We start from the raw sequence: 113,615 nt of genomic DNA, 5'->3' as shown, positions 1-113,615 counted from the left end.
CCTGTACCGCGCTTTTCATGCACTGCCTGATCTGCGCAACTCGAAGGGCGAGCCGACCGGAGCGATCCGGGGTGTGCTGTCGATGCTACGTCGGCTCGAGTCCGACTACAAGGCGGAATATCGTGCATGCATCTTTGACGCCAAGGGCAAGACCTTTCGCGACGACTGGTATCCCGACTACAAGGCCAACCGCCCGTCGATGCCCGACGACCTGCGTGCCCAGATCGAACCTCTGCACGAGGCGGTGCAGGCCGAGGGCTGGCCGCTGCTGTCGGTCGAAGGGGTCGAGGCCGACGACGTCATCGGCACGCTGACCCGACAGGCGGTCGAGCGTGGCTGGGAGGTGGTGATCTCGACCGGCGACAAGGATCTGACCCAACTCGTGCGGCCGGGGGTGCGGTGGGTCAACACCATGAGCGAGGAGGTGCTCGACAGCGAGGGCGTGACAGCCAAGTTTGGCGTGCCGCCTGAACGCATCGTGGATTACCTTGCGCTGGTCGGCGATACCGTCGATAACGTACCCGGCGTGGAAAAGTGTGGTCCCAAGACGGCGGTGAAGTGGCTGACCGAATACGGCACCCTCGACAATCTGGTGGCCCATGCCGACAAGGTCGGTGGCAAGGTCGGCGAGAACCTGCGTCGTCATCTGGATTTCCTGCCTTTGGGTAAACGCTTGGTCACGGTGGCGACTGACCTTGTCCTGCCGCTGCAACTGGAAGACCTGCCTGCGCGGGACGACGACAAGGCTGCCCTGCGCGCGCTGTATGAGCGCTTCGAGTTTCGCGGCTGGTTGCGCGATCTGGGGGGCGAGGCGGCGGCGGGGGCTTCAGGCCAATTGGATCTCGCTGCGGTTTCCAGCAGAAATTTTGCCGCATCCGAGCCCATTGATCCGCCGGCCGACCCGGATGCGCACCGGGCAGCCTACCAGTCCATCCTGAGCTGGCCAGCCTTTAACGAACTGCTGGCACGGCTGATGCGCGCGGACCTGACCGCTTTCGATACCGAGACCACCAGCCTCGACCCGATGCTCGCCAAGCTCGTGGGCATGTCGTTTTCGACCGCAGAGGGCGAAGGCGTGTATCTGCCGCTGGCCCATCGCGGTGCGGATGCGCCCGAGCAACTCCCGCTGGCCGAGGTGCTGGACAGGCTCAAGCCCTGGCTCGAGTCCGATGTGCACGCCAAGGTCGGGCAGAACCTGAAGTACGACGCCCATGTGCTGCTCAATCACGGGCTTCGTCTTGGCGGTGTCGCCCACGATACCTTGCTGGAGTCCTATGTGCTTGAAAGCGATCGGACTCACGACATGGATAGTCTGGCCAAGCGTCACCTTGGCCTCAGTACCATTCCCTACACCGAGGTCTGCGGCAAAGGTGCCAAGCAGATCGGTTTTGACGAGGTCGCGCTGGATCGTGCCACCGAATACGCCGCAGAAGACGCCGACATCACACTGCGACTGCACCAGCGCTTGTGGCCGCAGGTGCAGGCAAGCCCTGCGCTCGAGGCACTGTATCGCGACATCGAACTGCCCACGCTCGCGGTGCTGCTCGACATGGAGCGTACCGGTGTGCTGATCGACCCCTTCCTGCTCGCCCAGCATGGCGAGGAGCTGGGGCGTCGTCTGGTCGATCTCGAGCGCGAAGCGCATCAACTGGCGGGGCAGCCCTTCAACCTGGGCTCACCCAAGCAACTGGGCGAGATCCTGTTTGGCAAGCTCGGATTGCCCATCGTCAAGAAGACCGCCACGGGGCAGCCCTCGACAGACGAAGACGTGCTCACCCAGTTGGCCGAGGACTACCCCTTGCCCAAGCTGCTGCTGGAGCATCGCAGTCTGGCCAAACTCAAGAGCACTTACGCCGACAAGCTGCCGCGCATGGTCAACCCGCACACGGGGCGGGTACATACCAGCTTCTCGCAGGCCACCGCAGTCACCGGCCGGCTATCCAGTTCCGAACCCAATCTGCAGAACATCCCCATTCGCACGGCCGAGGGACGTCGCATCCGCGCCGCCTTCATCGCGCCGCGCGAACACCTGATCGTCTCCGCCGATTACTCGCAGATCGAACTGCGCATCATGGCCCACCTGTCGGGCGATGCCCGCCTTCTGGAGGCATTTGCCAAGGGCGAGGACGTACACCGCGCCACCGCCGCGGAAGTCTTCGGCGTCACCCCCGGCGAGGTCAGCAGCGAACAGCGCCGCTACGCCAAAGTGATCAACTTTGGCCTGATCTACGGCATGAGCGCCCACGGCCTGGCCAAGAACCTGGGTATCGAGCGTGCCGCCGCCCAAGCCTGGATCGACCGCTATTTTGCCCGCTATCCAGGCGTCGCCGACTATATGGAACGGATCAAGGCCGAGGCCAAGGATCTGGGCTATGTCGAAACCGTGTTCGGCCGTCGTCTGCACCTGCCCGACATCCGCGCCAGCCAGGTCGGCCGCCGCCAGGCCGCCGAGCGCTCGGCAATCAACGCGCCGATGCAGGGAACTGCAGCTGACCTGATCAAGAAGTCGATGATCGTTGTCCACCGCTGGCTGGCCGGGTCGAGCCTGAACTCGCGCCTTGTGCTGCAGGTGCATGACGAACTGGTGCTGGAGGTACCGGAGGCCGAGCTGGAGGTCGTCCGTGGCGAGCTGCCGCGCTTGATGGCTGGCGTGGCGCAGTTGGCGGTGCCGCTGCTGGTGGAGGTGGGCGCTGGGGCGAATTGGGATGAGGCACATTGAGCGGGTGCCCATCTTGATCCAACACCGGTGTGCCAGTGTCCTGTCCTATCTTGAAGTGGGGAGGGGTTCGTGAGTGAACGGGTGCTTGTGACTGGCGCGAGCGGCTTCGTTGGAATGGCAGTGCTGGAGCGTTTATGTCGTGACGGGGGGCTGTCGATTGTCGCTGCTATGCGTGCTCCGTTACGGATGACCTTGCCTGCACGCGTTCAGGTCCTTCAGGTTGGGAACCTCGATGAGACCACGGTCTGGCGCGCGGGACTGGCTGGTGTCACAACAGTCGTCCATTGCGCGGCGCGTACTCATGTTACAAGGGGTGATGACGCGCATTCACTCGCAGAATATCGTCGGGTGAACGTTGATGGCACCCTCGCGCTAGCACGTCAGGCGGTGGGTGCGGGGGTGCGGAGGTTCGTGTTCTTAAGCTCGATCAAGGTAAATGGAGAGTCAACGTGGCCAGGCGAAAGATTCCATGCCGGGGACCAACCGCGGCCGGAGGACGCCTACGGGATCTCGAAACTGGAGGCCGAGCGGGGGCTGTTGGCGCTTTCGGCCAGTACAGGCCTGGAGGTGACCATCATCCGCCCGCCATTGGTCTATGGTCCGGGGGTGAAGGGCAACCTTGCTGTGGTGATGCATTGGATCTCAAAAGGTGTGCCCCTGCCGTTTGGCGCACTGAAACACAACCGGCGATCCTTGGTGGCACTCGACAACCTGGTAGATCTGGTGGTTACGTGCCTGGATCATCCATTGGCGGCCAATCAGGTCTTTCTGGTCAGAGACGGTGAAGACCTGTCCACCACGGAATTGTTCGAGCGAGTCGCGCATGCAATGCAGCATCCCTCCAGGCTCGTTCCTGTGCCATCGCGCGTACTGAGTTTGACGGCGATCATGCTGGGGAGGCGTGAGGTGGCGCGTCGGCTGTGCGGATCGTTGCAAGTTGATATGTCCAAGACTCAAGATATCTTGGGGTGGACTCCTCTGGTCACTGTTGATGAGGGGCTCCGGCAGATGGCCGCTGCTGATCCAAGGCGTCTTCGCCAATGTTGATGGGTCTGCATGGGAGGGGGTAACGGCTCCACAAGAGCACTGGTTTTTCGGGAGTTGGCTTTGATCCGGGTTCTGGATTTTATGTTTGCAGCAATGGGATTGGTTCTTGGTATGCCCGTGTTGCTTGTGCTGGCCATGATCGGCATGTTTGATACCGGGGCGCCCTTGTTCAGGCAGGAGCGCGTGGGGCGCTATCGGAAGCCGTTTATCGTTTTCAAGTTCCGTACGATGCGACCAGGCACGATGTCGGTGCCGACCCACTTGGTCGACGGTTCGGCGGTGACTCCTTTTGGGCGGTTCCTGCGCAGAACTAAGCTTGATGAGCTGCCTCAGCTCTGGAATGTCGTCAAGGGAGAGATGAGCCTTGTCGGTCCTCGCCCGTGTCTGTTCAGCCAGGAAGCGCTGATTGCCGAACGGGCTCGACGCGGTGTGTTCGATGTTCGTCCCGGCATTACCGGGTTGGCGCAGATTCGGGGGGTTGATATGTCCACTCCTGAGTTGTTGGCCGAGGTGGATGCGGACATGGTTAAAAGGCTAGATCTACTAATGTACTTTCGCTATATCTTCCTGACGCTGGCTGGGCGGGGCGCAGGTGATCGCATCCGCAGCTAGGTGTGGCTGGCGCGTGTCCTTTGGGCTGTACAGGTATAATCCGCAGCCTTTCATCGATTGTTCTGGCCCTGGCGGGCTGGTGCTTCCCTGAGGTTTATCTGTGGCATTGACCATCCTCGGCCTTTCCGGCGCACTGACTCATGATCCTTCTGCCGCGTTGTATGTGGACGGCACCCTTGTCGCCGCGGCCGAGGAGGAGCGCTTTGTTCGTGACAAGCACGCGAAGAATCGCATGCCCTACGAGGCGGCAAAGTTCTGTCTGGAGTTTGCCGGGCTGAAGCCTTCTGATGTGCAGGTGGTGGCGATTCCGTTTGCACCGATCAGCCTCTTCGAGAAGGCGCGCTGGCAGTACGCAAAGCGTTATCTCTATGCGCCGGACCGCGCGCTCGACGCCATTCTGATGGGCAACCGGCGTTACTATCGTTACAAGCGCCGCATTGAGTGGTGCCTGGAGCAGTTGGGATTCGACCTGAAGAAGGTCGAGATTGTGCCGGTGGAGCATCACCTGACCCATGCCTCCAGCGCCTATCACCTGTCCGGCTTCAAGGAGAAGACCGCGATCATGGGGATCGACGGCAAGGGCGAGTACGCGACCACCTTCTTTGGCTACGGCGAGCACGGCAAGATTCACAAGATCAAGGAGTTCTACGATCCGGACTCGCTGGGTGGTTTGTACGGGGCGATTACCGAATACCTTGGCTTCGAGATGCTCGACGGCGAGTACAAGGTGATGGGTATGGCGCCCTATGGCGACCCGGACAAATACGATTTTTCGCGTCTGGCCAAGTTCGAGAACGGCGAACTGGTGATCAACACCGAATACGCCAACGTGATCGGCTTTCGACGCTACAAGGATAAGGGCAAGGGCTACTACTTCACGCCCAAGCTGATCGACTGGTTGGGGCCGATGCGGCATGGCGATGTGGCCGACGAGCCGTACATTCATTACGCCGCCAGTATGCAGAAGCTGTTCGAAGATCTGGCGCTGCAGATGATGGACTACTACCTGGGCGACATCCTGCGTGAGACCGGGCGGCTGGCTTTTGCGGGTGGTGGGGCGCTCAACGTCAAGCTCAACCAGAAGATCATTGCCCGACCCGAGGTCAAGGAGCTGTTCGTGCAGCCGGCGTCGGGTGATTCGGGCACCGCAGTTGGCGCTGCGTCGTATGTGTCGATGCAACGCGGCGTGCAGGTCGACAAGATGGAGCATGTCTATCTTGGCCCGTGTTACAGCAACGAGGACGTGATTGCGGCGTGTGCGCGCCACCCGGCCAAACCCGCATGGCAGCAGATCGACGATGTTCCGGCGCGGATCGCCAAGATTCTGGCCGATGGCAATCCGGTGGCGTGGTTTCAGGGGCGGATGGAGTTTGGGCCGCGTGCTCTGGGCGGGCGCTCCATTCTAGGGTGCCCAAGCGCGCCAGGGGTGGCGGACCGCATCAACGAGCAGATCAAGTTTCGCGAGCGCTGGCGGCCATTCTGTCCCAGCATGCTCGATACCGTAGGGCCACAGATGCTGCAGACGGATCATCCGTCGCCCTTCATGACCTTTACTTTCGAGGTTGCGGAGGCGTGGAAGACCCGCGTGTCGGAAGTGGTCCATGAAGACGGTACCGCGCGCGCCCAGGTGCTGCGTCGCGAGTTCAACCCGCGTTACTACGACCTGATGCTTGAGCTTGAAAAGCTGACCGGCAATGGCGTGGTGCTCAACACCTCCTTGAATCGACGCGGTGAGCCGATGATCTGCTCGCCGACCGATGCGTTGAACATGTTCTTTGGATCAGACTTGCAGTACCTGATCATGGAAGACATTCTGGTGGTGAAGCCGGGCATCTGACCCGCGCGTAAGGGGCTACACGCCCCAGACGACGGGGACCTTGTCGCGCTGGGCCTGCTCCAGCATGTCGAGCAAAGGCCAGGCGCGCTGGGCCAGGCCAACCGGGGCGGCCATGCCGGTGCGGCCGGCCTCGACGTCGGCGGCTTCGTCGGCTTCGGTGCGTTGGGCCTGGCGCTGGCGGTCTTCCTCGATGGCGGCCTTCAGGCGGGCAATGGCGTCCGGTAGTTGCTCGGGGGTGACAATGCCCTTGCTGTCGCTGGCATCTTTGCCCATCAGCTTGATGAGGGCCTTGGCGGCGTCGCCAAACATGATGACGTCGGCGCTGGCGTCGGATTTGAAAGTGGTCAGCATGTGGGTTCCGTGATGGGGGCTTACAGGCGGGGGCTTACAGGCCTTTGACTGCGTAGATACCTGGCGCGTTGCGCCAGTAACCCTTGTAGTCCATGCCGCAGCCGAACAGGAAGCGATCGGCGATGTCCAGGCCGGTGAAGTCGGCGCGCATGCCGGGGTAGGCCTTGCGCTCGTGCAGTTTGTGGACCAGCACTGCCGATAATACGGTGCTGGCGCCCTCTGCCTTCAGATGCTCGATGATGGCGTTCAGTGTGTGACCTTCATCGAGGATGTCATCAAGCACCAGTACCGTACGGCCGCGCAAATCCTGCGTGGGGCGCACTCGCCAGTCCAGCAGCGTGCCCTGAATGGCATGGCCGTAACGGGTGGCGTGCAGGTAGGCGACCTCAAGCGGGAAGGGCAGGCGGGGGAGCAGGCGGCCGGCAAAGATCAGGCCCCCGTTCATCACCGTGTAGACCAGCGGGTTGGTGTCGGCCAGACGGGTGGTGATCGCTTCGGCCATGCGGTCCAGGGCGGCTTCGACCGCGTGTTCGTCTGCCAGGCAGTCTGCTTGCTCGCGCGCGAGTTTCAGTTCGTTAAGGTCGAGGGTCATGCGCGTGCTCCTGGGGCATATCGTGCTTCGTGAATGGACGACATTTTAACCGAGTGGGTGATGCAGCCCCGAATCTCGGTACAAGTTCCGGGTAAACTCGCACAAACCCTTGCCGAGGACGTATCCATGCCGATCCATCAGATCAACCACCCGCTTGTCCGCCACAAGATTGGCTTGATGCGCGAGGGCGACATCAGCACCAAGAAGTTTCGTGAGCTCACCGCCGAGCTGGCCCGTTTGCTTGCCTATGAGGCGTGCAAGGACTTTCCGCTTGAGACGGTGACCATCCAGGGGTGGGCAGGTCCGGTGGAGATCGAGCAGATCAAGGGCAAGAAGGTTACCGTGGTGCCCATCCTGCGCGCGGGGCTGGGCATGCTCGATGGCGTGCTGGACATGATTCCCAGCGCCAAGGTCAGTGTGGTGGGCATCGCGCGCGATGAGGAAACCCTGCAGCCGGTGCCCTATTTCGAGAAGTTTGTCGGTCACCTTGGCGAGCGCGTTGCACTGATCATTGACCCGATGCTGGCCACCGGAGGCTCGCTCGCGGCGACGGTGGACATGCTCAAGCGCAATGGCTGCACGCAGGTGATGGCGCTGGTGCTGGTGGCCGCCCCCGAGGGGGTGGCGCTGATGCAGGCGCGGCATCCGGAAGTTGAGATCTACACCGCGAGCATCGACAGCCACCTGAACGAGCAGGGTTACATCATTCCCGGGTTGGGCGATGCCGGCGACAAGATTTTTGGCACCAAGCACAACTGATCTTTCTCAAGCACGTTTCCCCTGTTTCAACCCCGCAATCCAACAAAATGTCCGCAACGGTCACGAGCCGGATGCGGCAGGAGCCTCGTGATGCGTGAAATCCCCATCGAAGCAGCAGACCCCTTGTGGCGCCAGGCCATTTCCGGCGCTCAGATTTTGTTTGTCGCCTTCGGCGCCCTGGTACTGGTGCCGCTGCTGACAGGCTTGAACCCCAGCATGGCTTTGCTGGGGGCGGGTGTCGGTACCTTGTTGTTCCAGCTCATCACGGGTCGCCAGGTACCGATCTTTCTCGGTTCCAGCTTTGCTTTCATCGCGCCGATCATCTTCAGCATGCAGACCTGGGGGCTGTCCGCCACCATGGGGGCATTGGCCTGTGTATCGCTGGTGTATTTCGCGTTTTCGGCCCTGGTGTGGAGGCACGGCGCAGAGATCGTGCACCGCTTCATGCCGCCCGTGGTGATCGGGCCGATCATCATGATCATTGGGCTGTCGCTGGCTGCGGTGGCGGTCAACATGGCGATGGGCAAGACCGGCGACGGTAAGCTCGAGCTGGTGCCTTATGGCACGGCGATGCTGGTGGCAGCGGTGTCCTTCGGGGCGACGGTGATTGCCGCGGTATTTGCACGCGGCTTCCTGAAGCTGGTGCCGATCCTGGTCGGCGTGGCGGTGGGCTATATCCTCTCCGCCTTCCTGGGCTTGGTGGACTTTGGCAAGATTGCGGCGGCGCCATGGATTGCGATGCCTGAGTTCGTGGCGCCGACGTTCGAGTGGGCCGCGATCCTGTTCATGATTCCGGTGGCGCTTGCGCCGGCGATCGAGCATGTGGGCGACGTGGTTGCCATTGGCGGTGTGACCGGCAAGGACTACACCGACAAGCCCGGCCTGCACCGGACGCTGGCAGGCGACGGCGCGGGGGTGTTGTTTGCCGGTCTGATCGGGGGGCCTCCGGTCACCACCTATTCGGAAGTGACCGGTGCGGTGACCTTGACCAAAACCTTTAATCCCGCAGTGATGACCTGGGCGGCCTGCCTCGCGATCCTGATGGCGTTCTTTGGCAAGTTCAATGCGCTGCTGCAGTCGATTCCGGTGCCGGTGATGGGGGGCATCATGATGTTGCTGTTTGGCTCGGTTGCCAGCATCGGCCTGAAGACGCTGATCGCCGATCGCACCAATCTGGACGAGCCGCGCAATCTGGTGATCGTCTCGGCAGTGCTGGTGTTTGGGATTGGCGGGCTGGCCCTGAATCTGGATGGTTTCAGCCTGCAAGGCGTCAGCTTGTGCGGTCTGGCGGCAGTGTTGTTGAACCTGGTGTTGCCGAAGGTCCGGCGAGGGTAATGGGCAGACCTGCCCGTTTTGGGCAGGCTCAGCTTTTGCGCCGGGTTGCGAGTCTGTCGAGTAGCGTCGTCAACACACGCTGCACCAAGGGCGCCGCAATCAATCCAAGCGCCGGTTTGCCACCGCGCAGCTTGCGATAGAGCAGCCAGCCCACCCAGCCACGCTTTGCCAGTCTCAGCACCAGGCGGGGACGACTGGCGACGACGATCAGCGCCAGACTCGATAGCAAGGGGGCGTGCTGGCGCGTCCAGGCCACGCCGTCACGGACCTGATCGATGACATCAAGCGTGCTCTCCAGGCCGTCAAAGCGGCGCATCATGTCGTCGCGCTGGCGCTCCGCCGTGATCTGCAGGCGTTGCTTGCGCAGCGCAAACTCGACCAGCCTGGGATTCATTCTTCTTTACGCAGTGCGGCGCGGTCGCGGGCGAGTTCTGCCAGGCTGGCTGCGAACAGGCGTGAGCCGCGTTTGAGTTCGCGTGCGGTGTTGGTGGCACTGAGCAGTGCGCCACCCAGGCAGGCCGCCGTCGCCAGGCCGAGCACAAGCAGGCGATGTTCTTCCCAGAACAGCACGGTCAGGAACACCAGCAGGAACACCAGCCCGAAAGCCAGCAGCAGGGCGCAGATCAGGGCGTTGATCAGCAGGCTGGTGAGGCGCAGTTTTTCTTCCTGCACCTCGACCGCGAGGAGTTCGAGCCGGGTTTGTGCTGTCTGCAGCCCTGCATCGAGAAAGCCGCGCAGGCTGTCGGCCAGGCGCGGCTTGCGGGTGTCGCTCACGGTTGTGAGCTTAACGGCGCCCGGCCAGCAGGCCGAGCAGGAAGGCGACCCCGGCGGCTACACCGACGGATTGCCAAGGATGAGCGTGGACGTACTCGTCGGTGGCATGTGCCGCTTTCTTGGTGGTCTGCAGTAGCGCAGCCTCGGCGTCGATGATGCGCTCTTTGGCGACGGCCAGACGGTCGGTAAGGCGCCCGCGGACGTCGGCAATCTTGTCGCCTGCTTGGTCCGCGGTGAGCTTGAGCAACTCTTCTGCGTCAGCCACTACCACCTTGAGGTCGGACACCAGTTTGTCTTTGGAAGGATGGGTCGTGTCATTCATGATGAAGCCTCCTGTGAGTGGGTGTGGCAAGGCCAAGCTTTCGTTCAAGGCTAATCCCATTTCCGTGCAATGGCAAATGAATCGCCGGCTCTGGCAATGGCCGCCAAGCGCGGGTTCATCCGCCGATTGACCAGTCGTAGTCGATGATCAGCGGGGCGTGGTCGCTGAAGCGTTCGCCCTTGTATACCGTGGCGGACGTGGCCTTGCCGGCGATGCCGGGGGTCGCGATCTGGTAGTCGATCCGCCAGCCCACATTCTTGGCCCAGGCCTGGCCGCGATTGGACCACCAAGTGTAGCCTTCCTCTCCGGCTTCCGGGTAAAGCCGGCGGTAGACATCTATCCAGCCCTGCTCGTCGAACAGACGAGACAGCCAGGCGCGTTCCTCTGGTAGAAAGCCCGAGTTCTTCTGGTTGCCTTTCCAGTTCTTCAGGTCGATTTCTCGATGGGCGATGTTCCAGTCGCCACAGATGACGACTTCGCGCCCGCTCTGGCGCAAGGCGGCAAGGTGGGGCAGGAAGCGGTCCATGAAGCTGAACTTTGCCTGCTGCCGTTCGTCTGAACTCGAGCCGGACGGCAGGTACAGCGAAATGACCGAGAGATTGCCGAAGTCCAGTTGCAGATAGCGGCCTTCGGCGTCGATGTCGGCAATGCCCAGGCCTTCGATCACACGATCAGGGGTGTGGCGGCTGTACAGTCCGACACCGCTGTACCCTTTCTTTTCGGCATGGTGAAACCAGCCTTGCAGTCCGGCAGGCGCGCGCATTGCATCGCTGAGGTCGGCTGCCTGGGCCTTGAGCTCCTGCAGGCAGACGACGTCGGCGTGTTGGGTCTGCAGCCAGTCAAGAAAGCCCTTGGTGGTGGCGGAGCGAACGCCGTTGAGATTGGCGGAGATGATGCGTAACATGGGCGGGTTTCCAGTCATGTTGCGGTGCAGGAAGAAGATCGTGGATTTTAGCCGGGATTTCATTGCGCTCGCCTGTGAAAAGGGCGTGCTGCGTTTCGGGTCTTTTGTGACCAAGGCCGGGCGCAACTCGCCCTATTTCTTCAATGCGGGGCTGTTTGACGACGGCCGCAGCTTCCGCGCGCTGACCGGGTATTACGCGCGTGCGATCAGCGCGGCGGGGGTCCCGTTCGACATGCTGTTCGGGCCCGCCTACAAAGGCATTCCGCTGGTTGCGGGTACGGCAATCCGCCTGGCCGAAGATGGCCTCAATGTGCCTTTTGCCTTCAACCGCAAGGAAGCCAAGGATCATGGCGAGGGCGGCACCCTGATCGGGGCTCCGCTTGCCGGAAAGGTGCTGATCCTTGATGATGTCATTTCGGCGGGGACTTCGGTACGGGAGTCGGTCGACATCATTCGCGCAGCGGGTGCTCAGCCGGCGGGTGTCGTGATTGCGCTCGACCGCATGGAGCGCGGCAAGGGGGTGCTGTCTGCGGTACAGGAGGTTCAGGAGAGCTTCGACATTCCGGTGATTGCCGTCGCCACGCTGGAAGACCTGATTGCCTACCTCGCCGACAGTCCCGAACTGGCGGCAAACCTGGATGCAGTCAAGGCTTATCGGGAGACTTATGGGATCAGTACGCCTCGTTGATCTGATGGTGGCCGCCGTTCTGGCCCTGCCGCTGCTGGTCGGCGCTCAGGGCGCTGGCCGCACCATCTATTGCTGCGAGGTTGGCGGCCAGCCGGTGTGTGGCGATATTCTGCCCCCGGCCTGTTTTGGCCGCGCCTATCGTGAGATCAGCCCGCAGGGAACGGTGCGTCGGCATGTGCCTGCGCCCCTGACGGCAGAAGAGATCGCGCGCCGCGATGAGGCTTTGCGCTTGCGTCGTGAAGCGGAAGAACTGGCGCTCAAGCAACGTCGTCTTGATCAGGCACTGCTCGATACCTATCCGAGCGCGGCGGAAATCGAGGTGCGGCGCGACCGTGCGGTGACCGAGCTGGATCGCACCATCGCCGACCTGCGCGTCCGCGAGAACAGCCTGGTCGAAATGAAGGCCAAGCTGGCACGTGAAGCCGAGGGCTTCAAGGGGCGACAATTGCCGACCGACCTGGCAGAGAACATGCATAACGTGGACGGCGAGCTCGCAGCCCAGCGATCGGTGATCGTGGCCAAGATTCGTGAGCGTGAGGCGATCCGGCTGCGGTTTGACGAAGACCGTCGGCGCTATCTCGAGTTGACCGAAGGCGGTCGCCCGCAGCGCTGATGTAAGGCTGAATATTTTTCGTGAGGTCAGGATGAGCGTGCACGACACCCGGATGGTTCACGCTGCCTGCCCGCATGATTGTCCCGACACCTGTGCGATGGAGATCACCGTCGAGCAGGGCAGGGCAGTCAAGGTGCGGGGTTCCGATGCGATGCCCTTTACCCACGGTGCCTTGTGTACCAAGGTGTCGCACTATCTCGAGCGAGTCTATTCCGAGAAGCGGCTGCAGTATCCGATGCGGCGCGTGGGTCGCAAGGGCGAAGGACGCTTCGAGCGCATCAGCTGGGACGAGGCGCTCGATATCATCGCGGCGAAGTTTCGCGATATCTCGGCAGAAGATCCGCGCGCCATCCTGCCCTACAGCTATGCCGGTACCATGGGTCTGGTTCAGGGCGAGAGCATGGACCGGCGTTTCTTTCATCGCCTCGGCGCATCCTTGCTGGATCGCACGATCTGCGCTTCGGCCGGCGCCCTGGGTTGGAAGGCGACGGTCGGCGCGTCGATCGGCACCGATCCAGAGGCGGTGGTCGATGCTCGCCTGATCCTGATCTGGGGTGGCAACCCGATTGTGTCCAACCTGCATGGCTGGCGTTATCTGCAGGAGGCCAAGCGGCGGGGGGCAAGGCTGATCTGCATCGACCCGCGCCGTAGCGAGACGGCAAAGAAGTGTCACCAGCATATTGCGCCGCTGCCGGGTACCGACGGAGCGATTGCGTTGGCGATGATGCAGGTGCTGATTGCCGAGGACTTGCTCGACCACGACTACATTGCGCGCTACACCGTGGGCTTCGATGAACTGGTTCAGCGTGTTGCATCCTGTACCCCGGAGTGGGCCGCGGCGCTGACCGGGCTGGATGCGGATGTGATCCGTACGCTGGCGAAGGAGTATGGCAAGGCGCAACCTTCACTGATCCGTCTCAACTACGGCTTGAATCGCTGTGCCGGCGGAGGCATGGCCGTGCGCAACATCGCCTGCCTGCCGGCACTGACGGGGGCGTGGCGTCATGCCGCGGGAGGGGCCTTGCTGTCGACCTCGGGCAATTTCCCCAAGAACGGGCAGGCGCTCGAACGGCCCGACCTGTACCCGAACGCAGAGCACTTTCCGCCGCGCACCATCAACATGTCCACCATTGGGCGGGCCCTGCTCGATGAACAGGCCCCGCCGATCAAGGCGGTGTTCGTCTATAACGCCAACCCGGTGGCCGTGGCGCCGAACACTGCGGAGGTGCGTGCCGGCTTTGCGCGAGAGGATCTGTTCTGTGTGGTGCACGACCTGTTCCAGACCGACACCGCCGATTATGCCGATATCCTGCTGCCCGCAACCAGCCAGCTTGAGCACCGCGATGTGCACAGCACCTATGGGCACGTCTATGTGGTTGATAATCAGCCCGCTATTGCACCGCTGGCCGAGGCGCGATCCAACACCGAGGTATTCCGCCTGCTTGCCGCACGCATGGGGTTTGAAGAACCCGCGTTTGCCGATTCTGACGATGCGCTGGCCGCGGTGGCTTTCCGAGATCAGGATGCACGGATGCTGGGGGTGGGGGCGAAGGTGGCGGCTCAGGGGTGGGCGCGGCTGAACCTGCCGCGTCCCTGGGTGCCATTTGCTGCGGGCGGTTTCCACACGCCGTCGGGGAGGTGCGAGTTCCGCTCCAGCTTGCTGGAGCGTCTGGGGCTGGATCCGCTACCGGCCTGGCATCCGCCGGCTGAGTCCGTGTCCAGCAATCCGGTGCTGGCGGCGAAATACCCGCTTGCGTTCATCAGTCCACCCGCACGCAATTTTCTCAACACCAGTTTCAGCCACCTGCCGCGTTTCGTTGAGCAGGAGGGCTCGCCCAAGCTGGAAATCCATCCACTGGACGCGACATCGAGGGGCATCGTGGATGGCGCACGGGTGCGCATTCATAACGACCGTGGCAGCTTCCATGCGCGTGCCGTGTTGACCGAGGATGTGCGGGCCGGCGTGGTCGTCAGTCCGTCGATCTGGTGGCAGAAGTTGTCGGGGGATGGGGAGAATGCCAATGCGGTCACCTCCTCGGCCCTGACCGACATGGGCGGTGGGCCCATCTTTTACGATTGTCTGGTTGAGGTCTCTTTGGTATGACCATGTATGTGCCGCGTGATGGCGAACTGGATGAGGTCGCGGCGCTGATCCGTAATGCACAGCGGGTGCTGATCATTACGGGGGCGGGCATTTCCGCGGATTCCGGCTTGCCCACCTATCGAGGCATTGGAGGCTTGTATCACGAGCGCCTCACCAAGGAAGGACTGACCATCGAGGAGGCGCTGTCGGGTGACATGATGGCCCGCCACCCGGAGGTCGCGTGGCGCTACATTGCTGAGATCGAGGCCAACTGTCGCGGCGCGCAGCCTAACGCTGCGCATAATGTGATTGCAGATCTGGAGCGTGAGAAGCCCGGCGTGTGGGTGTTGACGCAGAACGTGGACAGCCTGCATCGCATGGCCGGATCGCAGAAGGTCATCGAAATCCACGGCAAGGTACATCACCTGCGCTGCACCGAATGCCATCACCAGCGCAGCGTGCAGGACTTTGCAGGCTTGTCCCTGCCGCCAGCCTGCCCGGTGTGTGGCGGGGTATTGCGGCCCGATGTGGTGTTGTTCGGCGAGTCGCTGCCCCAGAAGGGTCTGGACCGGCTTGCCCATGTGCTGGAGCAAGGTGTCGATCTGGTCATGTCGATCGGGACGACCAGCGCGTTTCCGTACATTGCGGGGCCGGTATGGTGGGCGCAGCAGGCCGGAGTGCCCACGGTGGAGATCAATCCCGGAGAGACCGAGGTGAGTCGCATTGTGGATCACCGTCTGCGCATGGGGGCGGCCAAGGCGATGACGCAAATCTGGGCGCGGCTGCATCCGCAGTAAATATCCACCTTGCCGGGACGGCAGGTGCCTGGCAGTTTCCCGAACGGTGTTCGATGGACGACCTAAGCGCGGTTTCGTCTGCGCTTAGGTCGTGTCCGCCCGGCGATTGGCCCGGCCCGGCGTTACAGCAATACCCGCTCGATACCGCCGCTATTGGCCTTGCCAACGTAATCCGGCAGCCAGTTCTCACCCAGCAGGTGCTTGGCCAGCTCGACCACGATGTAGTCCGGCTCGATGCCGCCTGCGTCATCGGCGTAGCGCGACAAGCCCTGCAGGCAGCTCGGGCAGGAGGTCAGGATCTTGGTCGGTGCGGTCGGTTGCGCCTGCTGCATCTTCGCAACGCCTTTCTCGATCTCTTCCTGTTTGCGGAAGCGGACCTGGGTGGAAATGTCCGGACGCGCGACCGCGAGCGTGCCAGACTCGCCACAGCAGCGATCCGATAGATCGACGCGGGTCCCCATCAGTTCGTTGGCGACCTTGATGCCGGAATGGACCTTCATCGGGGTGTGGCAGGGCTCGTGATACATGTAGTTCACGCCCTGGATGCCTTCGAGCTTGACGCCTTTTTCCATCAGGTACTCGTGGATGTCCAGCAGCCGGCAGCCGGGGAAGATCTTCTCGAACTCGTATTTCTGCAACTGATCCATGCAGGTACCGCAGGACACGATCACCGTCTTGATGTCGAGGTAGTTCAGCGTGTTGGCGACGCGGTGGAACAGTACCCGGTTGTCGGTCGTGATCTTCTGGCCCTTGTCTTCCTCACCGGCAGCAGTCTGCGGGTAGCCACAGCACAGGTAACCCGGCGGCAGTACAGTCTGTGCGCCGACGTGATAAAGCATGGCCTGGGTGGCCAGGCCAACCTGGCTGAACAGACGTTCCGAGCCGCAGCCCGGGAAGTAGAACACCGCCTCGCTATCGGCGTTGACCTTCTGCGGATCGCGGATGACCGGAATGACCTTATCGTCCTCGATGTCGAGCAGCGCACGGCTGGTTTTCTTCGGGAGCTTGCCGGGCATGGGCTTGTTGATGAAATGGATGACCTGAGCCTTGATCGGTGCCTTGCCCAATGTCGCGGGAGGGGCCTTCACCTGAGGCTGCACGAGCCCAAGCTTCTTGCCGATATCATGAGCGAAGCGCTGCGCCTTGTAACCCCACTCGATCATGCCTGTGCGCATGAGCTTGATGGTGGCCGGATCCTTGATGGTCAGGAAGGCCATCGCCGCAGCCTTGCCCGGGTTGAAGGATTTCTTGCCCTGTTTGCGCAGCAGGTTGCGCATCTTGATCGATACATCGCCGAAGTCGATGTCTACCGGGCAGGGCTTCTCGCACTTGTGGCACACCGTGCAGTGGTCGGCTACATCCTCGAACTCGGCCCAGTGGGCGAGCGACACGCCGCGGCGGGTCTGCTCTTCATAGAGCATGGCCTCGACCAGCAGCGAGGTGGAGAGGATCTTGTTGCGCGGGCTGTAGAGCAGGTTGGCGCGCGGCACATGAGTGGAGCATACCGGCTTGCACTTGCCGCAGCGCAGGCAGTCCTTGATGTCGTGCGCGATCTCGCCGATCTCGGTCTGCTCCATGATCAGGGACTCGTGCCCCATCAGGTTGAAGCTTGGCGTGTAGGCGTTATCGAGGTTGCCGCCCTTCATCAGCTTGCCGCGGTTGAATCGGCCTTCCGGGTCAACCTTGGCCTTGTAGGCCCAGAACGCGCCCATCTCTTCGTCAGTGAGATAGTCGAGCTTGGTGATGCCGATGCCGTGTTCGCCGGAGATGACGCCATCCAGGCTGCGTGCCAGGGCCATGATGCGGTCGACTGCGCGGTTGGCAGTCTGCAGCATGTCGTAGTTGTCGGAGTTGACCGGGATATTGGTGTGCACATTGCCATCGCCGGCGTGCATGTGCAGGGCAACGAATACCCGGCCGCGCAGGACCTGCTTGTGCACGGCAACGATCTTGTCCAGCACCGGGCGGAAGATCACGCCATCGAATATCTTTTCCAGGCGGGGTTTGAGCTCGGATTTCCAGGAGACCCGGATGGAGTAGTCCTGCAGGCGGTGGAACAGACGCGGGTTGGCCGCACGGTTGGAGAGCTCGCCGGCAACGATGCCATAGGCGGCAAAACGGGTCTCTGCCTCAGCCAGCGGCATGTCGAGATTTTCCAGTAGCCATTCCCAGCGCAGGCGTACGGCTTCGACATAATTGAGCGCGGCTTCGCGGCGGTCGCCGATCAGCTCTGCGGCGGCCAGATTGGCGTCGCCCTGATCGAGCGGCAGGTCGCCTTGCAGGAACTCGGTCAGCGCAGCGCACAATTCGAGCTTGTTCTGGATGGACAGCTCGATGTTGATGCGTTCGATGCCGTCGCAGTAGTCCCCCATGCGCGGCAGCGGGATCACCACATCTTCATTGACCTTGAACGCATTGGTATGGCGCGAGATCGCCGCGGTGCGGCTGCGTTCCAGCCAGAAGCGCTTGCGCTGCTCGGGTGAGACCGCAATGAACCCCTCGGCGCCACGGGTGTTGGTCATGCGGACGACTTCGGAGGCGGCGTTCATGACCGCGTTCTCGTCGAAACCGACGATGTCGCCGATCAGCACCATCTTTGGCCGGCCATGCCGTTTGGCCTTGGTGGTGTAGCCGACCGCCTTGACGTAACGTTCGTCGAGGTGCTCCAGGCCGGCCAGCAGCACCCCGGCAGTGTTGCCCGCGCCGCCGGGCTTGAAGTAGTCGGTGATCTCGACAATGGCGGGGACCGCCTCGCGGACCTGGCCAAAGAACTCCAGACACACCGTGCGCGTGACCGGAGGCATCTTGTGCAGCACCCAGCGCGCAGCGACGATCAGGCCGTCGGTCCCTTCCTTCTGTACGCCGGGGATGCCGCCGAGGAATTTATCGGTCACGTCCTTGCCCAGACCGTCCTTGCGGCAATGCGCACCCGGCATCGACAGGACCTCCTCGCCGAGCGGGGCGTAGGTCAAGCCATCGAAACGGCGCAGACGGAAGCGTGCGGTGTGTTGCTCGTGAATCTTGCCGAAGTTGTGGTCCAGGCGTTCGACTTCCAGCCAGTTGCCGTCTGGCGTGACCATCTTCCACCACGCGAGGTTGTCGAGCGCGGTACCCCACAGTACAGCTTTCTTGCCGCCTGCGTTCATGGCGATGTTGCCACCGACGCAGGAGGCGCTGGCCGAGGTCGGGTCGACAGCGAACACGCGTCCGGCCAGGCCTGCTGCTTCGGAGACGCGTTCGGTGACCACCCCCGCACCGGTACGGATGGTGGCGTAGGGAGTGGTCATCGGCTTGCCGTCGGCATCGGGCAGGGTCAGTTCTTCGACCGTGCCCATGGCGATCAGCTTTTCGGTGTTGATGACGACAGAATTGGCATCGAGCGGAACCGCGCCACCGGTGTAGCCGGTGCCGCCGCCACGCGGGATGATGGTCATGCCCAGTTCGATACAGGCCCGTACCAGGGGGGCCATCTCTTCTTCGGTGTCTGGGTAGAGCACGACGAAGGGGTATTCCACTCGCCAGTCGGTGGCGTCGGTCACATGGGCGACTCGGGCGTGACCGTCGAAGCAGACGTTGTCTCGGCGAGTATGACGGGCCAGCGCCTTGAGCACGGCCTTGCGCTTTCTGGCGCTGTCGTCAAACCAGCGCTCAAAGTCAGCGACCGCCTCGCGCGCACGGGCAATCAACAGGGCGACACGGTCGTTACCCTGGCGACGCTTTTCGACTTCGTTGACCCGGTGGTTGAGTGCGTTGATCAGCGCTTCGCGGCGCTCGCGGCTGGTCAGCAGGTCGTCTTCCAGGTAAGGATTGCGGCGCACGACCCAGATGTCGCCGAGCACTTCGTACAGCATGCGTGCAGAACGACCGGTGACGCGCTCGCCGCGCAACTCGTCCAGGACGGCCCAGGCCTCCTCGCCGAGCAGACGGATGACGATCTCGCGATCCGAGAACGAAGTGTAGTTGTACGGAATTTCTCGCAGGCGTTGGGTCATTGGAGCACCGGGTTACTGCTGCAGGGGAACAGTCAATTCTAGCGGACCACCGCACTGCATGCATCAAAAATCAAGACCTTATGAACTGTGCGGGCTCTTGCGCTGCATGTATTGAACGCTCGGAACTCGCTTGCCGAGGGGGCGTTCAGGGGCAGGCCGCAGTCATCGCAATCTCGATGCGCAGGCCGGCTCGTGCCAATCCGGCAATCTGCACACAAGCCCGCGCAGGCGCACTGCCGGCAGGAAGCCAGGCATCCCATACCGCGTTCATGCCGTCGTAGTCGGCGAGATCGGTCAGATAAATCGTGGCCATGAGGATGCGCGAGGGGTGGCTGCCCGCGGCGATCAATTGACGCTCCATGCTGCCAAGCAAGTCACGGGTCTGTTCGGTGATGTCGCCATCGGCAGAGGATGGAACCTCGACCAGGTAGATGACGCCATTGTGGACAACCGAGTCTGAGTAGCGGGAAGTGGTGCCGTTGCGCTGGATCGGGGTCATGAGATGCGTGCGTGATTGTGCAGGCGCACAAGTATAACGCTCGCCAGCTTGGCTTGCGCCATTTACTCAAGCGTTGCACGAAAGCGATCCAGTCAATCGGAATGGCGCCGTGGGTTTCGGCTTGCAACAAAATATGACATAGTGTTTAAATGATGACGTTTGCAATATTTGCGGGTTTTCAACCGTCGTCAAAGGGAGCTGAAGGATGAAGCATTGGATTGTGTCCGCGTGTGTGGCAGGCGTGCTGTCGACCGTCGCATCGGGTGAGGTTTGGGCGAACCCTCAGCACGAGCGCATGCGACAGTGCAGTCAGGAGGCCAAGCAGCAGGCGCTGCGTGGTGATGAACGCAAGGCGTTCATGAGCACCTGCCTCAAGGGTAAGCATGCGCCGGCTGACGCTGCGCCAGTCGCAACAGAGGCGAAGCCCGTGGTGGCAAAGCCCCAGGCTACTGCGCCGGCGGAGTCCAAAGCGAGTACGGTAAAGGAAGTTGCTGCTGCCGACACCAACAGTGAGGACAAGGGGCGTCGCAACCGGATGAAGGAATGCAATCAGCAGGCTGGCGAGCAAGCCTTGAAGGGGGCTGAGCGCAAGGCATTCATGAGTGAATGCTTGAAGGGCTAGTCCTGATGCCCGGGTGGCTTGCCATTGACGAGCCACCCGCAATCACGTTGAGCCCTGATGTGTGGATTGTGTGGATTGCCTGCTGCTAGGGGGCCGGCTGCCGTGCCGGGCGGTGATCGGACGTTCAGACGACGTCAAAAAAGATCAGGTCGCGCTCGATTTCCTTGGATGAGAACCCGCAGCCAATACGGCCCGAGCCACTCAGGGGGGTTTCGGACGTCTTGATGCAGCGCTCGTCATCGCCGTTCAGTGACAGGTAGCAACCGTTGGTGCTTTGGTCGATGAGCACGAAGCCCTCGCGGCGGCGCTCGATACGCGCGTGTTGACGCGATGCTCGCGGGTCGATGATGACAACGTCATTACCGAGCTCTCGCCCGATCAGCACGATGGGACGCTGCTCTTCGACGAACATGATGTCCTGCTGGTGCCGCAGCCGCAGCCTTTGCGAAATTCGGGCGTTTGGGGGGAGCGAAGTGACTTGTCCCACGCGATTGCCGATGGCGAAGACGGGCCATTCGAGTTGCGAGTCCTCTGTTTGGGGAAAGGCTTCTGCACCGGCAAAATGACGCGCAGACGGGGTCAGCAGCATGACTGCGGTGTTGCTGGCGAGCGCCTGCCCGGGACGGCTTGCACGTGCCAGCCTGATCGCGTCGGCCACGCCATCGCCGTCACCATTTTCATCGACGAGGCCGTAGTGCAAGCCAATACGGACCTTGAGCTGGGTGCCACTGACCGGCGGCAGGCTCAGCACGCGCTCGAGCATCTCGCAGGCGGCGATCACACCGGAGTCGCACCGCTCGAAGCTGACGACGACTCTGTCAATGGTGCGACCGATGTCGTTGCCGCCGTTGGCTTCGATGCTGCGGTCGATCCGGTTCAGGCAACGCTCAAGGGCGTGAGAGGACTCCGTGGATCCCAGGCGATCGACCAAACGCTCCCAGCCGACGACTTCGGCTACCAGCACACAGAGGTTTCGACGATCGGACATGGCAGCAGAATGGGTAGAAGTGAAGAGTGCTTGTTTGGGTGGAACAGTGCGATGCGCAATGATGATCAAATATCACCGAAGATGCAAGCCCGCCCTCCCGGCATGCTTCGGCATGCCTATGCATCAGGGAATAAAGGGAAAATCTGCTTGGGTACGGCTGGAAGCGACTCTCGGTCGAATGCAATATCACCTTCGTCTAGTTTCGTGCTCTGGTCTACATTGACGAAGTCAAACAGCTTTCGATCGGCGAGATGTGATGGGACGACATTTTGCAAGGCGGTGGCCAGCGACTCGATACGACCGGGAAATTCTCGCGCCCACGACTGCAGCATGGCCTTGATCTGCTTGCGCTGGGCGTTCTCCTGAGAGCCGCACAGGTTGCATGGGATGATGGGGAAGGCCATCGTACGTGCAAAGCGGGTGATATCCGCCTCCGTGCAGTAGGCGAGAGGCCGGATGACCACGTGTTGGCCGTCGTCGCTGACCAGTTTTGGTGGCATGGCCTTGATCTTGCCACCAAAGAACATGTTGAGGAACAGGGTTTCAAGCATGTCGTCGCGGTGATGGCCAAGTGCAATCCGGGTTGCGCCAATTTCGCGGGCGGTGCGGTAGATGATGCCACGGCGCAGGCGGGAACACAGCGAGCACGTCGTCTTGCCTTCGGGGATCTTGTCCTTGACGATCGAATAGGTGTCCTCGGCGACGATTCGATATTCAACGCCGATGGACTCGAAGTACGCCGGCAGTACGTCGTCAGGAAACCCCGGTTGTTTTTGATCCAGGTTCATTGCGACGATGCGGAAATCGACCGGTGCCCGTTCGCGTAGCGCGAGCAGGCAGGACAACAGGGTATAGGAGTCCTTGCCGCCGGAAATGCAGACCATCACCGTGTCGCCGTCACCGATCATGTTGTAGTCACCGATCGCTTCACCGACGTTGCGTTCTAGTTTTTTCTTGAGACGCAGGAAGGTGTTGGAATGGCGATGCTCGGCGCTGTCAGCCGCATGGGTGGCGGATACGGTAGTCACGATGGGGCTCAGGTGAAAAAACGAGCCGGATTATACACTTGCGACTATCTGGCCGGGGTTGGTGGATCGGCGTCTGGCCGCACCCTCAGGATGGTTTGCCGTCGCGCGAGCTAAAGGTGGGCGCTGCGACCGCCGTCAACTGCCAGAATCTGGCCGGTGATGTAGGGTGCGTCGAGCATCAGGAAGCGTACCGTGCGGGCGATGTCATCCGGGCTGCCCTCGCGTTGCAGCAAGGTGTGCCGGATGATCTGCTCTCGCTCCTCGGCGGGAAACTGCCCGTCCTCGGGCCATTCGATCGGGCCGGGGGAGACACCATTGACGCGGACGTGCGGTGCCAGTTCCAGCGCCAATGCACGTGTCAGTCCAGCGAGGCCGGCCTTGGCCGCACAGTAGAGCGGGTAATGGCGCAAGGGGCGTTCGGCGTGGATATCAACGATATTGATGACGCACCCGCGACTCTCCCGCAGGGCGGGGGCCAGTGCCTGGGTCAGGAATAGCGGTCCCTTGAGGTTGGAACCCATCAGATCGGCCCAGGCAAGACGATCGATCGAGCCGACCGGTGTCGGAAAGAAACTTGATGCGTTGTTGACCAGTCCGTCGATGCGCCCCCACTGCGTGAGTGCCGCGGACGCCACCCTCTCAGGAACGCCGTCTTCGCCAAGGTCTCCGCCAATCAGGCAGGCCGAATCGTCGCGCAGGGCGTTCAGTTCAGCGGCCAACGACCGTGCGTCGTCGGCACTGTTTCTGTAGTGCAGGCACAACCGCCCTCCGGCGGCATGCAGTGTCCGGGCGATGGAGGCCCCCACGCGGCGGGCAGCACCGGTGACGAGGATGACGGGTTGAGGTGTCTGCTGGGTCATGGTGGCGTTCATTGTCGCTGACAGCATAGGGTTAAATCCAGCCTGTGGGAGCGTGGCGTTCGGGCGTGGTACGGCAGGTGTCAGGGAGGCGTCTTGTCTATCGGCTACAATGCCGCGGTTTCGATCACGCCCATCCCTCTCGCGCTCATGTCACGACTCCCCCCGCCGTCTGCCGATGCACTGGCGCAAAGCGAGCGCCTGCTCGGTCTGCTGCACTCCGAAATCGCAGCCTCCGGTGGCTGGATTCCGTTTTCGCGCTACATGGAGCTTGCGCTCTATGCGCCAGGCCTGGGGTATTACAGCGGCGGCGCGAGAAAGTTCGGTCCTGGTGGGGATTTCATTACCGCGCCGGAGCTGACGCCGCTGTTCGGTCAGGCCCTTGCGTCCCAGGTTGAGCAGATCATGCGGGCGAGCGCGATGCAAGTGATTGAGGTAGGGGCGGGGACCGGGCTGCTGGCGGCCGATCTGTTGCTCGAACTTGCACACCGGGATGCGTTGCCGGAGCAATACGGCATTCTGGAGCTGTCGGCTGAATTGCGTGAGCGCCAGTTCGACACACTCTCCGGCCGTGTGCCGCAGCTGGCAGGGCGGGTGCATTGGCTGGATACGCTGCCGGATGCCTGCTCCGGCGCTGTGATTGCGAATGAGGTGCTGGACGTGATGCCGGTGCACCTGGTTGTGGTGCGCCAGCACGGCTTGTTCGAGCGTGGTGTGGCGCTGGGCGAAGACGGGCGGCTGTGCTGGGCTGATGTGCCTGCCGCAGGTGCAGTGCGCACAGCTGCCGAGCAGCTCACGCTACCTGTGCCACAGACCGGGGAGTACGTGACCGAGGTCAATCTTGCCGGTCAGGCCTGGGTCGCGTCGTGGGCGGATCGTCTGCAGAAGGGGGCGATGCTGCTGATCGATTATGGCTATCCGCAGGCCGAGTACTATCTGCCGTCACGTTCGAGCGGAACCCTGATGTGCTACTACCGCCATCACGCCCACGCCGACCCCTTTCTGTGGCCGGGTCTGAATGACATCACCGAGTTCGTCGACTTCACTGCAGTGGCCGAAGCCGCGCACGAGGCGGGCCTGGATGTGCTGGGTTACACCAGCCAGGCGCAGTTCCTGTTCAATTGCGGTGTACTCGATTGCCTGGCCAGACGTGGGCCAGAAGGCTCTGCCGATTATGTACGTGCTGCACGTGCTGTGCAGCGCCTGACAACGCCGCAGGAAATGGGCGAGCTGTTCAAGGTGCTCGCGTTGGGGCGGGGTGTGGACATCACGCTGCAGGGGTTTGCCCGCGGCGACCGGCTGCATACCCTGTAAGGGTGGCGCCAGCCCCGCGTGCGGGTACGAGGCGTGCGCTATTCCTGGTAGCGATAAACCGCTTGCAGAAAGGCGTCGATGTCCTCGGGCGGAGGCATGTTGATAGTACGGGGGCGCTGCGTAACTTCCTGCAGTTGCAGCGCGACCTCGGGGTGGGGCAGCCAGCTCGCGTTGAGGACTTCCTCGTCGTAAGCCTGGGGCTCCCGGATTTCTCGACCGCTTTGCATGTCCATGACGATCATCATGATGGCCTCCACAACAGGTGCCGGAAACTCCGGCCTTCCAGGTTCATTAACGGCCGCGTGACTGCGGACTTGAATAAGAAGATTGGGCCGACTGTGCTGCGTTCAACTAGGTTTGACCAAAAAACCCGGGTTCATCATGGCAAATCTACACAGTGTGCGCGAGTGAAAATTGCACGCCATGTCGTATTTTTGCTGCAATGCAGGAAACGTGTGCTCAGAAACCCTGCTCGGTCAGCCATTGGTCGATGCGTGCTGCAACCTGATCCCACCCCCGCTCCAGCATCATGCCGTGTCCCATGTTCGCAAAGATCTCGGCTTTCAAGCCATAGGTCTGTGCGGTCGAGTGAACCTGGTCCGGTGGGATCAGCATGTCGTATTCGGCACCGAGAACAAGCATTGGGGCCTTGTGCATCTTGTCTGTACGCGGCAGGTTGAACAGGGTCATGTCCCAGATCGCGCGGTGGGATTCTGGCTGGCTCAGGCGGTAATAGCGCTCCAGCATGCGCTCATCCAGTGGCTGATGGAACAAGGCGTCGCGCAGGCTCTCGAGCTGCGCTTCGCCACCCCCCATGATCCTGTTCAGGTCGGCAAGCAGGTGGGGCTTCTTGAACATCAGTCCGAAGGCCGCGCTCATCAAGCCCTGAGGGGGAACCGAGGCCATCAGCACCGTTGCAGGTGCCGAGGCACGCTCGAGGTATTTTTGTACCACCATGCCACCCATCGAATGCCCGATCAGGATGGGGGGCTCAGGCAGGTATCCGACCGCTTCGGCGACGTCAGCCACATAGTCGTCGATCGACAGCGAGTCGAGATGCGTGTGCCCGCGGCTGGCGCCGTGCCCTGACAAAGACAGCGCGTAGGCGTGCCAGCCGCGATCGGCGAACCATTGCAGGAAGTGTTCGTCCCAGCACCACGCGCCGGCGTAGGCGCCGTGCACGAACAGCAAGGGACGAGCATGGTGCGCTTGATCAGGCTTGCGGCTGAGCAGCTCCAGGCTATCGAAACCCGGGGCGTTCATCGCGGAATCTCCATGCCGCGTTGCACTGCGGGTCGGTCGGAAATCGCATTGAACCAACGGGCAACGTTGGGGAAGCGGGCCAGGTCCACGCCTTGCCACTCGTGGCGGGCAATCCAGGGGTAGCTTGCAATGTCGGCAATGGAGTAGGCGGATCCGGCGAGCCAGTCGCGTCCGCGCAGACGGGTGTCAAGTACCCCGTAAATGCGCTGCGCCTCCTTCGAATAGCGGTCGATCGCGTAGGGAATCACGTCTGGCGCAAAGCGCAGGAAATGATGCGCCTGCCCCAGCATGGGGCCGACGCCGCCCATCTGGAACATCAACCATTGCAGTGCTTCGTAGCGTTCGCGCGCATCTTGCGGTAGCAACTGGCTGGTCTTCTCCGCAAGATAGATCAGGATGGCGCCCGACTCGGCGAGCGTGACCGGCTTGCCGTCCGGCCCCTGGTCATCGGTGATCACGGGAATCTTGTGATTGGGGTTCAGCGCGAGGAATTCGGGGGCAAACTGGGCGTCGCGGGTGATGTCGATGGGGCGGACGTCGTAGTCGAGGCCAAGTTCTTCGAGGGCAATCGAGATCTTGCGACCGTTCGGTGTGCCCCAAGTGTAAAGCGTGATCATGTCGTGTTCACTCTGTGGGTTGCGGCGCCTGCCCTTGTAAGGGTCTAATCCGCCATTGCGTGCCGGGAGTGGCTGATGTTCAAGTGGGTCGTCGTGATCCTGTTGATCGTGGTGGTGTCCGGTCTGATGCAGGCCAAGGGCAGCAACCCCTTGCGTCTGGGACATTTGCCCGGTGACCTGTGGTTCCGTTTTCGCGGCAGAGCTTATCACTTCCCGTTTACGACCACGGTACTGCTGTCCCTGCTCGCCTGGCTGATCCTGCGCTCGATCTGATTGTCGGGTCAAGGCTGCGCGTCACGTTCGGGCGTATGCGCCGGTTCGCGCAGGCGGCGGACGGCGGCGACCCTTTCGGCATGGATGCGTTCCGGAATGCGGGATTTGTCATTGCAGGCGCGGGCGATCGCGCCGGCGTCGATCTGGCGGAATGCGTTCAGTGCCAGCCGCCAACCGTCGGCAGGCGGCCATTGTGGCGGCCGGTTCCCGCCACGCCCAAGGTAGTCGCAGGCGGCAGCCTGGAGCATCAGCACGAACCGCTCCGGACGCCGCTGGGCATCGCAGCGCTCGAGAATCTTGACGATGGTTTCCGGGCGCAGTATGACGAACTGCCCCAGGGTGCCGTGCTCGCGCGCGACCATTTCGGCCAGATCCCGGCAGTCCGACGGGGCCTTGAGTCGTGCCGATACCTCGCGTGCAAGGCGCTCGCTGCGTGCTTCATGCCCATAGTGGTGAGGGAGGATGTCCTCAGGTGTACAGCCCTTGCCAAGGTCATGCAGCAGGCAGGCCCAGCGTACCGCGAGCGGCTGAGCGCTGGCGGCGGCAGCGTCGATCACCATCAGCACGTGCTCGCCGGTATCGATCTCGGGGTGGTGTTGCTTGGGCTGTGGTATGCCGAACAGCCGGTCGACTTCGGGCAGGATCCGCGGCAGGGCGTTACAGTCGCGTAGCACACGAATCATCCGCGAGGGGGACGACTCCATCAGGCCGCGCGAGAGTTCCTGCCAGACGCGTTCGGGTACGAGGTGATCGATTTCGCCCGCGGCCACCATCTGTTGCATCAAGGCCAGCGTTTCCGGGGCCACGGCAAAGTCGGGAAAGCGCGCGGCAAAGCGCGCGATCCGGAGAATGCGCACCGGGTCCTCGGCGAATGCCGGGCTGACGTGGCGAAAAATGCGTGCAGCGATATCGGCCTGCCCGCCGTAGGGGTCAATCAGCGTGCCATCTGTCGCGCGGGCAATGGCGTTGATGGTGAGGTCCCGTCGCAGCAGATCCTCTTCCAGCGTGACCTCCGGCGAGGCGTGGCAGGTGAAGCCGGTGTAGCCGTGTCCGGACTTGCGCTCGGTGCGGGCGAGGGCATATTCCTCACGGGTCTGCGGGTGCAGGAAGACCGGGAAATCCTTTCCGACCTGAAGAAATCCCTGGGCGAGCATGCTTGCAGGGGTTTCACCCACCACCACCCAATCACGATCGGAAACCGGACGGCCTAGCAGGGCATCGCGGACGGCGCCGCCAACCACGTAGACGTTCATGACGATAATCAGCGTCGCGCGGAACGGCGCAGTGGGTTATACCGACCGCGCGGCATGGTCTCGCCCAGCCAGCGCGGCACCACGGCCTCGAGTGCAGTGGGGGTGAGACCGAGCGGAAGCGGGGCGCCAGTGGCGACGTTGTCCACCCGCATCGAGCGGACATTGTCGGGACTCATCAGCGGTTGAGGGGCGAGGTTCATCAGCCCAGCCTGGAGCAAGGCAAGCCCCTCCGGCAGTGCAATCACCAAGGGATGCTTGCCGACCAGTCCTGCAACATACGTGACGAGTTGTCGTAGCGTATAGACGCTGGGGCCGGCCAGCTCCCAGGTCTGGCCAATGGCGCAGGGCTCGAGCAGGCTGCGCACGGCGACTTCGGCCACATCTTCCACATACACGGGTTGGAAGCGTGCGTTGGCGCCGCCCAGCGGCAAGATCGGAAACAACTGGGCGAGTTCGGCGAACAGGTTCAGGAAGCGGTCCTCGCGCCCAAAGATCACCGACGGGCGCAATAGGGTCCAGGCGAGGGTGCCGGCATTGTTGCGAATGGCTGCTTCGCCGGCCGCCTTCGAGCGCTGATACTCGGAGGGGCCATTGGCATCCGCGCCCAGCGCACTGATATGGATCAACCGGTTCACGCCAGTCAGCTGACAGGCAGCGACGATGCGTGAGGGCAATTCGACATGCGCGCGGGCAAAGTCAGGGCCGTAGGGGGTGCCGCTGCGCGAATGCAGCACACCAACCAGGTTGATGACGGCGTCCGCACCTTGCAGCAGGCGGGCGAGGGTTGCAGGGTCGTGGCAGTCAGCCTCGATCACGTCGACATTGGGTAACAGCAGCAGATCACTGGCACGGCTGCGGCGTCGGGTGGGGATACGCGCATGAATGCCAGCCTTGGCAAGGCGGTTGGCAATGGCGCGTCCGACAAAGCCGGTTCCACCGATCAGGACGACACGTTGCGGATTCATCACAGAGGTGTGCTCCATCCAGTTGAGTTGCTTGGTGGTGATTCGGGCCTGGGCGGAGAGCTTAGCGCGCTTCAGGGCGTGCGGCGATGGTGCCGAGGCGGGACTTCAGCGATTGCGGCTTGCCGTCGAGCATGGCCGCATAAACGACGGTGTTGACCATGACCTTCTTGACATAGTCGCGGGTCTCGTCGAAGGGGATGGTCTCGGCATAGATCGCGCCCTCCAGGGGCTGGCTGTCGCGCCAGCGCTTGGCGCGCCCCGGGCCAGCGTTATAGCCGGCGCTCGCCAGTACCGGGTGGTTGTCGAGATCCTCCAGAATCAGCCGCATGTAGCTGGTGCCGAGGCGGACATTGGTGGTGGGTTCCGACAGGCGGCCTGGCTGATAGTCGCGCATGCCGATCTTGCCGGCCACCCACTTGCCGGTGGCGGGCATGACCTGCATCAGGCCCTGGGCGCCAGCGCTGGAGCGGGCCGGGATCACGAAGCGGCTCTCCTGGCGCATCAGGCCATAGACCCAGCTCAGATCCAGTCCCTGGCTGTGGACATGAGGTTCGATCAGTTCGCGATAGGGTGTCAGGAAGCGCAGGTCGAATGCCCCCCTGGGCGCTGCAAGTTCGGCCGTGTTGATGGCGCGGTCGTAGATATCATGCTTCAGGGCAAGGCGCGCGGCCGCAAGCCGGAAGAGCTCGTCCTGGCCACGCAGAGACCAGTTCCATTCGCGTACGCCCTCGGTTCGCATGTCGAGCCGGAACAGTGTCAGTGCCCGCCTCAGTCCCGGGTCCGTCTCGGCTTGGCGCAATTGTGCAGGGGTCAGGGTTGGCGCATGAGGGGGCGGCGCAAAGGTCTGCCCAAGCTCTTCCGCAGCCAGAATGCCGTAGAAGTGGGGCTCGCCCGCGATGCGCTGGAACAGCGAGGCAGCTTCGTCGGCGCGACCTTGGGTGTTCAGCGCCCGGGCGCGCCAATAGACCCAATCGGGTTGTTCGGCTTCTGCCGCGGGGAGCTGCGAGGTATATGCCAGCACGGCGCTCCAGTTGCCACTACGCAGCGCGGTGCGGATGCGCCAGGCCCGTTGGTCGGTGTTCATCGGGACATCGCCGGCGGCCCGGAACCAGGCGGCCGCCTCAGGCTCCAGCGCGAGTGCCGCCCGATGGGCGAGTGCCGCGAATACATGACCTCGACCAGGGCCGTCGAGCCGGTCCTGAAGCCGGGTCAGGCGGGCGAGCGCGCCGGGTCGGTCATCACGTGCCAGCCTGACCAATGCGGCGATTGCGAGCTCGCGGCCACCGCGAGTGATCGCAAAGTTTGCCGGCAGGCGATCCAGGTATTGTGCGGGGCTGCGCAAGGCTTGATCTAGCTGGGAGGCTGCGGCTGCATCGAGCCAGCTTAGTGTGGTCTGGGCCCGCTCCGGGTTGCGGCCACCGACCTGTTGGCGAAAGCGCCACCAGACCGCTTCCTCATCGACTTGTCCGCGTGCCACCATGCCAGACAGCGTTGTGTCGCAGGCCGCCGGCGCATCGATCAGTTCGTCCCAGCGTTGTCTGATATCTGCAGCAAGGCTGGGGTCGCCAGTCATCAGGCGCGCATTGAGCGCCTGACAGCGCAATTCTGCGTCCGGGCTTTGCAGGTCGGCGTGAAGGGCGAGAAAGGTGTTCCAGTCGCCGTCCTTGGCCAGGCGGCGCAGCCAGTCGGCACGCAGGCGCTCGGCCAGCGCGGAGCCGGCCTCCTGCACCATGAAGTCCGTCAAGGCTTCCGCGGGGGCGGGGTCGGGGCGGGCCAGCTTGTTGAACAACAGCCAGTAACGGACATAGGGGTCGAGCGGGTGGGGGTCGGACTGGCTGGCCAGGCGCTCGAGGGTGACCCTGTCTCCGCTGCGCAATGCGTCGCGGGCAGCGAGTATCCTTGCGTCTCCCGACTGCGCGAGACTGCTGTTTGACGATGCGATGCACAGCATCAGCAGCATGACCCTAAAGACCGTGTACATCCCTTACCATTCCCATTCAGACAGAACCCGCATACTACCGTGACCGAACCCTCTCAGGCCTTATCGTCCTCAGAGCACGCTGCGCGCAGTAAGTTGCGTGCGGCGGCCTTGGCTGCGCGTGAAGCGCTGCCGGATACGGTTCGCGCTGAGCGGACCCGCGCGATGGAAGCGCATCTGACTGCCTTGATGGCGGAGCTTTGTCCCAAGGTGCTGGCGCTTTGCTGGCCGTATCGCAGCGAACCGGACCTGAGAGCGTGGGCTGTGCGTTGGCAAGCTTCGGTGCCGGGTCGATGCCTTGCCTTGCCGGTTGTGACTGCGCGTGATCAGCCACTGATCTTCCGGGCCTGGTCCGCTGACGCCGAAATGGCCCTGGATCGCCACGGTATCCCTCATCCGGCACAAGGCGATGCGATTTTGCCGGATGTTGTACTGATACCACTCAATGCTTTCGATGGTGCCGGTTTTCGGCTGGGTTATGGCGGCGGGTATTTCGATCGGACCCTGGCAGTGCTGCAGACAATTTCCGTCGGCGTGGGGTTCGAGGCGGGGCGTGTCGACAGCGTGATGCCGCAGTCACACGACCGACCCATGGACTGGTTGGTGACCGAGGCAGGGCTTTGGTCTTGCTCAGACGGTTTTCGAGCTTGAGCGATGGATGCTGCAGTGCTTTGAAACAAAAGTTGATTTTGCAGCGGTGCGGCCGAACTTATTCAACCGGAGTGCTGTCTGATTCAACGTGCGTAAATTGATTTGTCACGTTGTCGCGTTCGATGCATCACACCCTCGGGGTCGATACTGGAGAGTCGATATGCCACCCTTGATCTTGCCGCTGGCGATGTTCGCAGCGATGAACCTTGGACTCTCGATGATCATTGCCGTGCTGCGTCACCAACATAACCTTTTGACCGGGCACCGTCTTGGTGATCTGCCGCGGCTTCCGGTCCGGCAGGAGCGTCGGGTCATGAACCTTGGGGTGCAGGCTCGGCGCAAGGCCTTTGACGGACACATGCGGCGTTGGGATATGGACCGGACCATCGATGGCTGAGTCGGGTTGGCGATCATCCGGGCAGTGCGTCCCTTTTCAACGCGTCATTCGCCGGTAGGGGGCGCCTCTCTGCTGACCGTTTCTACACGATTACGCCCGTTGCGCTTGGCCAGGTAAAGGCCGTCGTCAGCGCGGGCGAGGATATGATCCGGGCTGATATCCGACGGGTGGATGATGGTGACGCCGATACTGACGGTGATCGGAATCCGGGCCTCATCGGTAATCGCAGGGCGCGCAGCGATTTCAGTCCTGATCCGGTTGGCGATGTCACGGGCGCCGGCGAGGTCGGTTTCCGGCAGCAAAACGGCGAATTCCTCCCCGCCGATCCTGCCCAAGGTGTCGGCGCTGCGGAGCGAGGTGCCAAGCTGAGTGACGAAGTGCTTCAGCACGGTATCGCCAGCGGCATGACCGAACTCGTCATTGACCCGTTTGAAATGATCCAGATCGAGCATCAGGATTGAGGCTGGGGTCTCATAGCGTCTGACCCGGTCGAGTTCGTGCTGCACGGCTTCCATGAAAGCCCGCCGGTTGTGGCTTCCGGTCAGCGGGTCGGTGGTCGCCAGGCGTTCCAGTTCGCGGGCAGCGGCCTTTTCCAGCGTGATGTCTTCCTTGATGGCGACGAAGTGCGTGATGGTGCCGTTGTCGTCGGCGACTGGCGTGATGGTCAAGGCCTCGTCATAGAAACTGCCGTCTTTGCGCCGGTTGATGACTTCGCCCCGCCACACTGCACCTGCAAGTATCGTCTTCCACATGTCTTCGTAGTACGAAGGGGGCTGCATGCCTGATTTGACCAGGTCCTTGGGCTTGCGACCGATCGCCTCCGCCGCATCAAAGCCGGTCAGGCTGGCGAAGGCTGGGTTGACCCACTCGATGGTCGCTTCCCGATTGGTGATCACAGCCGGAATGGCGCTGGCATTGAGCGCGCTTTCGAGGAGTTTGCGACGCTTTTCCTCCTGTTTGCGCAATTTGCGTTCACGGTTTCCGGCAAAGCGAAACAGCAGGTAGCCCACCAAGGCGGCGGCCATGCCGAGCAGTGCCAGTGGGGCAACGACTGCGGTACGTTCCCTGCCTTCCCGATGCGCTTCGACCAGGGCTTGGGTACGGTCCATTTGCATCGTAATGACCAGCGGAAGGCGCGAATGCATCCGGTAGGCTGTCAATTCGCCCTGGTCGTCGTAGGCGTCAGCGATGGATAAATGTACGGACTGTCCTGTCTGCCAGTGGTTGATCAAGGTGCGCTCGATCATGCGCTGGTGCTCGGTCGGTGGATCGGTGTCGAGCAGTCTGACTCCATCCTGCCGGAACAGGGCAATACGGTCGGTGGGACGACGACGCAGGTCATCGAGCAGGCGTTGAAGGTAGTCGAGATTCAACGTGGCGAGCAGGCTGACTTGCCCCGCCTCACCGATTGACAAACCGCGCACAACCGGAACGAAACCAACGGCAGGCGTCGGTTGCCGGTTGTCGGTGATTGCGACCGAATCCGCCAGATCCCGGCCCGCGTGGGGAGGGCCGATGCGCAGGACTTCACTGATCGTTGAGGGTTGTGGCAGGTAGTGTGCGAAAGCCGGGCGAAGGCCGATGTTGCCGGATGAGGTACTGGCAATGATCTCACCGTTGTCGTTGAGCACCGACAGCGAGCGTAGGTGAGGGGCATTGAGCAGCGCATAGTCCAGCTGCCGGGACCAGTCATCCGGAGAGAAATAGGCGTGGCCACCTTCGAGCAGGGTCCGCAGTTGCAGATCTACGTGGCGGAACAGGTGTCCCAGTTGTTCGTCTGCATGGCGCAAATCGCGTGAGGTCAGGTGTTCCTCGGTCTGCAGTGCTTGACGCTGCAGTTGCTTGCCATAGAAGTCGAGCGCGCCGAAAACAATCAGCAGGCCGACCCCGAGCAGCATGGCGAAACCCAGATCGGCAAAGCGGAGACGACGGTGTTCGGACATGCCAGGGAGACATCCGGAGATCAGCGCAGGACGACGATGGGGCTCAGGCCGTGCCGCCCTGCAGCCTGCGCGAGACGCCCATCCTGCTTGATGCGGGCAACGAAGCGCTCGAGGTAAGCGTGCCAGTTGTCGTCGCCCGGCGCGATGGCCCAGGCGTAGGGGGTGATGTGATAGGTGCCCGTCGGCGAGACAAGTCGTGCCCAGTCGGCCTGATCCAGCATCCGCCGGCTGTAGGGAAAGTCCGTCATGAACACGTCGGCGCGGCCGGACTCGACTTCTTGCTCGCGGGCGTGCGGTGAGGACAGCACTGCAAGCTGGGCGTGCCGCAGCTTGCCACGCATCACGGGCTCATGCAGCGTGCCTTTGGCAACGGCAACCACGATACCTGGTTGATCGATGTCGTCCCAGGACTTGATCTTGCGGTTGCTGCGTGTGGTGATGGCGTAGATGTCACTGGCCAGATGTGGCGACGTGAAGCGCAGGCGGCTGGAGCGCTCTGGTGTGATGCCGATGGCAAACATTGCGATATCGCAACGATTGCCACTGACGTCGTCGATCAAGCGCGCGAAGCTGCTGTCGACGAACTCGACGGTCACCCCGAGATCCGCGCCCAGTGCCTGAGCCAGATCGATATCGATGCCCTTGAGCTCGAGCGTACGCGGGTCGCGTAACGAGATGCCGTAATAGTCGGGCCAGATGCAGACCTTCAGACGGGCTTCACGCTGGATGCGCTCAATCCTGTTTGTCTCCGGACTCTGAGCAAAGGAGGTCAGCGAACAAGCCCAGATCGACAGCGCCAGCAGGCCAAGCCGAACATGCTTGTTCGAACGCCCCGCTTGCCGTCGTACACATCTGCTCATGAACGCCCCATTCCTGGCTGTCGATCCATATGGTCGGAGCCTTGATCCGAGGTCCCGAGTATAGCGCATTAGTAATAGCCGTCCCTTGACAGGGTGCCGCTATCAGGAGAGGAAAAGCCTATAGGCAGGATTGGCCGTTTCGTCCACATACTCGTAACCCACCCGCGCCAGAAAGGCCTCGAAGGCGGGCTTGTCCGCCGCGGGTACCTGCATGCCGACCAGTACGCGACCAAAGTCCGCACCATGGTTGCGGTAGTGGAACAGGCTGATGTTCCAGTCGGTGTGGAGATTGGACAGGAAGTTCATCAAGGCGCCAGGACGTTCCGGAAAGGTGAAGCGATAGACCACCTCGTTCTCGGCCTGTGGCGCACGGCCGCCGACCATGTAGCGGACATGCGTCTTGGCCAGCTCGTCATCGGTCAGATCGACTGCCGGCAGGGTATGGCGTTCCAGCATCTCGACCAGCCGTGTCGCTTCGTTGCGGTTATGCACCGTGACGCCAACAAAGATGTGGGCGCGTTCTGCATCGGCGTAGCGATAGTTGAACTCGGTGATGTTGCGGTTACCGAGCAGGCTGCAGAATTTACGGAATGAACCGGGTTGTTCCGGAATGGTGACGGCGAGCACCGCTTCGCGCTGTTCACCCAATTCTGCACGCTCGGCGACGAAGCGCAAACGATCGAAGTTCATGTTGGCGCCGGAGGCGATGGCGACAAGATGCTTGTCGCGCAGCTTGTGACGGCGTGCGTACTCCTTTGCCCCAGCGACTGCCAGTGCGCCGGCCGGCTCCAGGATGGAGCGGGTGTCTTCGAAGACGTCCTTGATTGCCGCGCAGATGGCATCGTTGTCCACCAGGATCATCTCGTCGACATATTCCTGGCACAGACGGAAGGTTTCGGTGCCGACTTCCTTGACCGCAGCGCCGTCAGCGAAGATGCTGACCTGATCGAGCACGATCCGTTTGCCGGCAGCCAGAGATTGGGTCATCGCGTCGGCACCGACCGCCTCCACGCCGATGATGCGGGTCTCCGGGCGGAGTCGCTTGATATAGGCGGCGACGCCGGCAATCAGACCTCCGCCTCCGACACAGCAGAACACAGCGTGGATGGGTTGCGGATGCGCGCGCAGGATCTCGAGGCCGACGGTGCCCTGGCCCGCAATCACGTCGGGATCGTCAAAGGGATGGACGAAGGTCAGTTTCTCTGTTTTTTCCAGTTCGATGGCATGCGCATAGGCGTCCGAGTAGGACTCCCCCGCGAGTACCACTTCTCCGCCGCGGGCCCTGACCGCATCGATCTTGATCTGCGGGGTGGTGCTAGGCATGACGATGACTGCGCGTACGCCAAGCTTCTGGGCCGACAGGGCGACGCCTTGCGCGTGATTGCCGGCCGATGCGCAGATCACGCCACGCTTGAGTGCCTGGGGCGACAGCTTGACCATCTTGTTATAGGCCCCCCGCAGCTTGAAGCTGAATACCGGCTGCATGTCCTCGCGCTTGAAGTAAATCCGGTTATGAATGCGTGCCGACAGGTTGCTGGCGAAATCGAGCGGGGTCTCGATGGCGACATCGTACACCTGGGCGTTGAGGATGCGTTCCAGGTAATCCGGTTTGGCGGCAGTCATGGCGAAGTGAGGTCCGGTGGGCGGAAAAGGGATCGAGCGTAGCAGTCGATGCGGCAGTGCGGCAAGGGTGGTCGCGCAGTATCGGGAAAGCGGTGGGGCCCGAGTGTGCTTTCGAGCGAGGATAGTGCGATGCTCAAGCGCGGCGTTTGCTGACGGCTCAGCCGTCCTGGGCGTCGTTCTGCATCATGCGGGTCTGACGGTCGATGAACTCCTGGGTGGAGTCGACGCCACGTAACTGCAGGATGGTGGAGCGGACGGCGGCTTCGAGCAGCACCGCAAGGTTGCGACCTGCTGCGACGGGCAGCGTGACCCGCGGGATGCCTACGCCAAGGATATCCTGCTGCTCGCGTTGCATGGGCAGGCGGGTGGGGTCGTCCTGTCCGGGCTGGCGGCGCTCCAGGTGGCAGATGAGGCGTAGACGCATCTTTCGTCTGCAGGCGGTTTCACCGAAGATGGTGCGGATGTTCAGGATGCCAAGACCGCGCACTTCGATGAAATCCTGCAGCAACTCGGGGCACCGACCCTCGAGTACCGTGGGGGCGATACGTGAGAACTCGACGATGTCGTCTGCTACCAGACCATGGCCGCGGGAGATCAACTCGAGCGCCAGTTCGGACTTGCCCGCACCGGAGTTGCCGGTAATGAACACGCCCAGACCCAGTACGTCCATGAACACGCCGTGAAGCGAGGCTTTTTCGGCAAGCTGCCGGGACAGGTAGAGGCGCAACTGGTCGATGACGCCGGCAGCGGGCTGGGGTGTGGAGAACAGTGCGACGTTGTGTGCCTCGCAAACCCCCATGACGATATTGGGTGCTTCACAACCATCAGCAACAATGATGGCGGGCGGTCGCGCGGCCAGGATGCCACTGAGATGGTGGGCAACCTTGTCACGAGACTGACGTCTCGCCCACGCGAGCTCCGCTGCGCCAAGGATCTGCAGGCGTTCGGGGTGAATCAGGTTGAGGTGGCCAATCAGGTCTGCTGGCCAGATGCGTTCTTCCCGGACGGAAATGACAGCGTTCAGGTTGCCGCTGACGTGGGTCAGCTGCAAACGCGTCCGGTTGTCCTCAAACAGCCGCGCGACGCTCGTTTGCCGCATCGTTGCCCCATTGGGTGAACAGGGTGTGCAAGGCTTCGGCGTCCGGGGCGTCGAGCAGTTGCTCGCGGAAGCTGCGGTCGCTGAACATCTGGGCGAGTTCGGACAACAGTTGCAGATGGGTCTCGTTGGCTTGCTCAGGTACCAGCAGTACGAACAGCAGGTTGACCGGGCGTCCATCGGGCGCATCAAACTGCACCGGTGTGGCCAGGCGCATGAAGGCGCCTGCTGCTTCCTTCAGACCCTTGATTCGGCCGTGGGGAATGGCAATGCCCTGACCGAGGCCAGTCGAACCGAGACGTTCGCGTGCGAACAGACTGTCGAATACGGTACTGCGGGCGACACCCTGGTTGTTCTCGAACAGCAGGCCAGCCTGCTCGAACACGCGTTTCTTGCTGCTTGCGTCAAGATCGGCAACGACATTCGAGAGGGGCAGGAGTTGGGCAATGAGGCTCATGCGCTTTGGGGCTCGCGCAGCACCACCGGAGGAGGCGGCACCACGCTCAGGGTCTTTGGGGAGGGGGAGACGGCAGACCGCGTCATGCGAACGCGCGGATTATAGCCGCTCCCTCGCCCAAAAGGCCTAGTGAAATGATCACGCTTCAGGCGTCTGGTGCTTGTGCGAGTCGTGATGGTGGTCGTTGGTCTTCTGCTTGTACTTGAGGACCTGGCGATCGAGCTTGTCGGTCATCGCATCGATAGCCGCATACATGTCAGCGTCGGTGCTCTCGACGTGGATGTCCTTGCCACGGACGTGAACCGTGACTTCGGCTTTCTGGTCAAGTTTTTCGACGGACAGAATCACGTTCACGCTGGTGACATTGTCGAAGTGGCGAATGACGCGGTCGAGCTTACCCGAGACATAGTCGCGGATGGCATCGGTAACTTCGACATGATGGCCGGTGATATTGAGATTCATGGTAACTCCTCTTGTTATCAAATCGTCTTGCGCAGGCTGACCGGCGGGATATTGAGTGACTCGCGGTACTTGGCGATGGTGCGCCGTGCGACCACGATACCCTGCTGGCCCAAAAGATCGGCGATCTTGGCGTCGGACAGGGGTTTCTTTCTGTCTTCGGCGTCCACCAACTGGCGAATCAGCGCGCGAATCGCCGTTGAGGAAGCCGCTCCACCAGTGTCGGTGGCAACGTGACTGCCGAAAAAATACTTGAGTTCGAAAACGCCGCGCGGGGTGGCCATGTATTTCTGTGTGGTCACGCGCGATACGGTGGATTCATGCAGCTCGAGCTGGTCTGCGATCTCCCTGAGGGTGAGTGGCCGCATCGCCACCTCTCCATGATCGAAGAACTGTCGTTGCTGGTCAACGATGGCCTGGGAAACGCGCAGGATGGTGTCGAATCGCTGTTGAACGTTCTTGATCAGCCAACGGGCTTCCTGCAGTTGGCCAGTGAGTCCGCCACCCTGGCCCCGATTCTGTTGCAGCAGGTTGGCGTACAACTGGTTGATGCGCAGGCGGGGCATAGCCTCGGCATTGAGCGAGACCGTCCATTTGTTGCGGATCTTGCGGACGACCACGTCGGGCAGCACATAGCGGGTTTCCTCGCTGGAGTGCTGAGAGCCGGGATGGGGGTCGAGCCGGCAGATCAACGCGTGTGCAGCCCTGAGTGCGTCGTCGTCACAATCAGTGAGCTTCTTGAGCTTCGCGAAGTTCCGCTCGGCCAGCAGCTCCAGGTGTTGTTCAACGATGATCAGTGCCAGATCGCGTTCCGGGGACGGCGACATCGCGCGCAACTGGAGTCCGAGGCATTCCTGTGGTGTGCGAGCGCCTACGCCAGCGGGTTCGAGCTGCTGGACATGTCGCAGTGCGATGGCAAGATCGTCGAGATCGATGTCAAGTTCGGGCGGCAGCAGCTCGAGGAGTTCTTCGAGTTCCTGGTACAGATAACCATCGTCGTCGAGCGCCTCGATGATGAAGCGCACCAGCAGGCGGTCGCGGTCTGACAGTGGCGAGAGCGCGACCTGCAGGTCGAGATGGTCGCGTAGCGACGTACCCGCAGCCTGAAACTCCTGGAAGTCGGTGTCCTCGTCGTCGTCGCTCTTGCTGCTCGCCCCACTGCCGGTACCCGACCAATCCATCCCCTCGTCGATGCTGCCGCTGTCGTTGTCGCGGTCGTTGCGATTGTCGCTATCGTTGTTTTGCGACTCGTTGCTGCTGTCCGTGGGCGATTCGTTGGACGAGGGTGTGGTGCTTGTTGTCGCAGGGCCGGAAAAGTCGCCGCCGTCGCCATCTTCGCGCTCAAGCATGGGGTTTTCGAGCAGGAAGCGTTCGATCTCCTGGTTGAGTTCGAGCGTGGACAGCTGAAGCAGCTTGATCGACTGCTGCAGTTGCGGGGTGAGCGTCAGGTGTTGCGAAAGCTTGAGCTGAAGTGTCGGTTTCATGATGCCAGTGTGAGACGCAGGCCGGAATCAGAGCCGGAAATGTTCGCCAAGGTATACCTGACGGACCTGTTCGTTGGCGATGATCTCGCTGGGCAGACCGCTTGCGAGCACTTTACCTTCGGTAATAATGGTAGCGCGATCACAGATGCCGAGGGTCTCACGGACATTATGATCGGTAATCAGCACGCCTATGCCGCGTTCCTTGAGGAAGCGGATGATTTTCTGGATGTCGATGACGGCAATCGGGTCGACGCCGGCAAACGGCTCGTCGAGCAGGATCAGTCGCGGGTTGGTAGCCAGCGCACGGGCAATCTCGCACCGGCGGCGCTCGCCGCCAGACAGGGAGATTGCCGTGTTGTCGCGCAGGTGGGTGATGTTGAGTTCTTCAAGCAGTTCCTGCAGGCGGGCCTTGATGTCGGACTCTTCCAGGCCTTGAAGTTCAAGTACCGCGCGGATGTTTTCGGCCACGGTGAGCTTGCGGAAAACGCTCATCTCCTGCGGCAGATAGGACAGCCCCAGGCGTGCGCGTGCATGGATCGGCAGATGGGTGAGGCGGGCGTCATCCAGTGTGATTTCGCCGCCATCAGCGCGCACCAATCCCACGATCATGTAGAAACAGGTGGTCTTGCCGGCACCGTTGGGGCCCAGCAGTCCCACGACTTCACCCGAGCCGACCTCGAACGATACGTCGCGCACGACCGTGCGTGCCTTGTAACGCTTTTGCAGACCGTTGACCTTAAGCAGACTCATCTGGAGATTCTTTCAGCAGTTTGCGGATGATGTCGGTGGCGAAGCCGCGGGTTTGCAGGAAACGCGCTTGCTTTGCCCATTCGCGGTGGTCTTCGGGTGGGCTGTCGAATCTAGACTGCCACACTGTGCGTGCGCGGTCGAGTTCGGATTGTGCGCATTCGTGCTCGATTGCTTCGTCGATCAGTGATTTTTCGACTCCGCGGCGTGCCAGTTCGTGGCGCAGGCGGATGCTGCCGAAGCGCCCCGACTTGCTTCGAACCCAGGCTTCGGCAAAGCGCGTATCCGACTGCAGGGCCAGGTCGGACATGCGCTCGAGCACGGCTTCAACCTCTTCGGCACTTCCGTAGGGCGCAAGTTTGCGCGCCAACTCCGCACGCGAATGGTCGCGACGGGCGAGGTGACGCAATGCGCGTTCGCGCAAGGTGGGCTCGCCCATCGTCCGGTTCGCGAGGGACGGTCTCAGGCTTCGGCAGCGGCGGGGCCGCTGCCGATGGTGGCCATTTCGCCCAGGCCGACTGCGGCACGGACCTTGTTTTCGATCTCGCGGGCGAGCGCCGGATTGGCACGCAGGAACTCACGCGAATTGTCCTTGCCCTGGCCGATCTTGTCGCCGTTATAGGCGTACCAGGCGCCCGACTTGTCGACGATCTTGTGAGCAACGCCAAGGTCGATGATCTCGCCTTCGCGCGAGATGCCTTCGCCGTAGAGGATGTCGAAATGGGCTTCCTTGAACGGTGGCGAAACCTTGTTCTTGACGACCTTGACCCGGGTTTCCGAGCCGACGACTTCGTCACCCTTCTTGATGGCGCCCGTGCGTCGGATGTCCATGCGCACCGAGGCGTAGAACTTGAGCGCGTTACCACCTGTTGTGGTCTCCGGGCTGCCGAACATGACGCCGATCTTCATCCGGATCTGGTTGATGAAGATGACCAGCGTGTTGGTACGCTTGATGTTGGCCGTCAGCTTGCGCAGGGCCTGGGACATCAGGCGGGCCTGGAGGCCGGGCAATTGGTCACCCATTTCACCTTCGATTTCGGCTTTGGGGGTCAGGGCCGCGACCGAGTCGACGACCACGATGTCCACACCGCCGGAGCGCACCAGCATGTCGGCAATCTCGAGCGCCTGTTCGCCGGTGTCCGGCTGGGAGATCAGCAGGTCGCCGATATTGACGCCCAACTTTTCGGCGTAGCCGACATCCAGTGCATGTTCGGCGTCGATAAAGGCCGCGGTGCCGCCCAGTTTCTGCATCTCGGCGATGACCTGGAGCGTGAGTGTGGTCTTGCCTGATGATTCGGGGCCGTAAATCTCGACGACACGGCCGCGGGGCAGGCCGCCCAGGCCGAGTGCGATGTCCAGCCCCAGCGAGCCGGTGGAAACCGTCTGGATGTCGCGCTCGACGTTGCCGTCGCCCATCCGCATGATCGAACCCTTGCCGAACTGCTTCTCGATCTGCGAGAGCGCAGCGGCAAGCGCCTTGGCCTTGTTGTCGTCCATGGAGCGTCCTTGCTGAATAAGAGGTGAATTATGGCACAGAGATTGCTGAGTTGCTGCCTTCGGCGTTGGCAAGCCCGATCAGGGTCTCAAGTGCGGCGATGACGGTCTGGCGCCGAACGGCCTCCCGGTCGCCTGTCAGGTACAGGGTCTGGGAGTGCGAGGGGCCGAGTCGGCGTGCCCAGCCCAGACAGATCATGCCAACCGGCTTGTCAGCCGAGCCTCCGCCGGGGCCGGCGATGCCGGAGACGGCAACGCTGATATCAGCCCGGCTGTGCGCTATCGCGCCGCGCGCCATCTCTGCGACTGTTGCTTCACTGACTGCGCCGTGCTTCGTCAGGGTTGCCTCATTGACTCCCAGCATGTCGACCTTGGCTGCGTTGGAGTAGGTGACAAAGCCGCGATCGAACCAGGCAGAGCTGCCTGCCGTGGCGGTAACCGCTTCGGCGATCCAGCCGCCCGTGCAGGATTCGGCTGTGGCCAATTGCCAGCCTTGTGCCGATAGTGCGTGGCCCAGTCTGATGGAGAGGTCTTGAAGTATGGGGTCCATGGTTTCAGGGTTTGAACAGGGCCACCAGGATGGCGAGTGCCAGCAGGGTGTAGCCGGCCGCCAGCAGGTCGTCGAGCATGACGCCGAAGCCGCCCTTGACCCGGCTGTCCGCCCAGCGGATCGGCTGCGGCTTGGTAATGTCGAACAGGCGGAACAAGGCAATTGCGCAAGCCTGCCACAGCAGGGTGGCAGGGGTGAAGAGCAGTACGAGCCAGACTGCCACCATCTCGTCCCAGACAATGGCACCGTGGTCGGATACTCCCAGCGTCCGGCCGGTGCGCTCTGCGGCCAGAATACCCGCGAGGAAGAAGGCGCCCAGCATGATCAGAAAGGCGATTTCCGAGAGAGGTGTCCGGATCAGCGGATAAAGCAGCCAGGCAAGCAGGCTGCCTGCAGTGCCGGGTGCCTTTGGCGATAGTCCCGAGCCGAAGCCCAGCGAGATGAGATGGGCAGGATGGCTGAGCATCAGGCGGAACGTGGGGCGCATATCAGGCGAAGTGGTCGTAGCCAGAGACAAGTGGAGGGAGCAGGCGGCCGTCGACCTCCCGTAGCAGCAATTGGCCGCGATGTTCGGTGATGTGGCCAATGCGGGTCAATGGCAATTGCAGTTGCGTCGACAGGGCGGCGAGCGTGGTTTGCATGGAGGGTGGCGCGCTGAACAGCAGCTCGTAGTCGTCGCCACCCGCCAGCAGACAGCGCCGTGCCAGGGGCTCGTCCGCACCAGCCGCCAGCAGTGGAGTCAGCGGCAGCAAGGTGGCATCGATCTCCGCGCCACAGCCGGAGCGCTCAAGTATATGGTTCAGGTCGCCGATCAGGCCATCGGAGACGTCCAGCATGGCGCTTGCGACGCCACGCAGTGCCAGGCCGAGTGCGAGCCGGGGTTCGGGGTGCTGCAGGGCGTGGATACAGCGAGTGCGCGCGGCAGTTGGCAAGGTGATGCGCTGCTGCAGGCAGGCCAGCCCCAAGGCGGCCAGCCCGGGTTGGCCGGAAATCCAGATCTCATCTCCCGGGTGGGCGCCATCTCGCCGTATCGCACTGCCATTGGGAACTTCGCCGAAGATGGTCACGCCGATGGCGAGTGGACCACGCGTCGTGTCGCCGCCCACCAGGTCGACGCCGTACTGGTCCGCACAATGGAACAGCCCGTCGGCGAAGCGGCTGAGCCACGGTTCGTCGACATCGGGCAAGGCCAGGCCGAGCACCGCCCAGCGTGCTTGTGCCCCCATCGCGGCGAGGTCCGACAGGTTGACTGCAAGCGCTTTCCAGCCGAGATCACAGGGGTCGGTGTCGGGAAAGAAGTGCGTGCCCGCAATCAGCATGTCGGTCGATATCGCGAGCTGCATTCCCGAGGCGGGCCGCACCAGGGCGGCGTCATCGCCGACCGACAGGTCGGTGTGCGCGCAGGGGCGGTTGAAGTAACGGCGGATCAGCTCGAACTCGGAGGGCATCGGCGGGGCTAAGTGGTCGGTTGGATGGGCGGGTGTGAGCTTACCGCAGACCTTCGCTGGATGTCGCTTCATCCGGCCCTGCATGCGATCGGTTGGACGCGTGTGCATTCCATCTCGCCCCAAAATGGGTAAGATGCTGTCTTGGACATAAGCGATAGAGATGCCAGGTGGCCACGGTCGTGAGCGATGGGCTGAGAGCAAGACTGTTGACGATTGTCGTTGTCATCGTTGCGCTTGTCATTTTGCCGGTTGCCCTGATCGCGGATGCCTATCTGGAACGCAAGACTCGGGACGAAGCGGAAGCCGCGCTGCGGTCACTGGCCCTGCTTGCGGATGGTCTGGTTGACGCGCAGTACGCCATGCTGCGTTCTGGCCTGGCTCAGCAGGCGGATGTGCTTGAAGGTCACTTTCAGGTGCGGAGTGCGGCTGTTGCCGGTGCACCGGATGGCGGTTGGACAACGGAAGGTGTGCCGGTCTCGTCCCGCTTCAGCGACCTCTCCATTCATGGCAATGACGCGCGCGGGACACTGGCTGCCGCACTACTGCGTGAGCAAGGGGGGCGGTTTCGTGTGCTGGCCAGCACGCAGTGGGGTGACGATGGGATCGCACCGGTATTGGTGCTGGAGCGCAATGTCCTCGCCATGCTGGAGCGAGGGCAACGCGCGTCACTGCAACTGAGTATCCGTACGCACAGGTATCTGGTCGAGTTGCTGCCGGTGCGCACCAAGGACGGCATGCTGCTCGGCTTGTACCTGCTGGGGCTGGACCTGGATCGGGCGCTGGCGCCGGTGAAGGACAGCTTGCGGGCCTTTGTCGTCGGCGATAGCGGCTATCTGTATGTCGTGGACGGCAATCCTGGGCCAGATGAAGGACGTTTCCTGATTCATCCGACGCAGCAGGGGAATAAACTGACTGATGCTGCGGGCGGGAGTGCCGATTTGAACGCCGCCTTGCTGACGCAACGCGAGGGCGTATTTGATTACGCTTGGCAGAACACCGAGTTGGGTGAACAGTCGCCGCGGGACAAGCTGGTCGCCTTTCGCCGCAATCAGGCGCTGGGTTGGGTGATTGGCGTCAGCGGTTATGTCGATGAGTTTGGCCGCAGTGCCGTTCAGTTGCGGCACCGTGTGGCCATCGCAAGCCTGTTGATGGCCGCGGTGTTGATGCTATGCCTGAACCAGGCTATCCGGCGCATGGTCATCCTGCCCATGCTGAGGCTGCAGCGCACGCTGCGGACTTTGAGTCGTGGTAATGAAACCCTGGTGCACTCCGAAGGTGAGCAGTCGCTGGTCAGAGGGATTTGCCATGTGCTGGTCAATACGGGGGGCTTTCGTTGCGCCTTCATCGAGTGTCTGAGCCCTTCCGGTGCTCTCGAATGGACTGCTGCGGCGGGCGACACTGGTCCTTTCCAGCGTTGGCTTGGGCAGCCTGAGGGCGCGCAGGAGATGCCTGGAGGTCGGGCTCTGTCACAGCAGCGAACCGTACATTACGCGTCGCTAGAGGCGTGCCCGGCAGCGTTGAGACCTGTGGCGGCCCAGGCTGGATGCCAGGCGCTGATCGCGTTTCCGTTGCTTGGCGGTGACAGGATGCTCGGGGTGCTGACGATTGGTGCAGCGCGGGCGAGTGATCTTGATGTGGCAGGGGTGGCCCTGCTGCGCGAACTGGCCGAAGACCTCGGTTACGGTATTGGCAACCTGCGCAATGCACGGGCGCGGGATGTGGCAGAGAGTCTGCTGCGCTTGCGCGAGCGCGCAATCGAGGCCACGCGGGATGGTGTGCTGATCCTGCGCACTGAAGGAGGGTGTTTTGCGGTACGTGATGCCAATCCGGCGGCGGCTTCCATCCTTGGCGCGAGCCGTGAAGCCCTGACCGGGCATACACTGGACAAGATTGGTACATTCGACGCAGACGGGGTTTTGGCGCTGGAGCGTGCGTTCAGACTGCATCGATCGTCGGTGCTGGAGCTCGAAGGGGTTCGCGCCGATGGGGTGGGTTTTCACATCGAGTGCGCAATTTCGCCGATGCTGGCTGAGGGGGAGTGCGTGGTCATGGTCATGCAGGATGTCACCGAGCGCGTGCTTTATCTGAAGCAACTCGAGCATCAGGCGCGTTTCGACCCGCTGACCGAACTGCCCAACCGTTCTCTGCTGGACGACCGGCTGGAACAGGCCATCATTGCCGCACGGCGCCATGACAGCCTGTTGGGTGTGGCCTTCATCGATCTCGATAATTTCAAGAATATCAATGACAACCTGGGGCATCGCACTGGCGATCGCTTGCTTTGTGAGGTTGCTGCGCGTATCCACGAGGGCTTGCGCGATGGAGACACGGCTGCCCGCCTGGGAGGGGATGAATTCGTTGTGCTGCTGCCGGAGCTGGGGTCTGAGGAACAGGCCTACCTCGTGCTGCAGCGCGTGCAGCAAGCCTTGCTGCGGCCGATCCAGATTGACGAGCATCAGTTCATTGTGACCGCAAGTGTTGGTGTCAGCTTGTATCCCCCGGACGGGTCCGACGGTGAGACCTTGCTCAAGCATGCCGACATCGCGATGTATCACGCCAAGGAGTCGGGGCGTGACGCCATCCGTTTCTTTACTGCCGAAATGAACGAGCAAGTGCATGATCGCCTCTTGCTCGAGCAGGCGCTCCGTACCGCACTGGAGCGGGACGAGTTCCATCTTGCTTATCAGGCGCAAGTCGATTCGGCAAGCGGTCGTTGCATTGGCGTGGAGGCGTTGCTGCGTTGGCAGCATCCGGAGTTGGGTGCGGTGTCTCCTGCACGTTTCATCCCGGTGGCCGAGGCACTTGGACTGATCGAACCGATTGGCGAATGGGTGCTGCGGACGGCATGCCGCCAGGCACGGACCTGGCAGGAAGCCGGTCGACCCCTGAGGGTGGCTGTAAATGTCTCCGCACGGCAGTTCCGCAATCAGGATTTCCCTGAGCGGGTCGCCGCGGTACTGGAGGAAACCGGTCTGCCGCCAACGCTGCTTGAACTGGAGCTGACCGAGAGCATGCTGATGGGGCAGGCGGAACGTGCGGAGCTGATGCTGCGCCGGCTCAAACAGCTCGATATCACCTTGTCGCTGGATGATTTTGGTACAGGGTACTCAAGTTTCTCCTATCTGCAGCGCTTCCCGATCGATACCTTGAAGGTCGATCAATCCTTCGTTCGTGCGATGCTGACCGGCTCACGCGCGGTTTCCATCGTCGCGGCGATTGTTGCCATGGCGCACAGCCTGGGGATGCGGGTGATTGCCGAGGGCGTAGAGCTGGCATCTCAGCGGCGGCAACTGGTTGAGCTGGAGTGCGATGAGATGCAGGGGTATCTGTATGGCCGTCCGCAGCCTGCGGAGGTTCTTGAACTGCCGGGTTGATTCTTGCCGTGTTCCGGGGCGTTCATGGCGACTGTGTCCCACGGAGTGACGATGGTCACTCCCGTTGACTTGAAATCGGGCATGTTGCGCGTAACCATCTCACTGAATCAAAACGCTGAAGCCGAGTGCCCCTTCGTCACCCTGGAGTCACACATGAAGAGCGTCACAGCAATCCCGCTGGTACTCGCTTCTACCGCTGCCGTCGCCGATGCGGGTGGGACTGACCGCAACGGTTGCCGTTGGAGTCGGCACAAGCAAACAGCATGAAACATCAACAGATTGGCCCCGACATGCAAGCGCGGTTTGCCAAGTGTGCGAGGCTCATCGCCCAAGCGGATGGGATGCTCATCACCGCGGGTGCCGGCCTGGGCGTGGATTCCGGCCTTCCGGATTTCCGGGGCAACGAAGGCATGTGGCGCGCCTATCCCGCGCTCGGGCGGGCGCGGATGGGCTTCAGCGACATTGCCTGTCCGGATGCGTTTCGCCAGCATCCGCGGCTCGCCTGGGGCTTCTATGGTCATCGGCTGGCGATGTACCGCACAACGGAGCCGGGCGCCGCCTTTCAGATCCTCAAGCTGATCGCGAGCGGCCTGCCCGATGGCGCGTTCGTGTTCACGAGCAATGTCGACGGGCACTTTCAGAAGGCGGGGTTCGATCCGACGCGCGTCATGGAGTGTCACGGCTCGATCCACCATCTGCAGTGCATGGACGGGTGCATGAACGATGTGTGGACGGCCGAGGCCCTCGTCCCGAACGTCGATGGCGGATCCCTGTTCATTGGCGAACTGCCTGCCTGCCCTTGGTGCAAGGGCCTGGCGCGTCCGAACATCCTGATGTTTGGTGACCACGAGTGGATCGATGATCGCATGCGCGAACAGTGTTCCAGGTTGGACGTTTGGCGTGCCAGCGTAGAACGCTTGCTGGTGCTCGAGATTGGCGCGGGGACGGCGATCCCGACGGTGCGCTACTTCGGTGAGTCGCAAGACTGCCCGATCATCAGGATCAACACGACCGAGGCTCAGACATCGGCCGACCGCGGCGTGTCTCTTCCCATGACCGGAACCGAGGCGATGGGTGGAATTGCGGCGGCACTGCTCGAGACGGGATTCCTTGATCGACAACAGATGAGCACTCTGCAACTGGCACACCGCGGTGCATGAACGGGCGTCAGGTCGGGCAGACGTTGAGAGGAGACACGCGCACGGTAATCCCCCGGTTCGCCGGGCGTACATGGCCCCCCCTGCTTGCCAAGCGCTTATTGGATTACGGCTCGAAGGTAAAGATTGCTCCTGTACATTCGGACTTTCGCTGCGAGACCTGCTCGCTATCCCTGATGGGTATGCTGGTTGGCGCCTCGTTCTGCGCGGGCTTTGCCAACCACGGCCTGACCTGTCTTGCCTTACTTCATGATCGCTTGTGCAATCGACGGTGTGTGATTCTCCTTCAGTAACGCTGTTGTCGTTGTCGTTGTCGTTGTCGACACCACTTGCGCCTACGCAGTGTCGGCTCTGCGGAAACGACGTCGAACATCCGATGGGCGGTTGTTCTGTCTAGGCAATCATGTCAGCCGGCGTAGAGTGCTTGAATAAGGTGTGGGTTGATGAAAAGCTTCTCCCGCCCTGCCTTCATCTCGCGAAGGAGACCAATGTCGACGAGTTGCTTCAGATAGACCGACGCCGTCTGGCGCTGGGCGATGCCGGCGTCGACGACGTTGGCTATGCGGCAGTAGGGTTGTACGAAGATCAGCTCGGTCAGTTCGCGGGAGTAGATGCCGGGCGCGTCGCGCTTCATTCGCTCGGCGGTGGCGTCGATGAGCGCTTTGATGGTCTTGATGCGGGACGTCGTCCATTGCGCGGTGCTGCGGACGGCGTCGAGCATGAACAGAATCCAGGGTTCCCAGGCGGCATCCCGGCTGACGTTCAGCAGGAGCAGGTAGTAGTCCTGCTTGGCTTCGATGATGGCTTTGGACAGGTAGAGCACCGGGATGTCGAGCAAGCCCCGCTCGACCAGATACAACAGGTTCAGCACCCGGCCGGTTCGGCCGTTGCCGTCGACGAAGGGGTGGATGGCCTCGAACTGGTAGTGGCCGATAGCCATACGCACTAGCGGGTCGATGTGCTCGGCCTCGTGTAGAAAGCGCTCCCAGTTGGCTAGCTTGTCGCGAATGCGTGCCTCACCTTCAGGTGGAGTGTAGATCACCTTGCCGCTGCGGTCATTCATCAATGCCGTACCCGGCGTCTTACGGATGTCGATATCGACACCCTTGATGGTGCGGCAGATATCGATCGCGGTTCGGGTCGTGAGCGGATGGCGACGCAGCGATTCGAATCCCTCGCGCAGCGCCGTTCGGTAACGGAGCGCCTCCTTCGTCGCAGGATCAGCCATGGAATCGCGGTCATCGGCGAACTGGAAGAGGCGATCCGCTGTGGTGACGATGTTCTCGATTTCCGAGCTTGCCTGGGCTTCCAGCAAGGGAATGCTGTTGATCAGCACGGCCTGGTTGGGGATCAGTTCGCCAGCCTGCTTGAGTTCGGCGACAGCTGCGCGCGCCTCGATGCAAGCCTTCAGAATGGTCCACGACTCTACTTCCGCCTGAGGGGGAAGGGCAGGGAGGTCGTTGTACGGCTTCCGTGGGTCGAAGGTCATATGTCGAGAATGGACTGATGAATCGACGTGTCTTCTGAACGTGTCGACGGCTTCGACATGATATCTTCTTGTGTCGAAGAAAGACGGGATCTTCTACAAGTCAGGCTTGCCGCAGTACCCGCCCGAGGCGTAGCGGCTGCAGTTGAACCGGCGGATTCTCTCGGGCTCGAATACAGGTTTTAGATGCCTGAGAGGGGCTTGACGATCGTTGCCATGGTGCGCTCCGGTACGGGTGCTGTACCGAAATTGTACTTCTGGAATCGACCGACATGAAAAAGGGGCTTAGGATTTCTCCTAAGCCCCTGATTTTATTGGTGGGCCCCCTGGGAGTCGAACCCAGCACCAACGGATTATGAGTCCGCTGCTCTAACCAGGCATGAGCTAGAGGCCCTCGAAGCTGATTGTTTGCACTAGCGCTTGCCCGACTTGATGGTAAGCCGGGCAGGCACATGGTTTTCCCGATCTGAACCGGCTGCTACAAAAGTCTTTCCCGGCCCGGCTGCGGTGCATTGCAGCCGGGTGAGGGGGCTTAGGCGTCGCTGTCGAGGAAGCTGCGCAGCTTCTCGGAACGGCTGGGGTGGCGCAGCTTGCGCAAGGCTTTGGCTTCGATCTGACGGATGCGTTCGCGGGTGACATCGAACTGCTTGCCGACTTCTTCCAGCGTGTGGTCGGTATTCATTTCGATGCCGAAACGCATGCGCAGCACCTTGGCTTCGCGCGGGGTGAGCGAGTCGAGCACTTCGCCGGTGGCGTCGCGCAGGCCGGAGTACATTGCCGCCTCGGCCGGTGCCAGGGTGGCGGTATCCTCGATGAAGTCGCCCAGGTGGGAGTCGTCGTCGTCACCGATCGGCGTCTCCATGGAAATGGGCTCCTTGGAGATCTTCATGATCTTGCGGATCTTCTCCTCGGGCATTTCCATTTTTTCCGCCAGGGTTGCAGGGTCCGGTTCCTGACCGGTTTCCTGCAGGATCTGACGGCTGATGCGGTTCATCTTGTTGATGGTTTCGATCATGTGCACCGGGATACGGATGGTGCGGGCCTGGTCGGCGATCGAGCGCGTGATCGCCTGACGGATCCACCAGGTTGCATAGGTCGAAAACTTGTAACCACGACGGTATTCGAACTTGTCCACCGCCTTCATCAGGCCGATGTTGCCTTCCTGGATCAAGTCGAGGAACTGCAGGCCGCGGTTGGTGTACTTCTTCGCGATGGAGATTACCAGGCGCAGGTTGGCCTCGGTCATCTCACGCTTGGCGCGACGCATCTTGGCTTCGCCGGTGGACATCTGGCGGTTGATGTCCTTCAGCTCCTTCAGCGGAAGGCCGATCTTGTCCTGCAACTCGATCAGTTTCTGCTGCTCTTCGAGGACTGCAGGGTGGATACGCATCAGGCCGTCAACGTAGCCCTTGCCAGAAGCGATTTCCTTCTTCAGCCAGTCGATGTCGGTTTCGTGGCCGGGGAAGGCCTTGATGAAGTGCTGACGCGGCATGCCAGCACGATCGACACACAGCTGCAGGATCTGCCGCTCATGGGTGCGGACCTGGTCGACCATGTGGCGAACCGAATCGCACAGGCGCTCGATGGACTTGGCGGTAAAGCGGATGTTGAGCAGCTCGTCGGAAATCTGCTGCTGCATCGCCAGGTAGTTGATGTCCTGCGAACCCTTGCGGGACAGCGTGTCCATCATCCTTTCGTAGACTTCGCGGATGACGGCAAAGCGCGCCAGGGCGTCAGTCTTGAGCTGCAGCAGGGAGGCCGCGTTGGCTGCGCTTTCGCCGCCATCGCCGTCTTCGTCCTCGCTGTCTTCGTCGTCAGCGGGTTCGTCCTCGGCGTCTTCCTCGGCCTCTTCGGCCTCTGCCAGTGCAGCTTCCTCCGCCGCGGCATTGGGGTCGATGACTGCGTCTACGATCTCGTCGATACGCATCTCGTCACGCGCGACCTTGTCGGCGGTTTCGAGCATCTCGGCGATCGTGGTCGGGCAGGCCGAAATGGCCTGAACCATATGCTTGAGCCCGTCCTCGATGCGTTTGGCGATCTCGATCTCGCCTTCGCGGGTCAGGAGCTCGACCGTGCCCATCTCACGCATGTACATGCGGACGGGGTCGGTGGTGCGCCCGAATTCGGAGTCGACGGTGGACAGGGCTTGTTCGGCTTCTTCTTCGGCGACGTCTTCGTCAACCGTGGTGGCGACGCTGTCCGACATGAGCAGGTCTTCGGCAGCGGGTGCTGCGTCGTAGACCTGGATGCCCATGTTGTTGAACGTGGCGATGATGCCTTCGATCTGCTCGGCGTCGGCGACGTCGTCCGGCAAGTGATCGCTGATCTCGGCATAGGTCAGGTAGCCGCGCTCCTTGCCGAGCGTGATCAGGGTTTTCAGCCGGGTACGGCGCACCTCTGCATCGAGCGGGGCGATTTCCGGGCTTTCGACGACCAGTGCGGCCTTGTCTTTGGCCTTGGAGGCTCGTCCTTTCGGGCTGTCCTTGCGCGAATCCTTGGCTTTTTCGCGTGCCATGGCACTCCTCGAATCGGGGCGGAAGTAAATGGGTAAACCGAAAATTATACTATAAATCTGAGACTTTGCCTGCACTTGCGAGGTTTCGTTTTTCGATCAGCAGTTCGCTCAGGCGGTGGCGGTCTGTGGTGGAGAGCGTGTCTTCCTTGGACAGGGCCAGCAGCTGATCGATCTCGCGGGTAATGGCGTCGCCCTGGAGTTTGCGTAGTGTGTCCTCGAACATGAGCTCTACGATGCCTTCGTCGAATTCGGTGTCCAGGAGTTCCGCACCCAGTTGGGCGAGCGTGTCGCTGTGCGGGGTGTCGCGGAAGCGTTCCATCAAGCCGCCAATTCCGCCCGCTGGCAGGGTTTCGCCAAGGCTGATCAGGTCGATGATTGCGATCAGTGCCCGCCCTTCGGGGCTGTCGTCCGGAATCAGGTCTACCGGAAGGCGCGCAGCCCAGTTCGGGTGCTGAAGGACCAGTCTGAGCAGGGTGCCGATGGCTGACGGGGGTTTGCGTCGTCCCGTGTTCCGCGGTGGGCGGTTGCGAGGGATGAAGCCAGCGGGTGGAAAGTCGTCCGTTGGGAAGCGATCGAAGTCGGCGTGGGCGCTGTGCTTGTCGCTGCGGGTGGCGTTGAATCGCGACCTGGGTGCAGATGCACTCTTGAGGCCGAAGGCTTGTTCGACTTCGTTCTGCGTCAGCTCGCTGGCTTCGGCGATGGCTTTGACCAGTTGCAGGCGCAGTAGCGGAGCCGCAATGCGGGTGATCAGCGGCTTGGCCTCATGAACCAGTCTGGCGCGCCCTTCGGCGCTGTCCAGTTCGCACTGCTCCTTGAGTTCATTGAGCAATACGGTTGCCAGTGGAGTCGCCGCTGCAGCGGCCTTGCGGAAGGCGTCGGCGCCGGCGCTGCGCACGAAAGAGTCCGGGTCATGCTCGGAAGGCAGGAACAGAAATGCCAGGGTTGTGTCGTCGCGCAAGGCTTCGAGGGCGTTTTCCAGTGCCCGCCAGGCGGCGCGGCGGCCTGCTGCATCGCCGTCGAAGCAGAATACGATGCGGTCGGTGTGTCGCAGCAGTGTATTGATGTGGTGTGGTGTGGTGGCGGTGCCCAGTGTGGCAACCGCGTTGTCCACGCCGAACTGGGCGAGTGCGACAACGTCCATATAGCCCTCGACCACGACCGCGAAGCCGGCATCGCGAATGGCCTTCTGGGCGAGAAACAGGCCGTAGAGTTCGCGGCCTTTTTCAAACAGCGGGGTTTCGGGTGAGTTGAGGTATTTGGGTTCGCCGCTGTCCAGCACGCGTCCGCCGAACGCAATGATCCGGCCGCGACGATCGTGGATCGGAAACATGATACGGTGGCGGAAGCGGTCGTAGCGCTTGCCTTGGTCGTTGTCGATGACGAGGCCGGCTTCGGCCAGGTGCTTGGCCTGGTAGTCCGGCAATACGCGTTGCAGTCCCTGCCATTCATCTGGGGCAAAGCCAATGCCGAATCGCGCTGCAATCTCGCCCGACAGGCCGCGCCGCTTGAGATAATTGACAGCTTCGGGTGCGTGCTTGAGTTGCTCGCGATAAAAGCGCGCAGCCGTAGCCATGGCGTCGACCAATTTGTCGTGTGCGGGGTGTTGTTGCGCTTGTCCTGGCTTGCCGTCGTCGGGGACTTGCATTCCGACTTGTTGGGCGAGTTCCTTGACGGCCTCGACAAAACTCAGGCCGCTATATTCCATCAGGAAGCCGACGGCGCTGCCATGGACGCCACAGCCAAAGCAGTGATAGAACTGCTTGCTCGGGCTGACTGAGAACGATGCTGACTTTTCGCCATGAAACGGGCAGCAGGCGAAATAGTTCGCGCCAGCCTTTTTCAGCGGCAGGTAGCGCTCGATGACGTCGACGATATCGACGCGGGCAAGCAGATCCTGGATAAAGGACTGTGGAATCATCGCGCGTAAAAACGGCTACGCCGGGTATCGGTCAGGATGACCGTTACCCGGCGTGCTGGCTGCCGGAACGAACCGGAGCGGGATCAGTACAGCTTCGGCGGCAGGGTCTGGCTGCGCAGGCGCTTGTGATTGCGCTTGACTGCTGCGGCCAGCTTGCGCTTGCGCTCGGCGGTGGGCTTTTCGTAGAACTCGCGTGCGCGCAGTTCGGTCAGCACACCGGTCTTCTCGATAGTGCGCTTGAAGCGACGGATGGCGACTTCAAACGGCTCGTTTTCCTTGACGCGAATACCCGGCATTGCGTACTTCCTTGAGTGTCTGGGGGCAGAAAGATCGCGAATATATCGGAGAGTTGGGGTGGCTGGCAAGTCATATCTGCAGATTTGCTGAAGAAACTTGTTGCTGGCAACGTTAGAATGCACGCTTGCTTCAATAGGATACGCGACGTAATGAAGGTGATTGGCATCGAGACATCCTGCGACGAAACCGGGGTCGCGATCTATGACACGACGGTCGGCATGGTGTCGCAAAGCCTGCACTCCCAGATCGATCTGCATGCGGTGTATGGGGGGGTCGTGCCAGAGTTGGCGTCCCGTGATCATATCCGGCGCTTGCCGGCGCTGATCAGGCAGGCACTCAAGGATGCAGGGGCGTCCATGGCCGACATGGATGCCGTGGCTTATACCGCTGGTCCAGGTCTGGCGGGTGCGCTGCTTGTGGGGGCGAGCGTCGCCGAGTCGATGGCGCTGGCGGCGGGTATTCCGGCGCTTCCGGTGCATCACCTGGAGGGGCATCTGTTGTCGCCGCTGCTGGCGGCGGATCCTCCGACCTTTCCGTTTGTTGCGCTGCTGGTGTCGGGGGGGCATACCCAACTGATGGCAGTGACCGGCGTAGGGGCATACGCCTTGCTCGGCGAGTCGCTGGATGACGCGGCAGGCGAGGCTTTCGACAAGACAGCCAAGTTGCTTGGCCTGGGGTATCCGGGTGGGCCGCAACTGGCTGCGCTGGCGGAGCAGGGGGCGGCGGGCCGTTATCGTTTGCCGCGACCGATGCTGCACTCGGGGGATCTTGATTTCAGCTTCAGTGGCTTGAAGACGGCGGTGCTCAACGTCGTGACGGCGGCTGACTGGCAGTCGTCCCATGCAGCCGACCTGGCTGCGGATTTTCAGCAGGCGGTGATTGACGTGCTGTGTGCCAAGGCGCTTGCTGCGCTGAAGCACACGGGTTTGAAGTCGCTGGTGGTCGCGGGCGGGGTCGGAGCCAACCGTGCCCTTCGTGCTCGCCTGGATCAGGCGGTGCGAAAACGGGGCGCGCGGGTGTATTACCCTGAGCCGGCCTTGTGTACCGACAACGGTGCGATGATCGCATTTGCCGGCGCGCAGCGCCTCGTTGCGGGCGAGCGGCCGAATTCGTCGCCCGGAATCCGGATTCGTCCGCGCTGGCCGCTAATGGATCTGAGTGTGCCGGGCTGATCAGGTCTTCTTGCCACCGATCCGGCCCTCGGTGCCGGCGAACAGTCGCTGGATGTTGGCTGCGTGGCGCCAGATCAGGATTGCGCTCATGGCCAGCAGCACGGCAATGACCGGAACGCCGCCAAGAAAGAGGTAGCCGGCAATTGGCGCTGCCGCAGCGGCGGCAAGCGCGGCGGCGGAAGAGTAGCGGCTGATGAAGGCTACCAGTAGCCAGATGCCAAGGCTGGCGAGTGCAATACGCCAGTCGATGCCGGCCAGCACGCCGAGTGCGGTGGCGACACCTTTGCCGCCATTGAAGCGCAGGAAAATGGTGAATACATGCCCGAGGAAAGCGGCCAGGCCCGCCAATGCTGCTTCTGGCGCGGCAAAGCCCAGTTGAAGTGCGGCCCACACTGCCAGCCAGCCCTTTGCGCAATCCCCGAACAGGGTGACGACTGCTGCACCCTTGTTGCCACTGCGCAGCACATTGGTTGCGCCAGGGTTTCCTGAGCCGTAGGTTCGTGGGTCCTGCAGGCCGAATAGCCGGCTTGAGACAATTGCGAACGGAACCGAGCCCAGCAGGTAGGCGGCGGCAAGTAGCAGCATGACAGACATGGTTTCTCCACGGTGCCGGAGGGGGTGACGGGTACTTGCGTAGCAATCTGTACGCAAGGGAGTGGAGCATCCGGCTAGAATTGCGGCGATTCTAATCGGGAACCGACATGGATTTCATCTTCATCGAAGAGCTGCGCGTTCAGGCCTGGGTCGGCATCTATCCGCGCGAGAAGATCGCGCCGCAAACCGTTGAGTTGCACCTGACCTTCGGGGTGCCCGACTCGGCAGCAGAACATGACGATATCGCCGACACGATCAATTATGCGGAGGTGATCGAGCGTATTCGGCAGGAATTGGCAGAGCGCCATTTCAATCTGATTGAAACGCTCGGCGAGTTCGTGGTCAATATGCTTTTTGACGAATTCGGCGCGCCGTGGGTCAAGATCCGGATTGCCAAGATTGGTGTGATGAAGGGAGTCAGGCGGGTTGGCGTATTTATCCAGCGCGGGAAGGAGGGCGTGAGTCTGCCGCCTTCCACGCTGTAATTCGCTGGCAATCAGTGCAGGTCATGAGGCCCGGCCACTGGCCGGGCCCGTCTGTGGTCAGATCTGGACTGCGGCTTCGTCAAGGGACTTGCCTTGGGCAAGCAGGTCGAGTGCCCATTGCGGTTTGCGCCCACGTCCCGTCCAGCCCTGCTCCGGATTCGCAGGGTTGCGGTACTTGATGACGCTGACGGTGGCCGGTTTTGCCGCCTTTGCGGCTTTACCCGGTTTGCGGCCGCGGCGGCTGGGCGTCTTTTCCGCCGCAGCAGGTGCCGTGCCGATGACGTCTTCCAGCGAAAGTCCTTGTTCGGCGGCCATCTTCTGCATGCGCTTGATCAGATCGCGCCGTGCGGTGTCGCTACGGCGACGGATTTCCGATTCAACCTTCGATTGCAGGCGACGCAGTTCGGTCAGCGACATAGAGCCGAGATCCATGATTTCTCCAAATAGTGTTTGACGAACTGGATTGATGACCGAATCAATACGATCAGAACCCAAGGCGTCTATTCTGGCACTAATAGAGCATGTCCGCGTGAATTTTTATATCTTCCGGCGGATATTTGTTCCCCGGTGAGATAAGGATGCAGTAACTTAATTTGCCACTTCGACCAGCGTTGGCTGCAATACCGTGAGCAGATCGTGCGGGTGGATGCCGACAAGAAATCCCCTTTTCCCGCCATTGATATAGATGAGTGGCAGGTCAAGAATGGTTTTCTCCATGTAAACAGGCATTTTCTTGCGTGTTCCAAAGGGTGAGGTGCCGCCGATCAGGTAGCCTGAATGGCGATTTGCAACCTCAGGCTTGCAAGGTTCGATGCGCTTGCAATTGGCTTGTCGTGCCAACTCCTTGGTGGAGACCTTGCGATTGCCGTGCATCAGAACAATCAGGGGGTGCCCGCTTTCGTCTTCCATGATCAGGGTTTTGATCACCGAGTGCTCGTCGACATTCAGTTCGCGGGCAGAGACCTCGGTGCCACCGTGTTCCTCGTATTCGTATGGATGTCCGGAATAAGGAATGCCGTGTTGGCGAAGGAAGCGGGTTGCGGGCGTTTCCGGGTGATGTTTGTCTGCTTTTGGCATTATTAAGGGTTTGATTTAATGATATTTTATTGGATTTATTTACGGGCGGGCAGTCAGGCTCTCGGGTGATGAATATGGTGTAATGCCTTCAGGCGCTCTCGTGCAACATGGGTATAAACCTGGGTTGTGGAGATGTCTGCATGGCCGAGCAGTAATTGTACGACACGCAAATCGGCGCCGTGATTCAGCAGGTGCGTGGCAAATGCATGGCGTAACGTATGCGGTGAAATGCGTTGTGCCGGGATGCCGGCTTGGGTTGCATATTGCTTGATGATACGCCAGAACATTTGTCGACTCATTGCAGCTCCACGTTGTGTGACAAACATTGCGTCACACTGGTGTCCGGCCAGCAGGGTGGGGCGGCTCTCGCGCATATATCGCACGATCCATTCGACCGCGACTTGTCCAAGTGGGACGAGGCGTTCCTTGCTGCCTTTACCCATGATCTTGACGACCCCATCGTTCAGGCTGACGGCAAATGTCGGTAACGTGATCAATTCCGAGACGCGCAGTCCACTTGCATAGATGACTTCGAGCATGCAGCGATCCCGAACTCCCAGCGGGCTATCAAGATCTGGTGCGGCAAGCAGCGTTTCGACCTGGGTCTCAGTCAGTGTTTTTGGCAGGCGTTGTGTTGGCAGTGGTGGATCGAGCTTCAGCGTGGGATCACTTGAGATCTGGCGATTGGCAAGCAGATGACGGTAATAGCGCCGCCAGGCCGAGAGCAATCGGCGCTGGCTGGTTGGTTTGGCGCGTTGGCTGAATTCAGCCAGATAGGCTGCCAGGGTGGCTGAGTCGGCGGTTTGCAGCGTTTGGCCGCGTTGGTACAGCCAGTGGCCAAACAAGGCAAGATCGCTGCGATAGCCGGCAAGCGTGTTGCGCGCCAATCCGTGTTCCAGCCACAGGGTGTCGCAGAAAGCATCCAGTTCGGCGTGGAGGGCCTGAGGAGGTGTGGAGGGTGTGCCTGTCATGGTGCTTCATTGGCCAGCAGCCAGCGTTTGGCGAGGATCAGGTAGCCGTCGGATGCATGGGCGAAACCACCGATACCGTTTGCCGCAACGACACGATGGCACGGAATGGCCAGTGGAAACGGGTTCGCCCCACAGGCCTGACCGACCGCTCGTGCGGCGGTATCGAGCTCTGCTGCAAGCGTCCCGTAGCTTTTTACCTGGCCTGCAGGGATCGTTGTCAGTGCATGCCAGACGCGGCGCTGAAAGGGTGTTCCACGTGAGCACAGGGGGAGCTGGAGTGGGTGTGAGGGGGCTCCGAGCCAGGCGTGGATTTTCGCCACGATCGCTTGCGCAGCGTCCTCCCGCGGGGCGCGCAGCGGGGTGTCGGGCGGCAGGAACTGCATTTCGCGGATCTGCGTGCCGATCAGGTGAATGCCGAAGCGGCCAAAGGGCAGGTCCAGCACGATATCTGCAGGCGGAACGTTCATCCGGCCCCTTCTTGCATCAGGTGCTGCGGGATGGGGTGAGGGGCGATCCCGACGGCCGTGGAAAAAGGCTTGGCGCACCCTTGTGGCCGTTGCGCGGCACGTTGCTGCGCAACGGCAATGGGGCTTGCAGTCTGGTCCTTACCGCACGGTAAGTGATGCCCGCTCACGTTCGGAAGCCTCCACGTAAGGGCGGTGTATCAGTGCGATATGGCTCAGCGGCGGATCTCGCCATTGCCGAACACGATCCATTTCTGGCTGGTCAGGCCTTCCAGCCCGACCGGGCCGCGGGCGTGAATCTTGTCGGTGGAAATGCCGATTTCTGCTCCCAGACCATATTCGAATCCATCGGCGAATCGTGTCGATGCGTTGATCATGACCGAGGCCGAGTCCACCTCACGCAGGAAGCGCATGGCGCTGGTGTAGTTCTCGGTAATGATGGCTTCGGTGTGGCCCGAACTGTAGGTGTTGATGTGCTCGATGGCTTCGTCGAGGCCATCGACGATGCGGATGGCGATGATCGGCGCGAGGTACTCTTCCGACCAGTCCTGCTCGGTGGCAGCCACCAGCTTGTCGTTGTCGATACCGGCGTCGCGCAGCAGTGCCAGCGACTCGGCGCAGCCGCGCATCTCGACGCCCTTGCTGGCCAGCATCTGCCCGATTGCCGGCAGGCAGAGGTCGGCCACCGTACGCGAAACAAGCAGCGATTCGGTGGTGTTGCAGGTGCCGTAACGCTGGGTCTTGGCGTTCTCGACGATAGGTACGATCTTGGCCGGATCGGCCTCGTCGTCGACATAGACATGACAGTTGCCGTCAAGGTGCTTGATCACCGGCACACGGGCTTCGCGCGAGATGCGTTCGATCAAGCCTTTGCCGCCGCGGGGGACGATGACATCTACGAATTCGGGCATGGTGATCAAGGCGCCGACGGCCGCGCGGTCAGTGGTGTCGACGACCTGGACTGCCCGCTCGGGCAGGCCTGCAGCCTTCAGCCCGGCGCGCACGCAGTCGGCAATCGCCTGGTTGCAGTGCAGGGCTTCCTTGCCGCCACGCAGGATGGCGGCATTGCCGGACTTCAGGCATAGCGCCGCCGCATCCGCGGTGACGTTGGGACGGGCTTCGTAGATGATGCCGATGACGCCAAGCGGGACACGCATTTTGCCCACCTGGATGCCGGAGGGGCGGCGCTTGACATCGGTGATCTCACCCACCGGGTCGGGTAGTGCCGCAACTTGCTCAAGACCGGTGGCAATCGCTTCAACGCCCTTGGCTGTGAGGGTCAGGCGGTCGATCATCGCCGCGTCTAGTCCTGCCTCGCGTGCCGCATTCAGGTCGCGGGCGTTGGCTTCAAGCAGCGAAGCTGCGCGCTTGCGAATCTCGCTTGCCATGGCCAGCAGCGCGGTGTTCTTGGCCTCGGTGGAGGCGGCGGCAAGCTGGCGCGATGCTGCACGTGCCTGCTTGCCAAGGGTAAGCATGTAGGTATTGATGTCCATCTGGGTATCCGGGTGCGGGAACCAAACCGAGATTAGAGCACTGAAAGCAGGGCTGTTGGCAAGCCCTGAGTAGGTTGCCATTTGCTCAGGCTTGCAAGTCGGTGCCTTCAGCGATGCGTCAGTCGCAAAGAAAGCTGCAGGAACTCATCCCAGATGTCGCCGGGGACCAGCCCCTTGATCATGCGATCGATACGTGCGGCGTGCAGCAGCGCGGCACGCAGCTTGCCTTGGCTGAGGCGCTCAAGCGCCCGGCCGAGCGCTTGCTGGCGGCGGTTGTCAAAGATGCGTTCCTGTTTGAACAGCGCCTGAAGCGGCTGACCGGAATCCCGCCCGGTGCGCAGGACGGCCAGGCTGCGGGTTTCGCTGGCCAGCGCCCAAAGTATCAGCGGTGGTGCAGCCCCCTCGCCGCGCAGGCCGTCGAGCAGGCGTGCGCAGCGTGCCGGATCGCCCTCCAGTACGGCCTGACGCAGTTTATCGATGTCGTAACGCGCGACGTTGAGCACGGCATCCTGCACTTGCTCCAGCGTGATCGTGCCTTCGGGATGCAGCAGGCCGAGTTTGCGGATTTCCTGGTGGGCGGCCAGCAGATTGCCTTCAACGTGGTCGGCAATGAAGGCCAGTGCCTCGGGCGGAGCGGACTGGCGCTGTGCAGCCAGCCGCTGCGAAATCCAGGCCGGCAGGCGTTCGCGCTCTGGTGCGTTGAGTTCAATGCATTGCCCGGTTTCGCTCAGGGCCTTGAACCAACTGGTCTTGCGCGCTTGCCAGTCCATCTCGGGCAGGGTGACCAGGGTCAGGGTGTTGCTGGGCAGTTGCTTGCAATAGCGCTGCAACGCGTCGCCGCCTTCGCGCCCCGGTTTGCCGGTGGGAATGCGCAGGTCGATGAGTTTGTCGCCTCCGAACAGGGACATGTTACCCGCAGCCAGGGTCAGTGCGTCCCAACGAAAACCCTGGCCGACGACCAGGGTTTCGCGCTCTGCGTAACCTTGCTTGCGCGCGGCGGACCGGATCGCATCGCTGGCCTCTAGGACCAGCAAGGGTTCATTGCCGTGCAGTACCCAAAGCGGCGCCAAAGGGCGCTCGAGTTGCGCGGCAAGCTGATCCGGACGCAGACTCACGACGGGCGGCGATAGGCGGCCAGACGGCGCATGATCTGGCTGACCAGATCGGACTGCATGTCGCGGAACAGCAAGGACTCTTCTTCGGACTTGCCGAGCACGGCTTCGTCGTTGAAAGTGTATTCCCGCCGCGCCAGCAGATTGGTGGGCGGAATCATTTCCTGGCCGTTGCGATCGATCAGCCGGAAGCGGATGCGCTGGGTCAGCTGATATTCGCGCACCTTGCCGGACCCGGTCAGGCTGAGGATCTCGCGTTCGCGCTGGTTGCTGAGAATCTGCAGTCGGGCCTCGGCCTGGGCGGCATCTTCGACCACGGTGGTGGTGCCACTGGTGGCGACCTGGCGGCGGAGGATGGCGCCCAGTTCGGCATATTCGCTGATGCCGATGTGCAGGGTGGCAAAGGCGAGCGGTTGCGGTCCGCGCAGGCGGAAGCCGCAGCCGGCCAGCAGGGCGCTGGCGGCAAGGGCCGCCGAACCCACCAGCAACTGGCGACGTTTCAAAGATAGGGTCATGTGTCCGTCCTAGGCTGCAGTGCTCAGACCACGATGTTGATCAGGCGACCGGGGACCACCACCACTTTCTTGGGTGGTTTTCCTTCCATGAACTTCTGCGCAGCTTCGGCAGCGAGTCCGATGCGTTCGATATCGGCCTTGCTGGCGTCGGCTGCCACCTTGATGCTGCCGCGCAGCTTGCCGTTGACCTGCAGCATGAGTTCGATCTCGTCCTGGGCAAGCGCGGCCTCCAGCGGTTCGGGCCAGCCCGCCGCCAGGATGTCGGCACCAAAACCGCAGTCCTGCCACAGCGCATGAGCAATGTGTGGTGTGATCGGCGACAGCAGGCGCAGCAGGATGGCGTAGCCTTCCTCCACGACTTCGGCGTGGGCTGCTGCGTCTTGCCGTGGCGCCTTCTCCAGCGCATTGAGGATCTTCATCGCGGCTGACACCACGGTGTTGAACTGATGCTTGCCGAAATCGTAGTTGGCCTGCTTCAGGTGCAGGTGGATTTCGCGGCGCACCTCAGCAAGCGCCGCGGGTACCTGACCGCTCGCCAGCTGGCGGTTTGTCGGCAGTGCAGCACGGAATTCACTGACCAAGGCATGCCCAAAGTTCCACACCCGGCGCAGGAAGCGCGACGCGCCTTCGACGCCCGAGTCCGACCACTCGAGCTGCTGGTCGGGCGGGGCCGCAAACATCGTGAACAAGCGCGCGGTGTCGGCACCGTACTGATCCACCAGGGCCTGCGGGTCGATACCGTTGTTCTTGGACTTGGACATCTTCTCGATGCCGCCGATGACCACCGGCAAGCCGTCGCTGGCCAGTTTGGCGGCGAGGATGCGGCCGCGCTCATCGCGCTCGACGATGACGTCGGCCGGGTTGATCCATTGCTTCTTGCCGCCGTCGAGTTCGCGGTAATAGGTTTCCGCAACCACCATGCCCTGGGTCAGCAGGTTGGCGAAGGGCTCGGAGACGTCCACCAGGCCGCAGTCGCGCATCGCGCGGGTGAAGAAGCGCGAATACAGCAGGTGCAGGATGGCGTGCTCGATGCCGCCAATGTACTGGTCGACCGGCGCCCAGTAGTTGACGCGCGGGTCGACCATCGCGGTGGTGCTGTCGGCGCAGGCATAACGCAGGAAATACCAGGACGACTCGACGAAGGTGTCCATGGTGTCGGTTTCGCGCCGGGCTGGCTTGCCGCATTTCGGGCAGCTGCATTCGTAGAATTCCGGCATCTTGGCCAGCGGCGAACCACGACCGGTGACTTCGACGTTTTCCGGCAGTACCACGGGCAGTTGATCGTCCGGTACGGGTACATCGCCACAGTCGGCGCAGTGAATCATCGGGATCGGGCAGCCCCAGTAGCGCTGGCGCGAGATGCCCCAGTCGCGCAGACGGTACTGCACCCGTTTTTGTCCCAGCCCCTTGGCGCCCAGATCGGCAGCGATTGCCTCGATGGCGTCCTGGAAGTGCAGCTTGTCATACTTGCCGGAATTGACCAGCCGGCCGTGTTCGGCGTAGGCGTCGTTCCAGGGGGCGGTAACGTTCTCGTAGGCGTCGCGGGTGGAGCGCACGACCATCTTGATCGGCAGCGAATACTTGCTGGCAAAGGCGAAGTCGCGCTCGTCGTGTGCTGGGACGGCCATGACCGCACCCTCGCCGTAGCCCATCAGCACATAGTTGGCAACCCAGACCGGCAGGAACTCGCCGGTCAGTGGATGGACCACGCGCAGTCCGGTCGGCATGCCTTTCTTTTCCATTGTAGCGATGTCGGCCTCGGCGACGCCGCCTTGCTTGCATTCGTCGATGAATGCGGCCAACTCCGGGTTGCCGGCTGCCGCCTGGGTGGCGAGTGGGTGTTCGGCTGCCACGGCGACGTAAGTGGCGCCCATCAGCGTGTCGGCACGGGTGGTGAACACCTTGAGCACGCCGGACTGGCCGATGGTGGACAGGTCGTAGGGGAAGTGGACTTCGACGCCTTCCGAGCGGCCGATCCAGTTCTTCTGCATCAGCTTGACCTGTTCCGGCCAGCCCGGCAGGTCGTCGAGTGCGGCGAGCAGCTCGTCGGCGTAGGCGGTGATCTTCATGTAGTACATGGGGATCTCGCGCTTCTCGACCAGTGCCCCGGAGCGCCAGCCGCGACCGTCGATGACCTGTTCGTTGGCGAGTACGGTGTCGTCAACCGGGTCCCAGTTAACCGTGCCCAGACGCTTGTAGATCAGGCCTTTTTCGAACAGGCGGGTGAACAGCCACTGTTCCCAACGGTAGTACTCCGGTGTGCAGGTAGCCAGTTCGCGCGACCAGTCGATGGCGAAGCCCAGGCGCTTGAGCTGGCCCTTCATGTAGTCGATGTTGGCGTAGGTCCACTTTGCCGGGGCAACGTTGTTCTGGATGGCGGCATTCTCCGCCGGCATGCCGAAGGCGTCCCAGCCCATTGGCTGCAGTACGTTGTATCCGCGCATGCGGTGGTAGCGCGCCAGCACATCGCCGATGGTGTAGTTGCGCACGTGACCCATGTGCAGCTTGCCCGACGGGTAGGGGAACATCGACAGGCAGTAGTATTTCGGGCGGCTGGTGTCCTCGGTGACCTGGAAGGCCGAGGTGGAGTCCCAGTGCTGCTGGGCGGCCGATTCGACGGCTGCGGGCTGGTATTTGTCCTGCATGGGCGGGGTGCGTGCGCTCAAAGCGTTGAAAACGCGAAAGTATATCGCGAAGGGAGGGGGCGGCGCTTGCCGATGCGTGCGTGACCGCCCGTCGTGGGCTGGAAATGGTGGCGCCGTGGCAGCGTCCGATCGCATGAAACAAAAAAAATGGCACCCGGCGAGGGGCCGAGTGCCAAATCTCCACTGAAGGAGAGGGAGGGAGCGGGGTGGGGCCGCCGCAATACGCGGTGGCTCCGGAATGGGGTCAGGCCGCCTTGCGTGGCGACGGCGTCGTGCCCTGACGCTGCCAACTGGCGGACATGGCGGAGAACATGTCTTCCATTGCGATCAGGGGCAGGCGCCACATGCGGTTCTGGCTGCGCACCAGCGGGGTCACACAGGGTGTGCACAAGGTGTTCTTTTCTTCGTCGAGCAGACGCTGGAAGATGTCCATGCTGGCGCCCCAATATTCGGCGTTGCCGACCCAGCCGGTTTCGGCGGTGGCTTCACGGACGGCCTTGCGCCAGAGCGCATTGGCACGATCGATCGGGATGCCAGCCTTGCGGGCATACCAGGGAAGTAGTTTGGGTGCCTTCATGTCGTTCTCCTTGCGGCCGGGGTAGACCGTTGCGCCGACTGAACCTCGTGAGTTCCTTGATCGAACGCTGATGCTGTGTTGCAAAATATGTGTTTTATCCAGTTACGGTGCCGATTCTATCGTGTTTGGTGATCGACTTGCCGTGACAAATTACATCAATTTGTTGCTGTGCACAATTTCAGGATAGCGCACCTTTTTTCCTTCTTCAAGCGATTGTTGCCGGGCTGCAATATTCGTCGGGTGGTGCGCAAGTCCGGCCCCGTGCGGCAGGGCGGTTAGAATGGCGGCTGCAAAGGAAATGTCCATGTCCCAACTACTTGCCAATCTCAATCCCGAACAGACCCAGGCCGTCACCTTGCCGCCGCAGCATGCGCTGATTCTGGCGGGCGCAGGCTCGGGCAAGACGCGGGTGCTGACCACACGTATCGCCTGGCTGGTGCAATCCGGTCAGGTTGATGCGCATAGCATACTTGCAGTCACCTTCACCAACAAGGCTGCCAAGGAGATGCTCGCCCGTCTCGGCACCATGCTGCCGATCAGCCCCAGGGGGCTGTGGGTGGGCACTTTCCATGGGCTATGCAACCGCCTGCTGCGCGCGCATCACCGTGACGCAGGTCTGCCGCAGTTGTTCCAGATCCTCGACTCGGCTGATCAGCTGGCCGCGATCAAGCGCTTGTTGAAGACGCTCAATGTTGACGACGAGAAATTTCCGCCCCGCGAGTTGCAGCACTTCATCAATGGCCAGAAAGAGGCCGGTGTGCGTCCTCACGCGGTTGAGGCCTGGGACGACTACACCCGGCAGCGTGTCCAGCTTTATCAGGAGTATGAGGCGCAATGTCAGCGTGAGTCTGTTGTGGATTTTGCGGAGTTGCTGTTGCGCACCTATGAGTTGCTGGAGCGCAACGAGCCCATCCGCCGGCATTATCAGCGGCGCTTCCGCCATATCCTGGTAGACGAGTTTCAGGATACGAACGTGTTGCAGTACCGGTGGTTGAAGTTGCTGGCCGATAACGGCAAGGAGGGCGGTGCGGCGCTGTTCTGTGTGGGTGACGACGATCAGAGCATCTATCGTTTCCGCGGTGCGGAAGTGGGCAATATGCGGGACTTCGAGCGCGAGTTCCGGGTGCAGAACGTGATCCGGCTGGAGCAGAACTATCGTTCACGCAGCAACATCCTGGATGCAGCGAACGCGATCATCCGCCATAACAGTGACCGACTCGGCAAGAACCTGTGGACCGACCAGGGGGCCGGTGAGCCGATCCGGGTGTTCGAGGCTTTCAGTGACGGCGATGAGGCGCGCTGGATTGTGGAAGAGGTGCAGTCTCTGGTGCGCGACGGTCATTCCCGCGCCGAGATCGCCTTGTTGTATCGGTCCAATGCGCAGTCGCGGGTGCTGGAGCACCGCCTCTTTACTGCCGGTATCCCGTATCGGGTGTACGGTGGTCTGCGCTTTTTCGAGCGTCAGGAGATCAAGCATGCCTTGGCGTATCTGCGCCTGATTGCGAACCCGGATGACGATACGGCCTTTGCGCGGGTGGTGAATTTTCCGACGCGTGGCATCGGTGCGCGGTCGATCGAGGTGCTGCAGGATGCCTCACGCACCTGGAATGGCAGCCTTTACGCGTCGGTGCCGCATCTGAGCGGCAAGGCGGGGACTTCGCTCGGGCATTTCGTGCGTCTGATCGAGGATCTGCGCAGGGAGACCGAGCCGTTGGCCTTGCCCGAGCTGGTGGATCATGTGCTGGATCGGTCCGGGTTGCGCGACCACTACAAGGCAGATAAGGAGGGGGCGGAGCGGCTGGAGAACCTGGACGAGTTGCTGAATGCGGCAGCAAACTTCCTGGCCGAGCAGGGAAGTGTCCCGGGTGAGGCGTCCGGGCAGCCGTCCCATGCCCTGCTGGCGGATTTTCTGGCGCATGCATCGCTGGAGGCGGGCGATCATCAGGCCGATCAGGGGGCGGACGCCGTACAGTTGATGACGGTGCATTCGTCCAAGGGTCTGGAGTTCGACATCGTGTTCCTGTCCGGGCTGGAGGAAGGGCTGTTTCCGCATGAGAACAGTGCGCTCGAGCGTGACGGGCTGGAGGAGGAGCGGCGTCTGATGTATGTGGCGGTGACGCGGGCGCGCGAGCGTCTGTATGTGTCGTTTGCGCAGAGCCGGATGTTGCACGGGCAGACCCGGTACAACCTGCGTTCGCGTTTTCTTGAAGAGATTCCGGTTGAATTGACGAAGTGGTTGTCGCCGCCTAATCAGCGTACTGCCCTGGGCGGGGCGACCGGGGGCGGTGGAGCGTACTTTACGCCGTCAGCCAAGCCGGCTGCATCGCGTGAATCGCGTCCATCTTCCAGTTTGCCGGGCGGTTTGCGGATCGGTCAGGTGGTGAAGCACGCGAAGTTCGGCCAGGGGGTGATCGTTGCGGCCGAAGGGGGCGGGAGTGATGCGCGGGTTCAGGTGAACTTTGGTGCGGCGGGAATGAAGTGGTTGCTGCTGGCGGTGGCCAAGCTTGAGGCTGCGTGAGTATCGCTGACTGCATGTTCCCTGCTCTTACAATGTGCCGCGTGAGGGCGGCCTTGACCTGGCAGGGCAGGCGTTCGCGGCCTTCGGCTACCCGCTGAAATGTCTGCTGCGGCGGAGTCGGCGCAAACTCGGGCGCGAGGCGCCCTCAGACATGCGCCGCCTTTTGTCCGCCGCAGCAGACATTTCAGCGGCGCTCTCGACAGCCCTGCCAGGCCAAGACCGCCCTCACTCCCCAAGCGTGTCGGTGTCTCGCTGCGCGAATGATGTCAATTGCCTGTCTTAGACGCCGTACTTGCGCGCCAGGGTGTCGTGCAGCGCGACGAATTCCTGGGACAGTTTGTGGCGGGCGTCGAGGTGGATCATGGGTTTGGATTGCTCGTGCGATTCCTTGATCTTGATCGATGAGGAGAGGTAGGGTTCGAGCACCGGCAGGCCTTCTTCGATCAGTTCCTGAACCACTTTCTGCGGCAGGCTGGCACGCGCCTGGTATTGATTGACCACGATGCCTTCCACCGCCAGCTTGTTGTTGTGGTCGGCCTTGATCTCTTCCACGTTTTCAAGCAGCGAATACAGTGCGCGACGCGAGAAGTCGTCGCAGTCGAAAGGGATCAGGCAGGCGTTTGCAGCGATCAGCGCGGACCGGGTGTAGAAGTTCAGCGCTGGGGGGGTGTCGATGTAGATGCAGTCGTACTGGTCGGCCAGTTCGTCGAGGGCGTCACGCAGTTTGTAGATCTTGTAGCGAGATTCGAGCTTGCCCTGCAGTTCTTCCAGCTGCGGGTGCGAGGGCATGACGTGCAGGCGTTCGAACGGAGAGGCAAGGACGAAGTCGGTGGTGGCCTTGGGGTTGAGCTTGAAGTTCAGGGTCTGGTCAAAGAAATCAGCCAGCGTGATGTCCTGGGCTTCACCGGGGGCGCCAAGCAGGTAGTGGGTGGAGTTGCCCTGGGGGTCGAGGTCGATGACCAGGGTGCGCAGCCCCTGCTGTGCGCTGATCGCCGCCAGGTTGCAGGTGATCGTGGACTTGCCGACGCCGCCTTTCTGATTGAACACCACACGTCGCATAACTGGTCATCTCCCCGGTAGTTGCGGCATTGTGCCAAAAAACCGCGTGGGATTCCCGTTCCTGAGTGCTGGTGCAGCGGTGAGCCCCTGCCCAAGCCTTCGGCGCTGCGCTAAACTGCCGGCTCGTTATTCATGACCGTGACCGCCGACTCCCGGGGGCGGCCGGCATGCGGGCCCGGTCGGGTCCGGTCCGTGGCAAGGCGCCAGACGCCAACCCAAAAGAATACGCTGCGGATGATCGCAATTGGCGGGACGAGGGCAAGGGCCTATCGTCGCGCCTCGATGTTCACTCGAACACACACCGTTCCGAGAGGGAATAGCATGGATCAGGATTTCATCGCCGCGGCGCTGGACTATCATCGTGCACCGACGCACGGCAAGATTTCGGTCGTCCCCACCAAGGGTCTGACCAACCAGCGCGACCTTGCGCTGGCGTACTCACCGGGTGTCGCCGCGGCGTGCGACGCCATCGTCGAAGATCCGGCGCAGGCGCGCGAGCTGACCAGTCGTGGCAATCTGGTGGCGGTGGTCACCAACGGGACCGCGGTGCTCGGTCTGGGCAATATTGGCCCGCTGGCGTCCAAGCCGGTGATGGAAGGTAAGGGGTGCCTGTTCAAGAAGTTTGCCAATATCGACGTGTTCGACATCGAACTGGCAGAGAACGACCCGGACAAGTTGATCGACATCATCGCTTCGCTCGAGCCGACGCTGGGTGGCATCAACCTTGAGGACATCAAGGCGCCCGAGTGCTTCTACATCGAAAAGAAGCTGCGCGAGCGCATGAAGATTCCGGTCTTCCATGACGATCAGCATGGCACGGCCATCATTTCGGCGGCCGGTCTGATCAATGGCCTGAAGGTCATTGGCAAGGATATCGACAAGGTGCGCCTGGTGTGCTCGGGCGCGGGCGCGGCGGCGATTGCCTGCCTCGACCTGATGGTCAGTCTTGGCCTGAAGCGCGAGAACATCTTTGTCTGCGACTCCAAGGGCGTGATCTATCAGGGTCGCGACCAGAACATGGAGCCGACCAAGGCACGCTACGCTCAGGACACCCCGGCGCGCACGCTGGCCGATGCCATCGTCGGTGCGGACGTGTTCCTTGGTCTGTCTACTGCCGGTGTGCTCAAGCCGGAGATGGTGGCGAAGATGGCCGACAGGCCGCTGATCTTCGCGCTGGCCAATCCCAACCCGGAGATCCTGCCGGCGGACGCCAAGGCGGTGCGCCCGGACTGCATCATCGCGACCGGACGTTCGGATTTTCCGAACCAGGTCAACAACGTGTTGTGCTTCCCCTTCATCTTCCGTGGCGCGCTCGATGTCGGCGCGACCACGATCAACGAAGAGATGAAGCTGGCCTGCGTCAAGGCGATTGCCGAACTCGCCCAGGCCGAGCAGAACGATGTGGTGGCGTCGGCTTACGGTGGTGCCGAGCTGAGCTTTGGTCCGGAATACATCATTCCCAAGCCCTTCGATCCGCGCCTGATCGTCAAGATCGCGCCGGCGGTGGCCAAGGCGGCGATGGAGTCGGGTGTGGCGACTCATCCGATTGCCGATCTCACCGCCTATGCGGCAAGCCTCAGTGATTTTGTCTATCAGTCCGGCATTGTCATGAAGCCGGTGTTCTCCGCGGCCAAGGCGATTCCGATTGAGCAGAAGCGGGTGCTGTACGCTGAGGGTGAGGATGAGCGCGTACTGCATGCGGCACGGGTGGCCATCGACGAAGGTCTGGCGCGTCCCATCCTGATCGGTCGTCCGAGTGTGATCGAGATGCGGATCAAGAAGATCGGCCTTAACCTGGTGCCGGAGCGCGATTTTGACATTGTCAACCCGGAGTCGGATCCGCGTTATCGCGAGCTGTGCAACGAGTATTACCGGATGATGAGCCGCGAAGGGGTGACGCCGGATCTGGCCAAGGCCAAGATCCGGCGCGACACGACCTTGATTGGCGTCATGCTGCTGCGCCGGGGCGATGCCGACGCACTGGTGTGCGGTACCTTCGGGACCTACGAGTACCACCTCAAGCAGGTACAGGACGTGATTGGTCTGAAGCCGGGCGCCAAGCAGTTTGCGGCGATGAACCTGCTGCTGCTGCCCAAGCGCACGCTGGCCATCACCGATACCTACGTCAATGAGAATCCGAGTGCCGAAGAGGTGGCTGACATTGCGTTGATGGCCGCCTCGGAGTTGCGCAGTTTCGGTCTTGAGCCGCGTGTGGCCTTGCTGTCGCATTCCAACTTTGGCAGTTCAAATTCGACTTCGGCACGCAAGATGCGTCGCGCCAGCGAGATTTTGCGCGAACAGGCGCCCGAGCTCGAGTGTGACGGCGAAATGCACGGTGACGCAGCACTGTCGCCGGAGATTCGTGCCAAGTTGCACCCGGACTCCACGCTCAAGGGAGATGCCAACCTGTTGGTGATGCCCAACCTCGATGCTGCCAATATCTCTTTCAACCTGATGAAGATGGCCAACGGTGATGGCGTGTCGGTCGGGCCGATCCTGCTGGGCGCTGCGCAACCGGTGCACATCCTGACGCCGTCGGCCACGGTGCGGCGGCTGGTCAACATCACCGCACTGGCGGTTGTTGATGCGGCAGAGTTGCGTCGCAGTCGCGCGGGCTGAGTCCGGCGTGACGAACGCCGTTCAGCGATTCGGTGGACGGCGTCTGGCGGCGCTGGCCTGTGTCGTCGTGCTCGGTACGATGACCCAGGCGTACGCCGCAGACTGGCTGCTGGCGTCGACCGAGCCACGGGTGGCGCCCGGTCAGGTGTTCGAGCTGATTGTGGTTGGCGAACCTGTCGACGGCGCATGGCCGGCTCGCTTGCCGGCACAGATAGAATTGCCCGACGGGGGACCGCGTATCGCGGTCGACTTGGTGCTGGCGGGTGAAAATGGCAGCGCACGTCGTCGCTACATCGGGCAATGGCCCAAGGAAATCGTGGGGCTGGCGACCTTGTCCCTGGTCGATGCGCCGGGCGCACGTCTGATCCTGGATGCGGGGGCGGCGACCCGTTCGCCAGTGGTCACCGCACAGGCAGGGGATGTGGCGCCGTTGGCTGCACTTGCGCCGCAGCCACCTGCCGCCGCTCCGGTGGCCGCTGCTCCGCTGGGTTTTCACGAGCCGATGTACTTTGTGTTTGGTGGTGACAATCCGCGTGGTGCACGTTTTCAGATCAGCTTTCGCTACCGCCTGTTCGACGATCTCGGCGTGGTTGCTGAGAGCTTTCCACTGGCACGTGGCCTGTTCTTTGGCTTCACCCAGACCTCGATGTGGGATCTGGCAGCGGAGTCGGCGCCCTTCCGCGACACCAGCTTTCGCCCCTCGTTGTTCTACAACTGGCGTCTGAGTGATCCGCGCGCGGGCAATTCCGTGTCCCTGGCGGCGGGCTACGAACACGAATCCAACGGTCGGGACGAGGCGGATTCGCGCAGCATCGACACCCTGTTCGTGAAGCTGGATGGGCGTTACTTTTTGCCCGATGGGCGGACCTACGTCGGTATCGAGCCCAAGGTGTGGACCTATATCGACAAGGACGACAACCCCGACATCACACGCTATCGCGGTTACGGCCAACTGGGCCTGCGCATCGGCAGGGATGATGGCCTGATGCTGACGGCCTTGCTGCGACGGGGGACGGCCGGTGTCGGCAGCACTCAACTCGATCTGTCCTATCCGCTGCGGCAGAGCATCTTTTCCGGTGTTGGCGCCTTCCTGCACCTGCAGTATTTCAACGGCTACGGGCAGACCTTGCTCGAGTACGACGAAGCACGCCGCCCTCAGATTAGAATCGGGGTTTCGGTCGTCCGCTGAGGCTTTACAGCTTCATTCATGGCGGCGACCTGCCTTCTTGGAGATCGACATGTCGCACGCCATCCGTTTTCATTCCACCGGCGCCCCTGATGTCCTGCAGTGGGAGGTGTTCGAACCGGCCGCCCCGGCTGCTGGCGAAGCACGGGTCCGCCATCACGCGGTCGGGCTGAACTACATCGATACCTATCACCGCACGGGCTTGTACCCGGTTCCGTTGCCGTCCGGCATTGGTCTGGAGGGGGCGGGTGTGGTCGAGGCGGTGGGGGCGGGCGTCACCGAGGTCGCGGTGGGGGATCGTGTTGCCTATGCAGGTGGACCGCTTGGCGCTTACGCCGAGATGCGCAACATTCCCGCCGATCGCCTTGTGAAGCTGCCCGATGCGATTTCGTTCGAGCAGGGGGCCGCGATGATGCTGCAAGGCCTGACCGCGCAGTACCTGCTGCGCCGCACTTACCGTGTGCAGCCGGGCGACACCATCCTGATCCACGCGGCCGCGGGTGGAGTGGGCCTGCTGGTCTGTCAGTGGGCAAAAGCCCTCGGTGCGACGGTGATCGGTACAGTTGGATCGGACGAAAAAGCGGCGATTGCCCGTGCCCATGGTTGCGATCACCCGATTGTCTATACCCGCGAGAAGTTCGCTGAGCGTGTGCGTGAGATCACAGCCGGTGAGGGTGTGCCGGTGGTGTATGACTCGATTGGTGCCGATACCTTCATGGATTCGCTGTCCTGCTTGCGACCCTTGGGCATGATGGTGCTGTTTGGTGCGGCGTCGGGGCCGGTCGCGCCCTTCGACTGTGGCTTGCTGGCAAAGATGGGGTCGCTGTTCCTGACCCGGCCCACACTGTTCACCTACATTGCCAAACGTACGGACTTGGTGGCGATGGCGGCCGAGTTGTTCGAGGTCGTCGTGTCCGGCAAGGTCAGGCTGGAGATCAATCAGCGCTATGCACTGAAGGATGCGGCTCAGGCGCATCGTGACCTCGAGGCGCGCAAGACCACCGGGTCGACCATCCTGCTGCCTTGATCGGGGCATGATTCTTCGACCGCCGGTGGGGGCGGTCGGGTAAAATTGCGCAATGACTGCCGCACCCCCCACCCCGCATTCCCCACGTTTCGTCCATCTCCGCCTGCACTCCGAATACTCGATCACCGACGGTATCGTCCAGATCGATCAGGCCATCTCGGCTGCGGCGGCAGATGGCATGCCTGCGCTTGGCATCTCCGATCTGGCCAATCTGTTTGGCATGGTCAAGTTCTACAAGGGGGCCCGCGGCAAGGGCATCAAGCCCATTGTTGGGGTGGATGCCTGGATCGAGAACGAGGTCGAGCGCGACAAACCCTGGCGGGTAATGCTGATCTGCAAGAACCGCGCGGGTTATGGCCAGTTGTGCGAACTGCTGACCCGGGCCTATCTCGAGAACAAGTATCGGGGCAGGGCAGAATTACGCCGTACCTGGCTGGATGACGGCGCAGCGAGTGAATTGATCTGCCTGTCCGGCGCCATGATGGGCGACGTCGGCCAGGCCTTGCTCAACGGCAACGCCGAACTGGCGGCGCAACTGGCTTCCGATTGGGCACGGATGTTCCCCGGCAGCTTCTACATCGAGTTGCAGCGTGCCGGGCATCCCGGTACCGAAGCCTACATTCGCCAGGCACAGATGCTGGCGGGTGATCTGGGTCTGCCGGTGGTCGCGACCCATCCGGTACAGTTCCTGACTCGGGATGACTTCAAGGCGCACGAGGCTCGGGTGTGTATTGCGCAGGGATATGTGCTGGCGGACAAGCGTCGTCCGCGCGACTTCACCGAAGAGCAGTACCTCAAGACTCAGGCCGAGATGTGCGAGTTGTTCGCCGATATTCCGGAGGCGCTCGAGAATGCGGTGGAGATTGCCAAACGATGCTCGCTGACGGTGCAGCTGGGTAAGAACTTTCTGCCGCTGTTCCCGACCCCGGAGGGCATGACGCTGGATGACTTCCTGATCCAGGAGGCCAAGGCTGGCCTGGAGGAGCGCCTCGTCCAGCTCTACCCTCATCCGGAAGAGCGCGAGAAACAGCGTCCGCGCTACGAAGAGCGGCTCAAGTTCGAGACCGATACCATCATCCAGATGGGTTTCCCCGGCTACTTCCTGATCGTTGCCGACTTCATTCAGTGGGGCAAGAACAACGGCGTGCCGGTGGGACCGGGACGGGGCTCGGGGGCGGGTTCGCTGGTTGCCTACGCCTTGAAGATTACCGATCTCGATCCGCTCGAATACGCGCTGCTGTTTGAGCGCTTCCTGAATCCCGAGCGGGTCTCGATGCCCGACTTCGACATCGACTTCTGTCAGGACAACCGTTACCGCGTCATCGAATACGTGCGTGAGCGTTACGGCAAGGACGCGGTCAGCCAGATCGCCACCTTTGGCACGCTGGCTTCCAAGGCGGTGGTGCGCGACGTTGGCCGTGTGCTCGACATGCCCTACGGGCTGTGTGACCGTCTGTCCAAGCTGGTACCGATCGAGGGGGCCAAGCCGGTCTCGCTGGCCAAGGCCTACGAGATGGAGCCGCAGATCGGCGAGATGATGAAGGACGGCAACGACGGTGAGGCGGTGCAGACCCTGTGGGGGCTGGCCCAGCCGCTCGAGGGTCTGACCCGCGGTGTTGGCATGCACGCTGGCGGTGTGCTGATTGCACCGGGCAAGCTGACCGACTTCTGTCCGCTATATATCGCCGATGGCGACGATGCCACGCCGGTGTCGCAGTTCGACAAGGATGACGTCGAGGCAGTGGGCCTGGTGAAGTTCGACTTCCTTGGCTTGCGTAACCTGACCATTATCGAACTGGCACTCGAGTACATCGCTCGTATGACCGGCAGCCGCCCCGACCTGATGAGTCTGGGCTTCGAGGACCCCGCCGCCTACCAGATCCTGAAGGATGCCAACACCACGGCAATCTTCCAGGTGGAATCGGACGGGATGAAGAAGCTGCTGAAGAAGCTTGCGCCCGACCGCTTCGAAGACATCATCGCGGTGCTCGCACTGTATCGTCCCGGACCGCTCGGTTCGGGCATGGTGGACGACTTCATCCTGCGCAAGAAAGGGCAGCAGGAGATCGATTACTTCCACCCCGACCTTAAGGCCTGCCTGGAGCCGACCTACGGCGTCATCGTGTACCAGGAACAGGTGATGCAGATCTCGCAGATCATCGGCGGCTACACCCTGGGCGGGGCCGACATGCTGCGTCGCGCGATGGGCAAGAAGAAAGCCGACGAGATGGCCAAGCACCGTGCCACCATCGCCGACGGCGCCAGGCAGAAGGGCTACGATCCGGCCCTGGCCGAACAGCTCTTCGACCTGATGACCAAGTTCGCGGAGTACGGCTTCAACAAGTCGCACACTGCGGCCTACGCGGTGGTCACCTATCATACTGCCTGGCTCAAGGCGCACCATTGCGCGGCCTTCATGGCGGCGACGATGTCGTCCGATCTGGACAACACCGACACGGTCAAGATCTTCTACGAAGATACCGTGGCCAACAAGATTGCGGTGCTGCCGCCCGATGTCAATGCGTCGGATTACCGCTTTGTACCGGTGGACCGCAAGACCATCCGCTATGGCCTGGGCGCGGTCAAGGGGGTGGGCGAACCCGCGGTCAGGTCGATCCTGGCCGCGCGCGAAAAGGGTGGTGAGTTTCGCGATCTGTTCGACTTCTGCGAGCGGGTGGACCGTCGTCTGGCCAACCGCCGGGTCATCGAGGCACTGATCCGTGCAGGCGCCATGGATACACTGGCGGGGCACAAGGGCCTCGATCGCGCGCAGTTGATGGCGACTGTGGCGCTGGCCATGGAGGCGGCCGAGCAGGCCGCGGCCAATGCCATGCAGGGTGGCCTGTTCGATCTGGTCCCCGAGGCGGCTGGTGCTGGTGTGGAGTTTGCCAAGGTCCGTCCCTGGTCGGAGCGGGAGCGGCTCAAGGAGGAGAAGACGGCGATCGGCTTCTTCCTGTCCGGGCATCCGTTCAATGCTTTCAGGAGCGAGGTGCGTCGCTTCGTGCGCCGTACGCTGGCGCAGATCGAGCCCTCACGTGACCTGGTGATGATGACCGGGGTGGTCATGGAGGTCCGGACCAAGGTCGGCAATCGCGGCAAGATGGCTTTCGTGCTGCTCGACGACGGCACCACACCGCGAGAAGTGGCGGTGTACTCCGAGGTGCTGGACGCCAACCGCGGCAAGATCGTCACCGATGAAGTGCTGGTGGTCGAGGGCAAGGTGAGCAATGATGAGTTCTCCGGGGGGTTCCGCATCGTTGCAGACAAACTGCTGACGCTGGGCGAGGCCCGTGCGCGCTTTGCACGCGCACTGCAGTTGCGGCTCAATGGTGAAGTGGGTCAGACCGGTGGCGCAACCGCCACCGCTGATCGTCTGCAGTCCTTGCTGACGCCATTCCGCGACGGAGGATGCCCGGTTGTGGTCACTTACCGCAATGACAATGCGGAAGCGGATTTGCCCTTTGGCGAAGGATGGCGAGTGCGGCTGGAGGAGAGTTTGCTCGAAAGCCTGCGTGAATGGTTGCCGCCTGAGGCTGTTGAGGTCATTTACCCCAACTGAGGGGCGCTCAAGGGCTTTAGTGAGAGGGTAGGATGCTCATCATGATGACTTGCGCATCGTAGCGGCGTTTGCTTGGCTGTACGTGTTGCTTTGGCATACGTTCATAGTATGGCCTGCAAACCTTTGTCTGCGATGACGTTGAGCAACTTGAGGGCAGGTCCGGTGGGGTGCGTGTTGCCTTGCTCCCATTTCCGCACGGTTGAGGCTGTGGTGTGCAGGTGGAGCGCGAATACTGGCTGGCTGAACTTCAACGCTTCACGCAGACGCTTGATATCGCTGGCACTGAATTCACGTACCGGGGGGGGGCAGATGGCGTCAAACTCGCGCATCGTTACCTTGCCGATCGCACCGGCTCGGTGAAGCGTTGTCAGGTCGTCACGCAGGGACTCAATGATCTTGCTCACACTGCACCTCCATTAGTACACCCGTCTGCAAAGCCTTCGACAAGGATGCTGCGGACAGTTCAAGAAACACTTTTCCAGCGAACTGCAGTGCTTTTTTCTCCTCCTGGGTAAGGTTTGCCCGGTCGCTCTTGGAAAACCCATGGAGGAAAACGTAGCGACCGCCTATGCGCGCCGATAGTAGCGTGCGATAGCCTCCCCGCTTGCCACTGCCCGGTCGGGCTACTCGTTTCTTGTAGAGGAAGGCCCCCAGGTCTGCGTCGATTAAACCGTTCTCCATCTCACTCACAGCTTTGCACAACAGAATGTCGGGAAGCTTCTCGTGTGCTTGCCAACGTGCAAAGTCCTTGCGCTTGAGGATACTGATCATAACATCTGCCTGGCTTTCTATGCCCGATACGGGCATGGTTTTTAGTTTTTGCGTCGTTCTTGTCAGCCGACAGTTATCCTTTGCGTGTTTTGGTAGCGCTGCTTGGTGCGGCGGGGCCCAGGGTGAAGTTGGTATTTTATGATAAATAAATTGATTGGGTGAGTTGTATTGCCTGTCTGTGCCCGCTCTCAATGCTGGTGTGGGCTACCACTAGAATGAAAAAAGCCGGCGATTCACGCCGGCTTTTTGGGGTGTGCTGGACAGGAGTCAGAACGGTAACTTGACCCCGGGCCACACGGCCTCGATTGCGCGGCGGAAGTCGGCCTGGATGCGTTCGATGGCTGCCTGGTTGTCGGCCTCGAAACGCAGCACGACGACTGGCGTGGTGTTGGACGGACGAGCCAGACCGAAACCGTCGGCGTACTCGACGCGCACGCCATCAAGGGTGATGACCTCTTCCGCACCGTTGAAGCCGGCTTGTTCCTTCAGTCGCTTGACCAGTTCAAACGGCTCGCCTTCGTTCATCTTGATGTTGAGTTCCGGGGTGCTCACCGCGTCGGGCAGCGCCTTGAGCACGGCGTTGCCGTCGGCGTGGCGCGACAGGATCTCGAGCAGGCGCACGCCCGAGTACAGGCCATCGTCGAAGCCGAACCAGCGTTCCTTGAAGAACATGTGGCCGCTCATCTCGCCAGCCAGCGGGGCGCCGGTTTCCTTGAGCTTGGCCTTGACCAGGGCGTGGCCCGTGTTCCACATCGTCGGCTTGCCGCCACGGGCCTTGATCCAGCCGGCCAGGTTGCGGGTGCATTTGACGTCGTAGATGATCTCGCCGCCCGGTACGCGCGATAGCACGTCCTCGGCAAACAGCATCAGCTGACGATCCGGGTAGATGATTTCGCCGTCCTTGGTGACCACGCCCAGGCGGTCACCGTCGCCATCGAAGGCCAGGCCGAGTTCGGCATCGGTTTCCTTCAGCACACGGATGACGTCCTGCAGGTTCTCGGGCTTGGACGGATCGGGGTGGTGGTTGGGGAAGTTGCCGTCGACATCGCAATAGAGCTCGACCAGCTCGCAGCCCAGACGCTTGAACAGCTCGGGAGCCACGGCGCCGGCGACGCCGTTTCCGCAGTCCATGACGATCTTCATCGGGCGGGCCAGCTTGACGTCATCAACAATCCGGGCGATGTAGTCCTCCACCACATTTGCGCTGCTCAAGGTACCGTTGCCGTGGGTCAGGTTGTTGTCGGCAATGCGCTGGCGCAGCGCGAGAATCTGCTCGCCAAAGAGGGTCTGGCCACCCAGCACCATCTTGAGCCCGTTGTAATCGGGCGGGTTGTGGCTACCGGTGACCGATACGCAGGAGTGTGTGCCCAGCTGATAGGCGGCGAAGTAGGTCAGTGGCGTGGGTACGCAGCCGATATCGACCACGTCCACCCCTGCTGCGCGGATGCCGTCGGCAAGCGCGCCGGCCAGTTCCGGTCCTGACAGGCGACCGTCACGGCCCACCGCAATGGCTTTCTGCCCTCTCGCCACTGCCTCGGAGCCGAGGGCGTGGCCGATGGCGCGTACGGCTGCCGCGGTCAGGGTTTTGTCGACGATGCCGCGAATGTCGTAGGCCTTGAAGATTTCCGGGGCGGGCAGGGCGTGCGCAGTCTGGGTCATGGGCGTGTCCGGTTCAAAAGTTGGTTGCAGTGCAGCATGGTATGCCAAAAGCGTGAATATTTGAAGATGGTTCGAAGACTCTTGTTGTGGGTGGTGCCGTATTTCGATTGGACTCGAAGTGCAGCAGCAGTCGCCTTGGCAGCCAGTCCAGTTCCCCGGGCCAGGGTGTGCTCAGGAAGCCGACGTGGCCGCCGCCCGGTGGGTGCTCGAACTGCACTGATGTGCCGAGCTGATCCGGGGAGGGCCAGGCAGAGGTCGGGACGAAGGGATCATTGTGCGCGCTCAGCAGCAGGGTTGGCGTACGAATGTGTTTCAGCCAAGGGCGTGACGAGGCTTCTTTCCAGTAGTCTGCCGCGTTTGCAAATCCGTGTGCGGGCCCGGTGTAGGCGTCGTCGAATTCATACAGGGTGCGTGCTGCATGAATCTGCGCGGCGTCGCACAGCCCAGGGAAGTGCTGCAGCTTTCCCAGTGCCTTGTCCTTGAGTGTGGCGAGAAAGTGCCGGGTGTAGACCCGGTTGAATCCCCGGCCGAGCGCATGGCCGGAGATGGTTAGATCCAGCGGTGGGCAGATGGCTGCAGCGGCACTCACCCACTGCTGGGCATGGGCACCCTGTTCGCCAAGCCACTTGAGCAGGGCGTTACCGCCCAGCGATACCCCTGCCACAAAGAGGGGCTGGCCGCCATTGCCGAGCGCGAATCGCTTCAGGATCCAGTCGATTTCGGCTGAGTCTCCGGAGTGATAGGCCCGCGGAAGCCGATTGAGTTCGCCGCTGCAGCCCCGGAAGTGTGGCACCACGCCACGCCACCCGTGTGCAGCGAGCGCTCGCAACAGGGCGCGGGCGTAGTGTGAGCGGCTCGATCCTTCCAGCCCGTGGAAAAGGACCACCAGGGGGGCGTGCTCTGGTGCGTCGATCAGCCAGTCGAGATCGATGAAGTCGCCATCGGGGGTTTCCCAGCGTTCGCGCCGCAATGTGGGGCTAGGACCCTTGCGGGCCAGCGGCCAGATGGTCTGCAGGTGGCCACCGGGTAGCCACCAGGGTGCGCGGTAGGTGGAGAGTGGCCCCATCTAGTGAACGATGTGCGGTGCGTCCTGGAACTGCAGGTTCATCAGATCGGGTGTGGCGGAGGCGTGATGCATGACCATGCGCCAGCCATTTGCGCCGCGCGCATAGACATTGGTGGCAACAATAGGGGGGCCGCCCGCCTCCTCTCCGGCAACCGCAATCTCTTCGAGCAGGTTGTGCACCGCCAGCACCAGGGTCGCGTGGGTGACCAGTTGCGAGGTACGGACTTCGAGCCGCGTGCCGCCGGCAAAGATTTGACGCCATAGCTCGCGTACCGCAGCCAGCCCGACGATACGTGGGCCACCCGGGTGTACGCACATGACTTCGTCCTCTTCGGACCAGATGGACATCATGGCCTCAAGGTCGCTGCGTGCGAGGGCGTCATAGAACGCAGCTTCGGCTTCGGCCGGTGTGGTGAAGGCAGGCTTGCTCATGATCGTCGTCCGGAGCCTGACGAGCGCAAAACAGGTGTCCTGTGCTCGTCAGGGTTGCCGATCAGTGATGCCCTTTGGGGCGTTCGCCAGTGAATACGAACTGCGTGCTGCAGTAGGGGCAGGTTGCGGCACCGGCCTTCAGTACATCGAGAAAGACGCGAGGGTGCTGCGCCCACAGCGGTGCGCCCGGTTGCGGACAATGCACCGGCAGGTCGTGGGCGGTAACCTCGACGCGGCGATCCTTGGTGTCAGCCATGTTTCAACTCCTGTCAGACGTGGGCCAGCCAGTGCTTGTATTCCGGTGCGCGACCATTGACGACGTCAAAGAAGCGCGCCTGGATCTTGGTGGTGATCGGGCCGCGCTTGCCTTCGCCGATGATGCGGTCGTCGAGTTCGCGGATCGGGGTCACTTCGGCGGCGGTACCGGTGAAGAAGGCTTCGTCGGCAATGTAGATGTCGTCGCGGGTCATGCGCTTGGCCTGGACTTCGAGGCCGAACTCGCGGGCGATGTTGATGATCGAGTCGCGGGTGATACCGGTCAGTGCGGAGGCGATCTCGGGTTCGTAGATCTTGCCGTCCTTGATCACGAACAGGTTCTCACCTGCGCCTTCGGCGACAAAGCCCTGGTTGTCGAGCAGCAGGGCTTCATCGTAGCCCTGCTTGGTGACTTCGAGGTTGGCCAGGATGGAGTTGGGGTAGGTGCCAGCAAGTTTGGCGCGCGGCATGGTCGAGTTGACATGGTGACGGGTGTAGGACGAGGTCTTTACCCGGATGCCTTTCTCGAGGCCTTCCTCGCCCAGATAGGCACCCCACGGCCAGGCTGCAATGGCGACGTGGACCGTGGCGCCACGGGTGGAGATGCCCATCTTCTCCGAGCCGTAGAAGGCCAGCGGACGCAGGTAGCACGACTCGAGCTCGTTGGCGCGCACGACCTCCTTTTGCGCTTCCATGAGTTCATCCTTCGAGTAGGGGATGTCCATCATGTAGATCTTGCCGGAGTTGATCAGGCGCTGGGTGTGCTCGGCGAGGCGGAAGATCGCAGTGCCGTCGACGGTCTTGTAGGCGCGCACCCCCTCGAATACGGCGAGGCCGTAATGCAGGGAGTGGGTCAGCACGTGCGTGGTGGCCTCGCGCCACGGAACGAGCTTGCCGTCTTGCCAGATGAAACCGTCGCGATCAGCCATGGACATACTGTGATTCTCCACCAATAGGAAATGTTCGGATGCACCCGCTACAACTGGGTTTAACTTTCGAATTCTAGCGCAAACGCGCGGCCTTGATTGTGTCCGGTGGTCATCATCTAGCGGTTAAAATGTTGAGCTTTGCGAGCTGGGCAGGTCATGGATCGAAGCTGGAAACCCAATGTCACCGTCGCTGCGGTGGTCGAGCGTGATGGGCGCTTTCTGCTGGTCGAGGAAGAGACCGCCGATGGACTGAGGTTCAATCAGCCAGCAGGGCACCTGGAAGAGGGCGAGTCGCTGATCGATGCTGCGGTGCGTGAGACCCTGGAAGAGACCGCGTATCGTTTTCTGCCCCGCTTTCTGGTTGGCATCTATCAGTGGCCGCGACCGCAGCGTGACATCACTTATCTGCGCTTCGCCTTTGGCGGCGATCTGGGTGAGGAGGTGGCCGGGCGCCAGCTCGACACCGGCATTGTGCGGGCCGTGTGGATGACGCTTGACGAGATGCGCGCCACCCAGGCCCGCCACCGCAGTCCGCTGATCCTGCAATGTGCCGAGGACTGGCTGGCCGGGCGGCGTTACGGTCTGGATCTACTGCGTCACTACGACTGATGCGTTTGTGGCTGAGCGTTTGCCTGATGTGTGTGCAGATGGCCTGGGTACAGGGGGCTCGGGCCCAGGATGCCGTTGTCCCCGTGTGCTTCAACTACGGTTGTGCAAGCCAGCAGGATGTTCAAGTCGGCCTGAAGGAGCTTGAACGTGTGCGCGCCCGGTTGTTGATGGCTGGAGATGCCGAGGCAGAGCGTGAGGCCCTGGCGGATATCGTCGGCCAATTGTATGGCCTGGCGGGACGACAAACACCGGTGAATGCGGACCGGGCCGGCAACTACCTCGACTTCGCGGTGGAGGGGCGCATGGACTGCATTGACCACTCGACCACAACCACGCGGTGGCTGCAGCTACTGGTACAGCATGGCATGCTGCGTTTCCACCGGGTGCTTGAGCCTGCGCGACGCACGCGCTGGGTGTTGCAGCATTTTGGTGCCGTCATCGAGGAGATCGAACCGCCGCCCGGCTTGCGTCCCGAACCCACGGTGCCGGATCATGTGCCCTTGATGTTGGCCTTGTGCGATTGTGCCGAGGTGCTGGACGATATTCCGGCGCTGCCGCCGCTGGCGAGCAGTCGTCCGGGCGAACGTTATGTGGTCGACAGCTGGTTTGTCGACAATGGCGAGGCGGCAATCGTGCTGCCTCTTGCCAACTGGTTGGATGGAGAAGGACCCAATGTCCAGTAAGAAGGATTCCGGTGGGATGAAGGTTGTCGTCGGCATGTCCGGTGGTGTTGATTCGGCGGTAACGGCCTTGCTGCTCAAGCAGCAGGGGTATGAGGTGACCGGCCTGTTCATGAAGAACTGGGAGGACGACGACGACGCGGAGTACTGTTCCACCCGCCAGGATCTGGTGGATGTTGCATCGGTCTGCGACGTCATCGGCATCGACCTCGAGGTGGTCAACTTCAGCAAGGAATACAAGGACCGTGTGTTCGCCGATTTCCTGCGCGAGTACGAGGCCGGACGTACGCCCAATCCCGACATCCTGTGCAACTCCGAGATCAAGTTCCGCTGCTTTCTCGACCACGCCATGCAGTTGGGGGCGGATCGCATTGCGACCGGGCATTACGCCCAGGTGCGCGAGTGGGAGAGCGACGGGCGGCGCGAGTTTCAGCTGCTCAAGGCTGAGGATGGCACCAAGGATCAGAGCTACTTCCTGTATCGCCTGAATCAGGCGCAGTTGTCGAAAACCCTGTTTCCGCTTGGTACGCTGTACAAGCGCGAGGTGCGCAAGATTGCCGAGGCGGCGGGCCTGCACGTGGCGACCAAAAAGGACTCGACCGGCATCTGCTTCATTGGTGAGCGGCCGTTCCGCGAGTTCCTGATGCGCTACCTGCCCACACAGCCGGGCGAGATCCGTTCGCTGGACGATGACCGGGTGATGGGTGAGCACCAGGGGCTGATGTATCACACCATAGGCCAGCGCAAGGGATTGCATATTGGCGGAATCAAGGGCAATCAGGATGCTGCTGGCGAGCACGATGCCTGGTATGTGGCGGCCAAGGACGTCAAGCGCAATGTGTTGCTGGTGGTACAGGGGCATGACCACCCCGCCTTGTTGAAGGATCGTCTCGCCGCAATCGACCTCAACTGGATTTCGGGCCGGGCGCCTCACACCCACTGGGTCTATACCGCCAAGCCCCGCTACCGCACGCCGGATATGCCGTGTGAGATCGATGCGCTGACCGGCGAACGGGCCGAGATTGCATTCGCCGAAGCGCAGTGGGCGCTGACACCAGGGCAGAGTGTGGTGGTGTATGAGTCCAAGGTTTGCCTGGGCGGCGGCATCATCGCTTGAACCTGACGCTTGCGCGGTCGGGGGCAGAGCGCAGTCCCCGACCGAACGTTGACCGCCCGAACCTGAGGCATGTCGGTGGCCCTGCCAGCGTCAACAGGAACAGGGCGGCCCCTGGTTGGCAAAGGCATGAGCGTAATGATCGCAACGCTCGAAGTATTCACGCGTACTCTTGGGCATGGTGACCCGCGCGCGGCTGATGTAGGTGAGCAGGTCGCGTCCCTGAAGGATCAGTCGCATGCCGTCGGCGGCGCGTTGCAGTGTGCGGCCATCTGCATCGGCTGGCAGGTGGGGAGCGAACGCGCTCAGTTTTTCCGATGAGACGACGAACTCTGCCCATACGTCAAAGATATCGCCGTCGGTACGCAGGGTTTCGCACTTGTCCTTGGCCAGATCGGTGAAGTGGGTGACCAGATCATCGATGCCGACAAACAAGGGGTCTGAGGCGAAGGTCCGGATCATCACTGCAGCAATCTGGTCGATGTCGCGCAGGGTCTGCGCAATCTTGACGTAACGGCTTTCGTAAAAGGCCTCGACCGGAATCGAGAAGGCGCGGAAGGGTTCTCCCCACAACTCGTCGATGCCTTCTTCTCCGCTGCGGTGCAGCACCAGGCGACCCAGGGTCAGGGCCTCTTGCAGGCAGATGCCGCACTCACGCATCAGCGCGTTGTCGGTATCGATTTCGATGCCCAGCGCCTGCAGTTCGACCAGCTTGGTGAAGATGTCGGTGGCGCGGTTGAACATGGCGCCCGCAAGCATCGCCCCCTTGACCCGCTTGCGGGCCGGATCCTGCTCTTGCTCGTAGGCATGCCGGGCCTCGGCGAGGCGCTTGCCAGGGATGTTGATGCCATGCTCGACGTGATTGAACAGGCGTCGCGTCAAGGCTTGGATCAGGGTCTTTTTGGCCTGGAGTGAATCGGCCGGAGGGTCGTAGGCCTTGATCCAGTAACCGTCATAGTAGACGCGCCGGACGCCGTCAATGATGTCGAAAGTACCGTTCGGAATGGCGGCATTCATGGCTGTGTGCGTTCAGGCGAGATTGAAGCAAAAATGAAGCATACGCCGAACGCTGGATGTAAAGAAGCGCTTAGCCTGCCTGTTGTGGCGTTGTGCGCAGCGCACGTGCGCTGCGTTGCCGCCTGCGCTTGGCGATCACCTTCAGGCGCCAGAAAAGCTGGGTGCCCAGATAGGCGACGACTGCCCCCGTGCTTGCCATCAGCAGCATACCCAGCACCAGCGGTTGCCCGATCCCGGTCACCCAGGTCCACATATCGCTGAGTTGTTGCAGCCATGCGGCCGATACCGCTTCGTGACTGAGCGCTGCGTCAGGGTCGCGTGGCAGTGGTGCACCGATCAGACTGGCTCCCAGACGGTAGGCGAAGTAGTAGATGGGTGCATAGGTCAGCGGGTTGCTGACCAGGGTAGAGACCGCGGCAATCCAGAGGTTGGCACGCAAGAACAGCGACGCCACCGCGGCAGCGGGAATCTGGGCAACGGGAATCATCAGTCCGAAAAAAGCGCCGATGGCCACACCACGTGCCACTGCCCGACGGTTGATGTGCCATAGGGATGGGTCGTGCAGGCGGGGCCCAAGCCAACGCAACAGGCGGCTTTGCTTGATGCTGTCGTGAGTGGGCAGGAAGCGCTTCATTGGGGTTTGATCCTCCGGGAGTCAGGCATATTACGCAAACCGCTGATGACCATAAAGCAGTCTGTGAGTGCAAGTCAGGAAGTGTTGTAAAGACCCCGATTTCTGGCTTGCACTATGCCTTAAGACAGACCAGAGCAAGGAAGATTCCGTGTTCTGAGTCAGGTCTTTCCCGAATGTTGCGCGCCGCAGCTGATTGAATGAGTCTCCGGCGCGTCAGGCCGCGGGGCTCAGGCGAGATCGGCGGGAATGACGGCACGCAAGACGGTCTGGCTTTCGCCTTCACGCACGCGGTTGGTGAACCACCACAGCGCGCCTTTCTTGATAGTCCAGTCCGCTTCGATTCCTGACAGCAGCAGCGCAGCGAGGCGGCCGAGGCCGGGTTGGTGACCCACCAGCAAGGTGGCGCCCGTCGCGTCAGGCCAGCCGGAGGCGGCCAGCAGGTCGGAGACACCGCACTCGGGACCGAGTGCCGGCACGATCTCGAAGGCGTCGGTGAAGGCCGCCGCTGTCTGGCGTGTGCGCATGGTGGGGCTGGCAAGGACCCGCAGGCGTTTGGGGCGATGCTGATCCAGCCAGTCGGCCATCTTCCGCGCCTGTTTCAGGCCGCGCTCAGTCAGTTCGCGGGTGTGATCCGGGCTGCCATCCACGGCTTCTGCGTGACGCCACAACAACAAATCCATTCCATGCTCCAGGCCTGTGGGGGACAGCAGTGTAAGGGGGCGATCTTTCAGCAGCATGACGCGGTTATTTGCCCCGTTTCCCTTTCCATGGTGTCGGGCCCCATAGCAGCGGTTCGGTCTCATTCAGGACACGCCGGCGCAATTGGGCATAATGGGGGGCGTGCCAGCCGATGATGAAGGCAGCTGCGGCACGCAAGGCCCCGTCCTGACCCGCCCACGCCTCCAGTCGCCCGCGTGCAATGTCCAGGTCATTGAGGAAGCCGAGCGTTGTCTGCGCCTCGGTAACCTGCAGCAAATAACGTTCGACCTGTCGCCGTGGCCATAACCCGCCGAGAAACTCCAGACCATAGCGCAATTGCTTCATCGCGATCCGTAGCGCGTGCAGCCGGGTGGGGATCAGCGTCGCAGAAGCTTCGTGGCGACGGCGGGCGCGTTTGCGTAGTCGGTCCAGTTGTAGTCGGGCAAAGGTCCGCAGATCGACAGCCGCAATCAGGTTGCTGGTCGGCAAACGGTGCAGGGCCAGGTTGAGCTCGAGCAGCAGGCGCCCCTGGTCCGAATGCGCCAGGTTGTCCAGGGTGTGCTTGCGTGCGACGCGACGGGCGTCCGCGATGATGTCGAGCAACTGTGGCAGGCTGCTGTTCGGGCCGTCGGCCAGTCCGTCGGCAATGACCGGCTCGACCAGTTCTGCATGCAGGACATCAAGGTCGCGTGCCTCACCGAACCGGTTGGCGTTGTCGCGTAGTTGCTCCCCCCAGCGAGCGACGAATTCCGGCGGCAGGGCGGGGGCAAAGAGCTTGATCAGCGAACGTAGGCGACGCAGCGCCACGCGAAGCTGGTGAATGAACTCTGGTCCGTCGTGGCCTTCGGCTGCGGCAGCAGCGTTGGCTTGCCATTGGCGCAGGCAGGCGTGGGCAAGGCTGCGGAAGGCGTCGATGACCGAGATATCGGGCTGGAGAGCGACAGGTTCTGACTTGGCAGGTCGTACTGGCAGATCAAGGAACAGCTGGTAGCCGCGCTGCGCTTTTGAAACATCGCCCGGCATCAGCGGCAGCTTCTGTGCCAGCTCGCAAGCGAGCTCGAGCAGGTCGCTGGCCTTGCCTTCCACCAGTTCGAGTTCGAGCTCGCAGATGGGGTGTTTGCGGTCACCGACAATGACTTCGCCAGTGTCGATCATCATCAGGATGCACAGGCCCTCGCGCGGCGCATAACGCCGGGTTTCGCGGCGGAAGCGGGTCGTGAATACCGGAACCAGCGCATCCTGGTGTTGCGTCAGTACCTTGGCAACGTCGGCATGGTCGATGGCTGAAAAATCGAACTGGCTGGCGTAGGGTTGCTCCCATTCGGGACGCTGCGACAGCCCGCCCGTGGAGACTGCTGCACACTTGACCGTCTGCAGCCACTGCCGGCCCTGCTTGCGGGTGCGAACCGCAATCTTGCGAGCCTTGAGGGTCAACTCCGGGGTGTCGTAATAGGTGTTGTCCAGGGTGGTGGCAGCTCCCTCGCGGCTTGCCGAAGCCACCAGGGGGTGGCGTCGGAGCGCCGGCAGGGCGCGTGCCGGCAGGGTGAGCTTGAGTTCGATTTCCTGGGTCATGTGATTCGGCTCGGCAGGCGTGGCCCGCAAAGCTTGCTATAAGGATTCCTGATTCTAGCGGCCCTGAACCGGTGCGTCATGCTCCGGTTCATGACATGAAATATTTCAGTGGGTGCCAAACACCAGAGACCACAGCGCTTGAACGGGCTGGCGTGCTGTTGCGGCTTCCTCGGGTGCAACCCTCGATGCTTGTCCGTTCAGGCGTTGCCGGTGTTGAAGGTGGCGCATCTGACGATAGCTGTCGCCGCAGGCTTCGGCCAGCTCGGCGGGGATCAGCCCAAGCCCGGCAGCCATCTTCAGCAAGGCGATATTGCCAAGGTTGCCGGTCAGTTCCGGATGCTTCGAAGCGTAGCCGAGAACCAGGTACTGGATCAGGAACTCCACATCGATCAGTCCGCCGTGGTCGTGCTTGAGGTCGAACAGCGGGCTCTTGCCTCCGTGCGCGCTGCGCATCTTGTCGCGCATGGCCAGCACTTCGGCGCGTAAGCTGTCGAGCTTGCGCGGCAGCCGCAGGACTTCACAGCGGATGCGCTCGAAGGCTTCTCCCAAAGCCGGGTCGCCGGCACTGAAGCGGGCGCGGGTCAGGGCCTGGTGCTCCCACACCCAGGCCGATTCCAGCTGATATTTGCGGAACGCTTCCAGCGAACAGGCAATCAGGCCAGAGTCGCCGTTCGGCCGCAGGCGCAGGTCGGTTTCGAACAGGATGCCCGCCGCAGTCTGGCTTGACAGCCAGGTGTTGGTGCGTTGAGCGAGCCGGGTGTAGACCTCGGCCGACTCCGGCGCAGCGTCGTCGTACAGGAAAACGATGTCCAGGTCGGAAGCGTAGCCCAGCTCCTTGCCTCCGAGCTTGCCGTAGCTGATGACTGCGAACTTCGGGTCGTCACGGTGGCGGATCTTGATCTTGCGCCAGCATAGCGGGATGGTGAGTGCGACCATGATATCGGCCAGTGCCGACAGGTGGTCGGCCAGTTTCTCCACGGTCAGCAGGCCGGCGATGTCCTGCGTCAGCAGGCGGAAGGACTGGGCATGATGCTGTTCGCGCATCAGGTCCATCTGCCGTTCCATATCGGGTTCGATGGCGTCGAGCTCGGCTGCGAGTTCGGTGCGCAGGCGTTGCCAGTCTGGAGCGGCTTCTAGGTTGCGGCCGTCAAGCAGTTCGTCCAGCAGGATCGGGTGGCGGCCCAGGTACTGTGCTGCCCATCGTGAGGCGGCTACCAGGTCGACGACTCGACGCAGCGCCTGAGGGTATTGCTGCAGCAGTGCAAGATAGGCGCCGCGGCGGCTGATGCCTTCGAGTAGATCGAGGCAGCGGCTCAGCGTCTCATCCGGCCCGGCGGTGCTCGCAGCGGCTTCGACCACGCGGGGCATGAGGGCGTCGAAGCGGCTACGGATGTGATTGGGCAACTGCTGATAGCGGGCGCTGGCGCGTATGCTGGCCAGACGTGCAGCGGCGGCGACGGGGTCGCCGAAGCCAAGTTCCGCAAGGTGTGGAGCTGCCTGCTCGGTGTCTTCGGCGCTAGCCCAGATGGCGTCGAGCGAGTGCTGTTCTTCATTGGGATCGGCGAACACCGCGTCGAAGTGGTGGCTGACGACGGCACGATGGCGATCGAGTTCGGCAAGCAGGCTGACGTAGTCGGCAAAGCCCATGGCGCGTGCAATCAGCGCCTGGTCGGCCGGCGCGTCGGGCAGGTCGTGGGTCTGGGCGTCGTCAAGGTATTGCAGGCGGTGTTCGAGACGGCGCAGGAAGTCGTAGGCGGCACTCAGTGCGCTGACCGCCTCGGATGACAGGATGCCGCGTTCGGCCAGTCGGGCGAGGACCTGCAGGGTGGGGCGAATCTGCAGCGCAGCATCGCGTCCGCCCCGGATCAGCTGGAAGACCTGGGCAATGAATTCGATCTCGCGGATGCCGCCCGGCCCCAGCTTGATGTTGTTGGCGCGATCGCGGCGTGCAACCTCGCGCCGGATCTGCGCATGTAGATCGCGCATGGCATTGATGGCGCCAAAGTCGAGGTACTTGCGAAACACGAAGGGGCGGGCGATCTGCTCGAGTTCGCGCCAGCGTTCTCCAGTCAGTACGCGGGCCTTGATCCAGGCGTAGCGCTCCCATTCGCGGCCCTGGGTGATGAAGTAGTTCTCCAGCATGTCGAAGCTGCACACCAGCGGGCCCGAATCGCCATTCGGGCGCAATCGCATGTCCACTCGGAAGACCTGGCCATGCTCGGTGACTTCGGCCAGTGACTGGATCAACTGCTTGCCCAGGCGTTCGAAGAACTCGAAGTTGCTGATGACTTTCTTGCCGCCGGTGTCACCGTCGTCCGGGTAGACAAAGATCAGGTCGATGTCCGAAGAGACATTGAGTTCGCGCCCGCCAAGCTTGCCCATGCCGATGATCAGCAGTTCCTGCTCCCAGCCAGTGGTCGACAGGGGCTGGCCATAGCGCTGGACCATGGCCTCGCGCAGCACATCATGGGCGTGGCGCACGGCGACCTCGGTCAGCACCGTCATGGTTTCGGTGACTTCTGACAGGTTGGCGCGACCCGCCAGGTCGCGGACGATCAGATGGCAGATCACCCAGGTACGCAGCTGACGCAAGGTGGGGCGCAAGCGGGCTTCGTCGGCACCTTTGTCGGCGATGAATGTGCGCATTGCGTCGGCACCAAGGGCGTGGTCGATACTTGCCGCGAGGTCGCCGGCCAGCCACGGGCGACTGTCCAGCATGCGCTGCAGGAAGCGGGACAGGCCTGCAGCGTGCTGGATGACGTCCGGTAACACATTCAGGGTGTGGGACATGGGCATGGCACTCTTGAAGGTTGGTAGAATCCAAAGCTTTGTCCCCGTTGCGCTCCATGGCGTCCGGGGAAAGCCCAAAACCCGATTGTAGCCAAGCCACCTGCCTGCGGGCGCCGTCTGCAGCGTTTCACTGCATGTTGCCGGGCCCGGAACTATGAATACAGCGACCACTCCTGCCGACGGCTCCGTGTCCGCGCCGCAACCCGGCCGCAGGATGCATTGCTTGCGCCTGTTCGGTACTTTCCTGGTGCTGATGTGGTTCGTATTTGCCGTGCTGGTGCTCGGGCTGCGTTGGGTGGTGTTGCCCCAGGTCGGCGCCTATCGGGCCGAGATCGCCGCGGAACTGTCCCGCCTGAGTGGCCAGCCGGTCACCATTGGCGCGCTATCGGCAGACTGGTCCGGCTTGCGGCCAAGACTGCACTTGAGCGCCTTGAAGATGACCGATGCGGAAGGTCGCTCGGTGCTCGAACTGGATCGGGTGGATGCGACGCTGGCATGGTCGTCGCTGTTGCCATGGACGCCCTCCTTTCATCGACTGGAGATCGTTGGCCCGACGCTGGACATTCAGCGTGCTGCCGATGGCGCCCTGGTGGTGGCAGGGATGCGGACAGGGGGGGGCGGTGCTAACGGCGGCGGCTTGGACTGGCTGCTGGACCAGCGTCGTGTCGTGGTACGCGACGCGACACTGATCTGGCGGGATGACATGCGTCGGGCCCCTGCATTGACGCTGAGCGGGGTCGAATTCCTGCTCGAACGTGGTCTCCTGTTGCGGCGTTTCGCCTTGCGAGCACAGCCGCCTGCGGCGCTCGCCTCGATGTTGGATGTGCGTGGCGAGCTACGCCAGTTTGCGGTGGATCGGCTTGCCGAGACCGTCGGGCGTCTGTATGTCGGGCTGGAGCGTGCCGATCTGGGGGCCTGGAGTCCCTGGGTGGATTACCCGGTTCCTCTGAGTGGCCAGGGCGGCACCCGCTTGTGGCTGGATCTGGATGGAGCGGGTGGGGTCGAGATGCAGGCAAACCTTGCGCTCGAATCGGTTTCGACCACCCTGGCGGCAGACTTGCCGCCCTTGCACTTGAGCGAACTTCACGGACAGTTGTCTGCGCGCTATGCCTCCACCGCTGTCGAGTTGACCGCCAGCCAGTTGGCCCTGAGCACGTCCGATGGACAGCGCCTGGAGCCGACCGATCTGCGCCTGAGCGTTCGTCACGCCGACACGCGCCAACCCGGTGAAGGTCAGTTGCAGGCCAGCCTGATCGATTTTGCTGCGCTGGCCAGGCTGGCGGCGCATCTTCCGTTTGACGATGGAGTCAGGAGCCGGCTGGCCGCGTTCGATCCGCGCGGGCGGGTGCGTGATCTGCGGTTGACGTGGCGTGGTGAGGCAGCCACCCCTGAAAGCTGGAAGGTGTCAGCACGGTTTGAGGATATCGGCCTAAGCGCACGTGATGCGCTGCCTGGCGTGGGCGGATTGTCTGGCGAGATCAATGGTACCGAGCAGAGTGGGCGCTTCATGCTGGCCGGACGCAATACCCATATCGATCTGCCGGATGTGATGACTCACCCTCGACTGGTGTTTGCCTCGCTGAAGGCCGACGGCGGCTGGAGCCGGCGCGATGGCCGAGTTGAGATCAGCCTTGACTCGGCTGGCTTTGATAATGCGGATGCGGCCGGCACCGCGGCGGGCAAGTACTGGCCTGAGCCCGGCGGCGTGGGCGAGATCGATCTGTCGGCACGCCTGACCCGGGCTGACGGTGCTGCGGTGTGGCGCTACCTGCCGCGAGTGGTCAATCGTGATACGCATGAATGGGTGCGCAATGCGATTCGCCGTGCAACGGTGCCCGAGGCACGCCTGCGCTTGAAGGGACGCCTGGAGGATTTCCCTTTCCGCGATGGCAATGGGCAGTTCCTGGTCGCGATCAAGGTTGCCAAGGGACGCCTCGAGTACGCGCCTGACTGGCCGCCGATCGAGGATATCGACGGAGAGGTCCGTTTCGAGGGGCCGGGCATGCGCATCGAGGCGGTCCGCGGACGCATCTTCGGTGTCTTGTTGAGCAAGGTCAGCGCGGTCGTGCCGGATCTTGATGTGCAACCCAGTGAGGTCATGACGCTGACCGGGCGTGCGGCGGGTACCACCTCAGACTTCCTGCGTTTCGTCAGTGAGAGCCCGGTGAGTCGTCGGATCGACGGCTTTACCGATGGCATGCGTGCGGAAGGAAATGGCACGCTGGACCTCAAGCTGGTGATGCCGCTACGCAGCGTTGTCGATACCGAAGTGGTCGGCAGTTACCGTTTTTCGGGCAACCGGTTGTGGGTGGTCGAGGGCTTGCCTGCGCTCGAGCAGGCGGCGGGCAGTCTGGCGTTTACCGCCGACGAGTTGAGGATTCCCGAGGCCCGGGCGCGCTTGTTTGGCGAGCCGGTCAAGCTGGTGGCGAACACCGCGGCCGATGGTGGCGTCAAGTTTACCGTGAATGGCGGCATCGACATGCAGGCGGCTCGTGCTCACCTTGAGCTGCCGGTTCTGGCGCATCTGTCCGGGCGCAGCGGTTGGGGGGCGGAAATCGGCGTCGATCGAAGCGGCACGCAGGTGCGCATCCGCGCTTCGCTGGAGGGGGTGTCATCCAGTTTGCCGCACCCGTTCAACAAGGGGGCCGGCGAATCCTGGCCGCTTGAGTTTGATCTGGCTTATCCGGCTGGGGGAGGAGGGCGGTCGGTTCGGTTCTCCCTGTCAGATCGTCTGGCGGGGGCTTTGGTTCGGCGACCGGGTGAGGCGGGCTATCACGGCGGGGTGGGCGTCTTCCAGCCGGTGCGTCTTGCCGACAAGGGAGTGATGGTGGCAGCCAAGCTCGACCACATCGATGCCGATGCCTGGCGCAGGATACTGGACGAATCCTCGCAGGACGCGCCTGCAACCGGCAAGATCAGTGACGGTGGATTGGCGCTCGAGCTTGCCGGCGTTGCGCTGGAGGCGGGAAAGGTTCAACTGTTCGGTCAGGCACTCAACGCGTTGAACCTGCGCGCGCTGGCCGATGCTGGGGGGTGGCGGGCACGCCTGGATAGCCGTGAGGCCAAAGGCGAGTTTGACTGGCGCAGGGCCGGAGATGGCAACATCCACGCCCGGCTGTCACATCTGACGCTGGCAGAGAGTGACGATGATGCGGGGCGGCAGGGTGCTGAACCGGCGACCGATGCCCCCCCGCGTAGTCTGCCAGGTCTCGATGTTGTCATCGACAAACTCGTGCTCGGCGAGCGCACGCTTGGACGGCTTGACGTGCTGGCGCGCAATCGCGATGGAAGCTGGCATCTGGAGCGCTTTGCCTTGCGGCATCCTGAGGGAAGTCTGAGTGGCAGTGGCGTGTGGCAGACCCGTGGATCGGCGCGTACGGAGCTGGACTTTGTACTGACCACACCAAATGTGGGGCGCCTGGTCGAGGCGATGGGGCATGGAGAGGCCTTGCGTGGTGGTAAGGCGACCCTTGCCGGCAAGTTGCGCTGGCGAGGCGCGCCGACCCGCATCGACTATCCGACGCTGACCGGGCAGCTTGATCTTGATGCCGAGGCCGGACAGTTCCGCCAACTCGACCCCGGCGTCGGGCGCTTGCTGGGTGTGCTCAGCCTGCAGGCCTTGCCGCGTCGGATCAGCCTGGATTTTCGCGATGTCTTTTCCGAAGGATTCGCCTTTGATCGCATTTCCGGTAGCATCGAAGTGACTGCCGGGGTCATGCGTACCGAGGCGCTGGAGATCCGCGGGCCGGCGGCGCGGGTGCTGATGCGGGGCCAGGCAGATATCGCAGCGGAAACACAGGATCTGCGCGTCACTGTGCAGCCGACGCTGTCGGAGTCGGTGGCGATCGGGGCCGCCGCGGGGTTGATCAATCCGGTTGCGGGTGTTGTGACCTATCTGGCGCAGAAGGCGCTCAGCGATCCGATCGAAAAACTGTTTGCCTTCGAGTACGCCGTGACCGGCCGGTGGAGTGATCCGGTGGTCGAGAAGCTCGGTTCGCCAGCCGGACAGTTGATCCCGGGGGTGGGAGGCGCCGATAAATCCAAGCCATGAGGAATGCAGCACGATGACCGAGGCGAGTGCGGGCAAGTTCAGGATTGCTGCAATACAGACGGTATCCGGTCCCGAGGTCGAGGAGAATCTCGCGGTCGCAGCAGATTTGATCGCTCAGGCGGCTGGCGAGGGTGCCAGCCTGATTGCGTTGCCGGAGTACTTTCCGCTGATCTCCCCTGACGAGTCTGCCAAGGTACGTATCCGCGAAGCCGAGGGACGGGGTCCGATACAGGGTTTTCTCCGCGAGGCGGCACTTCGTCATGGCGTGTGGCTGGTCGGTGGTACCTTGCCGTTGGTGGCGCAGGCGGACGACAAGGTACGCAACAGTACGCTGGTGTTCGATGATACTGGCAGGTGCGTGGCACGTTACGACAAGATTCATCTATTCGGCTTCAGTCGTGGTGCCGAACGCTATGACGAAGCCGCATCGATCGAGCCGGGTGCGCAGGTGACGGGCTTCGATGCGCCGATGGGGCGGGTCGGGCTGTCCGTATGTTACGACCTTCGCTTCCCGGAGCTATTCCGTGCAATGGGGGCGGTCAATCTGATCATCCTGCCCGCTGCGTTCACTTACACCACGGGTAAGGCGCATTGGGAGGTCCTGCTGCGCGCGCGGGCGATCGAGAATCAATGTTATGTGATGGCCCCGGCACAGGGGGGGCAACATCCCGGCGGGCGGGTGACCTGGGGACACAGCATGATCATCGATCCCTGGGGCGAGGTGGTTGCGGTGCTGGAGAGTGGGCCCGGCGTGGTGCTGGCGGAAATGGACATCGACAGGATCCGCAATGTGCGCGAGAGCCTGCCGGCCTTGCGTCATCGCTGTCTATAGGCATATACAGGGTCTACAGGACCGAACCGGCGTTTGTGCGCGCAACGTGCAGGCGCCCTGACAGGAAAGAACATGAGCAAGAATGCGCTGAAGGTTGCCGATCGATTGCTGCTTTCGCCCTATGGGCTGGGAGACGCTGAACTCGAGAAGGTGTTCCGCAAGTTGATGCGGCACCAGATCGACTATGCCGACCTTTATTTCCAGTATCAGCGTTCCGAGGGCTGGAGTCTGGAGGAAGGGATCGTCAAGTCTGGCAGTTTCGACATCGAGCAAGGTGTGGGCGTGCGCGCCATCAGCGGCGAGAAGACCGCCTTTGCCTACTCTGACGATATCTCCCTTGATGCCTTGGTGGGTGCGGCGACGGCCACTCGGGCGATTGCCGACGCCGGCGAGCGGCGTTCGGTGGCCATCACGCCGCACAAGGTACGCAATCGCCTGTACCGCGCGGATGACCCGCTGGCCTCGCTCGACGATACCGCCAAGGTGAAACTGCTGGAGCGTCTCGAGGGCTTTGCCCGCGCCGAGGATGCGCGCGTCACTCAGGTCATGGCGCATATCGCCGGGTCGTGGGAGGTCGTGCTGGTTGCGCGCAACGACGGGCATATGGCGGCCGATGTGCGCCCGCTGGTCCGCGTGTCGGTGACGGTGATCATGGAGGATGGCGATCGCCGTGAGCAGGGTAGTGCGGGTGGCGGTGGACGCTACGACTACACCTATTTCAGTGACGAGCGTCTGCGCGACTATGCCCGTGCCGCGGTCCATCAGGCCAGTGTCAATCTTGAAGCGGGGCCGGCACCGGCTGGAACCATGCCGGTGGTGCTTGGACCGGGCTGGCCGGGCATCCTGTTGCACGAGGCGATCGGGCACGGCCTGGAGGGCGATTTCAATCGAAAGGGCAGTTCCGCGTTTTCCGACCGGATTGGTCAGCAGGTGGCGGCCAAGGGCGTGACCGTGGTTGACGATGGCACGCTGCCGGATCGCCGCGGATCCCTGTCCATCGATGACGAGGGTAACCCGACCGAGCGTACCGTGTTGATTGAAGACGGTATCCTGACCGGCTACATGCAGGACATCATGAATGCGCGCCTGATGGGGGTGGCGCCCACCGGCAACGGGCGGCGCGAGTCCTACGCGCATCTGCCGATGCCGCGCATGACTAACACCTACATGCTGAACGGCGACCGCGATCCGGCCGAGATCATCAAGTCGGTCAAGAAGGGCTTGTATGCGGTCAATTTTGGCGGTGGTCAGGTCGACATCACATCCGGCAAGTTCGTGTTCTCCACCGCTGAGGCTTACCTGATCGAGAACGGAAAGGTCACCCGTCCGGTCAAGGGGGCGACGTTGATCGGCAATGGCCCTGATGTACTGACCCGGGTGAGCATGATCGGCAACGACATGGCGCTGGATCCCGGCGTCGGGACCTGTGGCAAGGATGGGCAGAGTGTTCCGGTCGGGGTCGGTCAGCCGACATTGCGGATCGACGGCCTGACTGTCGGCGGCACGGCCTGACTCCCGGCCTGGAGTTTCCGCCGGAGATCCATGGGTTTCAGGCGCGAGGGTCCGACCCTGTGCGAAAGCGTGCGGGGTCGAGTTGGTGGCGTTGCAGCAGACGGTAGAACTCGGTGCGGTTGCGCGCGGCGATACGGGCGGCATCGGAAACGCGACCGGCAGTCAACTTGAGCAGCCTCACCAGATAGTCGTGCTCGAAACGGATCCTGGCCTCGGTGAAGTTGGGCAAGGGGCATGAGGTCTCGTCCTTGCGGGCCCCGAGTCCGACGCATGAGATCACGCCGCCTCGGCTGAGCGCGCAGGCGTGTTCAATCACGTTCTGCAACTGGCGGACGTTGCCTGGCCAGTCGGCCTGGCACAGTGCGGTCAGTGCGGCTGCGGATAAGCCGCTCAGCGGCTTGCCGTCGCGCTGTGCGATCTGTTTGACGAAATGTTCGGCCAGCAGCGGAATGTCTTCAGTGCGCTCGCGCAACGGAGGCAACTCGAGGCTTACCACCTTGATACGGTAGTACAGATCTTCTCGGAAGCGTCCGCAGGCGCGCTCCTGCTCCAGATTGCGGTGCGTCGCCGAGATGACCCGGACATCGATCGGGCGGTGATGGCTCGTGCCCACTGCGCGTACCGTGCGCTCCTGCAGCACGCGCAACAGCTTGGCCTGCAGGCTGACCGGCATGTCACCGATCTCGTCGAGAAACAGGGTGCCTCCCTCTGCGGCAGCAAACAGCCCCGGATGGCTTCCGGTTGCGCCGCTGAATGCACCGCGGACATGGCCGAAAAGTTCGGATTCCAGCAGACCTTCGGGTATGGCGCTGCAGTTCAGGGCGATGAACGGGGCGCGTGCGCGTTCGCTCTGCTGGTGGATGAACCGCGCCAACAACTCCTTGCCTGTCCCGCTTTCGCCCTGGACCAGTATGCTGGCTTCACTGCGTGCGACGAGTCTCGCCTGGTCGAGCAAAGTCAGCATCGCTTCGTTACGCGTCAGGATGCCGTGTTGCGCGGATGACGGTGTGTGACGGCGTGGCAAGGCCGTATGGACCGTCAGGGCTGCGGCGTCAGAATCGATACGCATGAGTTGGGCCCGCGGTTGAAGGGTTTTATCTGGTGATCCAGGCAGTTTAGGCGGCGGTGTCAGACGGACAGGTAAGCAAGTGCAAGCCGATGTTTCGATCAGGCGGGTGTTGCCGGGGCACGACAAATGAAATTGTATTTGAAGCAATGCTTTGCTGCGATCGGCCGTGATGCATGTCGTCATCAGGCGACGAATGTACCCGCATCGTGATCCGGATCATGCGATTGTTTTTGGAGGAAGTGTGCCAGTGTTTTGATTTTAAATGGTTTTAAACTGTTGGCATGCGCTTTGCAAGAATGGTTTGCCTCCGTCCGGAGGGTCATCACTTGCGAGGAGAAAGCATGTTCAACAAGTCCAGTCCGTTTTCCAAGGCGCCCGATCCGGTTGTGGGTCGCAGCCCTGTAAAGCCTGCTGTCCAGGCGCCTTCAGTTCCGGCTGGCGCGATGGCGGAGTCCGCAGCGGTGCTGTCGCCTGGTCACGACATGGCCCGTGGAGAATCCGTTGCCGGGAAAGGGGGGGCGGCAACACCGACGACAGGCATGGATGAGGGGCGTCCGAGTCGGCTCATTGTCGGTCCGGATGTCAAACTCAAGGGGGCGGAGATCCTGGATTGCGACACCCTGGTCGTCGAAGGGCGGGTCGAGGCGACGATGGACAGCCGGGTGATCCGGATTGCCGAAGCCGGTGCCTTTCATGGCAAGGTGGGTATTGATGTTGCGGAGATTCGCGGTAGTTTCGAAGGTGAGCTGACCGCCCGGCAGCAACTCATCATTCATTCCAGCGGGCGGGTCAGTGGCAAGATCCGCTATGGCCGGATTCTGATCGAGGAGGGAGGCGAAGTGTCGGGAGACGTACAGCCCTTGTCTGCCGCGGAAAAGACACGCTCTACGACTGAGGACAAGCGACCTGCCGAGCCGCGTCAACTGGCTGCGGTTTCCGCCTAGACCGCCGTTGGGCCAGTGTGTCCGGGATCGACCGCACGGTGGCGGGCGGCTGATCCCCGGACAGGGCCTGCCACCGATGCCGTGATCGCGGCCCGGCGCGCCCTCCGTGGTCTGGCGCCCGGTGGTGGGTTCAGTTGGGCTTGGCGCTCGCCTCGTCGGTATTGGCGGCGAGTCGGGCAGCCGACCAGCTCCAGTGCCGCTCCCAGGCGTTCCTGACCAGGTTGGGGTATTCGGCCTTGCCCAGGCTGCCGTTGTAGCGACCCAGTGCGCGGAACAGGTCACCTTTCTCGATATCCAGATAGTGGCGCAGGATGGTACAGCCGTAGCGCAGGTTGGTGCGCAGGTGGAACAGGTTGTCGTCTTCGCGGCCGATGACCTTGATCCAGAACGGCATCACCTGCATGTAGCCGCGCGCGCCCGCGGACGAGATGGCGTATTTGCGGAAATTGCTCTCGACCTGGATCAGGCCGAGGACCAGTTGCGGGTCCAGCCCGGCGCGCGTCGCTTCGTAATGAATCGAGGTGAGCAGTTCGGTGCGGTATGCGGCATCCGGAATGCGCCGCTCCAGGCGCCGCGACATTTCTGCCAGCCATTGCGCCCGCTCGCCCGCGTCCTGGATTGGCAGAATAGGCGCGGCCGCGTCGCTGACCGCCTGATGCAGCGCTGCACGCACGCTGGCGGCCAGCGGTTCATACTGCTGCGCACCCGCCAGTGCCTGGCTGGTTGAGGCGGCGAGTGCGGCGGCAAGCGCGCCTTGTACAAAGGCGCGCTTGAGCAGGACGGACAGCGCGTAACGCATGGTTCAGCCGCGCAGACGCGAGGCGACGAAGCTCGCGGCATCGACGGTGCTGAGCTTGATCTGCTCGCCGTCGCGACGGGCCTGATACTCGATGATGCCTTCCTTGAGACCGCGATCACCAATGGTGATGCGGTGGGGCACACCGATCAGCTCCCAGTCGGCGAACATGACGCCCGGGCGTTCGTCGCGATCGTCGAGGATGACATCGATGCCTGCTTTCACCAGGGTGTCGTAAAGCCGGTTGGCTTCGTCGCGTACTGCCTCCGACTTGCCCCAGCCTACACCGCAGATCACGACTTCGAACGGTGCGATGGCTGCCGGCCAGATGATGCCGCGTTCGTCGTGGTTCTGTTCGATGGCCGCTCCCAGGATGCGGGTGACGCCGATGCCGTAGCAGCCCATTTCGAAGTGCTTGGGTTTGCCATCGACATCGAGGAACGTGGCGTTCATCGCCTGCGAGTACTTGGTGCCAAGGTAGAACACGTGGCCGACCTCGATGCCGCGCTGGATGGCGAGTACGCCCCTGCCGTCGGGCGACGGATCGCCCTCGACCACATTGCGGATATCGGCAACGACATCAGGCTCGGGAAGGTCGCGTCCCCAGTTGGCGCCGGTGTAGTGGAAGCCTTCGTCGTTGGCACCGCAGATGAAATCAGCCATGTTGGCAACGGTACGGTCAGCGATGATGCGAACCGGTTTTTTCAGGCCGATCGGACCGAGATAGCCCGGCTTGCAGCCGAAGTGCTCGATGATTTCGGCTTCGGTGGCGAAGCGGAATCCGGCTTTCAGGCCGTCGATCTTGCCAGTCTTGACTTCGTTGAGTTCATGGTCGCCGCGCACCAGCAGCAGCCATACCGTACTCTTGATGATCTTGCCGTCCTCATCGGTCTCGTCGCTGGCCAGTACCAGCGATTTGACCGTCGTCTGCAGTGGTACCGACAGCAACTCGGCCACCTCGCCGCAGGTGGACTTGCCCGGGGTCGGGGTCTTGACCAGTGCAGTGGTGGCCGCTGAACGCCCGGGCAACAGGGCAAGCGCCTCGGCCAGTTCGATGTTGGCTGCGTAGTCGGAGTCCGGGCAGTAAACGATGGCGTCCTCGCCCGTTTCGGCGATCACCTGGAATTCGTGTGAGCGATCACCGCCAATGGCACCCGTGTCCGCGGCAACAGCGCGGTACTCGAGACCAATACGGTCGAAGATCCGGCCATAGGCGGCGTACATGGCATCGTAGCTGCGCCCGGCGGCGTCGACGTCGCGGTCGAAGGAGTAGCCGTCCTTCATCAGGAATTCGCGCCCCCGCATCACGCCGAAACGTGGGCGGCGTTCGTCACGGAATTTGGTCTGGATCTGGTAGAAGTTCTTGGGCAGCTGACGATAGCTCTTCAGCTCCTGGCGGGCGATGTCGGTGACGACTTCCTCCGACGTCGGCTGCAGTGCAAAGTCGCGGTCGTGGCGATCCTTGATGCGCAGCATCTCGGGGCCCATCTTGTCCCAGCGCCCCGTCTCCTGCCACAGCTCGGCGGGCTGGACCAGCGGCATGGTCAGCTCCATCGCGCCTGCACGGTCGAGTTCGTCGCGAATGATGGCTTCGACCTTGCGGATCGAGCGCAGGCCCATTGGCATGTAGTTGTAGATGCCTGCAGCAACCTTGCGGATCATGCCTGCACGCAGCATCAGCTTCTGGCTGACGACTTCGGCGTCGGAGGGGGCTTCCTTCAGGGTGAACAGGTGAAACTGGCTGGCGCGCATGAGTGTGAAGTGGGTGTGTGTTGGCGAATTTCGCGATTCTAGCTTACGCACCTGCAGCAAGGCAGGTTCTGCGCGCAGGGCGCACTCAGGAACCCCGAAACCGTGGCTGCTTTCAAAGTCCCGGCAAGTGTGAAAAAATCCATCCCAACCAAGACAATTTGAAGGTTTGATCATGCTCGACCGTGAAGGCTATCGCCCGAACGTCGGCATCATCCTTGTCAATACGCGAAATGAAGTGTTCTGGGGCAAGCGTATCCGTGAGCACTCGTGGCAGTTTCCGCAAGGCGGCATCAAGCACGGCGAGACGCCGGAGCAGGCGATGTATCGGGAATTGTTCGAGGAGGTCGGATTGCGCCCGGAGCACGTCAAGATCCTCGGCCGCACACGCGGCTGGTTGCGCTATGACGTTCCCAAGCACTGGATCAAGCGGGAATGGCGCAACACCTATCGTGGACAGAAACAGATCTGGTTTCTGCTACGACTGGTCGGGCGTGACTCGGATGTATGTCTGCGTGCCAGCAACCACCCGGAGTTCGACGCATGGCGTTGGAGCCACTACTGGGTACCCCTCGATGCCGTGATCGAGTTCAAGCGGCAGGTGTATCAACTGGCATTGACGGAGTTGTCCAGGGTGCTGTTCCGCTCCCGGCCTTGCGAGTTGCCGGAGTCCTACCGGCCCGAAGCCTCGCCACCCGCATGAGCGGGTGCGAGGGCGGGCACTGATGCAAGGGAATATCGAGTGTCGTATCTTTCTTTGTTGCGACGGCTGACGGTCGGACTGAGCTGTTCAGCCAGTTGCGCAACGGCCATGGCAGGCTTGCTGGTAGAGGCGGATCCCGAATGGAAGGAGGGCGAGTACGTCTTGCCCGCCGCACCTGCCGAGAAGGGGCTGCGTGCCTTCTTCGTCAGCAGCGCTTCGCCGAACCGGTTCCTGATTGACATGGAGACGCTCACGGTCGATTCGGATGGTGTGGTGCGCTACGTCCTCGTGGTTCGCTCACCCAGTGGGGCCGAGAGCGTCACCTATGAAGGCATCCGTTGCGCAACCCGCGAGCGCCGCATCTATGCCAGTGGTCGCAAGGACGGTAGCTGGTCCGAGTCGAAGAACAGTGCCTGGGCACCGATCGTGGAGAATTCCTACAATCGGCCACGGGCGGCCTTGGCTGGCGATGTGTTCTGCGACGGACCCGCGCCACCGCGCGACCGCCGTGAGGTTCTGCGCCGACTTGATGGCGCGCTCGATTTCATCAATCCAGTTCAGGGGCGACGTCCATGATCGATCAAGCCATTGTCCAGTTCGACCGTGCGTTGCGGACAGTGTTTGCGCCGGCACGTTCGATTCGGCCCATTCCCGGGGATGACGTACCGGACGCCCCACTGGATGACGCGCAGAAGCGCCATGCGGCGGCCTTGATGCGGATCAATCACTGTGGGGAGATCTGTGCACAGGCCTTGTACCAGGGGCAGGCGATGATGTCCTCCGATCCGGTCATCCGCAAGGCGCTGGAGCGTGCTTCGCATGAGGAGACCGAGCATCTGGCCTGGACCGAGCAGCGCATTGCCGAACTTGGCGGGCGCAAGAGTCTGCTCAATCCGCTGTGGTACGGCAGCTCGCTGGCCATCGGCATGCTGGCCGGCAAGTTCGGTGACCGCTGGAATCTGGGCTTTCTGGCTGAAACCGAGCGCCAGGTGGAGGCTCATCTCCACGGACATCTGGATAGCCTGCCGGCCGAAGACCGCAAGTCACGCGCAATCGTCGAGCAGATGAAAGCCGATGAGATCAGTCATGCGGACACCGCACTGAAGCTGGGTGGTCGCGAGCTGCCAACCCCGGTCAAGGCAGCAATGAAGCTGGTCTCCAAAGTCATGACCCGGACGGCGTATCACCTTTGAGGGTACGTCTGATGCGCCCCGTGCTTGGGGCGCACGCGTCTCTCACACTGCTTCGACGATCGTCCATTCATGGGTGATCTCGGCGGTCTTTGCCAGCATGATGGATGCTGAACAGTATTTTTCTGCCGACAGGTGAATGGCCCGCTCGACCGTTTCCGGCTTCAGGTTGTGTCCAGTCACCGTGTAGTGAAAGCGGATGCGGGTGAAGACCTTGGGGTCGGTCTCGGCGCGTTCGGCCTCCAGTTTGACCGAGCAGTCGCTTACGTCCTGACGGCTGCGCTTCAGGATCAGTACAACATCAAATGCCGTGCAGCCGCCTGCGCCGGCAAGCATCAACTCCATCGGGCGGGGTGCCAGATTCCGGCCGCCGGCTTCGGGGGCGCCGTCCATCGTCAGCAGATGCCCCGTTCCTGTCTCGGCCATGAAGGTCATGCCATCGACCCATTTGATGGTGCATTCCATGCTTGTGTTTCTCCGTGGTGATTGCTTGCGCACGACTGGTGCGTCGTGCTGCGATTCTACCCAAGCACGCTATCGGATGTGACGCCTTTGACTGTGCAGGATGTTGCTTTGCAGCATGATGAGAGGTGGATTGAACAAGCCTCTGCTGGGTATCCGTATATATCGACGTGTTTGCCTGGGTGAACCCGCCGCATCGAAAGGTGTTTTGAGGATAAGCAGGTCTAATGTATGAATTAGAATATTTATTGTGCAATGCACAAAAAGTTCTTGTGCTAGCCCGGAGGATGGGGAATAATCCGTCTCAGTCGGATCGCAGATGCGCTGCAGTAGCAGCCCCGATCCAAATCGGTGTCTCCTCCACCCTCCTCCTTTGGTGTGGATTTAACGCAGCCTCTCAGGGGCTGCGTTTTTTTTGATGCGCTTGCCCAGTTGGTGTCATTGCGATTCTTTTGTGGATATGCATTGACAGACAGGTGGCTAAATCTATAAGATTGCGAGCTTTCCGTTTGGTGGCCGGCACGCCAGGCCCGACAAGATCGAGGTTTCTAATGAAAACGTTTTCCGCCAAGCCGCACGAAGTACAGCGCGACTGGTTCGTTGTCGACGGCACGGACAAGGTGCTTGGCCGTCTTGCCTCCGAAGTGGCCCGCCGCCTGCGTGGCAAGCACAAGACCATCTACACGCCGCACGTTGATACCGGTGACTACATTGTTGTGGTCAACGTCGAAAAACTGCGTGTGACGGGTAACAAGGCGCAAGACAAGAAGTACTATCGCCACTCCGGCTACCCGGGCGGTATCTACGAGACCAACTTCACCAAGCTGCAGCAACGCTTCCCCGAGCGCGTGCTGGAAAAGGCCGTGAAGGGCATGCTGCCGAAGGGTCCGCTGGGCTACGCCATGCTGAAGAAGCTGAAGTGCTACGCAGGTGCCGAGCACCCGCATGCCGCCCAGCAGCCCAAAGTTCTCGAGATCTAAGGAGCCATAAATGGCTGTGACTTACAACTACGGTACCGGTCGCCGCAAGACCGCTGTGGCCCGTGTGTTCATCAAGCCGGGTACCGGCAACATCGTCGTCAACGGCAAGCCGGTTGACGAATTCTTCTCCCGTGAAACCGGCCGCATGATCGTGCGTCAGCCGCTGGTGCTGACGGGTAACGAAGGTCGCTTCGACATCATGGTCAATGTCGTCGGTGGCGGTGAGTCGGGTCAGGCCGGCGCCGTGCGTCACGGTATTACCCGTGCGCTGATCGATTACAGCGCAGAGCTCAAGTCGGATCTGCGCACCGCAGGCTTCGTGACTCGCGATGCACGTGAAGTCGAGCGTAAGAAAGTCGGCCTGCGCAAGGCGCGTCGTGCCAAGCAGTTCTCGAAGCGTTAATTTGCGCTTCTGGCTGCAGCAGAAAAAGCCGTCCCGAGGGGCGGCTTTTTTTATTACCGGGTTGGGCGCAGGGGTATGGCGTCCTGCATGATCCGCAATGTCATCGTTCGGTGATGTAGGTGAGCGGGCGGTGGTGCGATAATTGACTTCTGTTGCCGGGTTTGGCGAGGAGAGGACATGATCAAGGTGGGTGTGGTAGGTGGTACGGGATATACCGGCGTCGAGCTCTTGCGTTTGCTCGCGCGTCATCCGGGTGTTCAGCTGACGGCGATCACATCGCGAGGCGAAGCGGGTATGCCGGTTGCCGACATGTTTCCCAGCCTGCGCCGGCGCGTGGATCTGAAATTCGTTACCCCGCAGGATGCTGCGCTCGAGCAGTGTGATGTGGTGTTCTTTGCGACGCCGAATGGTATTGCAATGAAGCAGGCGGCCGAGTTGGTTGCGGCGGGTGTGCGTGTCATTGATCTGGCGGCAGATTTCCGTATTCGTGATATCGCGGAGTGGGAGAAGTGGTACGGCATGAGCCATGCTGCACCTGATCTGGTGGCAGAGGCGGTTTATGGTCTGCCTGAAGTCAATCGTGACAAGATCCGCACGGCACGAGTGCTGGCCAACCCGGGTTGTTATCCGACCGCGGTACAACTGGGTTTTCTGCCTTTGGTTGAGGCTGGGGTGGTCGAGTTGTCCAGTCTGGTGGCCGACGCCAAGTCGGGTGTGTCGGGTGCGGGGCGCAAGGCAGAGGTTCATACCCTGTTCGCCGAAGCGGCCGACAGTTTCAAGGCCTATGGTGTAGGTGGTCACCGCCATCTGCCCGAGATTCGGCAGGGGCTGGTAAGAATGGCGGGTGATCAGGCTGTCGGTCTGACCTTTGTGCCGCATCTGACGCCGATGATTCGCGGCATTCATGCCACGCTCTATGGGCGCTTGAGCAAGGATGTGGATCTGCAGGCCTTGTTTGAAACCCGCTTTGCCGGGGAGCCGTTTGTTGATGTGATGCCTGCGGGCAGTCATCCGGAGACGCGCTCGGTGCGTGCATCCAACATGTGCCGGATTGCAGTTCATCGTCCTCAAGGGGGTGATACTGTAGTCGTATTGTCGGTGATTGATAACCTGGTCAAGGGTGCTGCGGGTCAGGCTGTGCAGAACATGAACATCATGTTCGGGTTTGACGAGATGCAGGGTCTGGATATTGTGCCCGTCAGTCCCTGATTGGAACTTGTTGCAAGCTTGACGATCTGATTTTGACGTGAACGGGCGGAAGGCGCATGATGCGCCCCTGCGCCTGATTTAGGAGATGACATGAACGCAGCAGTTGAAACCCCCGACATCCTGGTATTTACCGACAGCGCGGCTGGCAAGGTTCGTGAGTTGATCGAAGAGGAAGGCAATCCGGCACTCAAGCTGCGGGTTTTCGTCAGCGGTGGTGGCTGTTCGGGTTTCCAGTACGGTTTCACCTTCGACGAAGAAGTGAACGACGACGACACCGCCTTCGAGAAGAATGGCGTGACCTTGCTGGTGGATCCGATGAGCTATCAGTATCTGGTGGGAGCCGAGATTGACTACACCGAGGGCCTTGAAGGCTCGCAGTTTGTGATCCGCAATCCGAACGCGACCAGCACCTGCGGCTGCGGCTCGTCGTTTTCGGCCTGACCGGTTTTCAGATGTTGATGTAAAAAGGGGCGCGGATGCGCCCCTTTTTTATGCAGTCCTGCATGTGATCAGCAGGACTGCCGGCTCAAGTGGAGATTTCTTCAGCGACTCGCGACCGAAGTTGGCTGATAGTTCAGCAAAGCCAGGCGCTGCAGCAGGGGGTCGGCGCTGCGCTTGAAGGCGGCAAGCTCCTTGCCTTCCAGGCTTTCGACCATTGGCAGGGCGATCTTCATTGGGTCGTGCGCAACGTTGTCGATACGGACTTCGTAGTGCAGGTGAGGGCCGGTGGACCAACCGGTCGAGCCTACATAGCCGATAATGTCCCCCTGGCTGACCGATACGCCTTGCCGAAGCTTGGGGGCGAAGCCATTCAGGTGAGCGTAGGCGGTGGAGAGCTTGCCCCGATGGCGCAGTACAACGAGATTGCCGTAGCCGCCTTGAACGCCAGCAAAACTGACGATGCCGTCGGAAGTGGCCTTGACCGGCGTACCGGTGGGGGCGGCGTAGTCAACGCCGTTGTGGTTGCGCCAACTCTTGTGAATGGGGTGGAGGCGACGGCCAAAGCCTGAGGTAACCCGTGAAAACTCCAGCGGCGAGCGCAGGAATGCCTGGCGCAGGCTGCGGCCGTCCCCGCTGTAATACTGATCCTTGCCGTCAGCGCCGCGATGAAGGACGACCACATGGCGTTTGCCCTGATTCACGAACTCCGCGGCAAGAATGCGACCGGGGCGCATGATCGAGGTCTCATCGATTGTGGATTCATACACCACGCTGAAGGTGTCGCCCTTTCGCAGATCGGTGTGGAAGTCGATTTCGGTGCCGAAAATATCAGCCAGACGGGTGGCGATGCTGTCTGGCAGGCCGACTGCGTCTGTTGCACCGAACAGCGAATGCCGGATGGTGCCGGTGCGCATTTCGACGATTGTGTCGACGGTAATGGCTTCCTGGGTCCGCAACTGGAAGCCTTCGCCTTCGGTGTCGCGCTCCATGGTGAAGCGTCCGCCGGATTGCGACAGGGGCAGGCTGAGGGAGGCGAGGCGGCCGTCGGCATGGACCAGTGCGGTGACCGACCGGCCGGCACGCAACTGGCGCATGGCCTGAGCGCCCTCCGGCGTGCTGCGGACGAAATTCAGGGCTTCGGCGTCATCGATGCCGAGGCGCGAAAAGATGCTCTGGATGGTGTCGCCCGGAAGGATCCGGTCGTCGTGCACAAAGGGCAGATTGGCTTCCGGCGCAACGCTGACTGCGGAGATCTGCAATGGCTCGACAACTTTTTGCGTAGAGGCCGGTGTGACCGACATGGCTTCGGGAACGACAGCTGTTGCGGCAACAACCCCCAGAAGGGAGAGGCTCGCGACACCCGCGATGAGCCACGGACGCTTGCTGCTAACGAGTAAGGACGGCAGTTCGGCTAGAATTCGGGTTTGTCTGACCTGCATGGCTGACCCTGGGCAAAAACTTTTGCGAGTCTAGCAAAGATTGCTGTCATGCCGGTGAAAGAATTTGTGGAGGAATGTAATGTCTGATGTGAAGTCCGCGATCGAGCTGATCAAGCGCGGAACCGACGAGTTGCTGATCGAGGCCGAGCTGGTCGAAAAACTCAAGAGCGGACGCCCGCTGAAGATCAAGGCGGGGTTTGATCCCACCGCGCCGGATCTCCATCTTGGGCATACGGTGCTGATCAACAAGCTGCGCCATTTTCAGGATCTGGGTCACCAGGTGATGTTCCTGATCGGCGATTTCACCGGCATGATCGGTGACCCGAGCGGCAAGAATGCCACCCGGCCGCCGCTGTCGCGCGAGCAGATCCTCGAAAATGCGAAGACCTACCAGGATCAGGTCTTCAAGATCCTGGATCCCGAGAAGACCGAGATCTGCTTCAATTCCACCTGGATGGAAGGCCTGGGTTCGGCTGGCATGATTCGTCTGGCCGCGCAGCAGACGGTTGCCCGCATGCTCGAGCGTGAGGATTTTTCCAAGCGCTACAGCAACAACCAGTCGATCGCGATCCACGAGTTCCTCTATCCCTTGTGCCAGGGTTACGACTCGGTTGCGATGAAGGCCGATGTCGAACTGGGCGGGACCGATCAGCGTTTCAACCTGCTGATGGGGCGCGAACTGCAGAAGCATTACGGGCAGTCGCCTCAGTGTGTGGTCATGGTGCCGTTGCTGGAAGGCCTGGACGGCGTCAATAAAATGTCGAAGTCGCTCGGCAACTATATTGGTATTGCCGAGCCGGCCAAGGAGATCTTTGGCAAGACGATGTCGGTGTCCGATACGCTGATGTGGCGCTACTTCGACCTGCTCTCGTTCCGTTCGACGGCGGAGATCGCCGCGCTGCGTGCCGAGGTGGAGGGCGGACGCAATCCGCGCGATGTCAAGGTCATGCTGGCGCAGGAGTTTGTCGCCCGTTTCCATGGTCAGGCTGCAGCCGAGGCTGCACTGGCCGATTTTGAGGCGCGCTTCCAGCGCAATGCGATTCCCGACGATCTGCCCGAAGTGCGGGTCGCGGTCGGTGAGGGCATGGCGGTGTTTCAGGTGGTCAAGCAGGCGGGGCTCACCGGCACCACGTCGGAGGCCATGCGCATGATCGAGCAGGGTGCGGTCAGGCTCAACGGCGAGCGTGTCGATGACAAGAGCTTGATGCTGGGGGCAGGTGAGACGGTGGTGCTGCAGGTGGGCAAACGCAAGTTTGCAGCCGTCGTGCTCGAATGATCGTGCCGGGACTGAAAGCACGTTGTCCGGGCACGCTGCGGTGAGCCGGCGCGCTTCACGCCCGATTGGGGTGTTCGATTCGGGTGTCGGCGGTCTGACTGTGGTGCGCGCGCTGATGGAGCGCTTACCGCTGGAGGATATCGTCTATTTTGGCGATACCGCCCGGGTGCCCTATGGGGTCAAGTCGGTGGCCACGATCGAGCATTTTACCGCGCAGATCACCGATTTCCTGCTGCAGCAGGACGTCAAGATGCTGATCGTCGCCTGCAACACCATGGCGGCCGTGGCCTCGAGGGTGGTAACCGAGCGTGCTGGCGATATTCCGGTGATCGACGTCATCGAGGCTGGGGCGACAGCGGCGGTTGCGCAGTCGCCCGGTGGGCGTATTGGGGTGATCGGTACGCCGACCACGATCAACAGCAATGCCTACGCGCGTCGAATGCATGCGCTCGATGCGGGCGTGCGGGTCTACTCGCAGGCGTGTCCACTTTTTGTGCCGCTGGTGGAGGAGGGCTGGCTGGACCATCCGGTGACACGGATGACCGCGCAGGAATACCTGCGGCCGGTGCTGGCGGAGGAGGTGGGCAGCCTGGTGCTGGGTTGTACCCACTATCCGCTGCTCAAGCCTCTGCTGCGCGAGGTGGCGGGAGCGGGGGTGCGTCTGATCGATTCCGCCGTAACCACCGCCGAACTGGCCGCGGCCAGCCTGCAGGCCTCGGGGTTGGCTCAGACGGCAGGTGGCGCGGCCCGATATCGTTATGTGGTCACCGATGTCCCGCTGCGCTTCCAGACCATCGGCGAGCGTTTTCTGGGACGGTCGCTGGGCGAGGTCGAGCGGGTGGATTGGTAGGCTGGGTGGCGGGTGTGTTCAGCCTGGACCGGTGGCGACGGGTCGGTGCGGGTCGGCACACCATTCACTCCACGACCCGGCGTAGAGCCGGGAGCCGGAAAGGCCCGCGGCTTCCATTGCCAGCAGGTTATGGCAGGCCGTCACGCCAGAGCCGCATTGATGGACGACGCGATGGGGATCCAGACCGCCGAGCAGGGTGCCGAAATCCTCACGCAGTACCGACGCCTGCTTGAAGCAGCCATTGGCGTCGAGATTGTCGCGGAAGAAGCGGTTGATGGCCCCCGGAATATGCCCGCCGACCGGATCCAGGGTTTCATTTTCACCACGATAACGGTCGGGGCTGCGGGCATCAACGATCAGCATGTCTGGTCGGCCAAGGTGAGCCAGCACGGTGGCTGCGTCCACCCGGCACGGTTGCAGGCACAAGGTGTAGCTGGTGGGCCGGGCTTGCGGCACGAGGTCGGTCAGTGCCTGGGCTTCACGCCCCCAGGCTTGCAGGCCGCCGTCGAGCACGGCAACACGGTGGTGCCCAAGCCAGCGCATCATCCACCATAAGCGGGCGGCGAACATGCCCCCCGCGTCATCGTAGGTGATCACCTGGGTATGGTTGCCGATTCCGCAGGCAGAAAGGCGGGCGGCCAGTGCGGCCGGGTCGGGCAGTGGGTGGCGTCCGTTCCGACCGGTTTTCGGGCCGCTGAGATCTTGGTCCAGATCAAGGTGGAATGCACCTGGGATGTGGGCACGTGCGTAGGCTTCGCGGCCAAAATCCGGATTGGCGAGATCGAAACGGCAATCGACGATCACCCAATCGGGATCATGCAGACGCTGCGCCAGATCGCGCGCTCCGATCAGGTTTGCATACGAGGCACTCACTAGGCAGCCTCCGCAGCGGTGCCGAGCCAGTTGCGGGCGTCTTCCTCGAGGCTGAACACCTGCACTTCGGCATCGACGAACAGCTGTGACACCCACGCACTCCAGGTGACCCATTGGTCTTCGGTCAGGATGGCGATGCGGCGGAAGTCATGTGCATGCTGGCGCGAGAACTTGATCTCCTCCCAGGCGAGATCGAGCGTGAATCCTGCCATCTCGCGCAGATCGAACAGCAGATCGACCTGTCCGCCAAACTTGATCTTGTAATTGACCAGTTCCTCGAACTCGCGGTAATCGGCCAGCGTGAACTCGCCGAATACGGTGATGGCAACCTGATTGCCGGTGTGGTCGGTGCTGATCATGACAGTCTCCGTACGGTCAAGATGACGGCTCCACTATAGCCCTGGACGCCGCCGGGCTCAATCGCTTGCGCGTGTGCGCGAGGCCAGCGAGACGGCGATGCCGCTGGCAATGATCAGCCCAATTGCCAGCCATGCCGAC

105 protein-coding genes, 1 tRNA gene and 1 pseudogene (2 of these 107 running past the window's edge) are annotated in these 113,615 nt (G+C 62.0%); 40 read left to right on the top strand and 67 right to left on the bottom strand.

Going from position 1 to position 113,615, the window contains the following annotated elements; genetic code table 11:
- The 4 genes from polA to DNK49_RS01280 all read left to right on the top strand — a co-directional run.
- A protein-coding gene (polA, locus tag DNK49_RS01295; RefSeq protein ID WP_110522505.1) for a DNA polymerase I crosses the window boundary here: on the top strand, positions 1–2,719 show its 3' portion. The gene continues 35 nt to the left of window position 1, outside the view; only the last 2,719 of its 2,754 coding nucleotides appear in the window; its start codon lies off the left edge, out of view; it ends in the stop codon at positions 2,717–2,719.
- Positions 2,720–2,788: 69 nt separating this feature from the next.
- Positions 2,789–3,766 (top strand): UDP-glucose 4-epimerase family protein, encoded by a 978-nt coding sequence (locus tag DNK49_RS01290; protein WP_110522504.1) that lies wholly within the window; start codon positions 2,789–2,791, stop codon positions 3,764–3,766.
- A gap of 60 nt (positions 3,767–3,826) precedes the next feature.
- A complete protein-coding gene (locus DNK49_RS01285; RefSeq protein ID WP_110522951.1) occupies positions 3,827–4,378 on the top strand; it encodes a sugar transferase in 552 nt (183 codons plus the stop codon).
- A 100-nt stretch (positions 4,379–4,478) separates the two neighbouring features.
- Entirely contained in the window at positions 4,479–6,215 is a 1,737-nt protein-coding gene (locus DNK49_RS01280; protein WP_110522503.1) for a carbamoyltransferase family protein, read from the top strand.
- Positions 6,216–6,230: 15 nt separating this feature from the next.
- Here the strand turns inward: DNK49_RS01280 and DNK49_RS01275 are convergent, their stop codons facing one another.
- Positions 6,231–6,566 carry a DUF1840 domain-containing protein gene (locus DNK49_RS01275; protein WP_110522502.1) on the bottom strand — a complete coding sequence of 112 codons (336 nt, stop codon included), beginning with the start codon at positions 6,564–6,566 and terminating at the stop codon, positions 6,231–6,233.
- A gap of 34 nt (positions 6,567–6,600) precedes the next feature.
- Positions 6,601–7,158: a hypoxanthine-guanine phosphoribosyltransferase gene (locus DNK49_RS01270; protein WP_110522501.1), complete on the bottom strand. Its 558-nt coding sequence runs from the start codon at positions 7,156–7,158 to the stop codon at positions 6,601–6,603.
- 126 nt (positions 7,159–7,284) lie between these two features.
- Between DNK49_RS01270 and upp the strand changes: the two genes are divergently transcribed.
- Positions 7,285–7,917 carry a uracil phosphoribosyltransferase gene (gene upp / locus DNK49_RS01265; RefSeq protein WP_110522500.1) on the top strand — a complete coding sequence of 211 codons (633 nt, stop codon included), beginning with the start codon at positions 7,285–7,287 and terminating at the stop codon, positions 7,915–7,917.
- 90 nt (positions 7,918–8,007) lie between these two features.
- Entirely contained in the window at positions 8,008–9,252 is a 1,245-nt protein-coding gene (locus DNK49_RS01260) for a uracil-xanthine permease family protein (protein ID WP_110522499.1), read from the top strand.
- Positions 9,253–9,280: 28 nt separating this feature from the next.
- Here the strand turns inward: DNK49_RS01260 and DNK49_RS01255 are convergent, their stop codons facing one another.
- From DNK49_RS01255 to DNK49_RS01240, 4 genes are all read right to left on the bottom strand, one after another.
- Positions 9,281–9,646 carry a YqjK-like family protein gene (locus DNK49_RS01255; RefSeq protein ID WP_110522498.1) on the bottom strand — a complete coding sequence of 122 codons (366 nt, stop codon included), beginning with the start codon at positions 9,644–9,646 and terminating at the stop codon, positions 9,281–9,283.
- On the bottom strand, positions 9,643–10,026 hold the full coding sequence (locus tag DNK49_RS01250) for a phage holin family protein (RefSeq protein WP_110522497.1): 384 nt from the start codon (positions 10,024–10,026) through the stop codon (positions 9,643–9,645). Before DNK49_RS01250 ends, DNK49_RS01255 begins: the two co-directional genes overlap by 4 nt.
- Positions 10,027–10,036: 10 nt before the next feature.
- Positions 10,037–10,348, bottom strand: a complete 312-nt coding sequence (locus DNK49_RS01245; protein ID WP_110522496.1) for an ElaB/YgaM/YqjD family protein — start codon at positions 10,346–10,348, stop codon at positions 10,037–10,039.
- Between the two features lie 115 nt (positions 10,349–10,463).
- Complete coding sequence (locus DNK49_RS01240; RefSeq protein ID WP_110522495.1) at positions 10,464–11,252, bottom strand: exodeoxyribonuclease III; 789 nt, start codon at positions 11,250–11,252, stop codon at positions 10,464–10,466.
- Positions 11,253–11,292: 40 nt separating this feature from the next.
- On the opposite strand from DNK49_RS01240, the gene pyrE reads away from it, so the two are divergent.
- The 4 genes from pyrE to DNK49_RS01220 are packed head-to-tail and all read left to right on the top strand — an operon-like array spanning position 11,293 to position 15,433.
- Positions 11,293–11,940 (top strand): orotate phosphoribosyltransferase, encoded by a 648-nt coding sequence (gene pyrE, locus DNK49_RS01235; RefSeq protein WP_110522950.1) that lies wholly within the window; start codon positions 11,293–11,295, stop codon positions 11,938–11,940.
- Positions 11,918–12,553, top strand: a complete 636-nt coding sequence (locus DNK49_RS01230) for a hypothetical protein (RefSeq protein ID WP_110522494.1) — start codon at positions 11,918–11,920, stop codon at positions 12,551–12,553. Before pyrE ends, DNK49_RS01230 begins: the two co-directional genes overlap by 23 nt.
- 31 nt (positions 12,554–12,584) lie before the next feature.
- Positions 12,585–14,657, top strand: a complete 2,073-nt coding sequence (locus DNK49_RS01225) for a molybdopterin-containing oxidoreductase family protein (protein WP_110522493.1) — start codon at positions 12,585–12,587, stop codon at positions 14,655–14,657.
- Complete coding sequence (locus DNK49_RS01220) at positions 14,654–15,433, top strand: SIR2 family NAD-dependent protein deacylase (RefSeq protein WP_243632197.1); 780 nt, start codon at positions 14,654–14,656, stop codon at positions 15,431–15,433. Before DNK49_RS01225 ends, DNK49_RS01220 begins: the two co-directional genes overlap by 4 nt.
- Positions 15,434–15,555: 122 nt before the next feature.
- Here DNK49_RS01220 and DNK49_RS01215 read toward each other — a convergent pair whose 3' ends face one another.
- Entirely contained in the window at positions 15,556–19,425 is a 3,870-nt protein-coding gene (locus DNK49_RS01215; protein ID WP_110522492.1) for a DUF3683 domain-containing protein, read from the bottom strand.
- A 145-nt stretch (positions 19,426–19,570) separates the two neighbouring features.
- Positions 19,571–19,924, bottom strand: coding sequence for a RidA family protein (locus DNK49_RS01210; RefSeq protein ID WP_110522491.1), 354 nt, complete (start codon positions 19,922–19,924; stop codon positions 19,571–19,573).
- A 205-nt stretch (positions 19,925–20,129) separates the two neighbouring features.
- Here DNK49_RS01210 and DNK49_RS01205 point away from each other — a divergent pair, with 205 nt between their 5' ends.
- On the top strand, positions 20,130–20,546 hold the full coding sequence (locus DNK49_RS01205) for a PsiF family protein (RefSeq protein ID WP_110522490.1): 417 nt from the start codon (positions 20,130–20,132) through the stop codon (positions 20,544–20,546).
- 124 nt (positions 20,547–20,670) lie between these two features.
- Here DNK49_RS01205 and DNK49_RS01200 read toward each other — a convergent pair whose 3' ends face one another.
- The 3 genes from DNK49_RS01200 to DNK49_RS01190 form a co-directional block, all read right to left on the bottom strand.
- Positions 20,671–21,534, bottom strand: coding sequence for an FHA domain-containing protein (locus DNK49_RS01200; RefSeq protein WP_110522489.1), 864 nt, complete (start codon positions 21,532–21,534; stop codon positions 20,671–20,673).
- A gap of 116 nt (positions 21,535–21,650) precedes the next feature.
- Positions 21,651–22,562 (bottom strand): tRNA 2-thiocytidine(32) synthetase TtcA, encoded by a 912-nt coding sequence (gene ttcA / locus DNK49_RS01195; protein ID WP_207806855.1) that lies wholly within the window; start codon positions 22,560–22,562, stop codon positions 21,651–21,653.
- Positions 22,563–22,672: 110 nt separating this feature from the next.
- On the bottom strand, positions 22,673–23,449 hold the full coding sequence (locus DNK49_RS01190) for a pteridine reductase (protein ID WP_243632196.1): 777 nt from the start codon (positions 23,447–23,449) through the stop codon (positions 22,673–22,675).
- 120 nt (positions 23,450–23,569) lie between these two features.
- Between DNK49_RS01190 and DNK49_RS01185 the strand changes: the two genes are divergently transcribed.
- Complete coding sequence (locus DNK49_RS01185; RefSeq protein ID WP_110522947.1) at positions 23,570–24,733, top strand: class I SAM-dependent methyltransferase; 1,164 nt, start codon at positions 23,570–23,572, stop codon at positions 24,731–24,733.
- A gap of 38 nt (positions 24,734–24,771) precedes the next feature.
- Here the strand turns inward: DNK49_RS01185 and DNK49_RS01180 are convergent, their stop codons facing one another.
- The 3 genes from DNK49_RS01180 to DNK49_RS01170 form a co-directional block, all read right to left on the bottom strand.
- A complete protein-coding gene (locus tag DNK49_RS01180; RefSeq protein ID WP_110522487.1) occupies positions 24,772–24,978 on the bottom strand; it encodes a hypothetical protein in 207 nt (68 codons plus the stop codon).
- A gap of 214 nt (positions 24,979–25,192) precedes the next feature.
- Positions 25,193–25,996, bottom strand: coding sequence for an alpha/beta hydrolase (locus DNK49_RS01175; protein WP_110522486.1), 804 nt, complete (start codon positions 25,994–25,996; stop codon positions 25,193–25,195).
- Complete coding sequence (locus DNK49_RS01170; RefSeq protein ID WP_110522485.1) at positions 25,993–26,613, bottom strand: glutathione S-transferase family protein; 621 nt, start codon at positions 26,611–26,613, stop codon at positions 25,993–25,995. The genes DNK49_RS01175 and DNK49_RS01170 overlap by 4 nt, the downstream gene beginning before the upstream one ends.
- A gap of 75 nt (positions 26,614–26,688) precedes the next feature.
- Here DNK49_RS01170 and DNK49_RS01165 point away from each other — a divergent pair, with 75 nt between their 5' ends.
- Positions 26,689–26,886 carry a DUF2905 family protein gene (locus DNK49_RS01165; RefSeq protein WP_110522484.1) on the top strand — a complete coding sequence of 66 codons (198 nt, stop codon included), beginning with the start codon at positions 26,689–26,691 and terminating at the stop codon, positions 26,884–26,886.
- Between the two features lie 8 nt (positions 26,887–26,894).
- Here DNK49_RS01165 and DNK49_RS01160 read toward each other — a convergent pair whose 3' ends face one another.
- From DNK49_RS01160 to DNK49_RS01150, 3 genes are all read right to left on the bottom strand, one after another.
- The gene (locus tag DNK49_RS01160) at positions 26,895–28,139 is read right to left on the bottom strand and encodes a multifunctional CCA addition/repair protein (protein WP_110522483.1); all 1,245 of its coding nucleotides are present in this window, start codon (positions 28,137–28,139) and stop codon (positions 26,895–26,897) included.
- An 8-nt stretch (positions 28,140–28,147) separates the two neighbouring features.
- Positions 28,148–29,104 (bottom strand): complex I NDUFA9 subunit family protein, encoded by a 957-nt coding sequence (locus DNK49_RS01155; RefSeq protein WP_110522482.1) that lies wholly within the window; start codon positions 29,102–29,104, stop codon positions 28,148–28,150.
- A gap of 61 nt (positions 29,105–29,165) precedes the next feature.
- Positions 29,166–31,085, bottom strand: a complete 1,920-nt coding sequence (locus tag DNK49_RS01150; protein WP_110522481.1) for a lytic transglycosylase domain-containing protein — start codon at positions 31,083–31,085, stop codon at positions 29,166–29,168.
- A 39-nt stretch (positions 31,086–31,124) separates the two neighbouring features.
- On the opposite strand from DNK49_RS01150, the gene DNK49_RS01145 reads away from it, so the two are divergent.
- A complete protein-coding gene (locus DNK49_RS01145; RefSeq protein WP_110522480.1) occupies positions 31,125–31,733 on the top strand; it encodes a 5-formyltetrahydrofolate cyclo-ligase in 609 nt (202 codons plus the stop codon).
- Between the two features lie 160 nt (positions 31,734–31,893).
- Entirely contained in the window at positions 31,894–32,130 is a 237-nt protein-coding gene (locus DNK49_RS01140) for a hypothetical protein (RefSeq protein ID WP_110522479.1), read from the top strand.
- Between the two features lie 44 nt (positions 32,131–32,174).
- Here DNK49_RS01140 and DNK49_RS01135 read toward each other — a convergent pair whose 3' ends face one another.
- The 13 genes from DNK49_RS01135 to thiL form a co-directional block, all read right to left on the bottom strand.
- Positions 32,175–34,073: a sensor domain-containing diguanylate cyclase gene (locus DNK49_RS01135; RefSeq protein ID WP_110522478.1), complete on the bottom strand. Its 1,899-nt coding sequence runs from the start codon at positions 34,071–34,073 to the stop codon at positions 32,175–32,177.
- Between the two features lie 20 nt (positions 34,074–34,093).
- Complete coding sequence (locus DNK49_RS01130; RefSeq protein WP_110522477.1) at positions 34,094–34,933, bottom strand: ABC transporter substrate-binding protein; 840 nt, start codon at positions 34,931–34,933, stop codon at positions 34,094–34,096.
- A gap of 102 nt (positions 34,934–35,035) precedes the next feature.
- Positions 35,036–36,556, bottom strand: a complete 1,521-nt coding sequence (ilvA, locus tag DNK49_RS01125; RefSeq protein WP_110522476.1) for a threonine ammonia-lyase, biosynthetic — start codon at positions 36,554–36,556, stop codon at positions 35,036–35,038.
- Between the two features lie 157 nt (positions 36,557–36,713).
- Entirely contained in the window at positions 36,714–37,655 is a 942-nt protein-coding gene (hprK, locus tag DNK49_RS01120; RefSeq protein WP_110522475.1) for an HPr(Ser) kinase/phosphatase, read from the bottom strand.
- Positions 37,624–38,109 carry a PTS IIA-like nitrogen regulatory protein PtsN gene (gene ptsN / locus DNK49_RS01115; RefSeq protein WP_110522474.1) on the bottom strand — a complete coding sequence of 162 codons (486 nt, stop codon included), beginning with the start codon at positions 38,107–38,109 and terminating at the stop codon, positions 37,624–37,626. The genes hprK and ptsN overlap by 32 nt, the downstream gene beginning before the upstream one ends.
- Before the next feature lie 138 nt (positions 38,110–38,247).
- On the bottom strand, positions 38,248–38,571 hold the full coding sequence (hpf, locus tag DNK49_RS01110) for a ribosome hibernation-promoting factor, HPF/YfiA family (protein ID WP_110522473.1): 324 nt from the start codon (positions 38,569–38,571) through the stop codon (positions 38,248–38,250).
- A gap of 17 nt (positions 38,572–38,588) precedes the next feature.
- Positions 38,589–40,052, bottom strand: a complete 1,464-nt coding sequence (locus tag DNK49_RS01105) for an RNA polymerase factor sigma-54 (RefSeq protein ID WP_110522472.1) — start codon at positions 40,050–40,052, stop codon at positions 38,589–38,591.
- Between the two features lie 27 nt (positions 40,053–40,079).
- Positions 40,080–40,802 carry an LPS export ABC transporter ATP-binding protein gene (gene lptB, locus DNK49_RS01100; RefSeq protein WP_110522471.1) on the bottom strand — a complete coding sequence of 241 codons (723 nt, stop codon included), beginning with the start codon at positions 40,800–40,802 and terminating at the stop codon, positions 40,080–40,082.
- On the bottom strand, positions 40,789–41,238 hold the full coding sequence (gene recX / locus DNK49_RS01095; protein ID WP_110522470.1) for a recombination regulator RecX: 450 nt from the start codon (positions 41,236–41,238) through the stop codon (positions 40,789–40,791). The genes lptB and recX overlap by 14 nt, the downstream gene beginning before the upstream one ends.
- A gap of 23 nt (positions 41,239–41,261) precedes the next feature.
- Positions 41,262–42,296, bottom strand: a complete 1,035-nt coding sequence (gene recA / locus DNK49_RS01090) for a recombinase RecA (RefSeq protein WP_110522469.1) — start codon at positions 42,294–42,296, stop codon at positions 41,262–41,264.
- Between the two features lie 28 nt (positions 42,297–42,324).
- Positions 42,325–42,843: a nicotinamide-nucleotide amidase gene (gene pncC, locus DNK49_RS01085; RefSeq protein WP_110522468.1), complete on the bottom strand. Its 519-nt coding sequence runs from the start codon at positions 42,841–42,843 to the stop codon at positions 42,325–42,327.
- Positions 42,844–42,847: 4 nt separating this feature from the next.
- The gene (locus tag DNK49_RS01080; RefSeq protein WP_207806854.1) at positions 42,848–43,330 is read right to left on the bottom strand and encodes a phosphatidylglycerophosphatase A family protein; all 483 of its coding nucleotides are present in this window, start codon (positions 43,328–43,330) and stop codon (positions 42,848–42,850) included.
- A gap of 1 nt (position 43,331) precedes the next feature.
- Positions 43,332–44,291 carry a thiamine-phosphate kinase gene (gene thiL / locus DNK49_RS01075; protein ID WP_110522467.1) on the bottom strand — a complete coding sequence of 320 codons (960 nt, stop codon included), beginning with the start codon at positions 44,289–44,291 and terminating at the stop codon, positions 43,332–43,334.
- A 206-nt stretch (positions 44,292–44,497) separates the two neighbouring features.
- Here thiL and DNK49_RS01070 point away from each other — a divergent pair, with 206 nt between their 5' ends.
- Complete coding sequence (locus tag DNK49_RS01070) at positions 44,498–47,665, top strand: bifunctional diguanylate cyclase/phosphodiesterase (RefSeq protein WP_110522466.1); 3,168 nt, start codon at positions 44,498–44,500, stop codon at positions 47,663–47,665.
- Between the two features lie 290 nt (positions 47,666–47,955).
- Positions 47,956–48,825: an SIR2 family NAD-dependent protein deacylase gene (locus DNK49_RS01060; RefSeq protein ID WP_110522945.1), complete on the top strand. Its 870-nt coding sequence runs from the start codon at positions 47,956–47,958 to the stop codon at positions 48,823–48,825.
- Positions 48,826–49,228: 403 nt separating this feature from the next.
- On the opposite strand, the gene fic is transcribed toward DNK49_RS01060, so the two are convergent.
- The 5 genes from fic to rpsU form a co-directional block, all read right to left on the bottom strand.
- Positions 49,229–50,311, bottom strand: a complete 1,083-nt coding sequence (fic, locus tag DNK49_RS01055) for a protein adenylyltransferase Fic (protein ID WP_110522464.1) — start codon at positions 50,309–50,311, stop codon at positions 49,229–49,231.
- A 312-nt stretch (positions 50,312–50,623) separates the two neighbouring features.
- Positions 50,624–50,702 (bottom strand) — tRNA-Ile (locus DNK49_RS01050).
- Between the two features lie 138 nt (positions 50,703–50,840).
- Positions 50,841–52,823: an RNA polymerase sigma factor RpoD gene (rpoD, locus tag DNK49_RS01045; RefSeq protein WP_110522463.1), complete on the bottom strand. Its 1,983-nt coding sequence runs from the start codon at positions 52,821–52,823 to the stop codon at positions 50,841–50,843.
- Positions 52,824–52,872: 49 nt separating this feature from the next.
- Positions 52,873–54,741, bottom strand: coding sequence for a DNA primase (gene dnaG, locus DNK49_RS01040; RefSeq protein WP_110522462.1), 1,869 nt, complete (start codon positions 54,739–54,741; stop codon positions 52,873–52,875).
- Positions 54,742–54,824: 83 nt separating this feature from the next.
- Complete coding sequence (gene rpsU, locus DNK49_RS01035; RefSeq protein WP_110522461.1) at positions 54,825–55,037, bottom strand: 30S ribosomal protein S21; 213 nt, start codon at positions 55,035–55,037, stop codon at positions 54,825–54,827.
- A gap of 150 nt (positions 55,038–55,187) precedes the next feature.
- Here rpsU and tsaD point away from each other — a divergent pair, with 150 nt between their 5' ends.
- Positions 55,188–56,210 carry a tRNA (adenosine(37)-N6)-threonylcarbamoyltransferase complex transferase subunit TsaD gene (tsaD, locus tag DNK49_RS01030; protein WP_110522460.1) on the top strand — a complete coding sequence of 341 codons (1,023 nt, stop codon included), beginning with the start codon at positions 55,188–55,190 and terminating at the stop codon, positions 56,208–56,210.
- Here the strand turns inward: tsaD and plsY are convergent, their stop codons facing one another.
- Positions 56,211–56,804 carry a glycerol-3-phosphate 1-O-acyltransferase PlsY gene (gene plsY / locus DNK49_RS01025; RefSeq protein ID WP_110522459.1) on the bottom strand — a complete coding sequence of 198 codons (594 nt, stop codon included), beginning with the start codon at positions 56,802–56,804 and terminating at the stop codon, positions 56,211–56,213.
- 107 nt (positions 56,805–56,911) lie between these two features.
- On the opposite strand from plsY, the gene DNK49_RS01020 reads away from it, so the two are divergent.
- Entirely contained in the window at positions 56,912–57,289 is a 378-nt protein-coding gene (locus DNK49_RS01020) for a dihydroneopterin aldolase (RefSeq protein ID WP_110522458.1), read from the top strand.
- Between the two features lie 57 nt (positions 57,290–57,346).
- On the opposite strand, the gene DNK49_RS01015 is transcribed toward DNK49_RS01020, so the two are convergent.
- The 10 genes from DNK49_RS01015 to DNK49_RS24040 form a co-directional block, all read right to left on the bottom strand.
- Positions 57,347–57,721, bottom strand: coding sequence for an H-NS histone family protein (locus tag DNK49_RS01015; RefSeq protein ID WP_110522457.1), 375 nt, complete (start codon positions 57,719–57,721; stop codon positions 57,347–57,349).
- A 156-nt stretch (positions 57,722–57,877) separates the two neighbouring features.
- Entirely contained in the window at positions 57,878–58,366 is a 489-nt protein-coding gene (gene ybaK / locus DNK49_RS01010; RefSeq protein WP_110522456.1) for a Cys-tRNA(Pro) deacylase, read from the bottom strand.
- 53 nt (positions 58,367–58,419) lie between these two features.
- Entirely contained in the window at positions 58,420–59,337 is a 918-nt protein-coding gene (gene xerD / locus DNK49_RS01005; RefSeq protein WP_110522455.1) for a site-specific tyrosine recombinase XerD, read from the bottom strand.
- Positions 59,334–59,804: a methylated-DNA--[protein]-cysteine S-methyltransferase gene (locus DNK49_RS01000; RefSeq protein ID WP_110522454.1), complete on the bottom strand. Its 471-nt coding sequence runs from the start codon at positions 59,802–59,804 to the stop codon at positions 59,334–59,336. Before DNK49_RS01000 ends, xerD begins: the two co-directional genes overlap by 4 nt.
- A 212-nt stretch (positions 59,805–60,016) precedes the next feature.
- Positions 60,017–61,294, bottom strand: a complete 1,278-nt coding sequence (locus tag DNK49_RS00995) for a glutamate-5-semialdehyde dehydrogenase (RefSeq protein WP_110522453.1) — start codon at positions 61,292–61,294, stop codon at positions 60,017–60,019.
- Positions 61,295–61,401: 107 nt separating this feature from the next.
- On the bottom strand, positions 61,402–62,409 hold the full coding sequence (holA, locus tag DNK49_RS00990) for a DNA polymerase III subunit delta (protein WP_110522452.1): 1,008 nt from the start codon (positions 62,407–62,409) through the stop codon (positions 61,402–61,404).
- Positions 62,406–62,921 (bottom strand): LPS-assembly lipoprotein LptE, encoded by a 516-nt coding sequence (locus tag DNK49_RS00985; RefSeq protein WP_110522451.1) that lies wholly within the window; start codon positions 62,919–62,921, stop codon positions 62,406–62,408. The genes holA and DNK49_RS00985 overlap by 4 nt, the downstream gene beginning before the upstream one ends.
- Before the next feature lie 23 nt (positions 62,922–62,944).
- A complete protein-coding gene (leuS, locus tag DNK49_RS00980) occupies positions 62,945–65,566 on the bottom strand; it encodes a leucine--tRNA ligase (protein ID WP_110522450.1) in 2,622 nt (873 codons plus the stop codon).
- A gap of 244 nt (positions 65,567–65,810) precedes the next feature.
- The gene (locus tag DNK49_RS00975) at positions 65,811–66,143 is read right to left on the bottom strand and encodes a hypothetical protein (RefSeq protein ID WP_110522449.1); all 333 of its coding nucleotides are present in this window, start codon (positions 66,141–66,143) and stop codon (positions 65,811–65,813) included.
- Between the two features lie 150 nt (positions 66,144–66,293).
- Entirely contained in the window at positions 66,294–66,449 is a 156-nt protein-coding gene (locus DNK49_RS24040) for a hypothetical protein (RefSeq protein WP_165843248.1), read from the bottom strand.
- Here DNK49_RS24040 and DNK49_RS00970 point away from each other — a divergent pair.
- Positions 66,448–68,661, top strand: a complete 2,214-nt coding sequence (locus DNK49_RS00970) for a UvrD-helicase domain-containing protein (protein ID WP_110522448.1) — start codon at positions 66,448–66,450, stop codon at positions 68,659–68,661. The two genes, DNK49_RS24040 and DNK49_RS00970, sit on opposite strands and share 2 nt — an antisense overlap.
- A 279-nt stretch (positions 68,662–68,940) precedes the next feature.
- Here the strand turns inward: DNK49_RS00970 and DNK49_RS00965 are convergent, their stop codons facing one another.
- Positions 68,941–69,720 (bottom strand): ParA family protein, encoded by a 780-nt coding sequence (locus DNK49_RS00965; protein ID WP_110522447.1) that lies wholly within the window; start codon positions 69,718–69,720, stop codon positions 68,941–68,943.
- A gap of 321 nt (positions 69,721–70,041) precedes the next feature.
- Here DNK49_RS00965 and DNK49_RS00960 point away from each other — a divergent pair, with 321 nt between their 5' ends.
- From DNK49_RS00960 to dnaE, 4 genes are read left to right on the top strand one after another with little or no spacing between them, the layout of a single operon-like run.
- Entirely contained in the window at positions 70,042–72,339 is a 2,298-nt protein-coding gene (locus tag DNK49_RS00960; protein WP_110522446.1) for an NADP-dependent malic enzyme, read from the top strand.
- A 7-nt stretch (positions 72,340–72,346) separates the two neighbouring features.
- Positions 72,347–73,528, top strand: coding sequence for a phospholipase A (locus DNK49_RS00955; RefSeq protein WP_243632195.1), 1,182 nt, complete (start codon positions 72,347–72,349; stop codon positions 73,526–73,528).
- A 49-nt stretch (positions 73,529–73,577) separates the two neighbouring features.
- Complete coding sequence (locus DNK49_RS00950; RefSeq protein ID WP_110522445.1) at positions 73,578–74,552, top strand: quinone oxidoreductase family protein; 975 nt, start codon at positions 73,578–73,580, stop codon at positions 74,550–74,552.
- Positions 74,553–74,604: 52 nt separating this feature from the next.
- Positions 74,605–78,111 carry a DNA polymerase III subunit alpha gene (gene dnaE / locus DNK49_RS00945; RefSeq protein ID WP_110522444.1) on the top strand — a complete coding sequence of 1,169 codons (3,507 nt, stop codon included), beginning with the start codon at positions 74,605–74,607 and terminating at the stop codon, positions 78,109–78,111.
- A 101-nt stretch (positions 78,112–78,212) separates the two neighbouring features.
- Here the strand turns inward: dnaE and DNK49_RS00940 are convergent, their stop codons facing one another.
- The 7 genes from DNK49_RS00940 to DNK49_RS00910 form a co-directional block, all read right to left on the bottom strand.
- Positions 78,213–78,515 carry a helix-turn-helix domain-containing protein gene (locus tag DNK49_RS00940; protein WP_110522443.1) on the bottom strand — a complete coding sequence of 101 codons (303 nt, stop codon included), beginning with the start codon at positions 78,513–78,515 and terminating at the stop codon, positions 78,213–78,215.
- Positions 78,499–78,882: a type II toxin-antitoxin system RelE/ParE family toxin gene (locus DNK49_RS00935; RefSeq protein ID WP_110522442.1), complete on the bottom strand. Its 384-nt coding sequence runs from the start codon at positions 78,880–78,882 to the stop codon at positions 78,499–78,501. The genes DNK49_RS00940 and DNK49_RS00935 overlap by 17 nt, the downstream gene beginning before the upstream one ends.
- 267 nt (positions 78,883–79,149) lie before the next feature.
- Entirely contained in the window at positions 79,150–80,541 is a 1,392-nt protein-coding gene (locus tag DNK49_RS00930) for a phosphomannomutase/phosphoglucomutase (protein WP_110522441.1), read from the bottom strand.
- A gap of 13 nt (positions 80,542–80,554) precedes the next feature.
- Entirely contained in the window at positions 80,555–81,607 is a 1,053-nt protein-coding gene (locus DNK49_RS00925) for a YheT family hydrolase (protein ID WP_110522440.1), read from the bottom strand.
- Complete coding sequence (locus tag DNK49_RS00920) at positions 81,608–82,039, bottom strand: YybH family protein (RefSeq protein WP_110522439.1); 432 nt, start codon at positions 82,037–82,039, stop codon at positions 81,608–81,610. It abuts the gene before it with no gap.
- Positions 82,040–82,100: 61 nt separating this feature from the next.
- Positions 82,101–82,295 (bottom strand): zinc-finger domain-containing protein, encoded by a 195-nt coding sequence (locus DNK49_RS00915; RefSeq protein ID WP_110522438.1) that lies wholly within the window; start codon positions 82,293–82,295, stop codon positions 82,101–82,103.
- 13 nt (positions 82,296–82,308) lie between these two features.
- Positions 82,309–83,229 carry a branched-chain amino acid transaminase gene (locus DNK49_RS00910; RefSeq protein WP_110522437.1) on the bottom strand — a complete coding sequence of 307 codons (921 nt, stop codon included), beginning with the start codon at positions 83,227–83,229 and terminating at the stop codon, positions 82,309–82,311.
- 150 nt (positions 83,230–83,379) lie between these two features.
- Between DNK49_RS00910 and DNK49_RS00905 the strand changes: the two genes are divergently transcribed.
- From DNK49_RS00905 to mnmA, 3 genes are read left to right on the top strand one after another with little or no spacing between them, the layout of a single operon-like run.
- Positions 83,380–83,832, top strand: coding sequence for an NUDIX hydrolase (locus DNK49_RS00905; RefSeq protein WP_110522436.1), 453 nt, complete (start codon positions 83,380–83,382; stop codon positions 83,830–83,832).
- Between the two features lie 38 nt (positions 83,833–83,870).
- The gene (locus DNK49_RS00900) at positions 83,871–84,515 is read left to right on the top strand and encodes a hypothetical protein (RefSeq protein ID WP_243632194.1); all 645 of its coding nucleotides are present in this window, start codon (positions 83,871–83,873) and stop codon (positions 84,513–84,515) included.
- Positions 84,516–84,531: 16 nt separating this feature from the next.
- Entirely contained in the window at positions 84,532–85,629 is a 1,098-nt protein-coding gene (gene mnmA / locus DNK49_RS00895; protein ID WP_110522435.1) for a tRNA 2-thiouridine(34) synthase MnmA, read from the top strand.
- 90 nt (positions 85,630–85,719) lie between these two features.
- Here the strand turns inward: mnmA and DNK49_RS00890 are convergent, their stop codons facing one another.
- From DNK49_RS00890 to glnE, 5 genes are all read right to left on the bottom strand, one after another.
- The gene (locus tag DNK49_RS00890; protein WP_110522434.1) at positions 85,720–86,643 is read right to left on the bottom strand and encodes a hypothetical protein; all 924 of its coding nucleotides are present in this window, start codon (positions 86,641–86,643) and stop codon (positions 85,720–85,722) included.
- Between the two features lie 70 nt (positions 86,644–86,713).
- Positions 86,714–87,277 carry a DUF2062 domain-containing protein gene (locus DNK49_RS00885; RefSeq protein ID WP_110522433.1) on the bottom strand — a complete coding sequence of 188 codons (564 nt, stop codon included), beginning with the start codon at positions 87,275–87,277 and terminating at the stop codon, positions 86,714–86,716.
- Positions 87,278–87,504: 227 nt separating this feature from the next.
- On the bottom strand, positions 87,505–87,957 hold the full coding sequence (locus tag DNK49_RS00880; RefSeq protein WP_110522432.1) for a SixA phosphatase family protein: 453 nt from the start codon (positions 87,955–87,957) through the stop codon (positions 87,505–87,507).
- A gap of 64 nt (positions 87,958–88,021) precedes the next feature.
- On the bottom strand, positions 88,022–89,548 hold the full coding sequence (locus DNK49_RS00875; RefSeq protein ID WP_110522431.1) for a CYTH and CHAD domain-containing protein: 1,527 nt from the start codon (positions 89,546–89,548) through the stop codon (positions 88,022–88,024).
- A 105-nt stretch (positions 89,549–89,653) separates the two neighbouring features.
- Positions 89,654–92,338 (bottom strand): bifunctional [glutamate--ammonia ligase]-adenylyl-L-tyrosine phosphorylase/[glutamate--ammonia-ligase] adenylyltransferase, encoded by a 2,685-nt coding sequence (glnE, locus tag DNK49_RS00870; RefSeq protein WP_207806853.1) that lies wholly within the window; start codon positions 92,336–92,338, stop codon positions 89,654–89,656.
- A 214-nt stretch (positions 92,339–92,552) separates the two neighbouring features.
- Between glnE and DNK49_RS00865 the strand changes: the two genes are divergently transcribed.
- From DNK49_RS00865 to tldD, 3 genes are all read left to right on the top strand, one after another.
- Positions 92,553–96,389, top strand: a complete 3,837-nt coding sequence (locus tag DNK49_RS00865) for a YhdP family protein (RefSeq protein WP_243632225.1) — start codon at positions 92,553–92,555, stop codon at positions 96,387–96,389.
- Between the two features lie 13 nt (positions 96,390–96,402).
- A complete protein-coding gene (locus DNK49_RS00860) occupies positions 96,403–97,221 on the top strand; it encodes a carbon-nitrogen hydrolase family protein (protein ID WP_110522428.1) in 819 nt (272 codons plus the stop codon).
- Positions 97,222–97,293: 72 nt separating this feature from the next.
- Complete coding sequence (tldD, locus tag DNK49_RS00855; protein ID WP_110522427.1) at positions 97,294–98,733, top strand: metalloprotease TldD; 1,440 nt, start codon at positions 97,294–97,296, stop codon at positions 98,731–98,733.
- 37 nt (positions 98,734–98,770) lie between these two features.
- Here tldD and DNK49_RS00850 read toward each other — a convergent pair.
- Positions 98,771–99,697 (bottom strand): annotated as a pseudogene (locus DNK49_RS00850) (sigma-54 interaction domain-containing protein); the annotation flags it as partial.
- 446 nt (positions 99,698–100,143) lie between these two features.
- On the opposite strand from DNK49_RS00850, the gene DNK49_RS00845 reads away from it, so the two are divergent.
- On the top strand, positions 100,144–100,746 hold the full coding sequence (locus DNK49_RS00845) for a bactofilin family protein (RefSeq protein WP_110522425.1): 603 nt from the start codon (positions 100,144–100,146) through the stop codon (positions 100,744–100,746).
- A 130-nt stretch (positions 100,747–100,876) separates the two neighbouring features.
- Here DNK49_RS00845 and DNK49_RS00840 read toward each other — a convergent pair whose 3' ends face one another.
- Both DNK49_RS00840 and DNK49_RS00835 read right to left on the bottom strand, forming a co-directional pair.
- The gene (locus DNK49_RS00840) at positions 100,877–101,545 is read right to left on the bottom strand and encodes a lytic transglycosylase domain-containing protein (protein ID WP_110522424.1); all 669 of its coding nucleotides are present in this window, start codon (positions 101,543–101,545) and stop codon (positions 100,877–100,879) included.
- Between the two features lie 3 nt (positions 101,546–101,548).
- Complete coding sequence (locus DNK49_RS00835; RefSeq protein WP_110522423.1) at positions 101,549–103,294, bottom strand: proline--tRNA ligase; 1,746 nt, start codon at positions 103,292–103,294, stop codon at positions 101,549–101,551.
- Between the two features lie 172 nt (positions 103,295–103,466).
- Between DNK49_RS00835 and DNK49_RS00830 the strand changes: the two genes are divergently transcribed.
- The 3 genes from DNK49_RS00830 to coq7 all read left to right on the top strand — a co-directional run bounded on the left by DNK49_RS00830 (position 103,467) and on the right by coq7 (position 105,187).
- Entirely contained in the window at positions 103,467–103,994 is a 528-nt protein-coding gene (locus tag DNK49_RS00830) for an RNA pyrophosphohydrolase (protein WP_110522422.1), read from the top strand.
- A gap of 108 nt (positions 103,995–104,102) precedes the next feature.
- Positions 104,103–104,570 carry a CNP1-like family protein gene (locus DNK49_RS00825; RefSeq protein ID WP_110522421.1) on the top strand — a complete coding sequence of 156 codons (468 nt, stop codon included), beginning with the start codon at positions 104,103–104,105 and terminating at the stop codon, positions 104,568–104,570.
- Positions 104,567–105,187 carry a 2-polyprenyl-3-methyl-6-methoxy-1,4-benzoquinone monooxygenase gene (gene coq7 / locus DNK49_RS00820; protein WP_110522420.1) on the top strand — a complete coding sequence of 207 codons (621 nt, stop codon included), beginning with the start codon at positions 104,567–104,569 and terminating at the stop codon, positions 105,185–105,187. Before DNK49_RS00825 ends, coq7 begins: the two co-directional genes overlap by 4 nt.
- A gap of 42 nt (positions 105,188–105,229) precedes the next feature.
- Here the strand turns inward: coq7 and DNK49_RS00815 are convergent, their stop codons facing one another.
- Positions 105,230–105,649, bottom strand: a complete 420-nt coding sequence (locus tag DNK49_RS00815) for an OsmC family protein (protein ID WP_110522419.1) — start codon at positions 105,647–105,649, stop codon at positions 105,230–105,232.
- Between the two features lie 548 nt (positions 105,650–106,197).
- On the opposite strand from DNK49_RS00815, the gene rplM reads away from it, so the two are divergent.
- The 4 genes from rplM (at position 106,198) to erpA (ending at position 108,679) form a co-directional block, all read left to right on the top strand.
- Positions 106,198–106,626, top strand: a complete 429-nt coding sequence (rplM, locus tag DNK49_RS00810) for a 50S ribosomal protein L13 (protein WP_110522418.1) — start codon at positions 106,198–106,200, stop codon at positions 106,624–106,626.
- A gap of 10 nt (positions 106,627–106,636) precedes the next feature.
- Positions 106,637–107,029: a 30S ribosomal protein S9 gene (gene rpsI / locus DNK49_RS00805; RefSeq protein WP_110522417.1), complete on the top strand. Its 393-nt coding sequence runs from the start codon at positions 106,637–106,639 to the stop codon at positions 107,027–107,029.
- Between the two features lie 177 nt (positions 107,030–107,206).
- Positions 107,207–108,238, top strand: a complete 1,032-nt coding sequence (gene argC / locus DNK49_RS00800) for an N-acetyl-gamma-glutamyl-phosphate reductase (protein WP_110522416.1) — start codon at positions 107,207–107,209, stop codon at positions 108,236–108,238.
- 90 nt (positions 108,239–108,328) lie between these two features.
- Positions 108,329–108,679 carry an iron-sulfur cluster insertion protein ErpA gene (gene erpA / locus DNK49_RS00795; protein WP_110522415.1) on the top strand — a complete coding sequence of 117 codons (351 nt, stop codon included), beginning with the start codon at positions 108,329–108,331 and terminating at the stop codon, positions 108,677–108,679.
- 101 nt (positions 108,680–108,780) lie between these two features.
- Here erpA and DNK49_RS00790 read toward each other — a convergent pair whose 3' ends face one another.
- Positions 108,781–109,938, bottom strand: coding sequence for a M23 family metallopeptidase (locus DNK49_RS00790; protein ID WP_424444901.1), 1,158 nt, complete (start codon positions 109,936–109,938; stop codon positions 108,781–108,783).
- A gap of 259 nt (positions 109,939–110,197) precedes the next feature.
- Between DNK49_RS00790 and tyrS the strand changes: the two genes are divergently transcribed.
- Entirely contained in the window at positions 110,198–111,394 is a 1,197-nt protein-coding gene (gene tyrS / locus DNK49_RS00785) for a tyrosine--tRNA ligase (protein WP_110522413.1), read from the top strand.
- A gap of 22 nt (positions 111,395–111,416) precedes the next feature.
- Positions 111,417–112,244, top strand: coding sequence for a glutamate racemase (gene murI, locus DNK49_RS00780; protein ID WP_211170829.1), 828 nt, complete (start codon positions 111,417–111,419; stop codon positions 112,242–112,244).
- An 18-nt stretch (positions 112,245–112,262) separates the two neighbouring features.
- Here murI and DNK49_RS00775 read toward each other — a convergent pair whose 3' ends face one another.
- The 3 genes in view from DNK49_RS00775 to DNK49_RS00765 are tightly spaced (at most 57 nt apart) and all read right to left on the bottom strand, a layout consistent with a single transcriptional unit that may run on beyond the window.
- Entirely contained in the window at positions 112,263–113,117 is an 855-nt protein-coding gene (locus DNK49_RS00775; protein ID WP_110522412.1) for a sulfurtransferase, read from the bottom strand.
- Positions 113,117–113,476 carry a SpoIIAA family protein gene (locus DNK49_RS00770; RefSeq protein ID WP_110522411.1) on the bottom strand — a complete coding sequence of 120 codons (360 nt, stop codon included), beginning with the start codon at positions 113,474–113,476 and terminating at the stop codon, positions 113,117–113,119. The genes DNK49_RS00775 and DNK49_RS00770 overlap by 1 nt, the downstream gene beginning before the upstream one ends.
- Positions 113,477–113,533: 57 nt before the next feature.
- Positions 113,534–113,615 carry the 3' end of a DMT family transporter gene (locus DNK49_RS00765; RefSeq protein WP_110522410.1) on the bottom strand. 767 nt of this gene lie beyond the right edge of the window, so the window shows 82 of its 849 coding nt (coding positions 768–849); the start codon falls outside the window, past its right edge — the gene reads right to left on this strand; the stop codon is at positions 113,534–113,536.

This window comes from Parazoarcus communis SWub3 = DSM 12120, assembly GCF_003226565.1.
In the GTDB taxonomy this organism is placed as follows: domain Bacteria; phylum Pseudomonadota; class Gammaproteobacteria; order Burkholderiales; family Rhodocyclaceae; genus Parazoarcus; species Parazoarcus communis.
Note: the sequence above shows the minus strand (reverse complement) of the source record. Positions and strands in the feature narration are given on the sequence as shown.

Coding starts and splice junctions, on each gene's coding strand:
- rpsI (WP_110522417.1), top strand. CDS start 106,637: ATGGCTGTGACTTACAACTACGGTACCGGTCGCCGCAAGACCGCTGTG.
- DNK49_RS01260 (WP_110522499.1), top strand. CDS start 8,008: ATGCGTGAAATCCCCATCGAAGCAGCAGACCCCTTGTGGCGCCAGGCC.
- recA (WP_110522469.1), bottom strand. CDS start 42,296: ATGGACGACAACAAGGCCAAGGCGCTTGCCGCTGCGCTCTCGCAGATC.
- DNK49_RS01240 (WP_110522495.1), bottom strand. CDS start 11,252: ATGTTACGCATCATCTCCGCCAATCTCAACGGCGTTCGCTCCGCCACC.
- hprK (WP_110522475.1), bottom strand. CDS start 37,655: ATGCGGCAAACGAGCGTCGCGCGGCTGTTTGAGGACAACCGGACGCGT.
- dnaG (WP_110522462.1), bottom strand. CDS start 54,741: ATGATTCCACAGTCCTTTATCCAGGATCTGCTTGCCCGCGTCGATATC.
- xerD (WP_110522455.1), bottom strand. CDS start 59,337: ATGACAGGCACACCCTCCACACCTCCTCAGGCCCTCCACGCCGAACTG.
- DNK49_RS00920 (WP_110522439.1), bottom strand. CDS start 82,039: ATGAGCAAGCCTGCCTTCACCACACCGGCCGAAGCCGAAGCTGCGTTC.
- DNK49_RS01080 (WP_207806854.1), bottom strand. CDS start 43,330: ATGCGCCCCACGTTCCGCCTGATGCTCAGCCATCCTGCCCATCTCATC.
- DNK49_RS01105 (WP_110522472.1), bottom strand. CDS start 40,052: ATGAAACCGACACTTCAGCTCAAGCTTTCGCAACACCTGACGCTCACC.
- DNK49_RS00825 (WP_110522421.1), top strand. CDS start 104,103: ATGGCAGGCTTGCTGGTAGAGGCGGATCCCGAATGGAAGGAGGGCGAG.
- DNK49_RS01135 (WP_110522478.1), bottom strand. CDS start 34,073: ATGTCCGAACACCGTCGTCTCCGCTTTGCCGATCTGGGTTTCGCCATG.
- DNK49_RS01275 (WP_110522502.1), bottom strand. CDS start 6,566: ATGCTGACCACTTTCAAATCCGACGCCAGCGCCGACGTCATCATGTTT.
- DNK49_RS00965 (WP_110522447.1), bottom strand. CDS start 69,720: ATGCGACGTGTGGTGTTCAATCAGAAAGGCGGCGTCGGCAAGTCCACG.
- DNK49_RS01155 (WP_110522482.1), bottom strand. CDS start 29,104: ATGAATCCGCAACGTGTCGTCCTGATCGGTGGAACCGGCTTTGTCGGA.
- DNK49_RS00975 (WP_110522449.1), bottom strand. CDS start 66,143: ATGAAGGCACCCAAACTACTTCCCTGGTATGCCCGCAAGGCTGGCATC.
- DNK49_RS01060 (WP_110522945.1), top strand. CDS start 47,956: ATGCAAGCGCGGTTTGCCAAGTGTGCGAGGCTCATCGCCCAAGCGGAT.
- DNK49_RS00770 (WP_110522411.1), bottom strand. CDS start 113,476: ATGATCAGCACCGACCACACCGGCAATCAGGTTGCCATCACCGTATTC.
- DNK49_RS01000 (WP_110522454.1), bottom strand. CDS start 59,804: ATGAACGTTCCGCCTGCAGATATCGTGCTGGACCTGCCCTTTGGCCGC.
- ptsN (WP_110522474.1), bottom strand. CDS start 38,109: ATGAGCCTCATTGCCCAACTCCTGCCCCTCTCGAATGTCGTTGCCGAT.
- erpA (WP_110522415.1), top strand. CDS start 108,329: ATGAACGCAGCAGTTGAAACCCCCGACATCCTGGTATTTACCGACAGC.
- DNK49_RS01255 (WP_110522498.1), bottom strand. CDS start 9,646: ATGAATCCCAGGCTGGTCGAGTTTGCGCTGCGCAAGCAACGCCTGCAG.
- DNK49_RS01165 (WP_110522484.1), top strand. CDS start 26,689: ATGTTCAAGTGGGTCGTCGTGATCCTGTTGATCGTGGTGGTGTCCGGT.
- DNK49_RS01205 (WP_110522490.1), top strand. CDS start 20,130: ATGAAGCATTGGATTGTGTCCGCGTGTGTGGCAGGCGTGCTGTCGACC.
- DNK49_RS01015 (WP_110522457.1), bottom strand. CDS start 57,721: ATGGATCTCGGCTCTATGTCGCTGACCGAACTGCGTCGCCTGCAATCG.
- tldD (WP_110522427.1), top strand. CDS start 97,294: ATGAGCAAGAATGCGCTGAAGGTTGCCGATCGATTGCTGCTTTCGCCC.
- DNK49_RS00845 (WP_110522425.1), top strand. CDS start 100,144: ATGTTCAACAAGTCCAGTCCGTTTTCCAAGGCGCCCGATCCGGTTGTG.
- DNK49_RS01185 (WP_110522947.1), top strand. CDS start 23,570: ATGTCACGACTCCCCCCGCCGTCTGCCGATGCACTGGCGCAAAGCGAG.
- DNK49_RS01180 (WP_110522487.1), bottom strand. CDS start 24,978: ATGATGATCGTCATGGACATGCAAAGCGGTCGAGAAATCCGGGAGCCC.
- glnE (WP_207806853.1), bottom strand. CDS start 92,338: ATGTCCCACACCCTGAATGTGTTACCGGACGTCATCCAGCACGCTGCA.
- leuS (WP_110522450.1), bottom strand. CDS start 65,566: ATGCAGGACAAATACCAGCCCGCAGCCGTCGAATCGGCCGCCCAGCAG.
- ybaK (WP_110522456.1), bottom strand. CDS start 58,366: ATGCCAAAAGCAGACAAACATCACCCGGAAACGCCCGCAACCCGCTTC.
- rpsU (WP_110522461.1), bottom strand. CDS start 55,037: ATGCCGGGTATTCGCGTCAAGGAAAACGAGCCGTTTGAAGTCGCCATC.
- DNK49_RS01230 (WP_110522494.1), top strand. CDS start 11,918: ATGGGATCAGTACGCCTCGTTGATCTGATGGTGGCCGCCGTTCTGGCC.
- tsaD (WP_110522460.1), top strand. CDS start 55,188: ATGAAGGTGATTGGCATCGAGACATCCTGCGACGAAACCGGGGTCGCG.
- DNK49_RS00935 (WP_110522442.1), bottom strand. CDS start 78,882: ATGATCAGTATCCTCAAGCGCAAGGACTTTGCACGTTGGCAAGCACAC.
- rplM (WP_110522418.1), top strand. CDS start 106,198: ATGAAAACGTTTTCCGCCAAGCCGCACGAAGTACAGCGCGACTGGTTC.
- DNK49_RS00875 (WP_110522431.1), bottom strand. CDS start 89,548: ATGACCCAGGAAATCGAACTCAAGCTCACCCTGCCGGCACGCGCCCTG.
- DNK49_RS01160 (WP_110522483.1), bottom strand. CDS start 28,139: ATGAACGTCTACGTGGTTGGCGGCGCCGTCCGCGATGCCCTGCTAGGC.
- pncC (WP_110522468.1), bottom strand. CDS start 42,843: ATGGACCCCATACTTCAAGACCTCTCCATCAGACTGGGCCACGCACTA.
- DNK49_RS00865 (WP_243632225.1), top strand. CDS start 92,553: ATGCATTGCTTGCGCCTGTTCGGTACTTTCCTGGTGCTGATGTGGTTC.
- thiL (WP_110522467.1), bottom strand. CDS start 44,291: ATGCCCTCCGAGTTCGAGCTGATCCGCCGTTACTTCAACCGCCCCTGC.
- DNK49_RS00995 (WP_110522453.1), bottom strand. CDS start 61,294: ATGGACATCAATACCTACATGCTTACCCTTGGCAAGCAGGCACGTGCA.
- hpf (WP_110522473.1), bottom strand. CDS start 38,571: ATGAATCTCAATATCACCGGCCATCATGTCGAAGTTACCGATGCCATC.
- tyrS (WP_110522413.1), top strand. CDS start 110,198: ATGTCTGATGTGAAGTCCGCGATCGAGCTGATCAAGCGCGGAACCGAC.
- DNK49_RS00900 (WP_243632194.1), top strand. CDS start 83,871: ATGGCCTGGGTACAGGGGGCTCGGGCCCAGGATGCCGTTGTCCCCGTG.
- dnaE (WP_110522444.1), top strand. CDS start 74,605: ATGACTGCCGCACCCCCCACCCCGCATTCCCCACGTTTCGTCCATCTC.
- DNK49_RS01200 (WP_110522489.1), bottom strand. CDS start 21,534: ATGTCCGATCGTCGAAACCTCTGTGTGCTGGTAGCCGAAGTCGTCGGC.
- DNK49_RS00985 (WP_110522451.1), bottom strand. CDS start 62,921: ATGACCCTATCTTTGAAACGTCGCCAGTTGCTGGTGGGTTCGGCGGCC.
- DNK49_RS00815 (WP_110522419.1), bottom strand. CDS start 105,649: ATGGAATGCACCATCAAATGGGTCGATGGCATGACCTTCATGGCCGAG.
- DNK49_RS00910 (WP_110522437.1), bottom strand. CDS start 83,229: ATGTCCATGGCTGATCGCGACGGTTTCATCTGGCAAGACGGCAAGCTC.
- upp (WP_110522500.1), top strand. CDS start 7,285: ATGCCGATCCATCAGATCAACCACCCGCTTGTCCGCCACAAGATTGGC.
- lptB (WP_110522471.1), bottom strand. CDS start 40,802: ATGAGTCTGCTTAAGGTCAACGGTCTGCAAAAGCGTTACAAGGCACGC.
- DNK49_RS00930 (WP_110522441.1), bottom strand. CDS start 80,541: ATGACCCAGACTGCGCACGCCCTGCCCGCCCCGGAAATCTTCAAGGCC.
- DNK49_RS01140 (WP_110522479.1), top strand. CDS start 31,894: ATGCCACCCTTGATCTTGCCGCTGGCGATGTTCGCAGCGATGAACCTT.
- DNK49_RS01190 (WP_243632196.1), bottom strand. CDS start 23,449: ATGCTGTCAGCGACAATGAACGCCACCATGACCCAGCAGACACCTCAA.
- argC (WP_110522416.1), top strand. CDS start 107,207: ATGATCAAGGTGGGTGTGGTAGGTGGTACGGGATATACCGGCGTCGAG.
- DNK49_RS01150 (WP_110522481.1), bottom strand. CDS start 31,085: ATGTACACGGTCTTTAGGGTCATGCTGCTGATGCTGTGCATCGCATCG.
- ilvA (WP_110522476.1), bottom strand. CDS start 36,556: ATGACTGCCGCCAAACCGGATTACCTGGAACGCATCCTCAACGCCCAG.
- DNK49_RS01245 (WP_110522496.1), bottom strand. CDS start 10,348: ATGAATGACACGACCCATCCTTCCAAAGACAAACTGGTGTCCGACCTC.
- DNK49_RS00835 (WP_110522423.1), bottom strand. CDS start 103,294: ATGCGCGCCAGCCAGTTTCACCTGTTCACCCTGAAGGAAGCCCCCTCC.
- DNK49_RS00925 (WP_110522440.1), bottom strand. CDS start 81,607: ATGGGGCCACTCTCCACCTACCGCGCACCCTGGTGGCTACCCGGTGGC.
- DNK49_RS00885 (WP_110522433.1), bottom strand. CDS start 87,277: ATGAAGCGCTTCCTGCCCACTCACGACAGCATCAAGCAAAGCCGCCTG.
- DNK49_RS01270 (WP_110522501.1), bottom strand. CDS start 7,158: ATGACCCTCGACCTTAACGAACTGAAACTCGCGCGCGAGCAAGCAGAC.
- DNK49_RS01020 (WP_110522458.1), top strand. CDS start 56,912: ATGGATTTCATCTTCATCGAAGAGCTGCGCGTTCAGGCCTGGGTCGGC.
- DNK49_RS00905 (WP_110522436.1), top strand. CDS start 83,380: ATGGATCGAAGCTGGAAACCCAATGTCACCGTCGCTGCGGTGGTCGAG.
- DNK49_RS01210 (WP_110522491.1), bottom strand. CDS start 19,924: ATGACCCCGATCCAGCGCAACGGCACCACTTCCCGCTACTCAGACTCG.
- DNK49_RS00840 (WP_110522424.1), bottom strand. CDS start 101,545: ATGCGTTACGCGCTGTCCGTCCTGCTCAAGCGCGCCTTTGTACAAGGC.
- DNK49_RS01215 (WP_110522492.1), bottom strand. CDS start 19,425: ATGACCCAACGCCTGCGAGAAATTCCGTACAACTACACTTCGTTCTCG.
- DNK49_RS01225 (WP_110522493.1), top strand. CDS start 12,585: ATGAGCGTGCACGACACCCGGATGGTTCACGCTGCCTGCCCGCATGAT.
- recX (WP_110522470.1), bottom strand. CDS start 41,238: ATGGGCGAGCCCACCTTGCGCGAACGCGCATTGCGTCACCTCGCCCGT.
- DNK49_RS01170 (WP_110522485.1), bottom strand. CDS start 26,613: ATGATCACGCTTTACACTTGGGGCACACCGAACGGTCGCAAGATCTCG.
- DNK49_RS01130 (WP_110522477.1), bottom strand. CDS start 34,933: ATGAGCAGATGTGTACGACGGCAAGCGGGGCGTTCGAACAAGCATGTT.
- fic (WP_110522464.1), bottom strand. CDS start 50,311: ATGACCTTCGACCCACGGAAGCCGTACAACGACCTCCCTGCCCTTCCC.
- DNK49_RS00890 (WP_110522434.1), bottom strand. CDS start 86,643: ATGAATGCCGCCATTCCGAACGGTACTTTCGACATCATTGACGGCGTC.
- mnmA (WP_110522435.1), top strand. CDS start 84,532: ATGAAGGTTGTCGTCGGCATGTCCGGTGGTGTTGATTCGGCGGTAACG.
- DNK49_RS00915 (WP_110522438.1), bottom strand. CDS start 82,295: ATGGCTGACACCAAGGATCGCCGCGTCGAGGTTACCGCCCACGACCTG.
- rpoD (WP_110522463.1), bottom strand. CDS start 52,823: ATGGCACGCGAAAAAGCCAAGGATTCGCGCAAGGACAGCCCGAAAGGA.
- DNK49_RS01220 (WP_243632197.1), top strand. CDS start 14,654: ATGACCATGTATGTGCCGCGTGATGGCGAACTGGATGAGGTCGCGGCG.
- DNK49_RS24040 (WP_165843248.1), bottom strand. CDS start 66,449: ATGGACATTTCCTTTGCAGCCGCCATTCTAACCGCCCTGCCGCACGGG.
- DNK49_RS01175 (WP_110522486.1), bottom strand. CDS start 25,996: ATGAACGCCCCGGGTTTCGATAGCCTGGAGCTGCTCAGCCGCAAGCCT.
- DNK49_RS00880 (WP_110522432.1), bottom strand. CDS start 87,957: ATGGATTTGTTGTTGTGGCGTCACGCAGAAGCCGTGGATGGCAGCCCG.
- DNK49_RS00960 (WP_110522446.1), top strand. CDS start 70,042: ATGGATCAGGATTTCATCGCCGCGGCGCTGGACTATCATCGTGCACCG.
- DNK49_RS00950 (WP_110522445.1), top strand. CDS start 73,578: ATGTCGCACGCCATCCGTTTTCATTCCACCGGCGCCCCTGATGTCCTG.
- coq7 (WP_110522420.1), top strand. CDS start 104,567: ATGATCGATCAAGCCATTGTCCAGTTCGACCGTGCGTTGCGGACAGTG.
- plsY (WP_110522459.1), bottom strand. CDS start 56,804: ATGTCTGTCATGCTGCTACTTGCCGCCGCCTACCTGCTGGGCTCGGTT.
- DNK49_RS00970 (WP_110522448.1), top strand. CDS start 66,448: ATGTCCCAACTACTTGCCAATCTCAATCCCGAACAGACCCAGGCCGTC.
- DNK49_RS00830 (WP_110522422.1), top strand. CDS start 103,467: ATGCTCGACCGTGAAGGCTATCGCCCGAACGTCGGCATCATCCTTGTC.
- DNK49_RS00860 (WP_110522428.1), top strand. CDS start 96,403: ATGACCGAGGCGAGTGCGGGCAAGTTCAGGATTGCTGCAATACAGACG.